This is a genomic window from Nocardia sp. NPDC003482 (assembly GCF_053588115.1).
Map to the genome: position 1 here is coordinate 339,694 of NZ_JBSFPI010000003.1, position 113,789 is coordinate 453,482.

Annotated in this window: 107 protein-coding genes (1 of these 107 running past the window's edge); 51 read left to right on the forward strand and 56 right to left on the reverse strand. The window is 70.3% G+C overall.

Annotation, left to right across the window (positions count from 1 at the left end):
- The coding region (locus ACWDSJ_RS06895) for a tetratricopeptide repeat protein (RefSeq protein ID WP_450029847.1) at positions 1-1,909 on the reverse strand (1,909 nt) is incomplete at its 3' end.
- A gap of 2 nt (positions 1,910-1,911) precedes the next feature.
- Positions 1,912-2,289, reverse strand: a complete 378-nt coding sequence (locus ACWDSJ_RS06900; RefSeq protein ID WP_450029849.1) for a hypothetical protein — start codon at positions 2,287-2,289, stop codon at positions 1,912-1,914.
- 804 nt (positions 2,290-3,093) lie between these two features.
- Between ACWDSJ_RS06900 and ACWDSJ_RS06905 the strand changes: the two genes are divergently transcribed.
- The 4 genes from ACWDSJ_RS06905 to ACWDSJ_RS06920 all read left to right on the forward strand — a co-directional run bounded on the left by ACWDSJ_RS06905 (position 3,094) and on the right by ACWDSJ_RS06920 (position 5,748).
- Positions 3,094-3,570, forward strand: a complete 477-nt coding sequence (locus ACWDSJ_RS06905) for an LLM class flavin-dependent oxidoreductase (RefSeq protein ID WP_450030019.1) — start codon at positions 3,094-3,096, stop codon at positions 3,568-3,570.
- A 55-nt stretch (positions 3,571-3,625) separates the two neighbouring features.
- Complete coding sequence (locus tag ACWDSJ_RS06910) at positions 3,626-4,228, forward strand: TetR/AcrR family transcriptional regulator (protein WP_450029851.1); 603 nt, start codon at positions 3,626-3,628, stop codon at positions 4,226-4,228.
- A 104-nt stretch (positions 4,229-4,332) separates the two neighbouring features.
- The gene (locus ACWDSJ_RS06915) at positions 4,333-5,538 is read left to right on the forward strand and encodes a cytochrome P450 (protein WP_450030020.1); all 1,206 of its coding nucleotides are present in this window, start codon (positions 4,333-4,335) and stop codon (positions 5,536-5,538) included.
- A 12-nt stretch (positions 5,539-5,550) separates the two neighbouring features.
- Positions 5,551-5,748 carry a ferredoxin gene (locus ACWDSJ_RS06920; RefSeq protein WP_450029853.1) on the forward strand — a complete coding sequence of 66 codons (198 nt, stop codon included), beginning with the start codon at positions 5,551-5,553 and terminating at the stop codon, positions 5,746-5,748.
- 20 nt (positions 5,749-5,768) lie between these two features.
- Here ACWDSJ_RS06920 and ACWDSJ_RS06925 read toward each other — a convergent pair whose 3' ends face one another.
- The 4 genes from ACWDSJ_RS06925 to ACWDSJ_RS06940 all read right to left on the reverse strand — a co-directional run bounded on the left by ACWDSJ_RS06925 (position 5,769) and on the right by ACWDSJ_RS06940 (position 12,571).
- A complete protein-coding gene (locus tag ACWDSJ_RS06925; RefSeq protein WP_450029855.1) occupies positions 5,769-8,066 on the reverse strand; it encodes a LuxR C-terminal-related transcriptional regulator in 2,298 nt (765 codons plus the stop codon).
- A gap of 330 nt (positions 8,067-8,396) precedes the next feature.
- A complete protein-coding gene (locus ACWDSJ_RS06930; RefSeq protein WP_450029857.1) occupies positions 8,397-10,916 on the reverse strand; it encodes an FtsX-like permease family protein in 2,520 nt (839 codons plus the stop codon).
- The gene (locus ACWDSJ_RS06935; RefSeq protein WP_450029859.1) at positions 10,913-11,611 is read right to left on the reverse strand and encodes an ABC transporter ATP-binding protein; all 699 of its coding nucleotides are present in this window, start codon (positions 11,609-11,611) and stop codon (positions 10,913-10,915) included. Before ACWDSJ_RS06935 ends, ACWDSJ_RS06930 begins: the two co-directional genes overlap by 4 nt.
- Before the next feature lie 24 nt (positions 11,612-11,635).
- Positions 11,636-12,571, reverse strand: a complete 936-nt coding sequence (locus ACWDSJ_RS06940; protein WP_450029861.1) for a prenyltransferase — start codon at positions 12,569-12,571, stop codon at positions 11,636-11,638.
- Between the two features lie 163 nt (positions 12,572-12,734).
- Between ACWDSJ_RS06940 and ACWDSJ_RS06945 the strand changes: the two genes are divergently transcribed.
- Together ACWDSJ_RS06945 and ACWDSJ_RS06950 are read left to right on the forward strand one after the other, a co-directional pair.
- On the forward strand, positions 12,735-14,282 hold the full coding sequence (locus ACWDSJ_RS06945; protein ID WP_450029863.1) for an LVIVD repeat-containing protein: 1,548 nt from the start codon (positions 12,735-12,737) through the stop codon (positions 14,280-14,282).
- A gap of 51 nt (positions 14,283-14,333) precedes the next feature.
- Positions 14,334-14,978, forward strand: a complete 645-nt coding sequence (locus ACWDSJ_RS06950; RefSeq protein ID WP_450029865.1) for a DUF305 domain-containing protein — start codon at positions 14,334-14,336, stop codon at positions 14,976-14,978.
- Between the two features lie 57 nt (positions 14,979-15,035).
- Here ACWDSJ_RS06950 and ACWDSJ_RS06955 read toward each other — a convergent pair whose 3' ends face one another.
- Complete coding sequence (locus ACWDSJ_RS06955; RefSeq protein WP_387367991.1) at positions 15,036-15,581, reverse strand: carboxymuconolactone decarboxylase family protein; 546 nt, start codon at positions 15,579-15,581, stop codon at positions 15,036-15,038.
- A gap of 58 nt (positions 15,582-15,639) precedes the next feature.
- Complete coding sequence (locus ACWDSJ_RS06960) at positions 15,640-16,851, reverse strand: epoxide hydrolase family protein (protein WP_450029868.1); 1,212 nt, start codon at positions 16,849-16,851, stop codon at positions 15,640-15,642.
- A gap of 37 nt (positions 16,852-16,888) precedes the next feature.
- Between ACWDSJ_RS06960 and ACWDSJ_RS06965 the strand changes: the two genes are divergently transcribed.
- From ACWDSJ_RS06965 to ACWDSJ_RS06975, 3 genes are read left to right on the forward strand one after another with little or no spacing between them, the layout of a single operon-like run.
- Positions 16,889-17,980 carry a MarR family transcriptional regulator gene (locus ACWDSJ_RS06965; protein ID WP_450029869.1) on the forward strand — a complete coding sequence of 364 codons (1,092 nt, stop codon included), beginning with the start codon at positions 16,889-16,891 and terminating at the stop codon, positions 17,978-17,980.
- Positions 17,977-18,780 carry an SDR family oxidoreductase gene (locus ACWDSJ_RS06970; RefSeq protein WP_450029871.1) on the forward strand — a complete coding sequence of 268 codons (804 nt, stop codon included), beginning with the start codon at positions 17,977-17,979 and terminating at the stop codon, positions 18,778-18,780. The genes ACWDSJ_RS06965 and ACWDSJ_RS06970 overlap by 4 nt, the downstream gene beginning before the upstream one ends.
- Positions 18,781-18,825: 45 nt before the next feature.
- Positions 18,826-19,374, forward strand: a complete 549-nt coding sequence (locus ACWDSJ_RS06975; RefSeq protein ID WP_450029873.1) for a hypothetical protein — start codon at positions 18,826-18,828, stop codon at positions 19,372-19,374.
- Here ACWDSJ_RS06975 and ACWDSJ_RS06980 read toward each other — a convergent pair.
- Positions 19,282-19,860 carry a TetR/AcrR family transcriptional regulator gene (locus ACWDSJ_RS06980; protein WP_450029875.1) on the reverse strand — a complete coding sequence of 193 codons (579 nt, stop codon included), beginning with the start codon at positions 19,858-19,860 and terminating at the stop codon, positions 19,282-19,284. The genes ACWDSJ_RS06975 and ACWDSJ_RS06980 overlap by 93 nt on opposite strands.
- A 78-nt stretch (positions 19,861-19,938) precedes the next feature.
- On the opposite strand from ACWDSJ_RS06980, the gene ACWDSJ_RS06985 reads away from it, so the two are divergent.
- The 4 genes from ACWDSJ_RS06985 (at position 19,939) to ACWDSJ_RS07000 (ending at position 25,477) form a co-directional block, all read left to right on the forward strand.
- Complete coding sequence (locus tag ACWDSJ_RS06985; RefSeq protein ID WP_450029877.1) at positions 19,939-20,868, forward strand: alpha/beta fold hydrolase; 930 nt, start codon at positions 19,939-19,941, stop codon at positions 20,866-20,868.
- 42 nt (positions 20,869-20,910) lie between these two features.
- On the forward strand, positions 20,911-22,467 hold the full coding sequence (locus ACWDSJ_RS06990) for an amidase (RefSeq protein WP_450029879.1): 1,557 nt from the start codon (positions 20,911-20,913) through the stop codon (positions 22,465-22,467).
- 451 nt (positions 22,468-22,918) lie between these two features.
- Positions 22,919-24,616, forward strand: coding sequence for a hydrogenase maturation protein (locus tag ACWDSJ_RS06995; RefSeq protein ID WP_450029880.1), 1,698 nt, complete (start codon positions 22,919-22,921; stop codon positions 24,614-24,616).
- Positions 24,617-24,634: 18 nt separating this feature from the next.
- On the forward strand, positions 24,635-25,477 hold the full coding sequence (locus tag ACWDSJ_RS07000; RefSeq protein WP_450029882.1) for an MHYT domain-containing protein: 843 nt from the start codon (positions 24,635-24,637) through the stop codon (positions 25,475-25,477).
- A gap of 2 nt (positions 25,478-25,479) precedes the next feature.
- Here the strand turns inward: ACWDSJ_RS07000 and ACWDSJ_RS07005 are convergent, their stop codons facing one another.
- From ACWDSJ_RS07005 to ACWDSJ_RS07025, 5 genes are all read right to left on the reverse strand, one after another.
- Complete coding sequence (locus tag ACWDSJ_RS07005) at positions 25,480-25,896, reverse strand: low affinity iron permease family protein (protein ID WP_387367962.1); 417 nt, start codon at positions 25,894-25,896, stop codon at positions 25,480-25,482.
- Positions 25,897-25,962: 66 nt separating this feature from the next.
- The gene (locus tag ACWDSJ_RS07010) at positions 25,963-26,262 is read right to left on the reverse strand and encodes a hypothetical protein (RefSeq protein WP_387367959.1); all 300 of its coding nucleotides are present in this window, start codon (positions 26,260-26,262) and stop codon (positions 25,963-25,965) included.
- 174 nt (positions 26,263-26,436) lie between these two features.
- Positions 26,437-27,138, reverse strand: a complete 702-nt coding sequence (locus ACWDSJ_RS07015; RefSeq protein ID WP_450030022.1) for a C40 family peptidase — start codon at positions 27,136-27,138, stop codon at positions 26,437-26,439.
- A 315-nt stretch (positions 27,139-27,453) separates the two neighbouring features.
- A complete protein-coding gene (locus tag ACWDSJ_RS07020; RefSeq protein WP_450029884.1) occupies positions 27,454-28,281 on the reverse strand; it encodes a hypothetical protein in 828 nt (275 codons plus the stop codon).
- Positions 28,281-29,006: a ParA family protein gene (locus ACWDSJ_RS07025; protein ID WP_387367953.1), complete on the reverse strand. Its 726-nt coding sequence runs from the start codon at positions 29,004-29,006 to the stop codon at positions 28,281-28,283. The genes ACWDSJ_RS07020 and ACWDSJ_RS07025 overlap by 1 nt, the downstream gene beginning before the upstream one ends.
- A gap of 290 nt (positions 29,007-29,296) precedes the next feature.
- Between ACWDSJ_RS07025 and ACWDSJ_RS07030 the strand changes: the two genes are divergently transcribed.
- Entirely contained in the window at positions 29,297-30,193 is an 897-nt protein-coding gene (locus tag ACWDSJ_RS07030) for a DMT family transporter (RefSeq protein ID WP_450029886.1), read from the forward strand.
- Here ACWDSJ_RS07030 and ACWDSJ_RS07035 read toward each other — a convergent pair whose 3' ends face one another.
- From ACWDSJ_RS07035 to ACWDSJ_RS07070, 8 genes are all read right to left on the reverse strand, one after another.
- Complete coding sequence (locus ACWDSJ_RS07035) at positions 30,194-31,615, reverse strand: amino acid permease (RefSeq protein WP_450029888.1); 1,422 nt, start codon at positions 31,613-31,615, stop codon at positions 30,194-30,196.
- A 116-nt stretch (positions 31,616-31,731) separates the two neighbouring features.
- Positions 31,732-32,403 (reverse strand): FHA domain-containing protein, encoded by a 672-nt coding sequence (locus ACWDSJ_RS07040; RefSeq protein WP_450029890.1) that lies wholly within the window; start codon positions 32,401-32,403, stop codon positions 31,732-31,734.
- Positions 32,403-33,689, reverse strand: coding sequence for a vWA domain-containing protein (locus tag ACWDSJ_RS07045; protein ID WP_450029892.1), 1,287 nt, complete (start codon positions 33,687-33,689; stop codon positions 32,403-32,405). Before ACWDSJ_RS07045 ends, ACWDSJ_RS07040 begins: the two co-directional genes overlap by 1 nt.
- A gap of 2 nt (positions 33,690-33,691) precedes the next feature.
- Positions 33,692-34,693, reverse strand: coding sequence for a double zinc ribbon domain-containing protein (locus ACWDSJ_RS07050; protein WP_450029894.1), 1,002 nt, complete (start codon positions 34,691-34,693; stop codon positions 33,692-33,694).
- Positions 34,690-36,876, reverse strand: coding sequence for a tetratricopeptide repeat protein (locus tag ACWDSJ_RS07055; RefSeq protein ID WP_450029895.1), 2,187 nt, complete (start codon positions 36,874-36,876; stop codon positions 34,690-34,692). Before ACWDSJ_RS07055 ends, ACWDSJ_RS07050 begins: the two co-directional genes overlap by 4 nt.
- Complete coding sequence (locus ACWDSJ_RS07060; RefSeq protein WP_450029897.1) at positions 36,873-38,057, reverse strand: hypothetical protein; 1,185 nt, start codon at positions 38,055-38,057, stop codon at positions 36,873-36,875. The genes ACWDSJ_RS07055 and ACWDSJ_RS07060 overlap by 4 nt, the downstream gene beginning before the upstream one ends.
- A gap of 7 nt (positions 38,058-38,064) precedes the next feature.
- Entirely contained in the window at positions 38,065-39,003 is a 939-nt protein-coding gene (locus ACWDSJ_RS07065) for a glutamate ABC transporter substrate-binding protein (RefSeq protein ID WP_450030024.1), read from the reverse strand.
- Between the two features lie 29 nt (positions 39,004-39,032).
- On the reverse strand, positions 39,033-40,295 hold the full coding sequence (locus tag ACWDSJ_RS07070) for a hypothetical protein (RefSeq protein WP_450029899.1): 1,263 nt from the start codon (positions 40,293-40,295) through the stop codon (positions 39,033-39,035).
- A gap of 186 nt (positions 40,296-40,481) precedes the next feature.
- Here ACWDSJ_RS07070 and ACWDSJ_RS07075 point away from each other — a divergent pair, with 186 nt between their 5' ends.
- The 7 genes from ACWDSJ_RS07075 (at position 40,482) to ACWDSJ_RS07105 (ending at position 48,209) form a co-directional block, all read left to right on the forward strand.
- A complete protein-coding gene (locus tag ACWDSJ_RS07075; protein ID WP_450029901.1) occupies positions 40,482-41,174 on the forward strand; it encodes a phosphoribosyltransferase in 693 nt (230 codons plus the stop codon).
- Between the two features lie 54 nt (positions 41,175-41,228).
- Positions 41,229-42,449: a cytochrome P450 gene (locus tag ACWDSJ_RS07080; RefSeq protein WP_450029903.1), complete on the forward strand. Its 1,221-nt coding sequence runs from the start codon at positions 41,229-41,231 to the stop codon at positions 42,447-42,449.
- 5 nt (positions 42,450-42,454) lie between these two features.
- Entirely contained in the window at positions 42,455-43,012 is a 558-nt protein-coding gene (locus tag ACWDSJ_RS07085; RefSeq protein WP_450029905.1) for a TetR/AcrR family transcriptional regulator, read from the forward strand.
- Between the two features lie 115 nt (positions 43,013-43,127).
- Positions 43,128-44,927 carry an acyl-CoA dehydrogenase gene (locus ACWDSJ_RS07090; protein WP_450029907.1) on the forward strand — a complete coding sequence of 600 codons (1,800 nt, stop codon included), beginning with the start codon at positions 43,128-43,130 and terminating at the stop codon, positions 44,925-44,927.
- A 115-nt stretch (positions 44,928-45,042) separates the two neighbouring features.
- A complete protein-coding gene (locus tag ACWDSJ_RS07095) occupies positions 45,043-46,404 on the forward strand; it encodes a WS/DGAT/MGAT family O-acyltransferase (protein ID WP_450029909.1) in 1,362 nt (453 codons plus the stop codon).
- 104 nt (positions 46,405-46,508) lie between these two features.
- Positions 46,509-47,267, forward strand: coding sequence for an RluA family pseudouridine synthase (locus tag ACWDSJ_RS07100; protein WP_450029911.1), 759 nt, complete (start codon positions 46,509-46,511; stop codon positions 47,265-47,267).
- A 126-nt stretch (positions 47,268-47,393) separates the two neighbouring features.
- Complete coding sequence (locus tag ACWDSJ_RS07105) at positions 47,394-48,209, forward strand: metallophosphoesterase (RefSeq protein ID WP_450029913.1); 816 nt, start codon at positions 47,394-47,396, stop codon at positions 48,207-48,209.
- Here ACWDSJ_RS07105 and ACWDSJ_RS07110 read toward each other — a convergent pair.
- On the reverse strand, positions 48,160-49,212 hold the full coding sequence (locus ACWDSJ_RS07110) for an AraC family transcriptional regulator (RefSeq protein WP_450029915.1): 1,053 nt from the start codon (positions 49,210-49,212) through the stop codon (positions 48,160-48,162). The two genes, ACWDSJ_RS07105 and ACWDSJ_RS07110, sit on opposite strands and share 50 nt — an antisense overlap.
- Before the next feature lie 83 nt (positions 49,213-49,295).
- On the opposite strand from ACWDSJ_RS07110, the gene ACWDSJ_RS07115 reads away from it, so the two are divergent.
- The 3 genes from ACWDSJ_RS07115 to ACWDSJ_RS07125 all read left to right on the forward strand — a co-directional run bounded on the left by ACWDSJ_RS07115 (position 49,296) and on the right by ACWDSJ_RS07125 (position 52,978).
- Positions 49,296-51,374, forward strand: a complete 2,079-nt coding sequence (locus ACWDSJ_RS07115; RefSeq protein ID WP_450029916.1) for an ATP-binding cassette domain-containing protein — start codon at positions 49,296-49,298, stop codon at positions 51,372-51,374.
- Entirely contained in the window at positions 51,371-52,108 is a 738-nt protein-coding gene (locus ACWDSJ_RS07120; protein WP_450029918.1) for a CbiQ family ECF transporter T component, read from the forward strand. The genes ACWDSJ_RS07115 and ACWDSJ_RS07120 overlap by 4 nt, the downstream gene beginning before the upstream one ends.
- Positions 52,109-52,324: 216 nt before the next feature.
- Positions 52,325-52,978 (forward strand): ammonium transporter, encoded by a 654-nt coding sequence (locus ACWDSJ_RS07125; protein WP_387367900.1) that lies wholly within the window; start codon positions 52,325-52,327, stop codon positions 52,976-52,978.
- Positions 52,979-53,033: 55 nt separating this feature from the next.
- Here ACWDSJ_RS07125 and ACWDSJ_RS07130 read toward each other — a convergent pair whose 3' ends face one another.
- From ACWDSJ_RS07130 to ACWDSJ_RS07150, 5 genes are all read right to left on the reverse strand, one after another.
- Positions 53,034-54,266: a lipase family protein gene (locus ACWDSJ_RS07130; protein WP_450029920.1), complete on the reverse strand. Its 1,233-nt coding sequence runs from the start codon at positions 54,264-54,266 to the stop codon at positions 53,034-53,036.
- A gap of 114 nt (positions 54,267-54,380) precedes the next feature.
- On the reverse strand, positions 54,381-56,642 hold the full coding sequence (locus ACWDSJ_RS07135; RefSeq protein WP_450029922.1) for an ATP-dependent DNA ligase: 2,262 nt from the start codon (positions 56,640-56,642) through the stop codon (positions 54,381-54,383).
- 96 nt (positions 56,643-56,738) lie between these two features.
- Complete coding sequence (locus ACWDSJ_RS07140; RefSeq protein WP_387367891.1) at positions 56,739-57,023, reverse strand: antitoxin; 285 nt, start codon at positions 57,021-57,023, stop codon at positions 56,739-56,741.
- A gap of 12 nt (positions 57,024-57,035) precedes the next feature.
- Positions 57,036-58,211, reverse strand: a complete 1,176-nt coding sequence (locus tag ACWDSJ_RS07145) for an MBL fold metallo-hydrolase (RefSeq protein WP_450029924.1) — start codon at positions 58,209-58,211, stop codon at positions 57,036-57,038.
- Positions 58,211-58,936, reverse strand: a complete 726-nt coding sequence (locus ACWDSJ_RS07150; RefSeq protein WP_450029926.1) for an enoyl-CoA hydratase — start codon at positions 58,934-58,936, stop codon at positions 58,211-58,213. Before ACWDSJ_RS07150 ends, ACWDSJ_RS07145 begins: the two co-directional genes overlap by 1 nt.
- Positions 58,937-59,020: 84 nt before the next feature.
- Here ACWDSJ_RS07150 and ACWDSJ_RS07155 point away from each other — a divergent pair, with 84 nt between their 5' ends.
- On the forward strand, positions 59,021-60,166 hold the full coding sequence (locus ACWDSJ_RS07155; protein ID WP_450029928.1) for an NAD(P)-binding domain-containing protein: 1,146 nt from the start codon (positions 59,021-59,023) through the stop codon (positions 60,164-60,166).
- A 3-nt stretch (positions 60,167-60,169) separates the two neighbouring features.
- Here ACWDSJ_RS07155 and ACWDSJ_RS07160 read toward each other — a convergent pair whose 3' ends face one another.
- The 6 genes from ACWDSJ_RS07160 to ACWDSJ_RS07185 all read right to left on the reverse strand — a co-directional run bounded on the left by ACWDSJ_RS07160 (position 60,170) and on the right by ACWDSJ_RS07185 (position 68,125).
- Positions 60,170-61,030 carry an aldo/keto reductase gene (locus ACWDSJ_RS07160; protein ID WP_450029930.1) on the reverse strand — a complete coding sequence of 287 codons (861 nt, stop codon included), beginning with the start codon at positions 61,028-61,030 and terminating at the stop codon, positions 60,170-60,172.
- A gap of 64 nt (positions 61,031-61,094) precedes the next feature.
- Complete coding sequence (locus tag ACWDSJ_RS07165) at positions 61,095-62,603, reverse strand: carboxyl transferase domain-containing protein (protein WP_450029932.1); 1,509 nt, start codon at positions 62,601-62,603, stop codon at positions 61,095-61,097.
- Between the two features lie 61 nt (positions 62,604-62,664).
- Positions 62,665-63,267: a GTP-binding protein gene (locus tag ACWDSJ_RS07170; protein ID WP_171982855.1), complete on the reverse strand. Its 603-nt coding sequence runs from the start codon at positions 63,265-63,267 to the stop codon at positions 62,665-62,667.
- Entirely contained in the window at positions 63,248-63,619 is a 372-nt protein-coding gene (locus tag ACWDSJ_RS07175; protein ID WP_387367872.1) for a DUF742 domain-containing protein, read from the reverse strand. Before ACWDSJ_RS07175 ends, ACWDSJ_RS07170 begins: the two co-directional genes overlap by 20 nt.
- Positions 63,620-63,626: 7 nt before the next feature.
- Positions 63,627-64,040 (reverse strand): roadblock/LC7 domain-containing protein, encoded by a 414-nt coding sequence (locus tag ACWDSJ_RS07180; protein ID WP_011207200.1) that lies wholly within the window; start codon positions 64,038-64,040, stop codon positions 63,627-63,629.
- Complete coding sequence (locus tag ACWDSJ_RS07185) at positions 64,037-68,125, reverse strand: ATP-binding protein (protein WP_450029935.1); 4,089 nt, start codon at positions 68,123-68,125, stop codon at positions 64,037-64,039. The genes ACWDSJ_RS07180 and ACWDSJ_RS07185 overlap by 4 nt, the downstream gene beginning before the upstream one ends.
- 318 nt (positions 68,126-68,443) lie before the next feature.
- Here ACWDSJ_RS07185 and ACWDSJ_RS07190 point away from each other — a divergent pair, with 318 nt between their 5' ends.
- The 6 genes from ACWDSJ_RS07190 (at position 68,444) to ACWDSJ_RS07215 (ending at position 74,912) form a co-directional block, all read left to right on the forward strand.
- Entirely contained in the window at positions 68,444-70,519 is a 2,076-nt protein-coding gene (locus tag ACWDSJ_RS07190; RefSeq protein WP_450029937.1) for an AMP-binding protein, read from the forward strand.
- A 126-nt stretch (positions 70,520-70,645) separates the two neighbouring features.
- The gene (locus ACWDSJ_RS07195) at positions 70,646-71,053 is read left to right on the forward strand and encodes a hemophore-related protein (RefSeq protein ID WP_450029939.1); all 408 of its coding nucleotides are present in this window, start codon (positions 70,646-70,648) and stop codon (positions 71,051-71,053) included.
- Between the two features lie 151 nt (positions 71,054-71,204).
- Positions 71,205-71,585 (forward strand): hemophore-related protein, encoded by a 381-nt coding sequence (locus ACWDSJ_RS07200; protein ID WP_450029941.1) that lies wholly within the window; start codon positions 71,205-71,207, stop codon positions 71,583-71,585.
- 28 nt (positions 71,586-71,613) lie between these two features.
- Positions 71,614-72,327, forward strand: coding sequence for a response regulator transcription factor (locus ACWDSJ_RS07205; RefSeq protein WP_387367861.1), 714 nt, complete (start codon positions 71,614-71,616; stop codon positions 72,325-72,327).
- On the forward strand, positions 72,324-73,715 hold the full coding sequence (locus ACWDSJ_RS07210; protein WP_450029943.1) for a sensor histidine kinase: 1,392 nt from the start codon (positions 72,324-72,326) through the stop codon (positions 73,713-73,715). Before ACWDSJ_RS07205 ends, ACWDSJ_RS07210 begins: the two co-directional genes overlap by 4 nt.
- 27 nt (positions 73,716-73,742) lie before the next feature.
- Positions 73,743-74,912, forward strand: a complete 1,170-nt coding sequence (locus ACWDSJ_RS07215) for a hypothetical protein (RefSeq protein WP_450029945.1) — start codon at positions 73,743-73,745, stop codon at positions 74,910-74,912.
- On the opposite strand, the gene ACWDSJ_RS07220 is transcribed toward ACWDSJ_RS07215, so the two are convergent.
- Complete coding sequence (locus tag ACWDSJ_RS07220; protein ID WP_387367853.1) at positions 74,913-75,275, reverse strand: FKBP-type peptidyl-prolyl cis-trans isomerase; 363 nt, start codon at positions 75,273-75,275, stop codon at positions 74,913-74,915.
- Positions 75,276-75,394: 119 nt separating this feature from the next.
- Between ACWDSJ_RS07220 and ACWDSJ_RS07225 the strand changes: the two genes are divergently transcribed.
- Both ACWDSJ_RS07225 and ACWDSJ_RS07230 read left to right on the forward strand, forming a co-directional pair.
- On the forward strand, positions 75,395-76,198 hold the full coding sequence (locus ACWDSJ_RS07225) for a TrmH family RNA methyltransferase (protein ID WP_450029948.1): 804 nt from the start codon (positions 75,395-75,397) through the stop codon (positions 76,196-76,198).
- Positions 76,195-76,482 carry a DUF2537 domain-containing protein gene (locus ACWDSJ_RS07230; protein ID WP_387367847.1) on the forward strand — a complete coding sequence of 96 codons (288 nt, stop codon included), beginning with the start codon at positions 76,195-76,197 and terminating at the stop codon, positions 76,480-76,482. Before ACWDSJ_RS07225 ends, ACWDSJ_RS07230 begins: the two co-directional genes overlap by 4 nt.
- On the opposite strand, the gene ACWDSJ_RS07235 is transcribed toward ACWDSJ_RS07230, so the two are convergent.
- The 3 genes from ACWDSJ_RS07235 to serC form a co-directional block, all read right to left on the reverse strand.
- Positions 76,479-77,216 carry a DUF6928 family protein gene (locus tag ACWDSJ_RS07235; RefSeq protein ID WP_450029950.1) on the reverse strand — a complete coding sequence of 246 codons (738 nt, stop codon included), beginning with the start codon at positions 77,214-77,216 and terminating at the stop codon, positions 76,479-76,481. The two genes, ACWDSJ_RS07230 and ACWDSJ_RS07235, sit on opposite strands and share 4 nt — an antisense overlap.
- Positions 77,217-77,372: 156 nt before the next feature.
- Positions 77,373-78,440 (reverse strand): septation protein SepH, encoded by a 1,068-nt coding sequence (sepH, locus tag ACWDSJ_RS07240; RefSeq protein ID WP_450029952.1) that lies wholly within the window; start codon positions 78,438-78,440, stop codon positions 77,373-77,375.
- A gap of 135 nt (positions 78,441-78,575) precedes the next feature.
- A complete protein-coding gene (gene serC, locus ACWDSJ_RS07245; RefSeq protein WP_450029954.1) occupies positions 78,576-79,703 on the reverse strand; it encodes a phosphoserine transaminase in 1,128 nt (375 codons plus the stop codon).
- A gap of 126 nt (positions 79,704-79,829) precedes the next feature.
- Between serC and ACWDSJ_RS07250 the strand changes: the two genes are divergently transcribed.
- Positions 79,830-80,471 (forward strand): hypothetical protein, encoded by a 642-nt coding sequence (locus ACWDSJ_RS07250; RefSeq protein WP_450029956.1) that lies wholly within the window; start codon positions 79,830-79,832, stop codon positions 80,469-80,471.
- Here the strand turns inward: ACWDSJ_RS07250 and ACWDSJ_RS07255 are convergent.
- Both ACWDSJ_RS07255 and ACWDSJ_RS07260 read right to left on the reverse strand, forming a co-directional pair.
- Positions 80,458-81,339: a polysaccharide deacetylase family protein gene (locus tag ACWDSJ_RS07255; RefSeq protein ID WP_450029958.1), complete on the reverse strand. Its 882-nt coding sequence runs from the start codon at positions 81,337-81,339 to the stop codon at positions 80,458-80,460. The two genes, ACWDSJ_RS07250 and ACWDSJ_RS07255, sit on opposite strands and share 14 nt — an antisense overlap.
- Positions 81,340-81,388: 49 nt before the next feature.
- Positions 81,389-82,534, reverse strand: coding sequence for a citrate synthase 2 (locus tag ACWDSJ_RS07260; RefSeq protein WP_450029960.1), 1,146 nt, complete (start codon positions 82,532-82,534; stop codon positions 81,389-81,391).
- 203 nt (positions 82,535-82,737) lie between these two features.
- Here ACWDSJ_RS07260 and pdxH point away from each other — a divergent pair, with 203 nt between their 5' ends.
- From pdxH to ACWDSJ_RS07290, 6 genes are all read left to right on the forward strand, one after another.
- On the forward strand, positions 82,738-83,373 hold the full coding sequence (gene pdxH / locus ACWDSJ_RS07265) for a pyridoxamine 5'-phosphate oxidase (protein WP_387368049.1): 636 nt from the start codon (positions 82,738-82,740) through the stop codon (positions 83,371-83,373).
- 89 nt (positions 83,374-83,462) lie between these two features.
- Positions 83,463-84,743 carry an MFS transporter gene (locus tag ACWDSJ_RS07270; RefSeq protein WP_450029962.1) on the forward strand — a complete coding sequence of 427 codons (1,281 nt, stop codon included), beginning with the start codon at positions 83,463-83,465 and terminating at the stop codon, positions 84,741-84,743.
- A gap of 182 nt (positions 84,744-84,925) precedes the next feature.
- On the forward strand, positions 84,926-86,239 hold the full coding sequence (locus tag ACWDSJ_RS07275; protein WP_450029964.1) for a citrate synthase: 1,314 nt from the start codon (positions 84,926-84,928) through the stop codon (positions 86,237-86,239).
- 141 nt (positions 86,240-86,380) lie between these two features.
- On the forward strand, positions 86,381-87,571 hold the full coding sequence (locus tag ACWDSJ_RS07280; protein WP_387367822.1) for an AI-2E family transporter: 1,191 nt from the start codon (positions 86,381-86,383) through the stop codon (positions 87,569-87,571).
- Positions 87,572-87,580: 9 nt separating this feature from the next.
- Positions 87,581-88,780 (forward strand): GNAT family N-acetyltransferase, encoded by a 1,200-nt coding sequence (locus tag ACWDSJ_RS07285; RefSeq protein WP_387367819.1) that lies wholly within the window; start codon positions 87,581-87,583, stop codon positions 88,778-88,780.
- 46 nt (positions 88,781-88,826) lie between these two features.
- Positions 88,827-89,216 (forward strand): YccF domain-containing protein, encoded by a 390-nt coding sequence (locus tag ACWDSJ_RS07290; RefSeq protein ID WP_450030027.1) that lies wholly within the window; start codon positions 88,827-88,829, stop codon positions 89,214-89,216.
- Between the two features lie 4 nt (positions 89,217-89,220).
- On the opposite strand, the gene ACWDSJ_RS07295 is transcribed toward ACWDSJ_RS07290, so the two are convergent.
- On the reverse strand, positions 89,221-89,658 hold the full coding sequence (locus tag ACWDSJ_RS07295; RefSeq protein WP_387367816.1) for a MarR family winged helix-turn-helix transcriptional regulator: 438 nt from the start codon (positions 89,656-89,658) through the stop codon (positions 89,221-89,223).
- A gap of 63 nt (positions 89,659-89,721) precedes the next feature.
- On the opposite strand from ACWDSJ_RS07295, the gene ACWDSJ_RS07300 reads away from it, so the two are divergent.
- Both ACWDSJ_RS07300 and ACWDSJ_RS07305 read left to right on the forward strand, forming a co-directional pair.
- On the forward strand, positions 89,722-89,958 hold the full coding sequence (locus ACWDSJ_RS07300) for a DUF2530 domain-containing protein (protein ID WP_387367813.1): 237 nt from the start codon (positions 89,722-89,724) through the stop codon (positions 89,956-89,958).
- 70 nt (positions 89,959-90,028) lie between these two features.
- Entirely contained in the window at positions 90,029-90,643 is a 615-nt protein-coding gene (locus ACWDSJ_RS07305; RefSeq protein ID WP_450029968.1) for a TetR/AcrR family transcriptional regulator, read from the forward strand.
- Here ACWDSJ_RS07305 and ACWDSJ_RS07310 read toward each other — a convergent pair.
- Entirely contained in the window at positions 90,631-93,372 is a 2,742-nt protein-coding gene (locus ACWDSJ_RS07310; RefSeq protein ID WP_450029970.1) for a sacsin N-terminal ATP-binding-like domain-containing protein, read from the reverse strand. The genes ACWDSJ_RS07305 and ACWDSJ_RS07310 overlap by 13 nt on opposite strands.
- An 8-nt stretch (positions 93,373-93,380) precedes the next feature.
- A complete protein-coding gene (locus ACWDSJ_RS07315) occupies positions 93,381-94,733 on the reverse strand; it encodes a DUF3027 domain-containing protein (RefSeq protein WP_450029972.1) in 1,353 nt (450 codons plus the stop codon).
- Between the two features lie 17 nt (positions 94,734-94,750).
- Here ACWDSJ_RS07315 and ACWDSJ_RS07320 point away from each other — a divergent pair, with 17 nt between their 5' ends.
- The 3 genes from ACWDSJ_RS07320 to ACWDSJ_RS07330 are packed head-to-tail and all read left to right on the forward strand — an operon-like array spanning position 94,751 to position 97,809.
- Entirely contained in the window at positions 94,751-95,536 is a 786-nt protein-coding gene (locus ACWDSJ_RS07320) for a glutaminyl-peptide cyclotransferase (protein WP_450029974.1), read from the forward strand.
- Between the two features lie 54 nt (positions 95,537-95,590).
- Positions 95,591-97,279 (forward strand): MFS transporter, encoded by a 1,689-nt coding sequence (locus tag ACWDSJ_RS07325; RefSeq protein WP_450029976.1) that lies wholly within the window; start codon positions 95,591-95,593, stop codon positions 97,277-97,279.
- Positions 97,276-97,809, forward strand: coding sequence for a DUF2771 domain-containing protein (locus ACWDSJ_RS07330; RefSeq protein WP_387367796.1), 534 nt, complete (start codon positions 97,276-97,278; stop codon positions 97,807-97,809). The genes ACWDSJ_RS07325 and ACWDSJ_RS07330 overlap by 4 nt, the downstream gene beginning before the upstream one ends.
- A gap of 12 nt (positions 97,810-97,821) precedes the next feature.
- Here the strand turns inward: ACWDSJ_RS07330 and ACWDSJ_RS07335 are convergent, their stop codons facing one another.
- On the reverse strand, positions 97,822-98,238 hold the full coding sequence (locus tag ACWDSJ_RS07335) for a cold-shock protein (protein WP_387368044.1): 417 nt from the start codon (positions 98,236-98,238) through the stop codon (positions 97,822-97,824).
- 178 nt (positions 98,239-98,416) lie between these two features.
- On the opposite strand from ACWDSJ_RS07335, the gene ACWDSJ_RS07340 reads away from it, so the two are divergent.
- Positions 98,417-98,650 (forward strand): hypothetical protein, encoded by a 234-nt coding sequence (locus ACWDSJ_RS07340; RefSeq protein WP_450029978.1) that lies wholly within the window; start codon positions 98,417-98,419, stop codon positions 98,648-98,650.
- Positions 98,651-98,928: 278 nt separating this feature from the next.
- On the forward strand, positions 98,929-99,555 hold the full coding sequence (locus ACWDSJ_RS07345; protein ID WP_387367790.1) for a transglycosylase family protein: 627 nt from the start codon (positions 98,929-98,931) through the stop codon (positions 99,553-99,555).
- A gap of 73 nt (positions 99,556-99,628) precedes the next feature.
- Here the strand turns inward: ACWDSJ_RS07345 and ACWDSJ_RS07350 are convergent, their stop codons facing one another.
- Positions 99,629-99,817, reverse strand: coding sequence for a hypothetical protein (locus ACWDSJ_RS07350; RefSeq protein WP_450029981.1), 189 nt, complete (start codon positions 99,815-99,817; stop codon positions 99,629-99,631).
- Between the two features lie 89 nt (positions 99,818-99,906).
- On the opposite strand from ACWDSJ_RS07350, the gene ACWDSJ_RS07355 reads away from it, so the two are divergent.
- Positions 99,907-102,219, forward strand: coding sequence for a helicase-associated domain-containing protein (locus ACWDSJ_RS07355; RefSeq protein WP_450029983.1), 2,313 nt, complete (start codon positions 99,907-99,909; stop codon positions 102,217-102,219).
- 55 nt (positions 102,220-102,274) lie between these two features.
- On the opposite strand, the gene ACWDSJ_RS07360 is transcribed toward ACWDSJ_RS07355, so the two are convergent.
- Together ACWDSJ_RS07360 and ACWDSJ_RS07365 are read right to left on the reverse strand one after the other, a co-directional pair.
- Positions 102,275-102,787, reverse strand: coding sequence for an LppU/SCO3897 family protein (locus ACWDSJ_RS07360; RefSeq protein WP_450029985.1), 513 nt, complete (start codon positions 102,785-102,787; stop codon positions 102,275-102,277).
- Entirely contained in the window at positions 102,766-102,969 is a 204-nt protein-coding gene (locus ACWDSJ_RS07365; protein ID WP_450029987.1) for a hypothetical protein, read from the reverse strand. Before ACWDSJ_RS07365 ends, ACWDSJ_RS07360 begins: the two co-directional genes overlap by 22 nt.
- Between ACWDSJ_RS07365 and ACWDSJ_RS07370 the strand changes: the two genes are divergently transcribed.
- Positions 102,950-103,837: a hypothetical protein gene (locus ACWDSJ_RS07370; RefSeq protein WP_450029988.1), complete on the forward strand. Its 888-nt coding sequence runs from the start codon at positions 102,950-102,952 to the stop codon at positions 103,835-103,837. The two genes, ACWDSJ_RS07365 and ACWDSJ_RS07370, sit on opposite strands and share 20 nt — an antisense overlap.
- A 1-nt stretch (position 103,838) precedes the next feature.
- Here the strand turns inward: ACWDSJ_RS07370 and ACWDSJ_RS07375 are convergent, their stop codons facing one another.
- From ACWDSJ_RS07375 to ACWDSJ_RS07390, 4 genes are all read right to left on the reverse strand, one after another.
- Positions 103,839-105,269: a M1 family metallopeptidase gene (locus ACWDSJ_RS07375; protein WP_450029990.1), complete on the reverse strand. Its 1,431-nt coding sequence runs from the start codon at positions 105,267-105,269 to the stop codon at positions 103,839-103,841.
- Between the two features lie 84 nt (positions 105,270-105,353).
- A complete protein-coding gene (locus ACWDSJ_RS07380; protein WP_450029992.1) occupies positions 105,354-105,992 on the reverse strand; it encodes a LysE family translocator in 639 nt (212 codons plus the stop codon).
- 31 nt (positions 105,993-106,023) lie between these two features.
- Complete coding sequence (locus tag ACWDSJ_RS07385) at positions 106,024-106,689, reverse strand: DUF3239 domain-containing protein (protein WP_387367769.1); 666 nt, start codon at positions 106,687-106,689, stop codon at positions 106,024-106,026.
- A 40-nt stretch (positions 106,690-106,729) separates the two neighbouring features.
- The gene (locus ACWDSJ_RS07390) at positions 106,730-108,388 is read right to left on the reverse strand and encodes a DNA repair helicase XPB (protein WP_387367766.1); all 1,659 of its coding nucleotides are present in this window, start codon (positions 108,386-108,388) and stop codon (positions 106,730-106,732) included.
- A 102-nt stretch (positions 108,389-108,490) separates the two neighbouring features.
- Between ACWDSJ_RS07390 and ACWDSJ_RS07395 the strand changes: the two genes are divergently transcribed.
- Positions 108,491-109,405: a sigma factor-like helix-turn-helix DNA-binding protein gene (locus tag ACWDSJ_RS07395; protein WP_450029995.1), complete on the forward strand. Its 915-nt coding sequence runs from the start codon at positions 108,491-108,493 to the stop codon at positions 109,403-109,405.
- A gap of 4 nt (positions 109,406-109,409) precedes the next feature.
- Here the strand turns inward: ACWDSJ_RS07395 and ACWDSJ_RS07400 are convergent, their stop codons facing one another.
- Positions 109,410-109,598 (reverse strand): hypothetical protein, encoded by a 189-nt coding sequence (locus ACWDSJ_RS07400; RefSeq protein WP_450029997.1) that lies wholly within the window; start codon positions 109,596-109,598, stop codon positions 109,410-109,412.
- 180 nt (positions 109,599-109,778) lie between these two features.
- On the opposite strand from ACWDSJ_RS07400, the gene ACWDSJ_RS07405 reads away from it, so the two are divergent.
- The gene (locus ACWDSJ_RS07405; protein WP_450029999.1) at positions 109,779-110,942 is read left to right on the forward strand and encodes a pyridoxal phosphate-dependent aminotransferase; all 1,164 of its coding nucleotides are present in this window, start codon (positions 109,779-109,781) and stop codon (positions 110,940-110,942) included.
- Here the strand turns inward: ACWDSJ_RS07405 and ACWDSJ_RS07410 are convergent.
- From ACWDSJ_RS07410 to ACWDSJ_RS07425, 4 genes are all read right to left on the reverse strand, one after another.
- Positions 110,936-112,027, reverse strand: coding sequence for a 3-deoxy-7-phosphoheptulonate synthase (locus tag ACWDSJ_RS07410; RefSeq protein WP_450030001.1), 1,092 nt, complete (start codon positions 112,025-112,027; stop codon positions 110,936-110,938). The genes ACWDSJ_RS07405 and ACWDSJ_RS07410 overlap by 7 nt on opposite strands.
- Positions 112,028-112,249: 222 nt before the next feature.
- On the reverse strand, positions 112,250-112,723 hold the full coding sequence (locus tag ACWDSJ_RS07415) for a carboxymuconolactone decarboxylase family protein (protein ID WP_387367752.1): 474 nt from the start codon (positions 112,721-112,723) through the stop codon (positions 112,250-112,252).
- A 122-nt stretch (positions 112,724-112,845) separates the two neighbouring features.
- Positions 112,846-113,730 carry an oxidoreductase gene (locus ACWDSJ_RS07420; protein WP_387367746.1) on the reverse strand — a complete coding sequence of 295 codons (885 nt, stop codon included), beginning with the start codon at positions 113,728-113,730 and terminating at the stop codon, positions 112,846-112,848.
- 10 nt (positions 113,731-113,740) lie between these two features.
- Positions 113,741-113,789: the final stretch of a non-ribosomal peptide synthetase gene (locus ACWDSJ_RS07425; protein ID WP_450030004.1), read on the reverse strand. Its footprint extends 3,419 nt past the window's final position; the window shows 49 of its 3,468 coding nt (coding positions 3,420-3,468); its start codon lies off the right edge, out of view; it ends in the stop codon at positions 113,741-113,743.

Genomic DNA, 113,789 nt, shown 5'->3' on the forward strand with positions numbered 1-113,789 from the left:
CAGGGTGATCAGAGCCGAGGACACGCTCCCGATCGCGGAGGGTGGTCTCGTGCAGGGAGATGGCTTTGCTAAGGTTCCCCGCCGACTGGTAGGTGGAGGCGAGGGTGCTGTGGCAGCTGAGCGTCTGAGCGTGGTCTGCACCGAATATTTTCGCGCGTTCGTCGAGAGCTGTCTGGAGCAGCACGATGGCTTTGTCGAACTGCCCCGCCAATTGATAAGCGGTGGCGAGGTTGTGGCAGGACGCGAGCGTGGCAGGATGTTCGGGCCCGAGCACTCGGCCCCAATCGCAAAGGATTCCCTCCAACAGCGGGATGGCTTTGTCGAGCTGCCCCGCGGACTGATAGGCGACGGCGAGGTTGTTACGGGATATCACTGTATCGGGATGCTCGGGGCCGAGTACTCGTTCCTGGTCGCGGAGGGCGGTCTCGTGTAGCGAGATGGCTTCGTCGAGCTGCCCCGCCGAATGATAGATGGTGGCAAGGTCGTTACGGGAGCCGAGCGTACAGGGGTGGTCGGGGCCGAATATTCGTTCGCAACTGCTGTATGTGTCATGCCCGAAGGTTAGGGCTCGGGTGAGATTAACTGATTCAGTTAGTTGGCGAGTGCCCCAAAGGCGTAGCTCGCACATGCGTTCGGCGAGTTCCGGAGTCGCGGCGGGAAGGCCGACCTGCCATATGGCGTCGATCTGGTCGATCAGATCGACGCCTTCCTGACGTCGCTCCCAAGCGAAATTTGCCTCGAAAAGGTGGGGTTCGATGACCGTGACTGCGGCCTCGACGAGAATGTTTGCCTCGCCGATGGATTGGGCGTATTCGCGTAGGACGCGTGCGACGAGCTGGTGCATGATCATTGAGTGACCGTCGGTCGACCAGGACAGGAGGGATGCTGCCGCGCACCGTTCGAGGGCCTCGTCTAGTCGGCCCTCGTTGTCGGGCAAGACCGCACGCCGCACTCCGGCCGGGGAGAGCATCGCCATCACTCCCAGCAGCCAGGTTACGGTCCTGTCCAGACCGGGATCTGCGGTGCGAATTGTGACGGTGTCGATCGACAGCAGAATCGCTTGCACCACCGACCGCGGATAGTCTTGACCTGCCCTGCGCGCCAACACATCCGGTAGGCGTCGTTCGGTCAGCAGCGTCTGGTAGCGAGTGTAGTCGAGGCGGCGGCCGGAAATCGTTGCGGCGGCCGCTGCCAGTGCGAGCGGCAAATCCCCAAGACTCTCGGCAATCAGGGCGGCAGCAGTTGTATCAGCGAGGCCGGTAGCGGCGGACAAGAAGCGCACGGACTCTTCACGTTTGTAGTGGTCGATGTCAATCGACTCGCCCAGCGCGGTGAACGCGTGATCGATGGTCGTGATCAGCACCCGAGTCCCTCCTGCGGCCGGCAGCAGCGCACGGATCTGGTCGGGGTCTGTGGCGTTGTCGAACACCAGTAGGCCCGGCTCAGAACGGGCAGACAGGTGATCGCGCAACCGGCGCGCAGATACCAGCGGATCCCCGTCTGGGTCGGCGACTCCCAAGCGTTCAGCGACCTCAGCCAGCCCGGCTTGTGCAGTTTCCACGGTCTCGGCGTCGACCCACGCCACCAGTCCGCTCCTGGCGCCGATCTTTTCGCGGGCGATCGCGGCGGCCAGTTGCGTCTTGCCGACCCCACGCATTCCAGTCGCAATCACCACCAACGGCGATCGCCCCACCATCGTCCGAATCATGTCGAGTTGCGGGCGGATAACGAAATGCTTTGGTTGCTGCGGGATCTGACCAATAACCCGATGCGGGGAGTGTCCCGTTGCCACTGTCCGATAGTGATGATGATTGGTCGTGACGGTGATGTCGCGGCCCGCGCGAACGCGGTGCAGCCACCCGCCGAAACCTCCCGAGGACGGTTGAGCGGGATCGCATACGTCAGCCACGGCTACTGCGGGTGTGAGGCATCACCGAGCGTGACCTCGACATTCTCCAGATCGATATCTCCATGGAAGCGGCTGCGGACAACGGACACGCCGGTGTAGAGAGAACGGACACGCCGCGCGTGCAAATTGACGGCTTCGACATCGGCAATATCTATACCTGCCGACGGGACAGTCACGTCCCCAGCGCCGATGCGCTGGCGCTGATATAGCCACATCGTCGCGACGAAACTCGCCACCGTCAATAGGGCAACAGCCAGCCATAACCACGGCGAACGCTGACTTCCCGTCGCACAATTCACCGCCACGGCTAGCCCGGTCGTCACCGATGCCGTCACCGCCGTCGGAACAGCAACCCGCGATACCACAGATGCTGCAGCCACCACACCCTCCCAAGAAATACAGACCGATCGGATTCTTCGACTAGCCGATCTCAGCCGCTGGCCTCAAGCTTAAACAATTTGTGACGAACCGCCAGCCGAGACCCTTGCACAGTAATCCTGCATTATGGTGCGTTCGTGGTCGGCCTTGTACCGCGATTCGGTCGGACTAGGTAGTCAAGGTTGTGCCGAAGTTGACAAACCCCTCGGCTGACAGCTGTAGGGACGGGGTAGCAGCATAACACCACGGAATGAGGTGCTGACCACCGAACAGGTCAACGATCGACTCGCCACCCTGTACGGCTGGTATCACGATACCTCCTCCCTCACAGTGGATTACGAGTCTGCCTACGACACTTCGATCAAATCGCCGCCGAGGTCGGCGAGGCGGTCACCAAGCTGGACGCCCTCCTTGTAGCCCGCATCGACGCCATTACCGCATCTACGGAGTCGGACGATCAAGAAGTCAGCACTTCCAATACGACAAGGTGAAGGTTCAGGGTTCCACGAGGGAATAAGAAACGCTCTGGTGGTCCGCTCAGGCAGAAACCGCCCCTTCGCACCCAGGTTCCTCGTTACGCTGCCGGAGTGCCACGCCCTCACCATGCCCGAGAGGTTGTCGTTTCGGCCTCGGCGGCACCATAGCTATGCCGTCCGGTGGAGCGGATGTTTCCCGGGCGGACGATCTGGGGTGTCGGCCACGGTAATCAGGAATGGATAGGCCAGGCCGGTGTGCGTGTAGCGTCGCCGATCACCTTGCTGCGCGAATATCTCGACGCGCTCCGGGGTTAGCTCCAAGGACAACGAATCACCGTGGCGGGCAGGTACATACACCTCGACGACGTCGCTCTCGACTGGCCCCCGGCCAGCCCGCCGCCGGTGATCGTCGGCGGGTTCGGGCCGCGCACCCTGCGGCTGGCCGGAGAGTACGCCGATGGTGTCGTCACCGGTACCACCCTGGCGGGTATCGAGTCGGCCATCGAATTGACCCGGCAGGGTCGGGCAGAACGCACGGCCAGCAAAGGCTTCTCCTTCGGAGTCCAGCTGGTGGCCGCCACCGGACCCGACGCGGCCGACCGCGCCGAAGCGGAAGTGCGAAAACTTGGCCACGACATGAACGATGGCCTCTGCGCCGTGGGTGATGCCCAGGCGATCGCCGACACAGTCACGCGGTGGGCACAGGCGGGTGCCGACACCGTTGTCCTCGAACCCACCCCCGACGAACCCGACCCCACCGGATTCTTCCGATTCCTCGCCGAGAAAGTCCGCCCACTCATCCCATGATCCGCCCGAACAGAGCAGCCGCCTGACTGTCCCCGCGGGCGGATACAGTTTCCCGATGGCCGGAAGTTCGCAGCGCGTCCGCAACCCGTGGGGGCAGGGGGAGCGATTGCGGGTGGAGATCCTCGAGGCGGCCGCGCGGCTGTTGTCGGAATTGGGGGGCGAACAGGGGTTGACGATTCGGGGGGTGGCGCGGGCGGCGGGGATCTCGCCGGGCAGTATCTATCAGCACTTCAGCGATAAGGCGGCGCTGGTCGACGGGCTGATCTCCTACGACTACGAGAAGTTGGCGGCGGCGATGGACGCGGCGGAGGCGCAGTGGCCAGCCGAGCAGCCGCTGGATCGGGTGCGGGCGCGGATGAAGGCGTATTGTCGCTTCGCCCTGGACAATCCGGGTCACTACCGGCTGATCATCGACAATCGGCCCGCGCCGCCGATTCGTTCCGGTCCGCTGGTGGAGATCGTGCGGCAGGTGATCACGCTGCTGGAGCGTTGCGAGAAAACCGGTGTGCGGCTGCGGGTCCCGGCCGAGCAGGCCGCGGTGATCGTCTTCGTCGGCGCGCACGGCCGAGTCGCGCTGTGGCACAGTCGAGGTGACGCCGCGCAGGCGGCGTCCATCATGGAGTTCGTCGACCAGCTCATCTCCCTCGTCGTCGAGTAGCCCGAAACCTCTTCGCGCGATTGGTCATTGCTCAGCGTAACCACATGGAACTACTCTGGGGAGAGTTAGTGAACAATCGTTTGGTAACTTCTCTGGGGGTCATGATGACCGAAACCCTTCCCTCCTTCCCCATGGATCGGGCCGCAGACCGCCCCTTCGATCCGCCGCCACGGCTGCGTGAGGTGGAAACCGTTGGGCGGGTGCGTATCTGGAACGGCGCCACGCCCTGGCTGATCACCGGCTTCGAGGATGTCCGCACCGTGCTCGCCGACCAACGGTTCAGTGCCGATGTCCGCAAGGACGGATACCCCTACCAGTCCGCCTCGATCGAGGCCCGCCGCCGAGCCGGCGGCACCCGCGCGTTCATCGCGATGGACGATCCCGAACACGATCGCCAGCGCAAGATGCTCACCCGCAACTTCATGATCAAGCGGGTCGAGGCGCTGCGGCCGCAGGTGCAGCAGATCGTCGACGAGCTGATCGATGCCATGCTCGCCGGCCCGAGGCCCGTGGATCTGGTGACCGCGTTCGCACTGCCGGTGCCCTCGCTGGTGATCTGCCGGTTGCTCGGGGTGCCGTACGAGGATCACGACTTCTTCCAGGCGTGCAGCAGGAAGCTCGTCTCGCGCGAGACATCCGTCGAGGACGCGTTGGCGGCCACTCACGAGCTACGCGCGTATCTGCTGGATCTTGTTGTGGCCAAACAGAAATCCCCGACCGACGACATGATCGGCCGCCTGCTCACCGAGCATGTGGCCACCGGTGCGCTGAGCATCGACGAGGTCGTGGATATGAGCCTGCTGATGTTGATCGCCGGGCACGAGACGACCGCCAATATGATCGGGCTCGGGACGCTGGCCCTGCTGCAACACCCCGAGCAGCTGGCCGAACTGCGCGAGACCGAGGATCCCAAGCTGATCGCCAACGCGGTCGAGGAGCTGCTGCGGTATCTGACCATCGTGCACGGCGGGCGGCGGCGGGTGGCCACCGCGGACGTCGAGGTCGGCGGCAAATTGATTCGCGCCGGTGAGGGCGTGGTGCTGTGCACCGATGCCGGAAACCGGGACGCCGCGGCGTTTCCCGAGCCCGATCGCCTCGACATCCACCGGGAGGCCCGCCACCACCTGGCCTTCGGCTACGGCGTGCACCAGTGCCTCGGCCAGCCGCTGGCCCGGATGGAACTCCAGGTCGTCTACGGCACGCTGTATCGGCGCATTCCCACACTGCGCCTTGCGATTCCGTTCGAGCAGGTGCGGTTCAAACACGACATGGTCGTGTACGGCGTCCACTCGCTTCCCATCACCTGGTAAGGAACGATTGACATGAAAGTCGCTGTGGATCAAGGCAAATGCGTGAGCTCCGGTCAGTGCGTGCTGCTCGCGCCGGAGGTGTTCGACCAGCGCGACGAGGACGGCGCGGTGGTGCTGCTCCAGGAGAGTTCGCCCGCCGACCAGCACGCCGCGGTGCGTCAGGCCGCGCGGGTGTGCCCGGCCTTGGCGATCGAGCTGGACGAATCGTGACCGTCGCCGAGTGAGGCCGACTATTTGTCCGGAATCCTACATTCCGAGTCGGCCAGATCCGGTGACTCCCGCTGCACCACCAACGCCACGTGCAACCGTGACGGGCAGTCCAGCTTGATCATCACCTGCCGCAGGTGATTGACCACCGTCCACTCCGACAAGCCGAGGCGGCTCGCGATCATCCGGTTGGTCAGGCCCGTCGCCACGAGTTCGGCGACCTCGCGCTGCCGGGGCGTGAGCACGGCCAGCAGGGGTTCGGTGTCCTGGGACAGGTCCGGGGCGGAGCGGACGCGGTCGATGACCGCGACAGGGTCCAGGCCCGAGATCTCGTGCAGGATTTCGCAGAAGACCTTGTCGCCCAGCATCTTTCGCCACTCGACGTCGTCGTGGTCGATATCGGGCGATTCCAGCTGCGGGATGCCGCCGCGGCGGCGGAGGTGTTCGGCTGACAACGCCAGGGTGGCCGCGGTGCGGAGATGTTCGGGTCCGGCGAGGGCGTAGACGCGGGCGCAGCCCTCGACGGCTCGGATGGTTTCGGGGAGGCACCAGCGGGCCTGGGCGTGTTCCAGGACGCTCAGGTACAGCTGGCGTGCTCGGCCGAGGGTGGGGCGTGAAAGACGGGTCGCGGCAAGGGCGTTCAGGGCCGACGCGCCGCCGCGGTCGAAATCCAGGGCCAGCGCGCGGCGGTGGACCTCCGCCCAGGCGGTGTCGTCGTGGTCGGTCAGGGCGAGGATCGCGGTGGCGATCGGGATCGATCCGGCGCCGGGATCGAAGCCGGGCTCGGTCCAGTCGGCGGCGATGCGCAGGCGCGCCTCGGCCTCCGCCCGCCGACCCAGCCGCCGCAGGCCCTCCCCCGCCATGGCCGCGCACCGCAGTTCGGCCTCGCGATCCCCGGAACGCCGTGCGGCGGCCTCGCTCTCGGCGAGCAGTTTGACCGCGCGCGCGTTGCGGCCGGTGCGCAGTGCCCAGCGGCCCAGCAGTTCCAGACAGCGGCGATGCGCGGCGGACGGGAGTTCCAGGGGACGGGCGGCGAGCACATCGCTCACGATGTGCTCGGCGTCGGCCAGCAGACCCAGCGGGATCCACACGTCCTCGAGCACCCCGGCCATGCGCACGGCCCGGTCCAGATCTCCCGAGGCGACGAAATCGCCCACGGTGCCGAGGAAGTCGCGGGCGCGGCGGGCCGCGGCCCGGGGCAGCGGGCGGCCGGAACCGTTGCGGCGGATCCAATGACCGATGGTCTCGGCGAGTTCGGCCATCCGGTCGGCGTGGTCGGCCCGCAGCCGCCGTGCCCGGTCCCGGTCCGCCGCCAGCGTCCGGCGGCACCAGATCCGCACCGGCGCCGGGAGTTCGTAACGGCCGTCGCCGTTCTCGTCGGCGTGGTAGTGCAGCAGGCTGCGGTTCACCAGCGTGGCGAGGGAGGTCGTGGTGGCCTCGGCGTCCATGCCGCCGAGCATGAGCACCGTCTCGCGGTCCACCGCCGCCTCGCACAGCGACAGGCGCAGCAGCAGTTCCGTCGAGTAGGCGTCGAGATCGTCCATGCCCCAGGCGACCGCGGCGTACATGGACCGGTGCCGCGGCGGGGTGTCGGCGTAACCGGTGGAGACCAGATCGCCGCCGGACTGGATGACGCGCAGGGTGCGCACCACGCCGACGCGGGCGACGGTCGCCGCCGCGAGCCGCAGCGCCAGGGGAACGCCGGCGAGCGCCTGGGCGATCTCGTCGAGCAGCAGCTGATCGGAGAAGGTGATCGCGTCGCGGTACCGACTGTCGATGCCCTCCAACAACAGTCGCGCCGCGGGGGTCGAACCCGGCCCGTGCTCGTCGCCGTGCCCGACCGGAAGCGGCAGCACACAGAACACGCACTCGTGGTCGAGATTCAGGGGCACCCGCGTGGTCGTGACGATCAGCAGCTGCGGGCAACGTTGCAGCAGCGCCGCGATATCGCGGGCGATCGCGCCCGCCACGAGATCGCAGTCGTCCAGCAACAGGGCTCGGCGCTCACCGCCGATCTCGCTCGTCACATCGGCCAGCGCGGTGTCCGGTTCGGCGGTGTCCGCCGCGCCGCACTCCCGGCGCAGCGCGGCGCGCACGGTGGTCCAGGCCGTCGCGCGATCGGTCGCCGCACCGAGATCGACCAGCACCGTCGTGTCTCGGAAAGTACTGGTGCGCAACGCTTCTCGCGCCAATTGCGTCTTACCCACCCCGGCCGTTCCGGTCAGCGTGAGCAACCGGACCCGTGGATCGGCGAGAATGACCGCGAGTTCGGCGAGTTCGGTTTCTCGATGCTCGACGGCGGATAGTCGGTAGGCCTTCACGACGCCTCCTCACGACCGGAACAGCGACCGACGGACGCGCGGCGACCCTTCGGGTGTGTTCACGGAGTATCACAACGCCCCCGCTCGGCGTATCCTCTGCTGTCGGGCTCGATCTCCCCGAGCGCCCGCCAGCAACCGCTACATTAACCGGAATTCCGGCCTGAAACAATGTTTCGGACATTATTCCGGACCTTTTTCCGAATGCCTCGCACTGACCTCGGCCGCCCCCGGCTAGCAAATACCTGCTATACATTCCCGGACGGGCCGGGCGCACAATGTCGCCAGGGGTTTACGGCATTTACCTCCGCATTAATTCGACAAGATCGTATTTCATTCCTGGGCGACGAGTTCGGCCAGCGGGATCTCCTGCGAGGAGCGCCGCGCCACGAACAGCGCGAGCACCACCGCGGCGAAGGTCAGCGGCAGGCTCAGCACGAGCAGCGGGACCGGGATGGTCACCGGCGGCAGCAGCCCGCTCTGCACCGACAGCGCGCTCATCATGGCCGGAATGGCCAGCAGCCCACCGGGAACCGCCACCACCCAGGCCACCGCGGCGAGCAGCGCCGATTCGATCATGAGCTGGCGGCGCACCGAACCGCGTTGTCCCCCGGCCAGTCTGGTCAGGGCGATCGCGCGCTGGCGTTCGGCCAGGCCGGAGGCCAGTGTCGCCGCGCCGACCGCGGTCGCGACCACGAACATCACCCAGGCGAACGCCTCGAACGCGCTCACCAACCGCCCGGTGAGGGAGACGAAACTGGCGCGCAGACCGGCCTCGTCGATGGTCCGGGCCCGCGGGTAGCGGTCGTGCAACAGGGTGCGCACGTCCCGTTCGACGGTCGCGTGGTCGGCGCCGGGCGCGAGGTCGAGGCAGAAGGTGTTGACGCCGCTCGCCCCGACCAGCTGCCGGAACAGCGCGTCGTTCGCGATCACCGTGCCGCCGTCGGAGACCGAGTCGTCGACGATCGCCGCCACCCGGACCGTCCGATGTCCGTCGGGCAGCGGCAGATCCAGCGTCGAGCCCACCGACTTGTGCTGGATGCGGGCGAAATTGGAGGTGACCGCCACGGTGTCGCCGGTCAGGCTCTCCAGCACGTTCGCCGGGCCGTCGGTCACCCGCAGCCGGGTGAGTTCGCCCAGCCGCGAACCGCTCCACGACCACAGCGGATAGCGCGCGCCGTCGATGCCGACGCTGGCATAGGAGAACCCGTAGGCCGTCCGTACTCCGGGGACGCGCTCGAGTTCGGCGGCCAGCGCGGTGGGCATGGCCTCGCCGGTGAGCAGTTCGCCGGTGGGCGCGGCCTGTACGAACAGATCCACCGTGGACCAGCGGTCGACGGAATGGCCGACCTCGTTCTTGATGCTCGTGGACACCCCCGACATCGCCAGCGCGGTGACCATGGCGACGGCGAAGGTGATGCTCAAGGCCGCGTTGCGCCGCCAGCCCACCTCGAGGTGACGCCCGACGAACAGGCCGGTCGGCCCGTTGGCGTTGCGCCGCAGCACGATTCCGGCCAGCACCGGCACCACCGTGCAGAACACCGCCACCGAGTACAGCAGCGGCACCAGCGCGGCGGCCTTCACCAGGGTCGGCGCGAAGAGGAGTACGACGATCGCGAGCACCAGCGCCGCGGCGGCGGTCACCAGCGGCACGGTGATCCGCGACGGCGCGACGGCCACGGTGTCGCGATTGCTCACCGCGTCGATCGCGGCCACCCTCCGCAACCGCAGCAGACCGGACAGCCACGCCACCCCGAACATCACGATCGCCCCGCCGAACGCTCCGACAACCGCTGGCAGCCAAGGGAATCCGGGGTTGAGGGCCTGCTGGGTGAGGTTGGTGATCTGCGTGGTGAACGCCGACAGCCGACGACCCAGCACCAGCCCGGCCGCCGCGCCGACGACATAGGTGACCAGCAGGATCGGGATCATCACCGCCCCCGAGCCGAGCATCAGATCCCGGGGCCGCGCCCCCAGCAGCCGCAGCCGCGACAGGATCGGCCCGGCGTCGGTGAGCACCAGCCGCCAGGTCAGGAACAGCACCACGCTCGCGGTGAGGATCGCGATGGCCGCGAACATGGCCAGGATCGACAGCGGCGTCTTGAACGTGCGGTTGAACCCGGAGAACAGGTCCGCCGGATCCTTGACCACGGCCGCGCCGTCGAGCACCGCGGAAACGCTTGCGCGGGTGGCGGATTCGTCGAGCCGACCCGGTTTCACCAGCAGCACATCGGTATTCGGCCCCCGGTCGAAGGCGGCGGCGACATCGGCGAGCGGCGCGACGACGACCGCGCCGCGATTGGCGAAGTCCGCGCGCAGCAGGCCCGCGACCTTCCAGCGCGCCACCCCCGTCGAGGTGGACACGGCGATGTCGTCGCCGGTGGCGATGCCGTGCTCGCTCGCCCACGGCTTCGCCAGGTACACCGCGCCCGGGGTGAGGGTGACGCGGCCGTCGTCGAGCGCCAGCGCCGCGGGATCGAGCATGCCGGGCAGCAGCGGATCGACGCCGAGCACGATGACGGGCCGGAACCGGCCGCCGGTGTCGAGTTCGGTATTGGCAACCAGCAGACGGGAAGTCGTGGCGCCCTGGGAGGCGGCGGCGATGGTGGACACCATCGCCGGGGACATGCCCGCCTGCGACTGCGCCTCCACGGCGAGGGTTCCGTCGGCCACGCCCTGGACGGGCGCGTTGCGGATCGCGCCCATGACGGTGGCCGCGAGCAACAGCACGGCCGTGGTCAGCATGATGCCGCCGACGCCCGCGACGATGGCGGCGATGAGCCGGATCGGGCGTCGCCACCAGCTCCGGGCCAGGGCGCGGGCGACCAGCCCGGCCGAGTCGAGGCCGCTCACGCGCCCACCCGCTCTTCCTCGACGCGGCCATCGACGAGCCGGATCACATGATCGGCGTCGCCGACCAGATCCAGGTCGTGGGTGACGATCACGCCCGCCGAGTTGTGCTGGGTCACCAGCTTGCGGAACAGCTCCATCACCATCCGGCCGTTCTCGGAATCCAGCGCGCCGGTCGGCTCGTCGGCGAACACGATCGCGGGCTGTCCGACGCAGGCCCGCGCGACCGCCGCGCGCTGCGCCTCGCCGCCGGACACCAGCGCGGGCCACGCCGAGCGGCGGTGCTCGAGCCCGACCTCGGCGAGGATCGCCGCGGCCGCCGCCAGCGCGGCCTTCGGCTTGGTGCCCGCGAAAATCAGTGGGGCGGCGACGTTCTCGGCGAGCGTCAGCGACGGCACGAGATTGTCCTTCTGCAAGACGAAGCCGATCCGGCTCGCCCGCAGCCGCGACATCGCCGTCTCGTCGTAGTCGGCGATGTCGCGGCCGAGCAGCCGCACGGTTCCGCTGGTGGGGCGGTCCAGCCCGGACAGCAGATTGCACAGCGTGGACTTCCCGCTGCCGCTCTTGCCGACGATCGCCAGGATCTCCCCCGCGCGCACGGTCAGGCTGACCTCGCGCACCGCGGGCACGGTCACCTCGCCGACGGCGAACTCCTTGCCGACCGACACGGCCTCGACGACGACCTCTTGATCCGACATGACAAAACCCTTCCTCGGGGCGAATCAGTGCAGCGCGAAGATGTTGACCAGCACCAGCAGCGCTATCCCCAGTTCGTGAATGCGACGTCCGTATTGCCGAGCGAGCAGCGGATCGCGATCCGCGAAACCCTTACGGTACTGGACGATTCGCAGCGCGTAGGTCGGAATCAAGGCGATCGGATACCACCAGGAAACCGATGTGGTGAGCGCGAAGACGATGGCGACGACCGGTTCGGCCACCGCCACCGCCGCCACGACGCGGGCGTATCCGCGTTCGTCGGTGGTGGTGGCGAGATTGATGCGGCCGTTGTTCCGGTCGACCTCGAGATCGTTGAGGTTCGAATACATCGACACGAGAACGGAATACAACCCGATCAGCACGGACTCCATCACCGCGACCGCCGCGATGGTCCCGGTGAACAGCGCGTACAGCACCACCACCGGAAGCCCGAAACCGAAGAACAGCACCAGTTCCTGACCGCCGTACCGGCTCAGGTTCAGCCCGTAGGAATACTGCACGCACAACAGGATCGCGACGAAGGAGAACACGATGAGCCAGACCGGATGATGCGGTGCGAGCAGGAATCCGGTCAGCACGAGCGCCACTCCGACCACCGCGCACAACCACGCACACCAACGGGCCTCGTGCAATTCCAGCTGACCCGTGATGAGCGGTTTGGATTCGGCCTTGCGCAGATAACTGGGATTGCCCAGATAATTGCGCGCGTCGGAGCCGTCCTTGAATCCGGTGATGTCGTCGAAGGCCGCGGTGGCGTGATGGACGAGGAAATACCCCGCGCTCAGCAATACGAAGGAAATCCAATTCCACCCGTCCCGCAGCACCGCGGTGGGCAGCAACGAGAGACCCGCGAAAATGAACAGATGCGGATCGAAGAAATACAGATTGCCCAGACGCGCGTAACCGCGCAGCTTGTCCGGTCCCAATGCCGTCGTATTCATGATCGGGCACCTCCTGGCGGTCGCGGCCCGGGCGGCGGCGACCGCCGTATTCTCCCCAGCCCCGAGTTCCCGTGCGCCACGGCAAATTCCTGCTACTGACCGGTCGCACGAGCGGCGAGCAGAATTCGACCGGGATGGGTGCGAAGCGAAGAGGGTGGTGCACATGCGGTCTCGATTGGTACCCGGCTGCCTGATGGCGGTGGGGGTGGTGCTCGCCGGGCTGGTCCCCGCCACACCCGCGGCCGCCCAGGACGACCTCGCGACGTTCACCGAGGTGGGCACCGAATCGGTGCCGACGGCCGACTGCGGCCCGGGTTCGTCGCCGGAAACCGGTCTCCAGGGCGATGTTCCGGTCGCCGACCGCGACAACGGGCGCAGCAAACTGGGCTACACCTGCAACACCTCGTTCGTCGGTGGATACCAGGGGACCGGCGGCGGCATGCTGTCGGCCTCCTACGATCACTGCTCCTACACCGGCACGTTCTTCCCCGGCGGGGTGTTGCAGGGCGACGGCGGCGTGACCGTCCTGGACGTGTCGGATCCGCGAAATCCCGTGCGCACGGACATGTTACGCGAACCCGCGATGACCGGCGGCACATTCGAGACACTCAAGATCAGCAAGAGCCGCCAACTGCTCGCCGCGTCCTCGGTGCCGCTGGGCGTCGTCGGCGGCGGCTACTTCTCCATCTACGACATCTCCGACTGCGCGCATCCGCGGCTGCTGAACCGGGGCGCGGGCACGGATATGACCATGCCGCTGCCGTTCCTGTCGCACGAGGGCGGCTTCTCCCCCGACGGCAACACCTACTGGGCCTCGGGCGTGTTCCCCGGCCTGCTCAGCGCGATCGACGTGTCCGATCCGGCGAATCCGCACATCATCTGGCAGGGCCTGACCGGTGTGGAGGGGCACGGCTTCGGCATCAGCCCCGATGGCAACACCCTGTACCTGTCGGCGTGGGCGGGAATGACGATCCTCGACATCAGCGCGGTGCAGCGGCGCGACCCCAATCCGCAGGTGCCGCACCTGGGTCACCGGTTCTGGCTGGACGGGCAGGTCACCCAGCACAGCATCCCGGTGACCTACCACGGTCACCCCTACACCTTCACGCCCGACGAAATCGGTTCCGGCGGTGTGAAACTCATCGATGTGGCCGATCCGGCGAACATCCGGATCGTGCAGAAGGTCAAGCTCGCGATCGACGTGCCGCAGAACATCGACGAGAACGTGCGCTCGTCGCAGGGCGGGTCGGTGCTCACCTACGATCCGCACTACTGCACGGTGGACCGGCCCGACGATCCGACGGCCATGGCCTGCTCGTGGCTGTCGTCGGGGGTGCGGGTGTTCGACGTGCGCGATCCGGGCAATATCCACGAGATCGCCTACTACAACCCGCCCGCCCGCACCGGGGAGAACCTGAACCTGGTCAACTCGCCGCACGCGCAGGCGTCGGTGATCGGGCTGCCGCTGCTGAGCTTCATCTCCATGGCGCGGGCGGCGTTCACCGGAAATCCCAACGTGCTCAACGCCTTACAGGCCCGTGGCGCGCTGTCGTTCAACGGCGATCTGTCCTCGGACTGGTGCCTGTCGCCGCCGGAGTGGCACGGCACCCAGCTGTGGACCACGTGCAGCGACAACGGGTTCATGGTCATCCAGTTGGACAACGACGTGTACACGCCCCCACCGAACCAGGAATCGACCGTGGGAGCGTGAGGGACATGAACACCCCACCACAGAACCAGGAATCGACCGTCGGAGCCTGAGATGAGACCGATCGGGAAACACTGGCTGCTGCTCGTGCCCGCGCTGGGCCTGGCCGCCCTGCTGCTGGTGATGGGCGCGGCGCTGGGGCCGCTCTGGTGGCCGCGGACCGCCGACACCACGAACACCGTGCGGCTCACCGACGCCGAGATCGACTTCGCCCAGGACATGTCCGTACATCACGAGCAGGCGATCTTCCTGACCCAGAACCTGGACAAGGGCGCGGACCCGGCGATCGTGACGCTGGCACAGCAGGTGAGCGCCAACCAGATTCAGGAGATCGGGACCATGCGGGGATGGCTGATGCTGATCGAGGCGCCGCTGCGGCCGGGACCGGAGGCCGCCCCGCAACACGCGGGGATGGCCATGCCGCAGCATCCGCCCGCGGCGATGCCCGGCATGGCGACCTGGGACGAGATCAACGCGCTGGGCCGCGCCAAGGGCCGCGACGCCGAGATCCGCTTCCTCCAGTTGATGATTCGGCATCACCGGGGCGGCATCGATATGGCCCAGGCGGCGATACCGCGGCTGCGCTCGGCCGCGGTCGCGCGGGTCGCGCGGGGCATGATCCAGGATCAGACCCAGGAGATCGGGTACATGAGCCTGTTGTTGCGGCAGCGCGGCGAGAGTCCACTGCCCTACCCGTGAGACCCACCCGGGACGCCAAAGGGCCCCGGGACACCAAGGGCCAGGCTCGAACCGCGTTCAGGCCGAACGCTGTTCGGGCAGCGCGCAGGTCATGCCCTCGGCCATGCCGGTGGCGCGGACGCCGAGGGCCTGGTTGATCCGGGCGCGCTGGTTCTCCCACGCGATCGCGGCGGCCAGCTCGGCGAGCTGACCCTTGGTCAGCTGGGTGAGCAGCTGCTCGCGCAGTTCCGCGATGCCGACCGCGGGGGTCTTGGTGGCCGCCTCCGCGTAGGCCAGCACGAGCTTCTCCAGCTCGGAATAGGCGTCGCTGGTCTGATAGCGCGGCAGTTCGGTGATCTGCCGCTCGGTCAGCCCGCCCGAATTGGCCAGGGCCGAACCGATGTCCAGGCAGTACTCGCAGTTGATCATGCCCGCGATCTTGAGCTCGGCCAGCTCCTTGAGCTTCGGGTCCAGGCGATTCGAGAACAGCAGCATGGTCTCGTAGGTCAGCGTGCTGAACAGCAGCTGCGGCCTGCGGATCAGCCAGCCCATCAGGTCCGTCCGATTCCGGCGCATGCTGCCGAACGCCTTCGCGTAGTGCCAGATCCGTTTGATCGCCCGCATGCTCGCATCCTTTCGAGCTCCGTACCAAACCTCGCCAATGGGTCATCCTACGGGGTGATCATCGGCGGCCGCGGAAGGTCCGGCGCAGATCCTCGACCCACGCGCCGGGGATCTCCCACGGGATGAAGTGGCCGCCGCGCTCGTGCGCGGTGACCTCGACCAGGTTGTACCAGGAACCGCGCGCGCTGGCGCGGAAATGCGCTGCGCGCCGGTCGGTTCCGACGCCGGGCGGATTCTCGTAGCCGACCAGGGTGAGGCCGGTGGGCGCCTCGATCTGCGGGACGCGGTCGTGGTCGGGGGTCCACGGGTAGCGATTGTTGTTGGCGTAGGTGCGCATCGAGCTGGGCAAAGTGTTGGTGACCCAATAGATCATGGCGTGGGTGAGCAGATCGTCCTTGCCGAAGACGGATTCGATGTCGCCGCCGGTGTCGCTCCAGTGCGCCCAGCGTTCCAGGATCCAGGCCAGCATGCCCACGGGTGAGTCGGCGAGGGCGTGGCCGAGGGTGCTGGGGGCGAGCATGTGCGCGGCGAGGTGGACGGCGAAGCGCTTCTCCAGGGCGAGTTGGCGTCCGCGGATCTCGGGCGGCCCCTCGGGCAGGGGGTGACCGCCCGTGATGTCCCAGGCGCGGTCGCCGTTGAACAGGGTGAGCATCTGGCCCGAGCCGATGTGGATGCCGTACAGCTCGTCGGCGTAGCGATGGCCCAGCTGCCCGGCGATCAGCGCCCCGACATCGCAGCCGCCCGCGGCGTAGCGGTCGTGGCCGAGCACCTCGGTCATCAGGACGTGCCACAGGTCGGCGATCTTCCAGAAGTTCATGTCCGGCCGGGCGGGCAGTGGACCGGAGAAGCCGAAGCCGGGCAGCGACGGCACGATCACGTCGAAGGCGTCGGCGGGGTCGCCGCCGTGCGCGCCCGGATCGGCCAGCGGGTCGACGACCTTGGACCAGTGCCAGAACGTCCACGGCCAGCCGTGACTGAGGATCAGCGGGATCGGGTTCGGACCCACGCCGGGGCGGCGCATGAAATGGATGGGGGCGCCGTCGATTTCGACGCGATAGTGGTCGTAGGCGTTCATGGCGGCCTCGGCGCGCCGCCAGTCGTAGTCGGTGCGCCAGTGGTCCACGAGTTCGCGGAGGTAGCCGCCGTCGACGCCGTAGGACCAGTCCGCGTTGCCGACATCGTCGAACCAGCGGGTCCGCTCGAGGCGGTGGCGCAGATCGGCGAGGACCTCGTCGGGGACGTGAATCGGGCTGGGCCGCTCCAGGGTCATACCCGCAATTTATATAAGTAGTGGATATATTTCCAGGGTGGATCACACCGACGCGTACGTCTCGGCCCTCACCGCGGCCGTGGAGAACTTCAACCGCTTCTACATCCGCATCCCCACCCGGGAGCGGCTGTCGTTCACGACGCTGTCGGTCCTCGACACGCTCGCTGCCGCCGACGGACCGCTGCGGCTGACCGAGCTGACCCGGACCGAACAGCTCAGTCAGCCGGGGCTGACCCAACTCGTAAGCCGTTTGGAGCGGGACGGACTGGTCGAGCGGCGACCCGATCCGACCGACCGGCGGGCAACGCTGGTGCGGCTCACCGCGGCCGGGCGGCGGGTCGGGCGCTCCCGGCACGACGATCGGGTGCGGCATCTGGCGCCCCTCGTCGCGCGGCTGTCCCCCGCCGACCGCACGACCCTGGCCCGCGCCCTGCCCGTGCTCGGGCGCTTGGTCGAGCTGGATCGTGAGGCGAAGGGTAATCAACCATCTGTAAAATTGTCCGGTACGGTGGAGGCCGTGCCCGCCGCCGAACCGGAGACCCGCCGACGCGATGCCGACCGCACCCGGAAGTGCTTGCTGGAGGCGGCCTTCGACGAGTTCTCGACCCGGGGGTTCGCCGGGGCGCGGGTCGGTGAGATCGCCGAGCGGGCGGGGGTGAACAAGCAGCTCATCACGTACTACTTCGGCGGCAAGGCGGGGTTGTATCGGGCGTTGCAGCGGCAGTGGCTGGACCGGGAGGCCGAATTCGCGGATCCGGACGCGCCGATCGCGGAGCTCGTCCTGCGGTATCTGCACCACATGCTCGCCGACCCGCGCGGCGTCCGGCTCGCGGTGTGGCGGGCCCTGTCCGATGCCGCGCCGATTCCGCCGTCGACCGCGGAGTCCGACCTCGCGACGACCCGGGCCCGGCAGGACCGCGGCGAGGTCGCCGCCGACCTGGATCCGGCGGCGTTCCAGCTGGCGGTGATCGGCATGGTCGCCGCGCCGGTCCTGCTGCCCGACATGGTGCGGGACCTGTTCGGGATCGAGCCGCGCACAACGGAATTCGAACAGCGGTACGGAGAACAGTTGCGGCGCATCCTCGCTCACCTCGCGACAGCGAAAAATTCAGAAGGAGAAGACGAATGACGTTTCTCGTCACCGGCGCGCGCGGCCTCGTCGGCCGCACGGTCATCGACCGCCTGCGCGCCGCCGGACACGCGGTGCGGGCGGTCAGTTCCCGGCCCGAGGACACCGAGCTGCCCGCCGATGTGGCGGTGGCCGCGACCGATCCCGACGATCCGGGCAGCTACGCCGCCGCGCTCGACGGCGTGGACCGGGTGTTCCTGTACGCCGCGAGTCCGGGCCTAGAGCATTTCCTCGCCGCGGCGCGGGCCGCCGGGGTGGGGCACATCGTGCTGTTGTCCTCGATCGCGGCCGAGGCCCCGGGCAATCCGATCGGCGATCGCCATCTGGCCGTGGAGGGTCCGCTGCGCGAGTCCGGGCTGCCGCTGACCATTCTGCGGCCCGGGGCCTTCGCGTCCAACGCGCGCCTGTGGCGGGACTCGATCGCCGCCGAACGTGTTGTGCGGCATCCGTTTCCGGACGTGCAGCAGAATCCGATCCACGAGGCCGATCTCGCCGACGCCGCCGTCGCGGCCCTCACCGAGCCCGGGCACGCGGGCGCGATCTACCCGCTCACCGGTCCCGAGTCGCTGTCGTTCCGGGCGATGATCGACATTCTGGCCGAGGCGGTGGGCGAGCCGATCCGGCTGGAGCGGATCGGTTACGACGAGGCGGCGGAGTTCATGTTCCGGCCCGTTCTGGATCTGTGGGCGGCCGCGGGCACCGGTCCCGCCCCGGTCGGGCCCACCGTCGAATCGGTGACCGGACGACCCGGGCGCACCTTCGCGGAGTGGGCCGCCGATCACGCGGCGGAGTTTCGCTGAACCATTGCCATTGCAATTCGAGCCGCTGCGGGGTTCCATTCGAAGATGGATCGGGCCACCTACGAGGACTATCTGGTCCGGCACAATGCCGGGGACTTCGCCGCGGTCGCCGAACGGCACTTCCATCCGGAGATCGAGATCGAGGTAGCCGGTCGTTGCGTGGCGCGCGGCCGGGCCGCGGCCCTGGCCTGGCTGACCGCCGCCGCCGCGAACGTGACCTCCACGCTGTACGCCTACGATCACGAATTCGACCCGAACGGTCTGGAGGCGTGGGCCGATCTGTACGAGTGGGCCGAATGCCACCGCGACGGCGACTCGCTGTTCGCCGGGCGGATGCGCGCGGGCGAGATCCGGATCACTCCCCTGCGCGCCCACTACATCACCCGCGGCGACCGCCTCGGCTGCATGGTCCTCGATCTCGCCGACGGCACGATCGAAATCGACCGTCCGGGAACGGAATTCGCGCCGCTTCCCAGCGCGGCGGAGCGACCGACGCCGGACCTACAACGCCCGCGCGAGCGCGCCCAGGCTGATGTCGATGATGGTGCGCAACTGCTGCCCGCTCGCCCCGCCCCGGCTCATCACCGCCAGTGACTGGTTGACCGCCGCGAGGTGAACGGCGAAATTCTCGGCGTCCTCGGCGGATAATCCCGTGGCGGACAAGGCGTTTCGAAGTCGCTCTCGCTGGGAGGCGAGGGCGTCGAGGGCTCGGGCGGCGATGGCGGGGCTCAAAGTCGTTATGGCCATTGTGGTCTGACTGATCAGGCAGCCGTCCGGCAGGTCGGGGTCGGCGATGCGGTGCAGGGTGACGTCGAAGAAGCCCCGGATCGCACGCAGCGGGTCCGCGGGGGCCGCCGAGAGGGCCTGGTCGTATCGGGTGCCGTACCGCGTGGCGTAGCGGTCCAGGCAGCGCAGATACAGCGAATCCTTGTCGCCGAGCGAGGAGTAGATGGAACTGCGGTTCAGCCCGGTCGCCCGCGACAGGTCGTCCAGGGAGGTGTCGGCGTAGCCGGTGCGCCAGAACTGGAGCATCGCGGCGTCGAGCGCGACGTCCATGTCGAACTGCTTCCTACCGGCCATATCCCGTGCGCCTCCGTCCGTTGTGGTCTTTCTCATCCTATCTTGAACCAAACAGTTCAAGATGGCTAGGTTCGAGACATGACCAACACAGCGACCCCAGCGCAGGCGGGGCACCCCCTTCCGGAACTCCCGCTCCCCGACCTCGCGGGCTTCGCCCATCGCTGGGTCGACGCGCACGGCATTCGGCTGCATGTCGTGGCGGGCGGTCGGCCCGAGGGCCCCGCCGTCGTCCTGCTCGCCGGATTCCCGCAGACCTGGTGGGCGTGGCGCGGGGTGCTGCCGGGTCTGGCCCGGCGATTCCGGGTGATCGCGATCGATCTGCCCGGCCAGGGCCATTCCGATCGGCCGCACGGCGATTACGACACGCACACCGTCGCGGAGTTCGTCCAGGCCGCGGTGACCGAGCTGGACGTGCCGACATACTGGCTCGCCGCCCATGACATCGGGGCCTGGGTCGCCTTCTCCCTCGCCCTGAACCATTCCGAGCGGCTGCACGGACTGGCACTGCTGGACGCCGGAATTCCCGGCATCACCCTTCCGGACGCCGTGCCCCTGGATCCCGAGAAGTTCTGGAAGACATGGCATTTCGCGTTCCACATGGTGCCCGATCTGCCCGAGACGCTGCTGGCCGGTCGCGAGCGCGCCTACGTGTCATGGTTCCTGACGACCAAGGCACTGACACCCGACGTGTTCGACGGCGCCGAGATCGACCACTACGCCGCCGCCCTCGCGGCAGGCGACGGCCTGCGCGCGCTGCTCGGCTACTACCGCGACGCGCCGGAGTCGGCGCGCCGCAATCGCGCCGCACTCGATCGAGGCCCCTTGACCGTCCCGGTCCTGGGCATCTCCTCGTCCCGCGGCTCGATCCCGGATATGGCCGCCTCCCTGACGCCCTGGGCGGAGAATACGCGCGGCGTCCTGATTCCCGATGCGGGTCACTACATTCCCGAGGAACAGCCCGAGGCCGTCGTCGACGCGGTGACCGCGTTCATCGAATCCGTCGGCTAGCTGGTCGCGGCCGGAACGGGGCGCCCGGATCTATCGTTGGTCATGCGCTACGACGAATACCGGGCCCACGACGCCGTCGGCCTGGCTCGGCTGGTCGCGGACGGGCAGGTGCGGCCGCTCGAACTGCTCGAGCTCGCGCTCGCCCGCTACGAGCGGGTGGGTCCGGTCCTCAATCCGATGGCCATCCTGCTGGCCGAGGTGGGCCGGGCGCGGGCGGCGGGTCCGCTCACCGGTCCGCTGGCGGGGGTGCCGTTCCTGGTGAAGGATCTCGAACAGCATTTCGCGGGATATCCGACCTCGGCGGGAACCGCTCCGCTGCAAGCGATTCCGGCGGAGGAGCACAGTCTGCTGGTGCGGCGGTGGCTGGACGCGGGGCTGGTGATCTTCGGTAAGACGACCACGCCGGAGTTCGGGATGAAGGCCGTCACCGAGAGTTCGGCGTTCGGCGCGACCCGCAATCCGTGGGATCCCGAGCGCACGCCGGGCGGTTCGTCGGGTGGTTCGGCGGCGGCCGTGGCGGCGGGCATCGTGCCGGTGGCGGGCGGAAACGACGGGGGCGGTTCGCTGCGCATCCCGGCGGCGTGGACGGGGCTGTTCGCCCTGAAGCCCGGACGCGGCCTGGTGCCGTGCGGGACGAGCGGGGGCGACGCGCTGCACGGGCTGGCGGCCGACGGGGTGCTCTCGCGCACGGTCCGCGATTCGGCGGTCATGCTCGACGTGCTCGCGGGGCCCGATCCCGGGGCGCGCTACTACCGGCCGCGGCCGGGCGGCGCGTACGCCGAGGCCGTGCGGACACCGCCGGGGAAGTTGCGCATCGCCGTCGATCGGCGGTCGCCGCTGGGCACGCCGATCCACGCCGAGGCGACGCACGCCGTCGAGCGGACCGCGGCCCTGTTGGAATCCCTCGGTCACGAAATCGTCGACGCCGCACCGAAGATCGACGGCATCCGGTTCGCGACCGATTTCACCACGGTGTGGACCGCGCACGCCGCCGCCGAGGTGGCCGGGGCCCGTCGTCGCACCGGAGCGCCCGAGCGCGCCTTCGATTTCGACACGCGCGCGCTGGCCGCGGCCGGGCGGGCGCTGTCGGCGCGGGAGCTGATCGACGCCTACGAACGCTGGAACGACTACGCCCGCGCGCTGGCCGCGCTGCACGCCGACCACGATCTGTTGCTGACCCCCACGGTCGCCGAGCCACCGCCGCGGGTCGGCAGCCGACCGCTGCATTCGGCACTGGAGTCGGTGGTGGGTCCGCTGCTGCAGCTGGGCGCGGGCCGCTGGGTGACCCGGCACAAGATCTTCCGCGAGACCGTCTTCGCCACCATGGCCGCCACCCCGTTCACGCCACTGGCCAATGTGACCGGGCGGCCCGCGATGAGCGTGCCCCTGCACCGGACCCCCGAGAATCTGCCCCTGGGAACCCAATTCATCGGGCCGCCGGACAGCGAATCGCTCCTGCTGCGCCTCGCGGCCCAGCTCGAACAGGCCGCCCCGTGGTCCCACCTCGAACCTCCCGATCCCGCCCCCGGCACGCGGGGTCCGGCGGACCGGGCAGGCCGAGGCGGGACGGAACAGCCGACGATCACCCGCGCCGACTGATCCCCCGAGGGTCGCGGCCGGTGCCGCCGCCGAGGCGACGACACCGGCCCGTATCCGAGGCGGCGTGGCCCTCAGGATGAGCCGCGCCACCCCGTATTCGGAGCCGAAGCGCTTCCGGCTGGGATCGTTTTCCGCGCGGGCCGTCCGACGTGGGCGAACCGCGGCGCGGCGCTGGTGAGACGGGGTCGGATCGAGGCTTCTCGAAAGGTGTTGCGGCAAGCCGTTTTCGGAGGCTGACAGCGTAAAGTCTTGCAGGTCAAACGCATTCACGCCCGGCAGCGCCGCCGCTTAGGGGGTGATCTAAATCACCTTGCCAAACTTACTGCTGTACAAGGCGATTTCCGACCCACGGTTGGCTATTGCAACCATCCCACCGGATGCGTCGGGTGGAAAGGACGACTACGTTCCTTCACGGCCTAACACCCGGAACTCCCGAGAAGGAGGCACGGCCGTGCGGATCCTGCTGGTTGCCAGCGCTTTCAACAGTCTCACCCAGCGTGTGCACGCGGAGCTGCGGGAGCGGGGGCATCGCGTGGGAGTCGTGCTGGCGCTGGGCGAGGACACGGTCCGGGCCAAGGTGGCGGAATTCGCCCCGGATCTCCTCATCGCACCCATGCTGACCTCGGCGATTCCGGAGGACATCTGGTCCGCCCACACCGTGTTGATCGTGCATCCCGGCCCGAAGGGCGATCGCGGGCCGTCGTCGCTGGACTGGGCCATCCACGAGGGCGCCGACGAGTGGGGCGTCACCGTGTTGCAGGCGGTCGCGGAGATGGACGCGGGACCGATCTGGGCTACCGAACCGTTCCCGGTCGCGGCGTGCGGAAAGAGCGAGCTCTACCGCACCGAGGTCGCCGACGCCGCGGTGCGCGCGGTGCTGACGGCCGTGAATCGTTACGCCACAGGCGCTTTCGTGCCGGAGCCGCTCGACTACGATCGGCCCGACGTGCGCGGCGTGCTGCGGCCCTACCACGCTCAGCAGTACCGGCGGATCGACTGGACCACCGACGACACCGCGACCGTGCTGCGCCGCCTGCGCGCCGCCGACTCGCAGCCCGGCGTGCTCGACGAGCTGTACGGCCGCGAGTTCTTCGTGCACGGCGGCCACCCCGAGGACCGCCTGCGTGGCGCGCCGGGCGCGGTGATCGCGACCCGCGACGGCGCGATCTGCCGCGCGACCGTCGACGGCGCGGTCTGGCTGCCCCAACTGCGCCCGCGCCGAATCCCCGGCGGCCCAACCACTTTCAAGATGCCCGCGACGACCGCGCTGGGAGCGGACCTGCCGCCCGGCATCCCCGAGGCGCCGGTGTCGCCCGCCGAGGCCGCCACCCGCGACACCTGGTCGGAGATCCGCTACCGCGAGGAGAACGAGGTCGGCTACCTCGAATTCGCCTTCACCAGCGGCGCGATGAGCACCGAGCAGTGCCGCCGCCTGCTCGCCGCCTACCGCGAGGCCGCCACCCGGCCGGTGAACGTGCTGGTCCTCGGCCCGGCCCGCGACTTCTTCTCCAACGGCATCCATCTCAACGTCATCGAGGCCGCGCCCGATCCGGCCGCGGAGTCCTGGGCCAATATCAACGCGATGGACGATCTGGTGGAGGCGATCCTCACCACCACCGATACGTTGGTCGTCGCCGCGCTCGCCGGGAACGCCGCGGCGGGCGGGGTGATGCTCGCGCTGGCCGCCGACGAGGTGTGGTGCCGGGCGTCGACCGTCCTCAATCCGCACTACCGGCTGATGGGCCTGTACGGGTCGGAGTACTGGACCTACACCCTGCCGCGCCGGGTGGGCGCGGCGACCGCCGAACGCCTTACCACCGAGGCGCTGCCGGTCGGCGCGCGCGCCGCCGTGGCCCTGGGCCTGGTCGACCGCGCGCTGCCGGGCGACGCCGCCCACTTCTGGGACCGGGTCCGCCGCGACGCCGAAACCCTTTCGGCCGCACCGGAATTGGCGGACCGCCTGGTGCGCAAGAAGCGCCGCCGCGCGGCGGACGAGGCGGAGCGATCGCTATCCGATTACCGCGCAACGGAATTGGGCCACATGTGGCGCAACTTCCACGACCCCGGCGAGCCCTACCACGCGCTGCGCCGCGATTTCGTGCACAAGGTGTGCCCGACCCGCACGCCCGACCATCTGATCGACGTCTGACCGAACGACGGAGAAGCTGTGCTGGAACTGGACCATTTCAACCACGGTTGGGTGACCCCGGCCCTGTCGTATCTCATGTCGGTGATCGGCTCGATCCTCGGTCTGCGCTGCGCCTTCCACGCGCGAGCCGGTGAACGGCCCGGCGGCTGGCTGATCGCCGCGGCCGTGGCGCTCGGCGGCGCGGGCATCTGGGTCATGCACTTCACCGCCATGCTCGGCTTCGCCATCAAGGGCGTGACCGTCCACTACGACATGCCGATCACACTGGCGAGCGCGGCCATAGCGATCGTGGTGGTGTGGGTCGGGCTGTCGATCGTGGTGCGCGGCAGCCGGGAGATCATCGCGCTGCCGCTGGGCGGGGCGATCACCGGACTGGGCGTGGCGTCGATGCACTATCTCGGCATGTACGCCATGCGCTGCGCGGCCGACATCCATTACGACCTCGGGCTGGTGACGCTGTCGCTGGTGATCGCGGTGGTGGCGGCGACGGCCGCGCTGTGGTTCATGCTGCATCTGGACGGCTATCCCGCCACGCTCGGCGCGGCGCTGATCATGGGGCTCGCGGTGTGCGGAATGCATTACACCGGAATGGCTTCCATGCACGCCGAGCACGGCCGGCACGACGCGATGCCGGGCGGTTCGGATCCCATGCAGTTGCTCACGCCGCTGATCGTGACCGTCACCCTGGTGACCATGATGCTGATCGTGCTGGTCGGCCTGGCCGAGATCGATTCGGCCGAGCGCGCCGCCGAACGGCGTCGGCCCGTGGCCGATCCGGCGCTCGCCGCGAGCGGGCGGCAGTGGCCGCGCCAGGAGGTCGGCGCGCATCGGCCCCGGCAGCGGGCCGAGCCGCGGCGCTGAGTTCAGTCGGCGCTCTCCCGGTTCTCCAGGCCGACCGCCTCGAGCAGTTCGCGGCGGTCGTCGGCGAGTCCGCGATTGTCCTGCGCGGCGGCCGCCATCAGATTCGCCAGACCCTCGGCGATCGCGTTGAGCTTCTGCTGCACCGCGGCGTCGGATCGTTTCTGGGTGTTCTGCAACAGCGCCACCAACAGGAACGTGATGATCGTCGTCACCGTGTTGATGATCAACTGCCAGGTGTCGAAGTCGGTCAGCGCGAGCGTGGGTAACCACAGCACGACGATGAGGACGCAGAGGCTGAAGAACCAGGGCTGGGAGACCCGTTCCCCGATGGTGGTCGCGAAGCGGTCGAACACCGAGGGCTTGCCACCGACATCCGAGGGCATGACCGCTGGTTTGTGTCCCGAGCCGTTGCCGGACATGACGAACTCCTGATCGTTGCGGGCGCGTTGCCGCAGTACCCGGGTGATCGGGAACGAAACTTCGCCTCAGCCGGGAAAACTCGCCCGGCGGAACCAGTCCTCGGCGGCGAGCTTGGCGTCCTCGACCGACCGCGCGGACGCCTCCCGGATCAGGCTGCCGTCCTGGCGGCCGATCCGCCACGCGCAGGTGGTTCTGGTCGTCGCCTTGATCCGGCCGCGGAATTCGCCGAAGTCCTTGCGCAACCACCACTCCCCCGGGCCGCCGGCCAATTCCCAGCCGTCTGCCGCGTGTTCCGGACGAATAGGTCCGAACGGTCCGTCACCGGAATTCGCCCGGTTGTCCTCGACCACCTGCTTCCCCTCCACTGCCCACCGCTCGTCCGTCCAGTATCGTCGACGACCTTGCGCGGCAACAGGATTTCGTCGGAACAATCCGCCGTCCCAGTGGCGACAGTACGGGTTCGGGCGCGATGCGCGGACAGCGGTAACGCCATTTGCAAGAACGACTCGAGCGGCATTCATCGCGGAAGGGATGAGAATTCAGAATCGGCGCGCGCCCGTGACGGGCATTTCCGCCATGGGCGACATCACCACGCCGGTGCCGCTCGTCGCCGCGTGGACGACCATGCCGTCGCCCGCGTAGAGGGCCGAGTGCTGGCCGCCGTAGAACGACACCAGATCGCCGGGCTGGAGTTCGTCCAAACCGACCGGGGTGCCGGAGTCGAGCTGCTCGTAGCTGGTGCGGGGCAGATCCACCCCGGCCTGTTCGTAGGACCACTGCACCAGGCCCGAGCAGTCGAAGGAGTCGGGTCCGGCCGAGCCGTAGGAGTAGTTCGAGCCGAGTTTGGACTCGGCCGCCTCGACGGCGAGCTGGCCGGTCGACTTCTGCGGCTCCGCGGGCGGCGCGGCCTGCGGGGCGGGCACGGAAAAGCCTGGCAGCGAACGCAAGTCGAGGCCCGGGGCGAACGATTGCACGGCGGCCCAGACATCGGCGGCGGCGGATTCGACCGTGACCTCCGGAACCGGGGTCGCGGCGGCGATCTCGCCGGTGTCCGGAAGCACGGCGGGCGCAACGTCTTCCGGTATCGCCACGAGCGTGCCCGGCAGCGGGCCGGGGGTCGGGATCTCGCCCGGAAGGTCGAGTACGCCGATACCCGGAATGTCGAGGGTCTGGGCCTGGGCCTGGCCGGAGGTCAGGACCAGCGCGCCGAGCGCGCCCAGCGCGACCACCGCCGCGCCCATCGTCCACCAGAGCAATCCCCGCAGATACCCGGAATATCGACCTTCGCTGATTCCTGCCATGATGCGGTCCTTTCGATCCCTTTCTTCGGAGGCCGGACGCTCTGCCCGGCTCCTTTGAACAGTTTCGAAAAACGACGCGATGTGCATTCGGTCCAGCGGATCCGAGGAGCAATCATTCGCCCACCGCAAATCAATTACAAACAGGAACACACCCGATAGTGATAACAACGCGATAACCAATCGAAAACCCAATGATCACGAAGAAATGCCCCGCATCGGATTGTTTATCCGTTGCGGGGCATTTCCCGGGGCGTATCAGGCGCTCAATTGCTGTTCGATACGCGCGGCCAGATCACGCAATTTCGCCGCGAATTCCCGGGCGGCGTCCGGATCCTCGCCGGAGCTCTTGACCACCCGGCGACCCAGGGCGACCAGGCGGGATTCGACCGAACTGAACAGATCCACCGGGCGATCGGCCGCGGCGACCTCGGGCAGTTCGCCGCGCAGCCAGGACTGCAACCGCGCGACGGCCTGTTCGCGATCGAAGCGATCGGGCAGGACCGCGATCGCCTCCCGGATCTTCCCCGCGGTGACCTTGCTCTCCCCGGCGGCGAGGGTGGCGTAGAGCGTGACCGCCGCCTCCTCGCCGTGTTCGGCCGCGACCGGGAGCAACTCCCGGATCTGGCCCTCGTTGATGCCGGGGGCCATCGGATGCAGCCGGGCGGCGAGCGGCCACGCGCGAATCAGCTTGTGGGCGTAGGAGCGTTGCATGTCCCAGCGCTGTTCCACGTAGTCGTCGAAGGTGGCGTAGGCGTCGCGGTAGAGGCGGCCGTCGCGCACGATCTGCAATGCGCGCCCGGCCGCCCAGAACGCCAGTCGCAGTGTGCCGATGGAGGTTTCGCAGTCCGAGAGCTGCGCCTGCTCGTGCTCGCTGAGCGGGCCGTCGCCCGGATCGGGCAGCGGCATGGTCAGCACGTTCGACGCCGGATCGGGCGCGGGCGGAACCACCGACAGCGCGGCGCCGGAGCGACGCCACTCCGCGTCACGCAGCGGCGAGACCGGTGGGGTGTGCTCGGCGGTGTCGGCGAGCGGATTGGCCGCGGCGGCGCCGCCGATGACCGATTTCCTGCGTTGCGGAGGCATCAGGCGGGCACCCCCAGCGCGACGCGGTAGGGCGCGACGAGCTCGTCGCCGACCCGGCCGTATTCACCCAGATCGTGCAGTGGATTCTCGGCCCCCTCGCCGACTTCCCCATCGGCGGCTTCCCGATACCACTTCCACGCGCTCAGATAGGACTCGAACACCTCGTACCCGGCGTCCTCCAGATGCGAACGCTGGGTGCGGTATTCGGTGGAGACGTTGACGCCGTTCTTCATCGTGACCGGAACCTTCGTCATCAGCACTCGGACCCGGATCTCGCGATCCGCGTCGGCGGCCGCCTCCTCGGCGGCCCGGTATGTACTCGGCACTCGTTTCACCTCCGAGGGACTCACACTCGTCAACAACACGAGCTCGTCGGTCGAGGGAATGGCGGCCTTGAAGATATCCGCCGATTCACCTCCGGCATCCACGATCACCACGTCGTAGTTCCCGGAATTGTCGGCGATGCAATCGTCGACGTGCCGGGAGGGAAACGCGATGAGGGTGAAGGGCACCTCGATCTCGCCCTTGAGCAACCGGCGATACCAGGAGTAGCCGGTCTGACTCAACGGGTCGGCGTCGATCACCAGTACCCGCAGGTTGTGCACCCGTGCGAAGTAACCGGCGAGGAAAAAGGCGGAAGTGGTCTTGCCGACGCCGCCCTTCAGATTTCCCAGGGTGATCACCAAGGGTGTGGGCAGATCGAGCGGTGCAACAGAATTCGCCATAGACGTCCTCCTGTGATGAGGAGAGCATTACTGTGCGTGGCCAGTCTTACACGGGTGTAAGTCGAACCCGTTTCATTTCCCGGCGTGTCCGATTGCGGCTGTGTCCAATTGGACACAGTTGTTGAAAATGATGTTCATCAGGCCCGTGCTAGGCTCGCGCTCGTGCATCGAGTCCTCTCCGTCACCCCGCCCCCCGCCGCCTGAGCGGGGCGGCCCTCCAGCCGGGAGTCCGGTAACCGACTGCCCCGCGTCGTCGTTCGCTGTCCTTCGACGCAGGAGCACTCCTTTTCATGTCTGTCGACATCGTCGCGCCCGCGCGCGACCGTTCCGCGGTGGCCCTGGTGGCCGCCGGAATCCTCTGGGGCACCGGCGGTCTCGCCGGGACCCTGCTCGCCCGTTCGACGGGGCTGCACCCGCTGGGGGTGGCGGCCTATCGGCTACTGCTGGGCGGGGCGCTGGCCGTGGTGGGGCTGGCGCTGTCGGGCGGGTTGCGCGGGCTGCCGCGCACCCGGGCCGCCGCGCGCCGGATCCTGGTCACCGGGGCCTTGCTCGGGTTCTTCCAGGGGGCGTATTTCGTTGCGGTGCGGGCCACCTCGGTGGGCCTGGCGACCATGACCACCATCGGCATGCTGCCGGTGTTCGTGGCGCTGGGCGCGGCCGTGCGCGACCGCCGCCGGCCCGATTCCGGCACCCTCGCCGCGATCGGCCTCGCCGTCACCGGGCTGGGCCTGCTCACGGGTTCGCGCCTCGACGCCGCGGCGGACTGGTCGCTGCTGCTCGGCGTCGGCGCGGCCCTCGCCGCCGCCCTCGGCTTCGCCTGCCTCACCCTGCTCACGACCACCCCCGTGCCGGGGCTGAACCCCTTGCGCACCACGGCGTTCGGAATGCTCATCGGTGGCCTGCTGCTGACGCCGCTGGCCCTGCCCTTCGGCATGACCCCTCCCCTGTCGCCCGGCACGCTGGCGACCGCCGCCTATCTCGGGAGTGTGCCCACGGCCCTCGCCTACACCCTCTACTTCCGTGGATTACGCACGGCCCCAGCGGTTTTCGCCGCCGTGGCCGCGCTGCTGGAACCCCTCACCGCGACGGTGTTGTCGGTGACGCTGTTGCACGAGCGCCTCTCGCCGTGGGGCTGGGGCGGCGCGCTGCTGCTCGTCACCGCCCTGGCGCTCACCTCACGCGAATAGTCAACGCACGCCCGAGGATTCGGATCCCCGAGCCAGCAGCGAGTGCCGACGGCTGTAGGCGAAGTAGATGATCATGCCGATGACGAACCAGACGGCGAAGCGCAGCCAGGTGACGGGTTCGAGGTAGGTGATGAGCCAGACGGAGAACGCTATGCCGACGAGCGGGATGACCGGCATGAGCGGCGTGCGGAAGGTGCGCGGGAGGTCGGGCTGGCGGTAGCGCAGGACGATGACGGCCGCGCAGACGACCACGAAGGCCAGCAGGATGCCGATATTGGTCAGCTCGGCCACCTGGCCGATGGGCAGCAGGCCCGCGAGGACGGCCGAGGCGATCCCGACGATCCAGGTGATGCGGGTGGGCACCTTGCGAACCGGATCGGTCTTGGCGAACCACCGGGGCAGCAGGCCGTCGCGGCTCATGGAGTACCAGACGCGGGTGACGCCGAGCATGAAGGTGAACAGGACCGTCATGATGCCGACGATCGCGCCCGCCGCGATGAGGCTGCCCAGGCCGGACAGGCCGACGGATTCGAACGCCGAGGACAGGCCGCTCTTGGGATTGATCTCGGTGTAGCGCTGCATACCGGTGAGCACCAGGCAGACCAGCACGTACAGCACCATCGAGACGACCAGCGAGTAGATGATCGCCTTGGGCATGTGCCGCTTGGCGTCCACCGACTCCTCGGCCGCGGTGGACATCGCGTCGTAGCCGAACACCGCGAAGAACACCGTCGAGGCGCCCGTCACCGCGCCGCCGAAGCCGAACGGGAAGTACGGGTGGTAGTTGGCGCCCTTGATGTAGAAGGCCCCCACCACGATCACCACCAGCACGACCGCGATCTTGATGCCGACCACCGCCGTCTCGAACCGCGCCGCCGCCTTGATGCCCCGCGTCAGCAGGTACGCGATCAGCAGGCACAGCAGCGCCGCGAACAGATCCACCTTGTGCCCGGCGCCGGTGCCGGGCGCGCCCAGCATCCACACCGGCAGGTGAATGTCCAACTGCTCCAACAGGAACGAGATGTAGCCCGAGATCCCGATCGCCACCACCGCCACGATCGCGGTGTACTCCAGCAGCAGATCCCAGCCGATGAACCAGCCGACCGGCTCCCCGAGCACCGCGTACCCGTAGGTGTAGGCCGATCCGGCCTTCGGGATCAGCCCGGCGAACTCCGCGTACGACAGCGCGGCCGCCGCGCTGGCCACCCCGGCGATGAGGAACGAGATCAGCACGGCCGGACCGGCCTTCTCGTGCGCGACCGCGCCGGCGAGCGCGAAGATCCCCGCGCCGATGATGCCGCCGACCCCGATCGCGGTCAGCTGCCACAGGCCCAGGGCCCGTTGCAGCCCGCTGGACTCGTCGTCGATCTGCTCGATGGGCTTGCGCCGGAAGAGGTCCCGCATGACTGGACTGCCTGGCATAACGTCGCTCCTTGCACTACCTGGTCCGGGGCAGTGTAGATGTGAGCGGTAACATCCCGTTTGTCTTTTCGGACGAATGCCCTCGTCGGATTTCGTCCGCTGGGACGAGACGTCGGTCAGTCCGATGTGTTCCCGCTCGTCCCCGCGGCGGCGGGGTCGCGGGTCACGGTGATCGTGGTCCAGCCGCCGACGTGGATGCGCGCGCCGTCGGCGAGCGGCACCGGGGTGTCGGCCGGGATGAGGTCGTCGCTGCCGTCGAGGGAGGTGCCGTTGGTGGAGCCGAGGTCGGTGATCGTGATCGTGTCGCCGTCGATCCGCAGCCGGGCGTGCGCGCGGGAGACGCCGATATCGATCGGCGCGATGCCGAGGTCGATGTCCGGGTGCACGCCCTGCGAAACACTGCGCTTGCCGATCAGGAAATCGTTGCCGCGCAAGGCGATCCGGCGCGGCGGGTAGTAGGACGGGAACTGCACCTGGTCGGCGTCGGGACCCTTGCGCGCCTGTACGCGTTCGTAGAATTCGCGGTCCGCGGTCACGGTGGCGGTCCAGATCGCCTGTGCCGCAACCTCTTCCGCGGGAGCGACCACGACGGTCTCGGCCGCGCGCGAGAGCGGGGGCAGGGCCGAATCGTGGCCGCACGCCTCGCAGAACCGGCCCGCGATGGGCGCCCCGCACACCGCGCACTCGGCCGTCGCCTCCACGGCGGTGGGGTTCGCGCCGAGCGCGGCCCCGCAGACGTCGCAGTAATCCGTCGCCGTGGACGGATGCCCCTCGGGACAGGTGACCATCACTGCTCCTTCCGCACCCGCGCGGTCCGGGTCGAGCGGGCGTCGAGCGCGGCCTCGTCGAAGGCGTCCACGGTGCGGCGCAACCGCACCGTGCCGGTGTGCTCGTCGACCTCGACCACCGTGCGCAACAGCTTCGCGGTGTCCTCGTTCCCGGATTCGGCGGCGAGTTCCACCGCGCGCTGCAACCGCGCGGTCGCGGTGATCGGATCGCCCTCCTTGCGCGCCGAGAGCCCCTCCTGCACGGCCTGGGCGAGTTCGGCCTGGCCGGTGTAGTGGGCGACGCGGCGGCTGATGCGCGCCGACAGCTCGGTCTCGGTGGTCCACACCGCCTTCACCAGGCCCTGGCCCACCACCTCCGCGCCCACGGCGACGCTGATCCGGGCGGCGAGCTTCTCGCGTCCGGGCGCGGCGGGTTCCAGCCGGACCTGCACGTGGTAGTCGCGCTCCTCCGCGCCCCACGAGCCGAGCGGGTACTCGCCGACCTGTGGTCCGGTGTCGACGCGGCGGCCGGTGAGGTCCTCGATGGTGGGTGCCACCTGTTTGACGAACCGCACCGTCGCCCCGGCCGGGGTCCACACCCGCAGCGTGAGATCGGGGATGGTCTTGGTCAGGGCGGACCGCATCATGGCCTGGAAGTCCCCGGCCAGCTCCGCGCCCTCCCGCACCACGTCCACCGACCCGTGCAGGGCCGAGGCGATCGAACGCAGTTCGGCGACAACGTAATCCGAGCCGACGCCGCGGCAGTCGCAGGTGAACGCCCCCAGCGACCGCTCGATCTCGGTGGCGAGCTGTTCGGGCGTCTCGTGCTCGTTCTTGCCGTCGGTGAGCAGGATGGCGTGCGCCATCGCGGCCGGATGCTGCGCGGCGATCTGCCGGGCCAGACCCAGCCAGGTGCCCATCGCCGTGCCGCCGTAGGGACGCAACGCGTCCAGCGCATGCCGTGCGGCCGTGCGGGATTCGGCGCTCGCGCGCTGGAGCGGGCCGCGCGCCGGATACACCACCCGCGCCTCCGAGGTGCCCTGCACGATGGCGAACAGCGTGCCGTCGGGCAGTTCGTCGAGGGCGGCGGCGGTGGCGCGGCGCGCACCCGGAAACCGATCGCCCGCCGCCATCGAGCCGGAACAGTCGATGATGATGATCTCGAGCCGTTCCGGCGGCGGCGCGGCGACCGCGAAATCCGTTCCGGCCGTGACGGTCACGATCGCGTCGACCGTGTCGGCGCCCTCCGCCAGATACTGGTTCTGATCGATGACGACCGAAACGCCCTGTCCCTCTTGCGAACCCATGTTCACTCCCCCGGCTGTCCCACCGGCGCGACGGCGACGGTGATGTTGTCCCCGCCACCGCAATGCATGGCGTAGTCCACGAGATTGCGCGCGGCGACGGCGGGCGGCGCGGTGGTCGCGATCCCGGCCAGATCTCCGGCGTCGGGCAGGTAGTTCCACATGCCGTCGCTGCACAGCAGCAGCACGCCCGGTCCGCGCACGCGCAGCGACCGCACCGCGGTCTCGGCCGCGGAGTGCTGGGAGTCCGCGCCGAGCCAGCGGACCAGGGCGTGCGCGCGCGGATCGCGCATGGCCGCGGTCTCGTCCATCGCGCCGGAGTCCACCAGCGCCTGCGCCCAGGAGTCGTCGACGGTCAGCCGCCGCGAGGGCGGGTCGGCGCTCGCGCCGCCCGCGCGCAGCCAATAGGCCCGGCTGTCACCGACATTCGCGACGGTGATCTCGAATTCCCCACTGGCGCAACCGCGCAGCACCGCGGTCACGTAGGTGCACGACGGATTGTGCCCGGCGGCCACCGAGACCTCGCGCACGGCCTGGAACGCCGCCTCCAGCCCGGCCATCACCGCGTCGGCGGCGGCGCGGTCGGCGGCCAGCGCGGTCAGGCAGGCGTCCACCCCGGCGCGGGCCGCCGCGCCGGAGGCGGCCTGCGGATCCTCGGAGGTCGACACCCCGTCGCAGACCGTGATGATCACGGTGTCCGCGCCCAGCACGGCCGCCGCGACCGCGTCCTCGTTGCGCGCGTGCGCCTTTCCGCGATCGGTGACCAGCTGGACCATGCCCAGATCCGCGCTGGCCCGATCCGGCGGGCGGCGCAACTCGCCGCAGGACGCGCAGTAGCCGTCGCCGTCGAACGTCGCCGCGCCGCAGGACGCGCACGCCGCGGCCGGCGCCGGATCCAGTTCGGGCAGGGCCGCGCGGCGGACGCTGAGCTCGCCGCCGCACTGCTCGCAGAACCGGTCGCCGGAGCCGACGGCCGCACCGCACTCCGGGCAGTTCGCCGCGCTCACAGCGTCGTCCTCGCGCGGACCGCGTTGGCGCGGTCCACCAGCTCGAATCGAGCCCACATGTCCTCCGTCTCCCGGGCCAACTCCCGGTAACACCGCTCCATCCCGGCCCGCACCCCCGCCTCGTCGAAGGCCCGTCCCAGTAACGGGCCCTCCTTCGCGGGACCGCGTCCCGCCGCCAACCACGCCAACGCCGCCTCCAATACCCGCAGCCGCACCTGGGCCGCACGCCGTTTCGACTCGATGCCGAGCCGTTCGATCCGCTCGCCGCATTCGCGCAGCACCCCGTCGTCGACCGGGCCGCCGTCGTCGAGCAGCGCCTCCACCGCGGCGATGCCCGCCTCGGTGTACAGCGCCGAGGACGGCTGCACCTGATCGAGGACCGTCACCGCGCCCGCGCGGTCACCGTCCGCGCGGCGCAGCCGGGCCAGCCCGAACGCGGCGCTGACATAGGCGCGGTCGGTCCGCCACACGGTCGCGTAGCAGTCCGCGGCGCGCGCCCGGTCGCGGTCGGGGTCGGCGCCGTCGCGCGCCGCCAGCTCGGCCGCGACGGCCAGCGCCAGTTTGGGCGCGGCCTCGCCCGGGAGGGTGGCGTACACCGACTCGAAATCGGTTGCGGCGGAGGCGAATTCACCCGCGATCAGGTGCGCCTGCCCGCCGTACCAGGCCAGCCGCCAGTCCTCGCCCAGGGTGGGCGCGAGGGCGTCGAGCCGGGTCCGCGCGTCGGCCGCGTCGCCCGCCTCCAGCGCCGCGCGCACCAGGCGCAGCGGGATCTCCACCGATTCCGCCGATCCGGTCACCACCGACCGCAGCCCGGCCGCGAGCGCCGGTTCCAGTTCCCGGACCGTCGTGCCGCCCGTGGTGGCCAGCAGCGCCGCCCCGCTGTCGGCGGGGTCGACCAGCGGCACGGGCAGGGCGGCCACGATCGCGCGCGCGTCGCCGAGTCCCTCGGGGCGCGCGCCGAACACCGCGCGCGGCGGGCCGAAGTTCACCGACAGGCCGGGGCGCGGGGTGTCGTCCTCGGCCGCGAGCACCTCGCGCAGCACCCCGGTGAGCTGATCGGCGGTCTCCTCCATCGAGGTGAACCGCGCCCGCGGGTCGGAATCGGTGGCGCGCAACAGGAATCGGTACAGCGAATCGTGCCGGGCCAGCACCGGTTCGGCGGCGGGCCCGGGCAGCTCCGCGAAATGTCCGTCGCGCTGCGGCACGGTGAGCATCAGTACCGCCAGGGTACGACCCACGGTGTAGACCTCGCTGGCGATCGTGGGACCGGTGTCGGCGATCTCGGGAGCCTGATATCCGGCGGTGCCGTAGATCGCGCTGTGCTCGTCGTCCATCGCCATGACCGCGCCCAGATCGATCAGCTCGAGCCGCTCGTCGGTCTGCATGACATTGTCCGGTTTGAAGTCGCAGTAGGCGAGGCCCAGCGAATGCAGATAACCCAGCGCCGGAAGCATTTCCAGCACGTACGCGATGGCCTGCGCGGGCGGCAGCGGGGCGCCCTCGGTCTCGCGGTGGCGGCGCAGCACCTGTTTGAGGGAGACGCCGCCGACGTACTCCATCACGATGTAGTCGGTGCCCTCGTGCGCGACGAAGTTGAAGATCTTGACGATATTGGGGTGTTCGACCTGGGCCAGGAACCGCCGTTCGGCCGCGGCCGCCGCGGCGGCCTCGTGGTCGCCCGCGTTCAACAGCCCCTTGAGCACCACCCATCGGTCGTCGACCTTGGTGTCGGTGGCCAGATAGATCCAGCCCAGCCCGCCGTGCGCGATCGGGCCCGCCACCCGGTACTGACCGCCGACGAGATCGCCCGCGCTCAGCGTGGGCGAGAAGGAGAATCGGGTGCCGCAGTGCGGGCAGAAGCCCTCGGTGCGGCCCGGCGTGCCCGCGCGGGCGCGGCCGACGGGCCGTTCGCAGGTGGCGCAGAACCGCTTGCTCTCCGGCACCAGCGGATCGACGAGCACCGCGCCGGCCGGGTCCGTGCGCGGCACCCGCGGCACCTCGACCATGCCCGCGCCGAGCCGCCCGCGCCGCGACCGCGCCGAGGTGGATCGGGTGCGGGCCGAGCGGGTCGTGGCCGGGGCGGTGGTTTCCGTTGTGGCGGTGGGGGTTTCGGGCGCGATGCCGCAGGTGTCGCAGTAGCCGTCGACAATCGTTCCGGCGCAGCCCGGTTCGCCGCAGTTCATGCCCGCCGCCCCGCCTTCTCCGCGATGATCTGCTGATAGTCGGCCACCGCGCGGGTCACCGCGGCCAGATCGCACGGCAGGCGCGACAGCAGGCCGGTGGCGATGCGGTTGGACGACAGCACATCCTGATCTTCGCTCACCCCCAGTCGGGCGGCCTTCGCCTGGTAGGCCACGAGCCGTCCGCGCAGTTCGGCGCGGCGGTCCAGCAGCCCGCGGGCCAGCTGTTCGTCGGTGGCGGCGGTGTCCAGCGCGGCGGCGACCCGCAATCGGAATTCGAGCAGCGCCCGCGCGGCGGTGAGGGCCGATTCGCCGTCCGGGCGCGGCAGCGCGTCCAGTTCGGCGGCGAGCGCGGCGCTGGGATCGCCGTGCGCGGGCAGCGGCGCGGTGATGATCTTCCGTTCCACCTCCGCGCGCACGGTCGCGGCCCGTTCATGCACCGCGCGCAGATCGGCGAGCCGGGCCCGGGTCTCGGCGAGGCTCGCGTCCCAGTCGGCGGTCATGGCCCGCAACCGGACCAGGGCGTCGGACTCCCGCCGCAGCCGGTCGGCGAGTTCGCTTGTGCGCGCGTCGATCTCGGGCACGGTCAGGGCGAGCGGATCCGTGGCCGAGCGCGCGACGAGGTCGGTCACGGCGGCGGCGATCGCGCGCAATTCCGGGGACGCGCCGCCCAGCCGGTCGAGCTGGGCCTGCACCGGCGCGAGACCGGACAGCACCCGGGAGTTGACCGCGTCGACCGCGTCGAGCAGTTCGGCGATGACGGGAAACGAGGTGCGCATCCGGTGCAACGTGTCGGCGATCCCCACGAACAGCACCTTCTCGCTCGGTCCGGTGAGCGAGCGTTCGGCCATCGGGATCGGCACCCGGGACAGTTCGTGCGGGCGGTCGCGCAACAGCCGGGTGAGTTCCACGCGCTCGGCGTCGGTGGGGGTGGTGTGCCGGGCGCGCAGCACGCGGGCCTGTTCCAGGATGGTCTGCAACCGCCCGAAGTCCTCCCACATCAGATCGAGCAGCCGCCGCACCGGCCGCCAGCGTTCGGCGGTCACGCCGGTGGGCGGGTAGCCGCGCAGCAGCGTCAGGCCCGGATGCTTGTCCAGCTCGAGCAGGGTGGCGGTGATCGCGTCGAGTTCCCGTCCGCGGGCGGCCAATTCGGTGTCGATCTCGGCGACGGTGAGCACGGTCATCGGCGGCTCAATCGCTGTAGCGCGGGGGCGGGGGCCCGGAGCCGGGACCGAGCGCGGTCAGATGGGCGGCGTAGAGGCGTTGCCAGGTGCCGTCGGCGCGGATGCGTTCGAGCACGCCGTTGACGAACCGCACCAGCTCCGGTTCGCCCTTGGGGATGCCGATCGCGTACGACTCGAAGCCGAGCGGATCGCCGACCACGCGCAGGTTGTGGTCCTGCTGGGCCAGTCCGGTCAGGATCGGTTCGTCGGAGCTGACCGCGTCGACCTGACCCTGTTGCAGTTGCACGAGGCAGTCGGTCCAGTTGTCGACCGCGCGCACGGTGGGCCGATCGGGCAGCGCGAACAGCGGCCGCGCGGAGGTGGAGCCGAACGTCACGCACACCCGCTTGCCGCGCAGGTCGGCCGCGGCGTTCACCCCCGAATCCGCCGGGGCCAGAATGCGTTGCGCCGCACGGTAGTACACGGCCGAGAAGTCGATGTCGCGGCGGCGGTCACAGGTGGTGGAGAAGGTGCGCACGACCAGATCCACCTGATGCCGCTGCAACGCGGGGATCCGCTCGGCCGTCGAGACCGAGCGCAGCTCGACCAGATTCGGATCGCCGAGCAGATCGCGGGCGATCTCGCGGGCCAGATCGATGTCGAAGCCCCGCAGCTGTCCGGTGCCGGGGTCGCGGAAGCCGAACAGATAGGTGTTCTGATCCACGCCGACGGTGACCCGGCCCTTGGCGACGATCCGCGCCAGCGCCGAATCCGGCAGCGGCGCACCGGGTTTCGGCTGGGGTCCGGGGCGCAGGCTGGCCTCGGCGTCGCAGCCGCCCTCGGCCGCGGGCGCGGTGGTCAGCTCCGCGGCGGCGGGCGGTTCGGGCGCCACCGCCGCGACCGGGGGCCGCATCGGGACGGCCGGATCGGCGCCGCAGCCCGCCGTCGTCGCGGCGATCACGATCATCGCCGCCGCCCACGCCACCCGCCCGCCGATCACAGGAACTCCTTCAGCCGCGGCCAGAGCCCGGCGGCGATGCCGGTGGCCGCGAACACCATCAACACCAGTGTGCCCGGCGCCGCGCCGAACCAGGCGGTCCCGGCCCCGCCGATCTGCCGCCGCAGCTCCGCGCGGGTCGCGGCCAGGCCGTCGCGCAGGCTGGTGTCCAGATCGGTGAACCGCCGGGCCGAGGAGTCGGGGCCGTCGCCGATCGCCTGGTTCAGCGCCGCCGGATAGTCGGCGGAGTTGTAGCGCTCCAGCTGCGCGCGATGCCCGGCCAGCCACTGCGAGAGTTGCCGGCGCGCGGGCGAATCCGCGGTCGTCGCGCGGTCCAGGGTCGCGCTCAGGCGGTCGGTATCGGCGGTGAAGGCCTGTTCGCTCTCGGTGGGGTCGCCGCGGGTGATCAGCTCCAGCGTCTCGTCCGTGCGCGCGCGTTGCGCGAGAATCCTTGCCTGCGAGAGGTTCTCACCGCGCGCGGTGGGCCCATGCGGCGCGCCGTCGACGGCGTTGTCCGCGACGACGGTGGCGACCACGAACCACAGCAGCGCCAGGACCGCCGCGCCCGCCGCGGCGACCAGGCCGAGATTGACGCGACGATTGGTGCGGCGCAGCAGGACTCGCGAGACCGCGACCGCGCCGCCGATCACCAGCACCAGCAGGACCAGCGCGAACCAGGGCGGCCCGGTGATCGCCCGCTGATCGGCGCGCACCGCGGCCAACCGCTGTTCGGTCAGCCGAGCGGCGTTCGGCAGCAACGACTTCTGCATCAGGCCCGACGCCTCGCGCAGATAGGCCGCGCCGACCGGGAGGCCCTGCCGGTTGTTCGCCCGCGCGGTCTCCACCAGGCCCGTGTAGGCGGGCAGGTCCGCGGCGACGCGGGCGACGATCTGCCGGGTCGGTTCGTCGGCGGCGCCCGCGGCGGCGGTGGCCAGCGCGTCGGCGGCGTCGGCGAGCGCCTGCTGGTATTGCGCACGCACGCTCGGGGATTCGATGCCGCCGGACAGGAAGGCGGTGGCCGCGGCGGCGTCGGCGCTCGACAGCGCCACGTACAGCCGCTGCGCGGCGTCGGCGAGGGGTTCGGTGTGTTGCAGGGCCGCGTCGCGGCGGGCCGTGCGCGCGCTCGCCTCCTGCGCGCAGACCAGGCCGGTGAGCAGGCACGCCAGCACGCCGCCGATCACGACGGCGACGAGGACGCCGGGTGTGGTCGCGGCGAAGCGACGCACCCAGCGCAGCCATTGCCCCGGTGCCCGGAACTCCACGCGCCCCCCTCTGTCTGCCTCCGATCGCGATCGTACGGGAGCACGCGCCGGTTCGCCCGCGTTGCCCGCGAGTCCGTTCGCGGCCGATTCGCCTCCCTCCCGGGCGATCTCGGCGTAGAGTTGCCAGCTGTCTTCCGAGTCCAGAACCGCGGCTCCCCCTCCCACCTCCGACATCCGGGTGTGACGATGCCATTTCTCGACCGCCGCGAAGCCGGCCGACGGCTCGTCGGACGCCTGCGGGCGTTCAGCGGGCCCGATACCGTGGTGCTCGGATTACCCTGCGGCGGCGTACCGGTGGCGTACGAGGTGGCGACCGCGCTGCGCGCCCCGCTCGATGTCGCCGTGGTCCGCAAACTCGAGGTGCCCCACCGGCCGCGGCTGGTGTTCGGCGCGGCCGCCGAGGGCGGCGTGCGGGTGGTCGACGACGAGTTGCTGGTGCGCGCGTTCGTCTCGCCCGCGGAACGCGCGCGGCTGGAACGCGAGGCGCGAGAAGCGGTGTTGCGCAGGGCCGCTCGATTCCGCCGCGTCCAGGAGCGGTTGTCGCTGGCCGACCGGACGGCCGTGCTGGTCGACGACGGCGTCGCGACCGGCGCGACCGCGCGGGCGGCCTGTCTGCTGGCGCGCCGCCGGGGCGCCGCGCGGGTGGTGTTCGCGGTGCCGGTGGGTTCGTGCCGCCCGATCCGGGCGCTGGCCGCGCACGCGGACAATGTGATCTGCCTGGAGACGCCCGAGCTGTTCCACACGATCGGGCACTGGTACGGCGACTTCGAGCCGGTGCCCGAGAGCGCGGTGAGCGAGTTGCTCGACAGCGCCGCCGAACTGCTGCGCACGCCCCCGACCCAGCCGATCCGGTTGCATCGCGAACCCGCCGGACCATGATCGGTTCTGAAACAGGTTCTAGACATCTGCGTCGCGGTGTCTTACCGTCGAGACATGGCAAGCGATGTGTCTCATGCGGCGCGGTTCGAGCTGCGGTCCGGTGACGGCTGGCGCGATCCCTGGCCGATGTATTCGGCGCTGCGCGAACACGATCCGGTGCATCACGTGGCGCCCCCGGGGCGCGAGCACGAGGACTACTACGTGCTGTCCCGCTACGCCGACGTGTACGAGGCCGTGCGCGATCCCGAAACCTTCTCCTCCGCACAGGGTTTGACGGTCGACTACAACAATCTGAGCGAGATCGGGCTGGGCGACGACCGGCCCTTCGTGTTCACCGATCCGCCGGACCACACCGTGTTCCGGCGCAGTGTGGCCAAGGGCTTCACCCCCCGGCAGGTGGCCGAGATCCGCCCCGCCGTCACCGAATTCGTGATCGACCGGTTGGAGCGGCTGCGCGCGGCGGGGGGCGGGGACATCTCGGTGGAACTGTTCAAACCGCTGCCGACGATGGTCGTGGCGCACTATCTCGGTGTGCCCGAGGCGGATCGGCCGAAATTCGACGAGTGGAGCGAGGCCATCGTGGCCGCCTCCGCGCACGGCGGGGTGCAGCACGCGCAGGACGCGGTCGGCGAACTCATGGGGTACTTCACGGCCATGATCGAACGCCGCCGCGCCGCACCGGGGGACGACACCATCTCCCATCTGGTCGCCGCGGGGCTGGGCGCGGACGGTGACGTGAGCGGGATCCTGCGCATCCTCGGATTCGCCTTCACCATGATCACCGGCGGCAACGACACCACCACCGGCAATCTCGGCGGGGCGGTGCAACTGCTGACGTCGTATCCCGAGCAGCGGCGGCGGCTGCTCGACGATCCCGGGCTGATTCCGGGCGCGGTCGAGGAGTTCCTGCGGCTCACCTCGCCCGTGCAGGGCCTGGCCCGCACCGCCACCCTGGACGTGGAGATCGAGGGCGTGACCATTCCGGCCGGGCGGCGGGTGCTGCTGCTGTACGCGTCGGCCAATCGCGACGAACGCGAATTCGGTTCGGACGCGGGCGAACTCGATGTGACGCGCGGGCCGCGCAACATCCTCACCTTCGGCAACGGCAACCATCACTGCCTCGGCGCGGCCGCGGCCCGCATGCAGGCCACCATCGCCCTGCGGGAACTGCTGGCCCGCTGCCCGGACTTCACCGTGGACCTGGACGCGGTGCGCTACTCCGAGGGCAGTTACGTGCGGTGGCCGGTGCACGTGCCGTTCGTGGCGGGCTCGTGAACTGGATGGCCGAGCCGCGATCGCTGGGCGCGGCCGAGCGCATTCTCGACGCGGCGGCCGGATTGTTCGCCGAACGCGGGGTGGCCGCCACCCAGATGGCCGATATCGCCAAGGCCGCGGGCTGCTCCCGGGCCACGCTGTACCGCTATTTCGACAGTCGCCAGGCCGTGCAGTCGGCGTTCGTGCATCGGGAGGCCCGGCGCATCGGCGCGGCCGTGGCCGCCGAGATCGGCGCCCTCGAGGATCCGGGGGCGCGCGTGGTCGCGGGTGTGGCGGCGAGTCTGCGTGCGGTGCGGGCGGATCCGCTGCTGATCGCCTGGTTCCGGCCCGGGGACGCGGGCATCGCGCTGGGCATCGCCCAGACCTCCGAGGTCATCGAGGCCATCGCCGTCTCCCTGTTCGGCGCGCGTGCCCGCCCGCGCGACGGCGATCCGGCGCTGCTCGCGCGCTGGCTGACCCGGATCATCGTCTCGCTGCTGACCGTCCCGGGCCGCGACGAGGACGAGGAGCGGGAGATGCTGCGACGGTTCGTCGCCCCGTTGTTCGTGAACGCTCACATCTGATCGCCCCGACCCCGCGCCCGACCCCGGATGCTTCGGGCGCACCCGACCTCGGATGCTTTCGGCTGGGACGGATGACGGGTTGCGCGGCGGGGCGACGGGCTGGAGGGTTGGGGGCATGACTTCGCTCATCATGTCCGCCCGCGACCTCGAGTTCCTGCTCTACGAGTGGCTGGACGTGACGAGGTTCCTCGATCGGGAGCGGTATCGGGAGCATTCCCGGGAGACCTTCGATCAGGTGCTCGAGCTCAGCCGCGATCTGGCCGAGAAGTACTTCGCGCCGCACAATCGCGACAACGACCTGCACGAGCCGACCTTCGACGGGGAGAAGGTGCATCTGCTGCCCGCGGTGCGGCAGGCCCTGGACGCCTTCGCGGCGGCGGGGCTGGTGGGCGCGGGCATGGACGAGCGGGTCGGCGGAATGCAATTGCCGCACACCGTCTTCACCGCCTGCATGGCCTGGTTCTACGCCGCGAACGTGGCCACCACCAGCTATCCGATGCTGACCATGGGCAATGCGAACCTGCTGGCCGCGCACGCGACCCCCGAGCAGATCGACCGCTATGTCCGCCCGATGATCGCCGGGCGGTTCTTCGGGACCATGGCGCTGTCGGAGCCGCAGGCCGGATCCAGCCTCGCCGACATCACCACCAAGGCCGTCCCGCAGGACGACGGCGCCTACCGGCTGTTCGGGCGCAAGATGTGGATCTCGGGCGGGGACCACGAACTCTCGGACAACATCGTGCACCTGGTGCTGGCCCGGGTGCCCGGCGCGCCGGTCGGCACGCGCGGCATCTCGCTGTTCATCGTGCCGAAATACCTTGTGGCCGAGGATGGTTCGCTCGGTGAGCGCAACGACGTGGTGCTGGCGGGGATCAATCACAAGATGGGCTGGCGCGGAACCGTCAACACCGCACCGGTTTTCGGCGACGGGGCGTACCTGCCCGGCGGCGCGCCCGGCGCGGTCGGCTACCTCGTCGGCGAGGAGAACCGCGGGCTGGCCTACATGTTCCACATGATGAACGAGGCCCGGCTGGGGGTCGGCTTGGCCGCCACGGCGCTGGGCTACACCGGCTATCTGAAGGCACTCGACTACGCGCGGACCCGGCCGCAGGGCCGGGCGGTGACGGTCAAGGGTCAGAGCACCCCGCAGTTGCCGATCGTCCGGCATCCCGACGTGCGCCGAATGTTGTTGGCGCAGAAGTCCTATGCCGAGGGCGCGCTCGCCCTGCAACTGTACTGCGCGACCCTGATCGACGAGCAGCGCAGCGCCCCCGGCGGCGCGGAGTACCAGCGCGCGGGCGCGCTGCTGCGCATCCTCACCCCGATCGCCAAGAGCTGGCCCAGCCAGTGGTGCCTGGCCGCGAACGATCTGGCCATCCAGGTGCACGGCGGGGCGGGCTACACCCGCGACTACGACGTCGAACAGCACTATCGCGACAACCGGCTCAACCCCATTCACGAAGGGACGCACGGGATTCAGAGCCTGGACCTGCTCGGCCGCGCGGTGGTCGCCGACGACGGGGCGGGCACGGCGCTGCTGCTCGAGACCATCGGCGGCACCGTCGCCGCCGCCCGCGCCACCGCCGACGCCGAACTGGGGGACTTCGCGGACGCGCTCGCCCAGGCGACGGGCCGGATCGCCACCACCACGGCCACGCTGTGGAAGGACGGCGATCCCGACCTCGCGCTCGCCAACTCGGCCGCCTATCTGGAGGCGTTCGGGCATGTGGTGCTGGCCTGGATCTGGCTGTCGCAGGCGGTCGCCGCGCACGGGCGCACGAGCCGGTTCCACGACGGCAAGCGGGCGGCGGCGCGCTATTTCTTCCGATGGGAATTACCGCGCACCACAGCGCAATTCGATCTGCTCGACTCCCTGGACCGGACGACGCTGGATCTCGACGACGACTGTTTGTGATCTGTCCCGAGCCAGGTTTGGCAAAACCGCAGGGTGGTAAGGTTGTTGATAGTTCACCGACGCGAGGGCAACGGCGCCGCTGCACGCGCACTCCGGCCACCCGTGGGAAACAGATATGGACCTGCTCAATCCGATCGATGCCATCTTCCTTGCCGCCGAGACCCGTGAGCATCCGATGCATGTCGGCGGTCTGCAGGTGTTCGAGCCACCCGCCGACGCGGGCGAGGATTTCGTCCGCGAGATCTACGCGGGGCTGAGCGGCGCCACCGCGGTGCGTTCGCGCTTCCGCCGCCGCCCGCGCAAGCTCCTGGGCAACCTCACGAATGTGTCCTGGGCGCACGACGATCGGATCGATCTGGGCTATCACCTGCGCCGGTGCGCGCTGCCCGCGCCCGGCGGGGAGGCCGAGCTGCTGGATCTGACCGCCCGGCTGCACGCGACCCCGCTGGATCGGAACCGGCCGCTGTGGGAGGGGCGGATCATCGAGGGGCTGCGCGGCGACCGGTTCGGCGTGTACGTCAAGATCCATCACGCGCTGATGGACGGGGTGTCCGCGCTGCGGCTGTTGCAGCGCACCTGCACCGAGGATCCGCTGGACACGCGGCTGCGGGTGCCGTGGACGATGGGCCGCGACGCCACCGATCCGGACGAGGCGCCGAATGTGTGGGACCAGTTGCGCGGCATCGCCCCTCGGCTGTTGACCAGTGTCGGGGCGGGCGCGGCGACGCTGCGCGCGGTCCGGGAGGGACGGCTCGAACTGCCGATGTCGGCGCCCCCGACCATGCTCAACGTGCCGGTCGGCGCGGCGCGCGACGTGGCCGTCGGATCGTTCCCGATCGAACGCGTCCAGGCCGTGCGCAAGGCGACGGGAACCACCGTCAACGATGTCGTGCTCGCGCTGTCGGCCGCGGCGCTGCGAGCCTACCTGCTGGAACGGAACGCGTTGCCGGACAAGCCCTTGACGGCCATGGTGCCGGTGAATCTGCGCCGGGAGACCGACGACGATTCCGATGGCAACATGGTCGCGGCGCTGCTGTGCAATCTGGGCACCGATATCGCCGATCCGGTGGCGCGGCTGCACACCATCAGCGACTCCATGCGGCGGTCCAAGGAGGTCTTCGCCCAGTTGCCGCCGCTGGAGGCCGTCGCCCTGTCGGCCCTGCTGCTGTCCCCGCTGCCGCTGGTGTTCGCGCCGGGATTCCAAGCGCTGCCCCGGGTTCCGTTCAACGTGGTCATCTCCAATGTGCCCGGCCCGCGCAAACCGGTGTACCTGCAAGGGGCCCGGCTGGAGAGCAACTATCCGCTGTCCATCCCCTTCGACGGTCAGGCCATGAACATCACGGTCACCAGCACCGCCGACAATCTGGACTTCGGGCTCGTCGGCTGCCGTCGCTCGGTCCCGGACCTGTCCCGGTTCATCGGGCACATCGAGACGGCGTTGCGGGAAATGGAGGCCGCCGCCTGCGCTCGTGTCTGAGGGCGCCGCCTGCGCTCGTGTCTGAGGCCGCCGCCTGCGCTCGTGCCTGAGGCCGCCGCCTGCGCTCGTGCCTGAGGCCGCCGCCCGCGCTCTAGGGTAGGGGCGTGGACGAACGGTGGCCGCGGTTGCGGGAGGAATGCCTGGTCGAGGAGGACGAGGCGGTGCTCGCGCTGAACAAGCCCGCCGGGATCTCGGTGACCGGCGAGCGGCACGACACCGATCTGGTGGAGCTGGCGGCCGGCTGCGGGGAGACGCTGTATCCGGTGCATCGGATCGACAAGGTGACCTCGGGGCTGGTGCTGCTGGCCAAGGAACTCGAAGCGCACGGGCAGCTGACGCGGCAGTTCACCAAGCGCACGGCCGGCAAGACCTACCTCGCGATCACCGCGTCGACGGGTCTGCCGGATCGGGGCGTGATCGACCTGCCGCTGAGCGTGGGCCGCAAGAACCGGGTGCGGATCGCCGCGCCGCGGGAGAGCATCGTGCGGGACGGGGACCGCTGGACGGTCGCGGAGCGAGATGTGCTGGCGGGCAAGAACTATCCGTCCCGCACCGAGTTCGCGACCGTGTTGCGGACCGACGCGTACACGGTGTTGACGGTGCGGCCGATCACCGGGCGGCGGCATCAGATTCGCGTGCATCTGGCGTGGATCGGCCATGCCATCGCGGGCGATCCGCTGTTCGACAGGTCCGGAACGCACGCGCGCACCCACCTGCACTCCTGGCGGCTGCGGCTCGAAGCCCCGTGGCGCGCCTCCGGCGAACTGGCCCCCACGGCCGCGCCGGGCGCGGACTTCTGGACGGTCGCGGGCACGGCCCTGACCGACGACCCGGCGGCGCTGCTCGGCGCGGCCGCGGAGTGATAGGCGCGGGGCACGCCCGGTGGCGTGCCTCACGCGCACGCCGGGCGCGCGGTCATTTAGCCTGGTAGTGGTGCCCTCGGGCAGTTCGGGCGCAATGGCGCGGTCCCCACGAGAAAGCGAACGCCGATGATTCTGCTGGCGCAGCTCAGCGATACGCATTTCGACCTGCACACGCGCAATGCCGAACGCGTCGAACGGGTCATGGGCTTCCTGGCCGACCTCCCGCGCCGCCCCGACGCCATCCTGGTCACCGGCGACATCACCGATTCGGGAAAGGCCGAGGAGTTCGAACAGGCGCGCGCGAGCCTGGTGGCCGACGTCCCGCTGCGGGTGCTGCCCGGCAACCACGACGACCGCGCCAATCTCCGCGAGATCCTCCTCGACGAGCCGCCGTCCGACGCCCCCATCAACCAGGCGCTGCGCCTGGACGGCCTGACCGTCGCCCTGCTCGACTCCACCGTCCCCGGGGCGAGCCACGGCGAACTCGCCGACGCCACCTACGCCTGGCTCACCACCCTGCTCGACGAAACCCCCAGCGACACAGCGGTTCTCATCGCGCTGCACCATCCGCCGCTGCCGATGTACAGCACGGTGGTCGATCCGATCCGCCTCGCCGATCCCGACCGTCTCGAGCAGATCATCGCCGCCGATCCGCGCGTCCTGGGCACCCTCACCGGCCATATGCACGCGATGGCCACCACGCTGTTCGGCACCCGGCCGCTCATCGTCGCGCCGAGCGTCGCCTCGCTCATCGGCGGCGCGTGGGAAGTGCCCGCGCCCGGCCATGTTCCGATCGACTACGCCCCGGACCCGTCCCTCGTCCTGCACATCGTCGAGGACGGGCGGCTCACCTCGATCGTCCGGACCGTTCCGATGGGCGGACGGATCGCGGTCATGCCTCCTTCCGATACGCCGACGGCGTGGTCCCGGTCCACCTCTTGAACGCGTAGATGAAGGTCGACGCCTCCGCATAACCGAGCCGGATCGCCACATCGCTCACGGAAAGCGGTGTCGCCGTGAGCATTTCCTCCGCGAGCGCCCGGCGCACCTCGTCCAGCAGCGCCCGGTAACTGGTCCCGGCCGCGTCGAGATGTCGCCGGAGGGTGCGCGTGCTCATGTTCAGATCCCGGGCGACCGCGTCGATCCCGGGCGGCGCGGCGAACCCGTCGGCGCCGCCGCGCGGGACGAGGCGTTCGCGGACCTCGGCGGCGATGCCGGTGCGGGCGCGGCGGCGATGGACCAGATCGCGGCACTGGGCCAGGCACATGGCCCAGGTGTGCTCGTTGGCCTGCGGGAGGGGCTGCTCGAGCAGCGCGGGATCGAGGACGAACAGATTCTGCGGGCGGTCGAAGGCGGGGCGCACGCCCACGATCTCGGTGAGCAGGTCGGCGTATTCCGGTTCGGGATAATCGAATTCGGCCCGGGTCAGCGCGATGTCGTGGCCGAGCAGATCGTTCATCATCTGGTGCATGGCCAGCGAATCGCGTTCGACGAGGAAGCGGCGCACATCGGGGGGAACCTGCTCGTCGTGGATCCAGGCCACGAATTCGCCGGGCTCCGAACGCAATACCGGGATGCAGAAGGTGAAGCTGAGCTCGAGGTAGCGCATGGCGAACGAGATCGCCTCGCCCAGCGTCGGACTGGACACGCACGCGAAGCCGAAGATGCCGAAGGTGGTGATGCGGTAGCGACGGCCCACCTCCACGCCGAGCGCGGGCCGCTCGTCCGCCAGCGCGCGCACCAGATTGCGGATCACCGCCAGTTCGGTGCGCGCGTCGATCTGCGCGTCCGGATCGGCGAGGGCCCGCTCGGTCAGTCCGGTGCCGCGCAACATGCGAGCGGTCGAGACGCCGTGCTCGCGGGCGTAACCGACCATGAGCGCGGCGCTCGCCACACCTCGCGGGAAATCCCAGTTCCGGATCACCGGCTGCTGCACCGTCGCCATCCGCCGATTATGGCCGAATATGTGAATCGCGCGAAGAACTTCGGTCGGCCCGCGCCGGGCTCGCGGGCTGGCAGACTTGATCCGTGACCGCTCCACCCGACGTCCCCTCGACGATCCACGGCCCGCTGCGCCCGATCGAACTCGCCACCGGCGCGGTTCTGGGCGGGCTGACCGTCGGATTGGTGACGCTGGGCTCGATCGTCCCGGCCGCGGCCGCGCTCAATCTCATCGCGGCCGTTCCGCTCGGACTGCTCGCGCAGCGGTATCGACTGCGCGCCTCGGTGTCGGCGACGGCCGCCGCCGCGCTGGTGAGTTTCGTGGCGGCCGGCCTGCTCGCGGCCGTGAGCCTGGTGGCCGCGGCCACCGTGGGGGGGATCATCGGCACGGTCAAGCGCCGCGGCGGCGGGCTGGTCGTCGTGCTGGGGATGTCCGCGGTCGCAGGCGTGTTCTGGGCGGCCGTGCCGGTCGTGTTCCTGCTGGTCTTCGGCACCACGCGGCAACTGATCTTCGACAACATCCGCAATTCGGCGCACGGCGCGGCCGCCATCGCCACCGATCAATTCCACCTCGCCGAGGTCGGCCACGCGGTGACCGCGGTGGCGGACGCGGTGCTGCGCTGGTGGTGGCTCTACATCGGGGCCGGGGCCTTCGTCGGGGTGATCGCCACCGCGCTGCTGTCCTGGTTCGTGCTGGGTTCGGTCCTGGACCGGCTCACCTGGCTGCCCGGCCGCGATCTGCTCGACGCGCCGCCAGACGATCGGCGCGTCGAACCGCTGCCGGTCACCCTGCGCGATGTGTCGTTCCGCTACCCCAACGCCCGCGTCGACGCGCTCAGCGGCATCGAATTGACCGTGCGGACGGGCGAATTCGTGGCCGTGGTCGGCCACAACGGCTCCGGGAAATCCACCCTGACGCGGGTGCTGGCCGGGCGGCCGCCGACCGGCGGCATGGTCGAGCGACCCGGTTCGGCCGGGCTGGGACTGCTCGGCGGGACCGCGCTCGTGCTGCAACGCCCCGAGAGTCAGACCCTCGGTGTCCTGGTCGCCGACGACGTGGTCTGGGGTCTGCCGCCCGAACTCGCCGCCCAGGTCGACGTCGAGGCGCTGCTGAGCGAGGTGGGCCTGGCCGGGCTGGGCCGGATGGAGACCGCGACGCTGTCCGGCGGTCAGCAGCAGCGCCTGGCCGTCGCCGCTGCGCTGGCCCGCCGTCCCGCGCTGCTGCTGGCCGACGAGGCGACCGCCATGATCGATCCGGCCGGCCGCCGCGAACTGGTCACGCTGCTGGCCGATCTGCCCCGCCGCCATCCGATGGCCGTCGTGCTGGTCACCCATCACGAGGCCGACGCGGCCGCGGCCGACCGGGTGATCCATCTCGACGCCGGGCGGCAGGTCGACCGGTTGCCGAGTTGGCCACGGCCCGTTCGGGATTCGCGCCGCCGCCCGATGGGCGAACCGCTGCTGGAACTGCGCGATGTGCACCACACCTACAACCGCGGCACCCCGTGGTCCGCGCCCGCCCTGCACGGGGTGGATCTGACCGTCCGGCGCGGCGAGGCCCTGCTCGTCGTGGGCGGCAACGGCTCCGGCAAGTCCACCCTGGCGTGGATCATGGCCGGGCTCGTCGTGCCCACCGCGGGCCGCTGCGAACTGCGCGACTACGCGGGCGCGCGCCCGGTGCACAAGCGCATCGGCCGGGTCGCGCTGGCCTTCCAGCACTCCCGCCTGCAATTGCAGCGCGAGACCGTCGGCGCGGAGATCGAGGACTGGGGCGGCAGCGGCACCGGATCGGGCGCGGTCGGCCGGGCGCTCGACGCGGTCGGGCTGGATCGGATGACGGCCTCGCGCTCGGTGGAGGAACTGTCGGGCGGACAGGCCAAACGCGTGGTCCTCGCGGCCATCGTCGCCAGCCGACCGCAGGTCGTGGTGCTGGACGAGCCGCTGGCCGGACTCGATCCGCAGGGCCGCGCCGAGATCGTGGAACTGCTTGCGCGGCTGCGGGATTCGGGTCTGACGCTGATCGTCATCTCGCACGACGTCGAGGATCTGGCGGGGGTGTGCGATCGGACGGTCCGGTTGCGGGCGGGGCGCATCGCCGACGATCCCGCCGACGCGTCGGCCGCCGAATCGGTGGCCGAACCGACCGGGACGGGAGAGCCGCGATGAGTGTGGTGCTGTTGCGCGAGGTTCCGGTCCCCAGTCCGGTGCATCGGCTCTGGGCCGGCACGAAGATGATCGCCGCCTTCGCGATCAGCGTGGTGCTCATGCTCTGGCCGACCTGGCCGGTGCTCGGCATCATGGTGACGTTCCTGATCCTGATCGGACTGCTGGCCCGGCTGCCGCTGGGCGCGCTGCCGCGCCTGCCCGCCTGGTTCTGGGGCCTGATGGCGTTGGGCGCGGTGCTCAACATTCCCGGCGGCGGCCCGGCGCTGCTGCGCTACGCCCAGGTCACGGTCTTCGGCCTGATCCTGCTGACGGCCTCGTTCCTGATCGCCTGGACCACGCCGATGGGCGAGATCGCGCCCGCCCTGGCCACCCTCGGGGCGCCGCTGCGGAAAGTGCGCGTGCCCGTGGACGAATGGGCCGTGGTGGTCGCGCTGACGCTGCGCGGGCTGCCGCTGCTGCTGGACGAGATGCGGGTGCTGCGCGCCGCGCGCCGATTGCGGCCCAAGAGCGGACTGATGCGGCGGGCCACCGACAATCCGATCGTCGACATCCTCACCGCGGCCATGGCCGTATCCACCCGTCGCGCCGGGGAATTGGCCGAGGCGATCACCGCGCGGGGCGGAATCGGCCAGCTCACGGCCCATCCCACCGCGCCCGGCCGCCGGGACGCGCTCGCGCTGGCGGTGGTGTTCGCGGTGTGCGCGGTGTCGATCGCCATCGGGATCCTCGGTTAGGGCAAACCCGTCGGTATGGCGAAACATATTGTCATCAGCCGAAATTCACTCTTCTTGTCTTCTCAGTGAAGGTACGGTTAAGTTTGAGAGTCGGTCGCATCGCGGCCACGCGCGCACCGGGGTGGTGAGACGGGAGGATCATCGGTTCTTCTTTCACGCGCGTTTCTCCGGCGGTTTCGACCGCTCGCTACACCTGATGAAGATGGGAATACCGGAATGAATCTGCACAAGCTCACTGCCGCCGTGGCACCGGCGGTCGTGACCGTGGCCCTCGGGGCGGGCACGGTCCATGCAGATCCCGGCGCGCCGGAAACAGTGCGCTACGAGGCGAAATTGGTGGGCAATGTCGTCGAGACGACGTTGGACGGCGGAACCTTCGCGGTCTCCGACGACCAGCGGACGGTCGCGATCCAGGACAAGGCGGGGGCCGCCGTCGTGGTGCTGCCCCTGTCCTTCCGGCAGGACGGAAAGGAATACCCCCTCCCCTTCCAGGTGCGCGATTCGGGACGCGTCCTGGACCTCACGGCCGTGAAGAACGAGGCCGCGGCCCGCCCGGCGCCGGCCACGCCGGTGGCGTCGAACGCCGAGAACCAGCAGGCCATGGAGGCGTTCGCGACCCAGTTCGGAATCGCCACGGCCGTGGGCGGATTCATCGGCACGGCCATCGGCGCGGTCGTCGGGGCGATCATCGGCCTGGCCGTGCTTCCGGTCGACCCCGTGCTCATCATCACGGGCGCGGGCATCGGCGGCATCATCGGCACCCTGGTCGTGGGCGGCCCGGCGCTGATCGTCGCCGGAATCGACCTGATCAACACGCTGACCGCACCGCCCGGCACGACCAAGTGGATGGACACCACCGGCCGTCGCTGAATCGAACGCGGGGGGCGCGGGTCCGGCACACCCGCGCCCCACGGTCGTCTCCGGGTCAGCGAATGTGACATCCCGGTGCGGGCGGACGGCCCGCGAAACGGTCCGACAGATAATCCATTCCGCCGAGGAATTCGCCGAGGGCTCCCCCGTTGTGGGTCGGGAACGGGGAATGGACGGCGGTGAGCGTGGCGCCGCCCGCGCAGTAACGGTCGACGAGCGCGGAGAAACCCGCGACGGGAATCCGATCGTCGGTTCGGGAGTGATAGAGGTACAGGGGAACGTCCGGCACTCGGGCGCCGAGTTCCGCGCGGGCGACGGCGGTCCGAAATGCCGTACTGTCCAGAATGTTCGGGGCCCGGGTGAATTCGTCCAAGCGCGTTCCGGCGTATTTCGGGACGAATTCCGAACCGCAGGCTCCGGCGCTCTCGGCGGCCGCCGCGCGGCCCCGGTCGTTCAACAACTCGGTCAGTCCGGAATCCGGATAATCACGGGCCAGGGCGAGCAGGGTCAACAGGGCCAGCCCGGACAGCTGACCGCCGTCGACCGAGCGGGCCATCCCGGCGATATCGGCCGGGACGCCGCCCGCGGTGACCCCGGCGAACACCACCTCGGGGGCGTACTCCTTACGCAACTGGACGGCCCAGAGCGTCGCGAAGGCCGCGCCCGAATATCCGTACGCGCCAACAGGACTCGCGGCGGTGACCCCGGCCGGGGCGAACGAGCGCGCCGCGCGCACCCCGTCGAGCACGCCGTGCGCGGCGTTCACCCCGTCGAAGAAGCGCGACCGCGGACCGTCGAAATCGCTGAGCACCACCGCCCAGCCCCGCCGCAGCGTCTCGGCCAGGAACGGCAGATCGATCAGGGTGTTCACCACGCCCGGGTCCCGCCCGCCGCGCAGCGCGTACGAGGGCGCGCAGCGGGTGCCGAAACTGTCCTCGGGAATCTGATAGGCCAGCAGCGGCCGCGGCCCGGCCGCGGGCTGCGGCGGCACCACGACCGTCGTCACGTTCAGCGTCGGCCGATTCGCGGAATCCGTTGTGCGATACCGCAATTGCCACGCCGACACCGGAACCGACAGACCGAGCAACGAGATCGGACGCGTACCGAGAACCGTACCCGGCGGCCGGGCGGCCAGATCCGCGGGCGCGGCGTAGAACGGATCGTCGTCCGGAAAGGGCACATCGGCACGCGCACCGGGCAGCCACACCGTGGCCAGCAACACCGCCGCCACACTCGTCAGCACGACCGACCGCACCCGCCGCGCCGGGATCACCGCACGCTCTCGCACACCGAACCCCCGTTCGCCGATCCACGATCGAGGATGTGTCCCGCTCTTGTGAATTCACGGTATCCCCGCGAAACGCGCAGGTCAACGACCCGGATGTCCGGAGTGTCCGATTGTTCAGTCGGAGGCGGGAATCCACGCCGGGTGCCACATGCGGCCGGCTTCGGTCCAGTTCATGTAGCGGACCGTGCCGGTGAGCTTGGGGCCGACCCAGACGGCGTCCTTGCGTTCCTCGGCCGTGAGGTCGTTGTCGAAGGGCATCGTCTTGCGCTCCAGGCGGCGCAGGCGCGCGGCCAGCTCGGCCATCTCCTGATCGCTGAAACCGGTGCCGACCCGGCCGACGTAGTAGAGGCGGCCGTCGTGCGGGACGCCGACGAGCAGGGACGCGAATTGCCGTGCGTCGCTGCGGCGATAGCCGCCGACCACCACCTGTTGGGTGCGCCAGTTGCGGGTCTTGACCCAGGAGTGCCCGCGCTTGCCGGGCAGGTACACCGAATCGCGGCGCTTGGCGACCACACCCTCCATGCCCTGCTCCTGGCTGTAGCGCAGCGCCTCCGCGCCGGGACCGTCCAGCCGCGGCGGCACCACCAGCGAGGGCGCGCGCCCGGCCAGCGCCTCCAGCACCCGGCGGCGATCCGCGTAGCGTTTGCGCAGCAGCGAGGTGCCGTCCAGGTACAGCACGTCGAACGCGACGAAGACCGCCTGCGCCGAATCCGCTTGCAACAGACCGAGATTGGCGACGCCGTGATCGTCGAAGACCACCGCCTCGCCGTCGAGCACCACGCTGTGCCCGGACAGTTCGCGGCCCAGGGCGGCCAGCCGGGGATAGCGGCCGGTGACGATCAGGCCCTTGCGGCTGCGCAGGGTGACCGCGCCGTCCTCGATCTCGGCGATGAGCCGGAAGCCGTCCCATTTGGTCTCGAACGCCCAGTCCCGGTCGTCGAGGGTGGACACGTCGCCGGGGGTGGCGAGCATGGGCGTCAGCCCGCGCGGCAGGTCGGCGGGTGCGCTCCGGCGCGACGGATTCGGGGCGGACTCCGCGCCGGAGTCGGGGTCGGGCTTCATCAGGTGCATGAGCCACTGGTTGCCGTTGGTCCGGATGAGCGCGTACCGGCCGTCGATGCGGTCGCCGTGCAGGCGGACGATGACCTCGTCCTCGCGCCACTTCTCGGTCTCGTAGGTGCCGGTGTCCCAGATCGTCATCTCCCCGCCGCCGTACTCGCCCTTGGGGATGGTGCCGTGGAAGGTGAGGTACTCGAGCGGATGGTCCTCGGTGTGCACGGCCAGCCGGTTCTCGTCGCTCGAGGTCGGCGGGCCCTTGGGCACCGCCCAGGACACCAGCACCCCGCCGCGTTCGAGCCGCAGATCCCAATGCAGTCGCCGGGCGTGATGTTCCTGGATGACGAACCGGTCGTCCGCGCCCGCGCCGGGCGGACCGGGCGGCACCGGCTCGGGGGTGCGGGACGCGTCGCGCATGGAACGGTAGGTGGTCAGCGGATCGGCGCCCGACGCCAGGGGCGGGTCCAGGTCCGCGAGCGGGTCGCCGTCGGCCCGCCAGCGGGCCAGCACCTCGCCGAAGGTCAAGTGCCGCAGGTGTTTTCGGTCCTCGATCTCGTCCCAGGTGCGCGGCGCGGCCACCGTGGGCTCGGCGCGTCCGCGCAGCGAGTAGGGGGCGATGGTGGTCTTGGCCGGATTGTTCTGGCTCCAGTCGAGGAAGATCTTGCCGGGCCGCGCCGCCTTGGACATGGTCGCGGTGACCAGGTCGGGGTGCAGCCGCTCGAGTCCGGTCGCGAGTTGTCTCGCCACCGTGGACGCGCCGCCGGAACTCAGCTCCCGGTCCAGCGGCACGTACAGGTGAATGCCCTTGCTGCCGCTGGTGACCGGGTAGGCGCGCAGGCCGACGTCGGCCACCGTATCGCGGATCCACAGCGCCACCTCGGCGCATTCGGCCAGACCCGTGCCGGGGCCGGGATCCAGATCGAAGACCAGCCGGGTGGCCGGGCCCATCGCGCCCTCGACGAAACGCCATTGCGGCACATGGATTTCCAGCGACGCCTGCTGGCCCAGCCAGGCCAGGCCCGCCACCGAATCGATGACGGGATAGACCACGCGGCGGTCGGAGTGTTCGAGTTTGTGGCGCTGGATCCACTTCGGCGCGTGCGCGGCGAGGTTCTTCTCGAAGAACGACGGCTCGTCGACGCCGTTGGGCCAGCGCTTGCGGGTGACCGCCCGCCCCGCGATATGCGGCAGCAGGGCGGGCGCGATGGTGGTGAAATACTCGATGACCTGGCCCTTGGTGGTGCCGGTGGCCGGGTACAGCACCTTGTCGAGGTTGCTCAGCTCAACCTCGACACCCCCGAAATCCCGGCGGGACACCATGTTCCAAGTCTAGGGGCCACCACCGACAGGTTCCCGCGGCTACGAGCCCTGGCCCTGGCTACAAGCCCTGGCCCTGGCTACAAGCCCTGGCCCTGGCTACGAGCCCTCGCCCGTCGGCGGGGTCGGCGGCGTGGGGGGCGTCGGCGGGGTCGGCGGGGCCGGGGGCTCCTGGGCGGGCGGCGGGGTGCCGCCGCTCTGCTCCGGAACCGCCTTCTTGATCGCCTCCGCGCCCTTGCCGATCTGATCGGAGTACTTGCCCCCGGTCTTCTGATCGATGAAGCCACCGGCCTTGTCCACGGCACCGTGGATCTTGTCGGCGTTCTCGGCGGCCGCCTCGCGGCCCTTGCCGACCAGGCCCTTGAGAGTGTCCAGCAGACTCATCAGCTCAACTCCTTACTCGTCGGTCACTGCCTTGTCGACATCTTCCCACCACCGGACCTGCGGCGATACCGCATTGGCATCGATGCGGCCGCCCGGCAGCGGCACGGCCACCGATGTCCCGGCCGCGCGGGCCGCGGCCGCCAGCCGCCGCACCGGCTCCGACCAGCCGTGGAAGGCGAGGTTGAAGGTGGCCCAGTGGATCGGCACGAGCAGGCCGTGCCGCGCGTCGCCGGCGCAGACGTCGGCGTGCGCGCGCACCGCCTCCTCCGGATTCATGTGCACGTCCGGCCAGTGCACGTCGTAGGCCCCGATCGGGAGCAGCGTCAGATCGAACGGGCCCGAGGTCGCGCCGATCTCCGCGAACGCCTTGGTGTAGCCGGTGTCGCCGCCGAAGTAGGCCCGCCGCCGCGGTCCGGCGATGATCCACGACGCCCACAGCGTGGTGTTGCGCAGCAGTCCGCGACCGGAGAAGTGCCGGGCCTCGGTGCAGGTGAGCACGAGATCACCGGCGCCGGGCCCGGTCGCGGTCACGCAATACGAAGCGCCCCAATCCAATTCGACGATGCGCCGCTCGGGCACCCGCCACTTGCGCAGATGCGCGCCGATGCCGATCGGCACCACGAACGGGGCGTCCTGCGAACGCACCAGCGCGCGCACGGTTTCCCGGTCCAGGTGGTCGTAGTGGTCGTGGGAGATGAGGATGGCGTCCACCGGCGGCAGCTCGGTCACCGCCACCGGCACCGGATGCATGCGGATCGGGCCGACCACCGCCGACGGCGAGACGCGATCGCTCCAGACCGGATCGGTGAGCACCCGGAAGCCGTCCACCTCGATCAGCGCCGAGGCGTGGCCGTACCAGGTGACCGCGAGATCGCCCGCGCGGTCGGGGACTTCCGGTGTGGCCAAGGGGATTTCGCCGGGCGGGCGGCCGACCCGGTGCCGGGTCAGCGCCGACAGGATCAGCGACACCGCCGAGCCGGGCGCGACCTGGGCGCTGGGTTCGGTATTGGAGAACTGCCGGTTGCGGTAGCGCGCGGAGCCCGCGGCCACCGGCGCGATCGACGACGGGGAGGCACCCATCGCCGACGGCAGGCCCCACGCGGCGCGCACGGCCCAGGTCAGGCCCGTCGCCGCGGCGACGCCGAGGGCGGCCCGGCGCGCGAATCGGAACACCGTGCGCGGGCTCATCAGCGGCCCACGAACTTCGCCGCGCGCTTCTGCTCCCGCGCCGATCGCGCTTCTTGCGCGTCGGCGCTGGTCCAGGCGGCCTCGAGGGCGCTCACCTGTTCGGGGGTGTCCGCGCCGCGGGTGCCGTCGTCGTTCAGGACCAGTTTCAGATGCCGCAGCGACAGCGGCGCGAGCTCGGCGATCGACTTGGCCCACTCCTGCGCGTCGGCGAGCGTGCCGATCCGGTTGGCGAAGCCGAAAGCGTATGCGTCCGAGGCGGATACGGGTGCCGCGCCGAGCAGGACGGTGCGCGCCGGGCCGCCGCCGATCAGCGACACCAGCCGCCGCACCGTCCAACCGTCCACGGTGAGGCCGAGTTTCGCGGCCGGGATCGCGAGATAGGAGTCGGAGGTCATCACCCGCAGATCGCACGCCAGCGCCAGCTGCACGCCCGCGCCGAGCGCGCCGCCGTTGATCGCGGCGATCACCGGGACCGGGACGGATTCGATGGTGTGCAACATGTCGACCAGCGTGTCGAGGAAGTCCTGCGAGTACACCCCGCTCAGATCCGCGCCCGCGCTGAAGATCGGGCCCTGGCCGGTGAGGACGATCACCCGCGCGGTCTCGGCGGCCTCGGGCACCGCGTCGCGCAGCCGCGTCACCAATTCGGCGTTGAGCGCGTTGCGGCGCTCGGGGCGCTGCAATTCGATGGTGACCACGTCGCCGTCGCGGCTCACTCCCAGCATCTGGCCTCCCCAGTAATGCGTGTCGGTCCTTTCACTGTATTCGGCCCGAGGTCGCTCCCCGGCACCCGACGCACCCGGCGTAGCGTGACGTCGGTGACCCCCTCCGATTTCGCGATCCTCGTGATCGGCGCCGGACAGGCCGGATTGTCGGCGGGGTACCACCTTCGGCGGCTCGGATTGCGGCCCGCGACGGACTTTCTCATCGTCGATCACGCGCCGGGACCGGGCGGGGCGTGGCAGTTCCGATGGCCGTCACTGACTATCGGCACGGTCAACGGGGTGCACGATCTGCCCGGTATGGCATTCGCCGAGACGTTGCCGGAGGGGTCGGCGGACGTGCCCGCGGCGACGGCCGTGCCGCACTACTTCGAGCTGTACGAGAAGCGGTTCGAGTTGCGGGTGCGGCGGCCGTTGTCGGTGCGGGTGGTGTGCGATCGGGCGACGACCTCGACCTGCGCGGCCGCGGAGGCGGACGGCTTCCTGCACGCGGAGACGGTCGGGCCGGACGGGGCGGCGGGCCCGACGTTGCGGGTGCGGGGGCTGGTGAACGCGACGGGGACGTGGGATCGGCCCTACATTCCGTATTACCCGGGCGCGCGGAGTTTCGCGGGCAGGCAGTTGCACGCGCACGACTATCGCGACGCCGCCGAATTCGCGGGCAAGCATGTGGTGGTGGTCGGCGCGGGCATCTCGGCGGTGCAGCTGCTCGACGAGATCTCCCGGGTCACGACCACCACATGGGTGTCGCGCACCGAACCCCGGTGGCGCGACGGGCCTTTCACGCCGGAGGCGGGCCGACGCGCGGTGGCGATGGTGGAGGATCGGGTGCGGCGCGGGCTGCCGCCGCGGTCGGTGGTGTCGGTGACCGGACTGCCCGTCGACGATCGCGTGCGCGCGGCCCGCGCCCGCGGCGCGCTGGACTGGCATCCGATGTTCGCGCGCATCGAACCCGACGGGGTGCGCTGGGCCGACGGGACGTTCCGACCGGCCCAGGTCATCCTGTGGGCCACCGGATTTCGCAGCGCGCTCGATCATCTCGCGCCGCTGCGGCTGCGCGGGCCGGGCGGGGGCATCGCCATGGACGGCCGCCTGGCCACCCGGGTCGCGGCGGATCCGCGCATCCATCTGCTCGGCTACGGGCCGTCGGCCAGCACCATCGGCGCGAACCGCGCGGGTCGCGCCGCCGCGGTCGAGCTGACGGCGGAACTGGGTCTGTCGGTCCGTTCGTAGGGATCAGTCCAGATCGACGCCGAGGGTGAGGGTCTCGGGGTCGCCGCCGATCCGGTTGCCGGAGTCCAGTTTCGCGATGCGCTCCATCTGCTCCGGGGTGAGTTCGAAGGAGAACACGTCGAAGTTCTCCCGAATCCGGCTGGGCGTCACCGACTTCGGGATGACCACATTGCCGAGCTGGAGGTGCCAGCGGATGACCACCTGGGCGGGGGTCCGCCCGGTCTCCTGCGCGATCTCGGTGACGGTCCGATCCTTCAGCTCCGCGCCCTGGCCGAGCGGACTCCACGCCTCGGTCGCGATGCCGTGCTCGGCGTGGAAGGCGCGCAGTTCGGCCTGCGCGAAGGTCGGGTGCAGCTCGATCTGGTTGACGGCCGGGGTCTCGCCGGTCTCGTCGATGAGACGCTCGAGGTGGTCGCGATTGAAGTTGGACACGCCGATCGAGCCGATGCGGCCCTGCGACTTCAGCGCCTGGAAGGCCCGGAAGGTGTCGACGTAGCGGTCCAGGCGCGGCACCGGCCAGTGGATCAGGTACAGATCCAGATAATCCAGGCCGAGTTTCGCCATGCTCTCGTCGAACGCCCGCAGGGTGGAGTCGTAGCCCTGCTCACCGTTCCAGAGCTTGGTGGTGACGTAGACCTCGTCGCGGGCCAGCCCCGACGCCGCGATCGCCCGCCCCACCTCGGCCTCGTTCCCGTAGATCGCCGCGGTGTCGATACTGCGGTAGCCGACCTCGAGCGCCGTGCTCACCGCGGCGACCGCCTCGTCCGGTGGCACCTGGAAGACCCCGAAGCCGAGCTTGGGAATCACGGTGCCGTCGTTCAGAACGACCGAGGGTACGGGGGTGCTCTCGTTTTTGAAGGTCACGTTCCGACGGTAGAAGCGGTTCGGCCCCTGGTCAAACAGCCCGGTTCGTGTGTTCGACCCGATTTCAGCGCTCGGTCGGGACACCGAGGCGGCGGTAGCGGGACTGGCGGAGGGCGCGTAGCCGGGGTGTGGGGGTGGCGGTGAGGAGGGCCAGTTCCTCGGCTATGGCGGTGATGGTGCGGTGGGCGAAGGCGGTGGGTTCGGTTGCGGCGTCGGGGGTTTCGGGGATGATGCGGTCGACTATGCCGTCGGCGTGGAGGGCGGGGGCGGCGATGCGTTGGGCGGCGGCGAGGGCAGGGGCGTGGGTGGTGTCGCGGTGGACGATGGCGCTGGCGCCCTCCGGGGGAAGGGGAGCCAGCCAGGCGTTGGCGGCGGCGAGGACGCGGTCGGCGGGGAGCAGGGCCAGGGCGCCGCCGCCGCTGCCCTGGCCGAGCAGGACCGAGACGGTGGGGGTGTCGAGGGTGACCAGGTCGGCCAGGCAGCGGGCGATCTCGGGGGCGAGGCCGCGTTCCTCGGCCTCGCGGGACAGGGCCGCGCCCGCGGTGTCGATGATCAGGACGAGCGGGAGGCGCAGTTCGGCGGCGAGGTGCATGCTGCGGCGGGCCTCGCGCAGGGCGGCGGGGCCCATGGTGTTCTCGCCGGTCTGGCCGGAGCGGTCGTGCCCGAAGACCACGCAGGGCCGGCCCCGGAACCGGGCCAGGGCGTGCACCACCGTGCGATCGGATTCGCCTTGTCCGGTGCCGCTCAACGGAACCCGGTCCGTCGCGCGGCGCAGCAGGGCGCGGATACCGGGGCGGTCCGGGCGGCGGGAGGCCAGCACCGCATGCCAGGTGGCGTCCTCGGAATCCGTAATCGGTTGCGGTACATAGCTTTCGGCGGGCGCTGGCGAAATCGATTGACCCTCAACGCCGTTCACCACATTCAGCACCCGGTGCACGATCCGCCGGAACACCGGAATCGGGACCACGCCGTCGATCACCCCACTGCGATACAGGTTTTCGGCGGTCTGCACCCCGTCCGGGAACGGGCGGCCGTACAGCGCCCGGTACACGCGCGGCCCGAGGAAGCCGATCAGCGCGCCCGGTTCGGCGAAGGTGATGTGCCCCAACGATCCCCACGACGCGAAGACGCCGCCCATCGTCGGATGACGCAGATACACCAGATAGGGATGTCCGGCGGCCTTGTGCGCGGCGACCGCGCCCGCCACCTTGACCATCTGCACGAAGGCGACCGTACCCTCCTGCATCCGGGTGCCGCCCGAGGCCGGTGACGCCAACAGCGGCAGGCCCAACTCGGTGGCCCGCTCCACCGCGGCGACGACCCGTTCGGCCGCCGCGACCCCGATGGAACCGGCGAGAAAGCCGAATTCACAGGCGATCACGGCCACCCGCCGCCCACGCAGGGTCCCCGCGCCCGTCAGCACCGACTCGTCGGTGCCCGCCCGGCGCTCGGCGGCGCGCAGTTCGGCGTCGTACTCGGCCGAGGCCGACACCGCGAGCGGCGGACGGTCCCAACTCTCGAACGAGCCGGGGTCGAGCAGTCCGTCCAGCAACTCACGCGCCGAGATCGTCACGCGCGAAGCCTAACCGGCCCACACCGCAGCTCCGGAATCCCCGCCGCGGTGCCGGGCCGGTTCAGTAGCCCTGCACGACCTTGCGCAACGCGTACTCGGTGACCGAGACCAGCGCCTGCTTCACCGGCTCCCGCCGCCGGGCGTCGATCGACAGGATCGGGACGTCGGCCGGGACCGCGAGGGCCTGACGGATGTCCTCGATCGGGTACCGGGGCGCATCGTCGAACTCGTTGATGGCCACCAGGAACGGGAGGCTGCGCGCCTCGAAGTAGTCGACCGCGGCGAAGCTGTCCTCCAGTCGTCGGGTGTCGACCAGCACCACGGCGCCGATGGCGCCGCGGATGAGGTCGTCCCACATGAACCAGAAGCGGTACTGGCCGGGCGTGCCGAACAGGTACAGCACGAGGTCGTCGGCGAGGCTGATCCTGCCGAAGTCCATGGCCACCGTGGTGGTGGCCTTCGTCGGCACGGCCGCCAGACTGTCGACGCCGACGCTGGCATTGGTCACCAACGCCTCGGTGCGTAGCGGAACGATCTCCGAGACGGCACCGACCAGCGTCGTCTTGCCGACGCCGAAGCCACCGGCGACCACGATCTTGGCCGACGTTGGCTTGCTGGTACGGGTATCGACCTGGGCCGTCGAATCAAATACGCCGGAGTCCACTGAGAACCCTTTCGATCAGCTCGCGACGTTCATCGTCGCTCGAATCGTCTTTCAAAGTCGCCGAAACTCGTACGTGGCCGGCCTCGATGAGGTCGGCCACGAGCACTCGCGCCACCCCGATCGGAATGCCCAGCCGGGCAGCCACTTCGGCGACAGACGGCGATTCTCTGCACAACTCCACGATTGACGTCTCGATGTTGGTGAGTTCGAACTGCCGCTCGAGGGCGACCGGATGCGATGCGACGAGCGCCTCCAACGCCAGATCCACCTTCGGCCGCGTGCGACCGGAGGTCAAGGAATACGGGCGGACGAGGCTTGGCTCGCTCCCCACGCGCTGGTTGTCTATTTCCATCCCACCATCAGGAACCCATCGTGACGCGAGGCGTGGCCTGTACTGTCTGGCCAACCCGCTCGACCAACAACGCCATCTCGTATCCCACCTGCCCGATGTCGCAGGACGTATTGGTGAGGACCGCGAGGTAGGAACCGTCGCCGACCGCCATCAGCAATAGGTAGCCGTGTTCCATCTCGACCACCGACTGCAATACCGTGCCGCCTTCGAACAGGTTCGACACGCCCACCGAGAGGCTGGCCAGTCCCGCGGTCACAGCCGACAGCTGTTCGGCGCGGTCCACGGGCAACTGAGCGCTCGCGGCCATCAACAGACCGTCCGCCGAAACCAGCACGGCATGAGCGACGCCCGGAACCTCGTTGGCGAAGTTCGAAACCAGCCAATCCAGCTGACGGTTCGTACCACCTAGATCGGGGTTCATCGGTCTCCTTTATCTCCGGTTAGGTTCATTGCTCTCATTGCGCGGCCATCCCGGACGCCCTGCTGGTGACGACTCAGACTTGACCTGATGGATTCTGGGTCACGACGCGGCGCACGGTCGGCGGTTCCGGTGACGCCACCGGGAACGAGCCGATTGCCGGGATCACGCTGCGGCAGCCCGGCGGCCGTCCGCTTCTCCGGTTGCGCCTCCACCGCGCGCCGGGCGGCCTGCCAGCCCTCGTCACCCGGTGATTCGAAGGAGGCGGCCACCTGGGACCGGTCCGGATTCGGATCGGACAGCCAGGCCGACATCATCTCCGCGAAGATCGGGCTGTCGGCCGAGGCGCTCGACTCGACCGTGGGCTGCAAGCGGGTCTGGAAGAACGCGGCCGTCTTCTCCGGGTTGGACCGGAAGCTGTGGCGGCCGCGTTCGCGTCCACCGTCACCGGCGTCGGCGGCGGGCCGCTCCGGCGCCGGACGCTCTGCCTTCGGCAGGCTCAGGCCCGGGGTGGGCGCGGGGCGCGGCGGCAACCCTGCGCCCGGCTGACGCTGCGGCAACCCGCCCGCGGCGGAATGCCGGGGCGCGGAATCGCCGGAGTCCCGCTGCGGCAGACCGTTGGCGCTCCGCTGCGGGAGGCCGTTCGCGCCGGGTTCCCGTTGCGGCAGACCGGTTTTGCCCGCCTCACGCTGCGGCAGCCCGGTCGCCCCGGCCGCCCGCTGCGGTAGGCCGGTATCGGACGTGCCCCGCTGCGGTAGACCGGGGATCGAACTGTCGCGCTGCGGGAGGCCCGTATCGGACGTGTTCCGCTGCGGTAGGCCGGTGGCCGAGGTGTCGCGCTGGGGTAGGCCGGTGTCGGACGTGCCGCGCTGGGGTAGGCCGGAGTCGGTCAGGCCGCGGCGCGGCAGGCCCGATTCGGTGGAACCGCGTTGCGGGAGGCCCGATTCGGTCGAGCCGCGCTGCGGGAGGCCCGAACCACGCTGGGGCAGGCCCGTTTCGGATGTGCCACGTTGCGGCAGTCCGGATTCGGTCGAACCACGCTGCGGGAGACCGGATTCCGATGTGCTTCGCTGCGGGAGGCCCGATTCGGTGGAACCACGCTGCGGCAGGCCCGAACCACGCTGGGGCAGACCGGTTTCCGGGGCGCCACGCTGCGGCAAGCCCGAGCCACGTTGCGGCAGGCCCGTTTCGGAGGCGCCGCGTTGCGGGAGGCCCGACTCGGTCGAACCCCGCTGCGGCAGACCCGAGTCCGTCGTCCCGCGTTGCGGTAGACCCGATTCGGTCGTCCCGCGCTGGGGCAAACCCGATTCCGTCGTCCCGCGCTGGGGCAGACCCGACTCCGTCGTCCCGCGTGGGGGCAGGCTGATCGATCCGGAGTCCCGGGGCGGCAACCCGGATTCGGGGGCACCGCGCTGTGGCAGGCCCGATCCGGTGGCGCCGCGCTGCGGCAGGCTGATCGCGCCCGAGTCGCGGGGCGGGATGCCCGTCTCACCCGAAACGCGTTGGGGCAGGCCGGTTTCGGAGCCGCCGCGCTGCGGCAGGCCGGGGGTGGCGTCGGGTCCGGCCGCGCCGGGTTCGCGTTGCGGCAGGCCGCTGTTGCCGAGGCCGCGCGGCGGAAGACCGTTGGCGCCCGGTTGCCGCTGGGGCAGGCCGCCCGCGCCCGGCTCCCGCGGCGGCGGGCCACCGGCCGGTCCGGCCGCACCCGGGTCGCGTTGCGGGAGACCGGAACCGCCACGCGGGGGCGGACCACCGGCGCTCGGCTCCCGCGGCGGAAGACCGTTCGCGCCGGGCTGACGCTGCGGCAGGCCGCCCTTGTCGGGGTCGCCCGGGCGGGCGTCGGCGAGACCGTGCCGCACGGTCGGTCCGTTCGCGCCGGGCTGGCGCTGGGGCAGTCCGCCCGCCGCGGCCGAACCCGGCTGCCGCTGCGGCAGGCCACCCGCGGCGGCGGGGGCCGCCGGTGCGCCGCCGGGCGCGGGCGCACCCGGACGTTCCCCGCGCTCACCGGCCGGAATCGGCCCGCTCACACCGGGATCCACGGTCACCATGACATTGCCGCTCGGCGTGCGGGTGACCGCGCGCATCTGCATGGCGGCCGCCGCGCTCGGCCGCTGCTGCGGCTGCTGGCCCTGCGGACCCTGCGGTCCCGGCGCCTGCCGGGTCGGCTGCTGTTGCTGCTGCGGCGGAACGGTCAGCGCGCTGCCGCCCGGGGCCACGATGAGCGAACCGGGCACGTGCACGGTCACGGTCACGCCGGGATCGCGCGCGGTGTCGAAGGTCGACCGCAGCCGCACCGACAGCCCGTGCCGCTCGGCCAACCGGCCGACCACGAACAGACCCATGTGGCGCGCGGTGTCCGGACCGACCTCGGCGGTGGACGCCAGGCGGCGGTTGATGACCTCCATCTCGGCCGGGGGCATACCGATGCCGCGGTCGGCGACCTCGATCAGCAGCCCCTGGTCGTCGGCCTGGGCGAAGGTGAACTTGACGTCGGTCTCCGGCGGCGAGGCGCGCAGCGCGTTGTCGAGCAGCTCGGCGAACAGGTGCGCCATATCGGAGGCGGCCGGTTCGGTGATCGCGCCGCGCGGGGTCGCGCCCAGCTTGACGCGCTCGTAGTCCTCGACCTCGGAGATGGCCGCGCGCAGCACGTCGGCGATCTCGACCGGCGCGGACTTGGTCCGGCGCTGCCGGGTACCGGCGAGGATCAGCAGGTTGTCGCCGTTGCGGCGCATGCGGGCCGCGAGGTGGTCCAGCCGGAACAGGTTCTCCAGCAGGCGCGGGTCCTTCTCGTCGTACTCCATCGCCTCGATGAGCGAGAGCTGATGGTCGACAAGGGATTTCGAGCGCCGGGCCAGGGTCTCGAACATGTCGTTGACCTGGGTACGCATGGCGGCCTGATCGGCGGCCAGGCGCAGCGCCTGCCCGTGGATGTCGTCGACCGCGCGGGCCAGCTGGCCGATCTCCTCGTCGGTGTGCACCGGCATCGGTTCCAGCGGCACGTCCTCCGGGCTCGCGCCGTCACGCAGGCGGGCCACCTCGTGGCCGAGGTCGTGCTCGGCGACGCGCAGCGCGGCCAGGCGCAGCTTGCGCAGCGGCACGATCATCGACCGGGCCATGATCACCGCGAGCACGAGGGCCGCGAGGATGGTGAGCACGACGATCACCGCGTAGCGGATGGCGCCGAAGCGGGCGTCGTCGGCCAGCGCGTTGACACGCGTCATGACGTCGGCGCTGGATTTGTCGACGATCTTCTGATATTGGTCCAGGCTGTCCACCGAGGACTGCCGCAGATCCTGCAACGGGATCTGCCCGGTCGCCACCTGCGGGCTGGACAGCAGCTGGATGCGGTTGTTCACCAGCTGGTTCAGATCCGTGATGATCGGATCGTTGTCCGGGTACCGGTGGGCCATGATGCCGAGCATCTGCCGTTCGGTGTTGCCCGCGATCAGCGCGTTCTGTACGGCGTCCTTGACGCCCGCGGGATTGCGCAGCGCCTCGGCCAGCGCCGCGCTCTCCTGGACCATCACCGCGCGGGTGTTCAGCGCGTCGATCAGGCGGAGCTTGGACTCCTCGACCTTCGGGTCGGAGATGGTGGAGGTGATCGCCTCCGCGGTGCGGACGCTGTTCTGGCGGATCGCCTCTTCCTGGTTGATGGCGTCCTGGATCGACTTCGAGGGCATCGTGCCCTGCTGCCGGATCGCCTTGGAGCCCGCGATCATCTGATCGAGCGCGGTGCGACCACCGGCCACGCCGTCCAGGCGCGGGGCGGCCTTCTCGGCCGCGGCGATCGCGCCGTCCAGCGCGGTCAGGTCCGCGTCCTGCACCAGGGACTGGGTGGGGCTGAGCATGATCATCTGCTCGACCGCGACGACACCCTGCTGAGCACTCAGGCCGGTGACGGCCGGAATCGCCTGGACGTGCTTGACGGCGTCGGAGAGCTCGCTCGAGTCCCCGAACTGTGCCGCAATCCTGGATGCTCCGAGCACCACCGCGACGAGGAGGGGCACGGCCAGGACCGCCGTAACCTTCCAGCGCAGGTCCCAGTTGCTAAGCGCCCAACGCTTGTTGCCGGACCTAGCGGCGTCACGCATCTCCCACTCACTTTCCAAACTGGCCCCAGCCACGCGCCATCAGCGAGCCTCCGCGATCGCACGCGCGGCTCGGCAGGCAGTGCGGGCCGAGAACTGCGGCTGGCCGAGAAATTGCGTCCATGACGGCCGAAATATGTGACATGCGATTCTAACGGATCAATAACTTCTTGTGTGACCTCTGGGCAACTACCGGCCGGTGACCTGCCGGTTTCAGGCAAAATCGAAGGTCGCGGCGTCCGCCCGGACGTCGCGTGAAGTCTGCCACAATCAGGCTGATCTATCGAGGCGGGCATCGATGCGAGGCAGGGAGTCACACGGTTGAAGGCGAAGCAGGAGTACCGGCCTACCTACCAGACGAGCCTGGTCGATCCCTCCGACTTCTGGCGTTCCGCCGCTGACTCCATCACCTGGGATGTCCCGCCCGAAACGATCCTGGACAGCACCGCCCGTCCGACGGCCCGCTGGTTTCCGGACGCTCGCCTGAACACCTCCTACAACGCTCTCGACCGTCATGTGCGCGATCTCACATCGGAAGAGGACTCGACAGGAGCCGACTCCCTCGGACCGACCGGCGGCCGCGCCGACCAACCGGCCCTAATATATGACTCCGCTATGACGGGCGCCACACGCGTCTACACATACGCCGAATTGCTCGACGAGGTGGCCACTTTCGCGGGCGCGATGCTGCGGCTCGGGGTGCGGACCGGGGACCGGGTCGTCATCTACATGCCGATGATCCCCGAGGCGGTCGTCGCCATGCTGGCCTGCGCCCGGATCGGGGCGGTGCACTCGGTGGTGTTCGGCGGGTTCGCCGCGCACGAGCTGGCCGCGCGCATCGATGACGCGCAGCCCGTGCTGATCGTGACCGCCTCGGGCGGGCTGGAGCCCAACAAGCGCGTCGAGTACCCGCCGATCGTGTTGCAGGCGCTGGATCTCGCGCGGATCGCCGCGCCGCGGCACGTGGTGGTCAAGCAGCGGCCGGGTTTCGACGTCATCCGGTTCAGCCTGTCCACCGAGCACCTACCGGGGCACACGGAAACCGTTGCGGCGCAATGGCTGGACTGGTCGGACATGATCCGCGACGCCGAGCCCGCCGATCCGGTCCCGCTGGCGGCGACCGATCCGCTCTACATCCTCTACACCTCGGGCACCACGGGGAAGCCCAAGGGCGTGGTGCGCGACAACGGCGGGCACGCGGTCGCGCTGGCCTGGTCCATGCGCAACATCTACGACGTCGGCCCCGGCCGGATCATGTTGACCACCTCCGATATCGGCTGGGTGGTCGGACACTCCTACATCGTCTACGCCCCGCTGCTGGTGGGCGCGACGACCGTGCTCTACGAGGGCAAACCGGTCGGTACCCCGGACGCGAGCGCGTTCTGGCGGCTGGTGGAACGGCACGGGGTGCATGTGATGTTCACCGCGCCGACCGCGCTGCGGGCCATTCGCCGGGCCGATCCGGACGCCGCGGCCGCGCACCGCCACGATCTGTCCACGCTGCGCGCGCTGTTCTGCGCCGGGGAGCGGCTCGATCCGGCCACCTACGAGTGGGCCCGCGACACGCTGCTGGCCGATCGACCCGACTGCCCGGTCGTCGATCACTGGTGGCAGACCGAGACCGGGTGGCCGATCTGCGCGGATCCCCTTGGGCTGCAAGAACTTCCGATCAAACCGGGTTCGGCGTCGGTACCGGTGCCGGGCTATCGGCTGCGGGTGCTGGACTACGAGGGCGACGCGGTGCCCACCGGCACCGAGGGCAATATCGTGATCGGCCTGCCGCTGCCGCCGGGCACGCTGACCGGGTTGTGGGGCGACGACGAACGGTTCACCCGCTCGTATCTGTCGGCGTTCCCGGGCCACTATCTGACCGGCGACTCCGGCTACTTCGACGAGGACGGCTATCTCTACGTCCTGGGCCGCAGCGACGACGTGATCAACATGGCCGGGCACCGGCTGTCGGCGGGCGGTATCGAGGCCGCGGTCGCCGGGCATCCCGCGGTCGCCGAATGCGCGGTCATCGGCGTCTCCGACGAGCTCAAGGGGCAGCGGCCGATCGCGTACGTGGTGCTCAAGAGCGACGCCGACGTGGCGTACGAGCGGCTGCGGGAGGAACTGGTCGCGCGGGTCCGAGAGCAGATCGGGGCGATCGCGACCCTGCACGACGTGGTGATCGTCCAGGCGCTGCCCAAGACGCGTTCGGGAAAGATCCTGCGCCGCACCATGCGTCAGATCGCCTCCGGGGAGACCTGGGAGATGCCCGCGACCATCGAGAACCCCGCCGTGCTGGTGGCCCTCGAGGATCAGATCCTCGCGGCCCGCGCCGACGCGGCCGATCCGGCCGGCGAGGTGACCGACAACGACAGCGCGCCCGACGGCGAGACCGTCGCGCCCTGATCACACCCTCATGGATTTCTTAGCGTCCGCGCCGGTGTCGCTTCCCCGGCTCGGTCCCCCGCGGTCGTAGGGTCTGCGCGACGAAAGAGGTAGTTCCGCAGACGTTTCGGACGAAAGGGACCATTCATGATCTCGTCGCGTGCTCGATTCACTCGGACGGCTCTCACCCTCGGCGGATTCGCCGCCGCCACCACCCTGCTCGCGGGCACCGCCGCGGCCGACTCGCTGGACATCATGGAACCGGTGCTGACCTCGAGCTGCTCCTTCGATCAGGTCGACCGGGCCATGCACGACGATCCGGTGGCCTCGATGCTCGCCGAGGAACTGGACAAGACACCCGGCAAGCGCGAGGAGTTGAAGGCCATCCTCGACACCCCGCTGGACCAGCGGCAGGAGAAGATCGCGGCGCATCGCGCGGAGGTCGAACAGCGCATCCAGTCCGATCCGGAGGCGGCCAGGGTCGCCAACGACCCTCGGCTGGCCGAGTTGCGCGGGGTGTTCGAGAAGGTGGCCGAGGACTGCAAGACCAAGTGACGGCCCTCACACTTTTCTCACGATTGGTTCACAACCCGATCAGACGGGGAGCCTAACGTCGAATCGCCCGTAGCGCGGCGGACGCGGGACCGGGTCCCGCCCGAGCCCGCTCCGTCGCGGCGGGAGACAACCGATCGAAAGGCTGTACCCGATGATTGCGCGTACCCGATTCGCCCTCACCACCCTGGCCGCCGGGGCTCTCACCGGCGTCGCCGTGCTGCTGCCCGGCGCCGCCTCGGCCGCCCCGATGGATCAGCTCGCCCCGCTGCTGAACTCGACCTGCTCCTTCGCCCAGGTCGACGCCGCCCTGCACGATCAGGCGCCGCAGCTGGCGTCGGCACTGGATGCCAACCCGAACGCCAAGGCCCAGCTGAAGGCGGCCTTCGACCAGCCCATCGACCAGCGCCGGGCGCAGGCCGAGCAGTACCTGGCCGAGCATCCCGACCAGGTCCAGCAGGCCCAGAACGATCCGCGGGCAGCGCAGGCCCAGCAGTTGATCCAGCGGCTCGCCGACACCTGCGCCAACTACTGATCCAGCTCGCTATGACCACAATGGACCCGTGACGAGCGAGCGTGAGACTCCGACGGTCCTGCTGGTCGACGACGACGAGGACCTGCTGGCCTCGGTGGAGCGCGGCCTGCGCCTGTCCGGTTTCCGGGTGTTGATCGCCCGCGACGGCGCGGCCGCGCTCCGCTGTGTGGGTGAGCAGTCCCCTGACGCCATCGTGCTCGATATGAACATGCCGGTCCTCGACGGCGCGGGCGTGGTCACCGCGCTGCGGGCCATGGGCAACGAGGTGCCGATCTGCGTGCTGTCCGCGCGCAGTTCGGTCGACGACCGCATCGCGGGCCTGGAGTCGGGGGCCGACGACTATCTGGTCAAACCGTTCGTGCTGGCGGAGCTGGTGGCCCGGATCAAGGCGCTGCTGCGCCGCCGCGCCGATCCGGCCGCGGCCTCCCCCGAGCCGACCGACTCGATCACCGTCGGTCCGCTCGAGGTCGACGAGGCGGGATACCGCGCGCTGCTGCACGGCCGCGAGATCGAGCTCACCAAGCGGGAATTCGAGCTGCTGTCCACGCTGGCGCGCAACGCGGGCGTGGTGCTGAGCCGGGAGCGGCTGCTGGAACTGGTGTGGGGCTACGACTTCGCCGCCGACACCAATGTGGTCGACGTGTTCGTCGGCTATCTGCGCCGCAAGCTGGAGAGCGACGGCACGCCGCGGCTGCTGCACACCATCCGGGGCGTGGGCTTCGTGCTTCGGACCCCGAAATGACCTGGCGGACAAGGTTTCTCCGCCGCCGCGGTCATTCGTACTCGCTGCGCACCCGGGTGGCGGCGGCGGCCGCGCTGGGCGCGTTCATCATCACCGCCGTGCTGAGCTGGGTCTCGGTGCAGGCGCTCGAGCGCAACAACATCGCGCACGCCGATCAGGAACTGACCCTGGCCTCACGGGTGGTTCTGCTGCAACCGGTGCTCGCGGTCGGGCTGCTGTCGTTCGTGGGGCCGAATCAGGACATCGCGGTCACCGTCCGCGCCGACGGGGCGGTGCTGGCGACCACGAGTATGCGGCTGCCCGAGCTGACCCCGGGGTCGCACACCCTCACCATCGACGGGACGCCGTGGCGGGTGCTGACCACCGCGGCGAATCAGCCCGCGGGACACGTTGTCTCCCTGGGCATTCCGCTCACCGAGGCGTATCGGACCACGGCCGATCAGCGGCGCTGGGTGCTGGGCGCGGCCGGGCTCGCGGTGGCGGCGGCGGCCGGGCTGGGCTGGGTGTTCGGCGGGCGCGCGGTGCGGCCGATCGCGGAGCTGACCCGGCAGGTCGGCGCGCGCAGCGGCACCGGCGAACCCGAGGCGCCGGTGGACGTGACCGGGGTGCGGGAGGCGGAACAGCTTGCGGAGGCGATCAATTCGCTGCTCTACCGCGTGCATCGGGCACAGGCGGCGACCGCGGCCGCGCTCGAGACCGCCCGCGATTTCGCGGCCGTCTCCGCCCACGAGCTGCGCACCCCGCTGACCGCCATGCGCACCGACCTCGAGGTGCTGCGCACACTGGATCTCGACGAGGCCCAGCGCGCGGAGATCCTCGCCGACCTGCATCGCGGTCAGGGCCGGGTGGAGGCGACGCTGTCGGCGCTGGAGCGGTTGGCGGCCGGCGAACTCGTCGACGAGCGCGATCACGTCGACACCGATGTCGCCGATCTCCTCGACAAGGCCGCGCACGACGCCATGCGGCACTTCCCCGAGCTGAAGGTGAGCATCGACACCGATCCGGAGTTGATCACCCGCGGCCTGCCCGCGGGGCTGCGGCTGGCCCTGGACAACGCGCTGGCGAATTCGGCGCGGCACGGGCGGGCGACGCGGGCGCTGGTGTCGGCGCACCGGCGGCCGGACGGATTCGTCGTGATCTCGGTCGACGACAACGGCGACGGCATCCCGCCCGAGGAACGCGCGGCGGTGTTCGACCGGTTCTTCCGCGGCAGCCGCGCGGGCAAGGGCGGATCCGGGCTGGGGCTGGCGCTGGTGGCCCAGCAGGCCCAATTGCACGGCGGGCGAGCCTGGTTCGACGACGGCACGCTGGGCGGGGTGCGCCTGGTCCTGGCGCTGCCGGATCGGCCGCCGACCCTTACCGAACCCTCAGACGGCCGCCACCCGTAGCGCAGGTCCGGGTCCTAGAGTCGGGCCGTGATCGGAAAACGCGCTCGCTGGATCCTTTTCGTGACCGCCGTCGTGGCCGTCGGCGCGCTCGCGGGCGGCCTGGTGTGGTGGCTGCGGCCCGCCGCCGCGCCGACCGCTCTCGCGCTGGTGAACGACGACACCGGTCCCACCGGGGCGCGGGTCGTGCAGGCGTTGCAGGGCAATGGAACCCACGAGTGGCACGCCGTGCGGGCGGCGGACGCGAGCACCGATCGCTACGCCGCGGTCGTCACGCTGCCCGCCGACCTGTCGTCCTCGGTCGACTCGCTCGCGACCGCGCAACCGCATCGGGCGCGGCTCACCGTCGCGACGAATCGCGACGCCGATCCGAATCTGGTGAACGACGCGGTGAACCAGGTCACCCAGCGCATCGGCGCGGCGGGCGTGGACGGCGCGCTGGCCGCCATGTCCTCGGCGCGCGGTTCGATGCAGCAGGCCGCCTTCACGACGCAGTTGCTGGGCGCCGGGGTGAACCTCGCCGCCGACGCGTCCGCCCAATTCGGCGGCGGGGCGCAGCAGATGCTCGGATTCCTCGACACCGCGAAATCCGGTGCGAGCCAATTGACCTCGGGCATCGGGCAATTGAACGACGCCCTCACCGCGGCCACGGCCCAGGCGAACAGCCTCGCCGCGACCCTCGACGCCACGGGACTGACGCTCGGGCAGATCGACGCGACCGCGAACACCGTGACCACCGGACTCGACCAGGTGCTGCCGCTGCTGCGCGCGCTACCGTTCGCGAGCGATCCGCGGCTGGCCGACGCCATCGCGAAACTCGATGCGCTGCACGGTGTTTCGAGCCAGGCCGGAACCCAGCTCGCCGGATTCGCCCAGCTCACCGGCAGCGGCACCGATCCCGGTACCCCGGTGGGCACCCTGCTGCGCGACGCCGCCGCCCGGCTGAGCGCCGCGGGCGCGCAACTGAACCAGGGCGCCGCGCTGGCCGCGCAGGTCCCGCAGCTCGCCGATCAGGGCGCGAGCCAGCTGACCGGCGCGCTGGCCGCCCTCTCGGGCGGGGTGACCCAGCTCCAGCAGATCGTGGCCAATCTGAGCGCGCAGACGGGAAAGGCGTTGGACGCCCTGCCCGCCCACAGCGGCTCGGCGCAGACCGCGATCGCTACCAATCTGAGCAATCCGGTGGATGTGGTGCGAGAGTGATCAGTTCACCACGTCGAGCAGGTCGATGACGAACACGAGGGTCTTGCCCGACAGCTGATGTCCCGCGCCCGCGGGGCCGTAGGCCTGCTCCGGCGGGATGGTGAGCTGACGGCGGCCGCCGACCTTCATACCCGGGATGCCGTCCTGCCAGCCCTGGATCAGGCCGCGCAGCGGGAAGGTGATGGCCTCGCCGCGGTTCCACGACGAATCGAACTCCTCGCCGGTGTCGTATTCGACGCCCACGTAGTGAACCTGCACGGTGCCGCCGGGGACCGCTTCGGCGCCGTCACCCTCCACCAGATCCTTGATCACCAGCTGGGTGGGGGCGGGGCCGTCCTGGAACTCGACTTCCGGCTTGGTCATGCGTCCTCTTCCGTTCGATGGGTAAAGCCGACGTAGGGTTCACCATATCGTTGCTCGCGAAACCTCTCGCACCGCCCGGGTGATCCTCCGCACGGTCGGAACGGGCAATATGGATGCTCGTGGCCGACGTGATCGACATCGAGGACCCCGCCGATCCCCGGGTCGCCGACTTCCGGGATCTCAACTCCGCGGATCGCCGCCCGGACCTGCCGGGCCGCAAGGGTCTGGTGATCGCGGAGGGCGCGGTGGTCGTGCGGCGCATGCTCGACTCGCGCTATCGGCCGTTCGCGCTGCTCGGCGTGGACCGCCGATTCGCCGAGCTGGCGGCCGATCTCGACGACGTGGACGTGCCGTACTACCGGGCCTCGGCGCAGGTCATGGCCGAGGTGGTCGGTTTCCATCTCAATCGCGGGGTGCTGGCCGCCGCGTACCGGCCGCCGGAGCGCGGCGTCGCGGAGGTGCTCGACGGGGCCCGGACCGTCGCCGTGCTGGAGGGCGTCAACGATCACGAGAACATCGGTTCGATCTTCCGCAACGCGGCCGGACTCGGCGCGGACGCGGTGCTGTTCGGCGACCGCTGCGCGGACCCGTTGTACCGCAGGGCGGTTCGCGTCTCGATGGGACATGTGCTGCGGGTGCCGTTCGCGCGCCTGCCGTCCTGGCCCGGCGGGCTCGGGTTGCTGCGCGAGCGCGGTTTCCGGATCATTGCCCTGACCCCGAATCCGGCCGCGGCGAACCTGGCGAGCGCGCTGACCGGCGACCGGGTGGCGCTGCTGCTCGGCGCCGAGGGACCCGGCCTGACCGAGGAGGCCATGCGCGCCACCGACATTCGCGCCCGGATCCCGATGTCGCCGGGCACCGATTCGCTGAACGTCGCCACCGCGGCCGCGATGGCCTTCTACGAAAGGGTGCGCACCTCGTGACCCCCTACCAGCCCGCCCCCGAGCCCACGCCCTGGGCGCCCGGCGTGGCCGTCGCCGTATTCGTCGCCGCGCTCACCGCCGCCGGGGTCTACTCCTTCGGATTCGCGCTGGCACAGGTGCATTGGACGCTCTCGGTCGCGGTCAACCTGATCGCCGTGGGCGGTGCGGCCCCGACCGCGTGGCGCTGGCGCACCACCCCGGTGACGCGCTGGGTCGTCGCCGGGCTCGCGGCCGGGGTGGGGCTGGGCTGGCTGGTGCTGCTGATCACCGCGATCGCGGCCTAGGACACCCGGTCCCGGCCGCGCAGCCAGCCGAACCAGCGTTTCCCGTTGGGCGCGGGCGCGATCGGTTCGGCCTCGGGCGCGAGCAGTGGCGGCGCCTCGCCCTTCGGGTAGAGGCTGAACCCGCAGACCTCGATCTCGTTGGGCCGCAACGGTTCCGGGCCCGTCCCGCCGTGATAGCGGAAGCCGAGCCACTCCTCGTTGGCCGCGTCGGCGAAGGCGGGCGGATCGAACGGCAGGATCTGCGGATCGGGCAGTTCCCCCGCGCGCAGCGGCACCGGATGCTCACCCGCCCAGAACGGCCGTTCCCACACCAGCGGCAGGCCGTCGTCCTGGAGGATGTTGACCCGGGTGGAGCTGAACGCCCGGCGGAATTCGCCGCGCTCCCAATGGGCGAACGCGCCCCAGCCGCGCGGGATGTCGAAGGCCACCAGATAGGTGTGCTCGGAGGCGAGCGGCCGCACCAGCGGTTCGGGCAGCAGCCGCGGATGGCCGAGCAGGGCCCGCGTGGTGCAGACGACCGTCACCCCCGGATAGCACCCGATGTACACCGAGCCGGGATCCGGTCCCGCCCAGACCTTCAGCGTGCCCGACGCGGCGGGCACCACGTCACGATCCGGATGCAGCTGTTTGGCGAGGGCGAACGCGGCCTCGGGATCGGGGTCCGGGTGGGCCCGCAGCACCGCGGCGGGATCCGGATCGTCGATGTACCACACGGACGACGCAGTAGACGGCACTCCCGACACCTCCCGGTACTGGTTCGGGCGGTGGTCCGGCCAAGGCCGGGCGCACACCCGATTTCCCGTGACCTGCTCGGAAGAAATCTACCTCTCGAACACGCCCGAAACCGCGAGGCTTCGCATACCGGACAGGCGTGTCCGCTCGAGTGTCCGTCAGTGACCGGAGCTGCGCACCCCGAGCAGCACGTCCTCCCAGGACGGCATGGGGGCCTTGCCGCGCTTGGGCTTCTTGGGCGCGGCCTTGGCGGGCTGCTGCGCGGTGGCGGCCGGGGCCGCGGGGGCGGGCTGTTCGGCGGCCGGGGCCGTCGCCTCCGGAGCGGGAGTCGAATCCGCCGCGGGCGCGGGCGGATTCGCGGGCGCGGGCGGCGCGGTCTTGGCCGGGGTGGCCTTGGCCGCCGGGGTGGCCTTGGCCGCGGGCGTGGACTTGGTGGCCGGGCTCGCGGGCGCCGTGGCGGCGACCGGAACCGCGGCGCCGCCCACCGCGGCCCGCTGCTCGTAGAACTCCGGTTCGGTATCGGTGGTCCGGGCCGGGGTGGCCGCGACCTCCTCGCGCGGGGCGGGGGTCGGCGGAACCGGTTCGACCGGTGCGGGTTCCGCGGCGGGCTCGGGCAGGATGGTGGCCAGACCGCGCAGCGCGCGACCGAAATCGGGATCGATCAGGTCGTTGGCCGGATCGTCCAGCGGGACAACCGAACCGCCGTGCGCGTCGGGCTGGTAGCGCCAGTGCGCGGCGATCACGGAACGGCCCGCCTGCCACTGCAATTGGGCCACCCAGTAGTTCTTCTCGTCCTTCCAGGCGTCCCACTCGGCGATGTCGATGTTGTGCCCGCGCTCGGCGAACGCGGCGGCCACGACATCGATGAGGGTCTCCACGGCCGGGCCGTCCTTGCGCACCGGATGGGCCTTCTGCGCCAGCTCCGCGGCCCGGGCGCGCTCGAGCAGCACCGGGTAGGCGAACCGCTCGACCCGGCTCGCGGGCATGCCGGACTCCTCGGTGACCTGTTCCACCGAGGCACCGGCCCGGATCCGAGCCTGGATATCGCGAGGACGCATCGTGGCTTCCGTTTCGATCTCGATCTGGCCGAATCGGGCAAGGTCGCCGCGGGCGGCGGCACGCAACTTCTCGTCGGTGGGCAGCCGGTACTTCTGCCCCGTCTCGGTATCGGCACACACGATATGCGCGGAATCGGGCGTCAATCCGATCACTCGAAGTTCACGCACCGTTACCTCCTTATCGCGCGCCCACTTATGGAACAGTAGTGCACTTCTGGGATTCGTGGGGCAAGACACGCGCGTGAGAATCCGGCGACGGACTCTCCCGCGCGCTAATCTGTTCTGCTTCCCCGAACCCGAAGGCTACCCGGCGATCTGCTCGACGACCCAGTCGACGCAGCGGGTGAGCTGGGAGACGTCGTCGGGATCGATGGCCGGGAACATGCCCACGCGCAGCTGGTTACGACCCAGCTTCCGGTACGGCTCGGTGTCGACGATCCCGTTGGCGCGCAACACCTTCGCGACCTGCGCGGCGTCCACCGAGTCGGCGAAGTCGATCGTGCCGACCACCTGCGAGCGATGCGCCGGATCCGCGACGAAGGGGGTGGCGAACTCGCTCGACTCGGCCCACGAGTACAGCCGCGAGGACGAGTCCAGCGTGCGCTTGACGGCCCAGTCCAGACCGCCGTTGCCGTTCAGCCATTCGATCTGATCGGCGAACAGCAACAGCGTGGCCAGCGCGGGGGTGTTGTAGGTCTGATCCTTGGTGCTGTTGTCCAAAGCGATGGGCAGCGACAGGAATTCGGGGGTGTAGCGACCCGAGTCCGCGATCTCGCTCACCCGCTCGAGCGCCTTCGGGCTCATCAGCGCGACCCACAGTCCGCCGTCCGCGGCGAAGCACTTCTGCGGGGCGAAGTAGTAGACGTCGGCGTCGGCGAGGTTCACCGGCAAACCACCGGCACCCGAGGTGGCGTCGATGGCGACGAGGGCGTTCTCCGACCCGGCCGGGCGCCGCACGGGAACCGCGACGCCGGTGGAGGTCTCGTTGTGCGCCCAGGCGATCACGTCGGCCGCGGGGTCGGCGGTCGGCTCGGGCGCGGTGCCCGGCTCGCTCGACACCACGATGGGGTCGCCGATGAACGGGTTCTTCTTGGCCACCGCGGCGAACTTCGAACTGAACTCGCCGTAGGTCAGGTGCAGCGAACGCTCCCGGATCAGACCGAACGCCGCGGCGTCCCAGAACGCGGTGGTGCCGCCGTTGCCGAGCACCACCTCGTAACCGTCGGGCAGCGAGAACAATTCGCGCAGGCCCGAACGCACCCGCGCGACCACGTCCTTGACGGGCTTCTGCCGATGGCTGGTGCCCATCACGGACGCGCCCACCTCGACGAGGGAGCGCAACTGCTCGGGCCGGACCTTGGACGGTCCGCAGCCGAACCGTCCGTCGGCGGGCAACAGATCGGCGGGAATGGTCGGGAACGCAGCGGTCATGGGCTCAAGCCTAGAGGTCGCCCGCGCTGATCACACCGTGGGGCACCCCCTGTGCGCCGGAACGATTTTTCATCTGCACGTCCATTTCCGGCGTGGCGCGGGCCATCCGCCAGCTACCGTTGCGCCATGAGCATGGTTGCCTCGGGCGGACCGGGCTTACTCGGCCGGTGGTCGACCCATTGCGCGCTCTCCCCCACCGCGCGCCGCGAACTGCTGCTGCGCGGTCTGGCCGGGACCGCGACGATCCTCGGCGTGCGCCCGCGGCGCACCGAACCCGGCCACCGCTTCTGGGTGCGCGTGCAGGTCGAGGGGCAGCCACCCTACGAGACCCGGGTGCGGCAGCGGGTGAGCGCGGCCGATCTGGCGGCCATGCAGCCCGGCGACGTGGTGGGCTGTCGCGTCGATCCCGGCGACCGCGACCGCCTCGTGCTCTACGTGCCGAGCCCGGAAGAGGCCACCCGCGTGAGCATTTCGAAGATCCTCGCCGACGGCCGCCGCGCCGACGCCACCGTGCTGGCCGCCACCCCGGTCGCCGCGGACTACTCCGGCCAGGACGATCCGGTGCTGCGACTGGATCTGGAGCTGCGCGCGTGGGACGAGTCCCGGCCGTGGCGGGTGCGGGTGATCCAGCCGGTGCCGCTGACCGCCATCGAACTGGTCGATCTGGGGCGGCATCTCGAGGTCGCGTTCTTCACCATCGATCGCGGCGAGTCGGTCGCGGTGGACTGGGCCGCCTCGCAGGAGGTCCAGCAGGTCAGGGAAGTTTGACGAATTCGTAGCCCTGCGCGCGCAGTTTGGGCAGCGCCACCAGCATGCCCGGCGCGGTGCCGGAGTTCGGCCGATGCATGTGCGCGATGCTGATCGCACCGGGCTCGACCTGACTCATGGCCTGCTGCACCTGCGCGGCCGAATAGGTCGCGCCCGCATCGGCATTGACGCTGAAGCCGACCGGCTGCTCCCCCAGATCGCGCACGATCGACACGGCCACCTCGTCGTAGTGGGCGGTGCCCGCGCGGAAGAAGCGCGGCGGGTGGCCGAGCAGAGCGGTGAGCGTCTCGTGGTTGCCCCACACCTCGTCGACCGCCTGCTGCGCGGACAGTGTGCCCGCGATGCCGTAGGCGGCATGGCCGTTCACCGACAGCGGGCAGTGCCGGGTGCCGTGATTGGCGAGTTCGAACAGCGGGTTGGCGGCGAGCCGCGCCGCGCGGCCCGGATCGAAGTCGATCCAGCGCTTGTTCAAAAACAGCGTCGCCGGAATCCGTTGCTGGATCAGGAAATTGATCAGCACATCGTTGATCTCGTCGTTGTCCGGTCCGCCGCAGGCGTCGAAGGTGAGCGCCATCTGTTTGCCCGCGGCCGGGACGGTGGTGAGGATGCCCGGCAGATCCATCCCCCACTGGTTGGGCTGGCGACCCGCGTAGCGGGCGGCGACATCGTCGGGAAGGGCCGTGGGCGCCACCGGAATCTTGGCCTGCACGGGATCGGCCGGGCCGAGGGCCGCGCCCGTCGGCGTCGCGGACGTGGTGCGCCGGACCGGCGAATCCCCTTGTGCCGCGGTACATCCCGCGACCAGACCGGCGGCCGCGGCCGCTCCCGCTGCCAGTAGTCCGCGCCGAGACAACGCCCTGTCCACCACGCGACCGGATGGTACGCGACGGGCGGGCGCTAGTCCACGGCGGCCGAGATCACTTGCGCGCCACGCTCTCCCAGCCGCCTACGCTCGCGGCGGGGCGCGGCTCGGGGCCGGTGTAGATGGCGGCCGGGCGGACCAGCTTGCCCAGTTGCTTCTGCTCGAGGATGTGCGCGCACCAGCCCGCGGTCCGGCCACAGGTGAACATGGCGGGCATCATGTGCGCGGGCACCTCGGCGAAGTCCAGGATCACCGCGGCCCAGAACTCGACATTGGTCTCGATGGCGCGATCGGGACGACGCTCGCGCAGTTCGGCCAGCGCGGCGTCCTCCAGCGCGGCGGCGACCTCGTAGCGCGGGGCGCCGAGCCGCTTCGCGGTCGCGCGCAGCACCCGGGCGCGCGGGTCCTCGGCCCGGTACACCCGGTGGCCGAAGCCCATCAGCTTCTCCTTGCGATCGAGGATGCCCTTCACCAGAGCCCGTGCGTCCCCGGTCTGTTCGACCTGCTCGATCATGGGCAGCACGCGGGCGGGGGCGCCGCCGTGCAGCGGACCCGACATCGCGCCGATCGCGCCGGACAGGCAGGCCGCGACGTCGGCGCCGGTGGAGGCGATCACGCGGGCGGTGAAGGTGGAGGCGTTCATGCCGTGCTCGGCCGCGGAGACCCAGTAGGCGTCGATGGCCTCGATGTGACGCGGGTCCGGATCACCCTTCCAGCGGGTCATGAACCGCTCGGTGATGGTGTCGCACTCGTCGATCTTCTGCTGCGGCACGGCGGGCTGGTAGATGCCGCGCGCGGACTGGGCCACATAGGACAGGGCCATGACCGAGGCGCGGGCCAGGTTGTCCCGCGCGGTGTCGTCGTCGATGTCCAGCAGCGGCTGGTAGCCCCAGATCGGGGCGAGCATGGCCAGGCCCGCCTGCACGTCGACGCGCACGTCGCCGGTGTGCACCGGGAGCGGGAACGGTTCGGCGGGCGGGAGGCCGCGGCCGAATTCGCCGTCGACCAGCAGGGCCCAGACGTCACCGAAGGTCACCTTGTTGGCCACCAGGTCCTCGATGTCGACGCCCCGGTAGCGCAGCGCGCCACCGTCCTTGTCCGGTTCGGCGATGTCGGTGGTGAAAGCCACCACGCCTTCCAGGCCGCTCACGAAATCGGGGGGTACGGCAGGCCCGGTCGGAGCCGCAGCGCTGGCAGTCATGTTGTGACTCTCCTTGCAATTCGGGCCGCACGTTCTCCGGGCGGCCACGCCGATCACCTAGAACCTTAGTCGCTCGACTACTCCGGAGTAACGTCTGGGCCATGCGCGACGAGCAGAATTCACTTGGCTCACCCGAATGGGAAACCGACGTCGAAACCGCCGAGGTCGATCCCGCGACGCGGGCCGAGATGGATATCGCCGCGATGCGCGCCGAATACGGCGGCGATCCCGATCTCGACGAATCGTGGCTGGTCGACGGGTGGGAACCGGTGTTGCGCTCGTGGATCGAGCAGGCCACCCGGGCCGGTGTCGCCGAGCCGAACGCGATGGTGCTGGCCACGGTCGAACCCACCGAACGCGGGCCGCGCCCGGCCTCGCGCACGGTGCTCTGCAAAGGACTCTCGACAGCGGGTGTGACTTTTTACACGAATTACGGTTCCGCCAAGGGCACGCAATTGGCGGCCGTTCCCTATGCCTCGATCACCTTCGCGTGGCCCGCGCTCGGCCGCCAGGTGAATCTGCGCGGCCCGGTCGATCGGGTTTCCGCCGAGGCTACCGCCGTGTATTGGCGCTCCCGCCCGCGCAATTCGCAACTGGGCGCCTGGGCCTCCCAGCAGTCCCGCCCGATAGCCTCCCGCGCCGACCTCGACCGCCTGCTCGCCGACACCACCGCCCGCTTCGACGGCGTGGACCGGATCCCGGTCCCCGCCGACTGGGGCGGCTTCATCCTCCGCCCCGAAACCGTCGAATTCTGGCAGGGCCGCCGCAGCCGCCTCCACAACCGCATCCGCCTCACCCTCGGTCCCAACGGCACCGAGCTGGAACGCTTGCAGCCGTAGGGCCGCCCCCGCGTCAAGGGTTATATTCATGGGATGATTCACCCCTCCCAGCCCCCTGCCCCGGGCCTTCATCCCATACCCTCACCTCGGTGAAACTGCTCGCCGACGTCGCCCCCTTACGCCACACCGACTTTCGCAGGCTCTGGGTGACCAATATCGTGACCGTCGTCGGGGCGCAGCTGTCCGTGGTGGCGGTGCCGCAGCAGATCTTCGAGATCACCCACAGTTCCGGGTATGTGGGGCTGGCGGGGCTGTTCGGGCTGGTGCCGCTGATCGTGTTCGGGCTGTGGGGCGGGGCGCTGGCCGATGTGATGGATCGGCGAAAGTTGTTGCTGATCACCAGCTTCGGGACCGGGGCCACGGCGCTGGCGTTCTGGGCGCAGGCGGCGGCCGGGGTGGACAACGTGTGGCTGGTGTTCGGGCTGTTCGCGGTGCAGCAGGCGTTCTTCGCGGTGAACCAGCCCACCCGCAGCGCCATCTTCCCGCGGCTGCTGCCGGGCGAGTTGCTCCCGGCGGCGAACTCGCTCAACTCGACCGTCTTCCAGTTCGGCGCGATCGCCGGACCCGTGCTGGCGGGCACGCTCATTCCGGTCGCGGGCCTGTCGACGCTGTATCTGCTGGACGCGGTCGCCCTGCTGGCCACGCTGTGGGCGGTCTGGCGGCTGCCCCCGATCCCGCCGACGGGCGCGGTGCGGCGGGCCGGATTGCGTACCGTCGTCGAGGGTTTCGCGTATCTGGCGACCCAGCGCATCCTGCTCGCGTCCTTCGCCGTGGACATCGTGGCCATGGTGTTCGGCATGCCGCGGGCGCTGTTCCCGCAGATCGCGCACGAGACCTTCGGCGATCCGGTCGGCGGCGGCAGCGCGCTGGGTCTGCTGTTCGCGGCGCTGTCGGCGGGCGCGGTCGCGGGCGGCATCTGCTCGGGCTGGCTGAGTCATGTGCGGCGACAGGGGCTGGCCGTCGTCGTCTGCATCGCGCTGTGGGGGGCGGGCATGGTCGGCTTCGGCGTCGCGGTCGGGCTCACCGGCGCGCACCTGAGCCGCTCCCTCGGGCTGTGGATCGCGTTGGGCTGCTTGGCCTTCGGCGGCGCGGTCGACATGTTCTCCGCCGCCCTGCGCAGCACCATGCTGCAACAGGTCGCCACCGACGAGATGCGCGGCCGGTTGCAGGGGGTGTTCATCGTGGTGGTCGCGGGCGGCCCGCGCATCGGTGATGTTGCCCACGGTTTCGCGGCCGCGGCCCTGGGTACCGCGCTCGCCTCCGCCGGGGGCGGTGGCCTGGTGGTGGTCGGGATGCTGGTCGCGGCGGTGGTCTTCCCGGCGTTCATGCGTTATCGCGTGCCCCGCGCGCAGTCGGAACTGCCGGTGTGACGGGCACTTCCGCGCGATACCACGCCGCGCCCGCGACGTTCACATCGTGCGCGGGTGACCGTGAGGTAGCAACACCGACCCTCACGATTCGGCCGCGCCGGCCAGCGACTAGCGTTGAAGCAGGCGCATCGGACGCCGACCGCGCCCGATGCCTATGGTTCTAGCCAGAGAGGGATCCTTCCGTGCCCGCTGAGAACATCATCAACGTCGACGACGACGCCAAGCCGGTACTGTCCTACCCCGGTGGCGAATACGCCATGACCGTGGCCAAGGCCGCCGAGGGTAACGACGGGATCGATCTGGGCAAGCTGCTGGCCAGCACCGGATACGTCACCTACGACCCTGGTTTCACCAACACCGCCCCCACCAAGTCCGCGATCACCTACATCGACGGCGAGGCGGGCATCCTGCGCTACCGCGGCTACCCGATCGAGCAGCTGGCCGAGCGCTCCACCTTCCTCGAGGTCAGCTACCTGCTGATCTACGGCGAGCTGCCCACTCAGGCCCAGCTCGACGACTTCACCGACCGGATCCGCCGGCACACCCTGCTGCACGAGGATCTCAAGCGCTTCTTCGACGGCTTCCCGCGCAACGCCCACCCGATGCCGGTGCTGTCCTCGGCGGTCAACGCCCTGTCGGCCTACTACCAGGATTCGCTGGACCCGCGCGATCCCGAGCAGGTCGAGCTGTCCACGATCCGGCTGCTGGCCAAGCTGCCGACCATCGCGGCCTACTCCTACAAGAAGTCGGTCGGCCAGCCGTTCCTCTACCCCGACAACTCGCTGTCGCTGGTGGAGAACTTCCTGCGGATGACCTTCGGCTTCCCGGCCGAACCCTACGAGGTCGACCCCGATGTCGCCGCCGCGCTGGACATGCTGCTCATCCTGCACGCCGATCACGAGCAGAACTGCTCGACCTCGACCGTGCGCCTGGTCGGTTCGTCGGACGCCAACCTGTTCACCTCGGTCTCCGGCGGCATCAACGCGCTGTGGGGTCCGCTGCACGGCGGCGCCAACCAGGCCGTGCTGGAGATGCTCGACGGCATCCAGAACTCCGGCGGCGACGTCGAGGAGTTCATCCGCAAGGTCAAGAACAAGGAGGACGGGGTGAAGCTCATGGGCTTCGGACACCGCGTCTACCGCAACTACGACCCGCGCGCGACCATCGTGAAGAAGACCGCCGACCAGATCCTCGGCAAGCTCGGCGTGCAGGATCCGCTGCTCGACATCGCCAAGCAGCTCGAGGAGGCCGCGCTGTCCGACGACTACTTCGTCGAGCGCCGCCTGTACCCGAACGTCGACTTCTACACCGGCGTCATCTACCGCGCGATGGGCTTCCCCACCCGCATGTTCACCGTCCTGTTCGCGATGGGCCGGCTGCCCGGCTGGATCGCGCACTGGCGCGAACTGCACCGCGAGCCGCTGAAGATCGGCCGCCCCCGCCAGATCTACACCGGCTACGGCGAGCGCGACTACCACGAGATCAGCGGTCGCTGAACCACTTTCGCGAAAACCCGCTACCGCGTCCGGCGGTGGCGGGTTTTCGGGTTTCCGGACCCGCTCGACGGGCTACAGCCGGAGCAGACCCGACGCGGGTCGCAGCCGAGAACACAGGGCGAGGTCCGGGAGACTGGTGGCGTGGCCGAGGATGTATCGACTCCCGGATCGGGAGAGACGGAACGGATGCCGCGCTGGCTGCCGCGGGCGCTGCTGCTCGGGTTCGCGTTCCTGGCCGCGTATCAGATCGGTGACTGGGCCTTCCACAAACTGCTCGGGCTGATCACGATGATGCTGGTCGCCTTCTTCATCGCGCTGGCGATGGAACCGGCGGTCGATCTGCTCACCCATCGCAAGGTGCCGCGCGGGCTCGCGGTCGGAATCGTGTTCGTGGTGCTGTTCGCCGCGGTGGCGGGCTTTCTCGCCGCGCTGGTGACGCTGCTGGTGGAGACGGTGAGCAACCTGCTCAACGAATTGCCCGGCCTGCTCAACGATCTCGTCGGCTGGGTGAACAACACCTTCCACCAACACTTCACGATCGATCAGCTGCGCGATCGCCTGCTGCACGACTCGAACATCCTCAACAACTACGCCCAGACCGCAGCCAACAACATCTGGGGCCTGTCGAGCACGATCCTCGGCGGGCTGGCCCAGTTCCTGACCATCGCGTTGTTCAGCATCTACCTCACCGCCGACGGCCCGAAGCTGCGCCGCACGCTGTGCTCGATGCTGCCGCCCAAACGCCAGGACGACGTGCTGCACGCCTGGGATCTGGCCATCGACAAGACCGGCGGCTACCTGTACTCGCGTGCGCTGCTCGCGGTGATCTCGGCGGTCACGCACGCGATCTTCCTGGCGATCCTGAACCTGCCCAATCCGATCGCGCTCGGGGTCTGGTTCGGCGTGATCGCCTCCTTCGTGCCGACCATCGGCACCTATCTGGCCAGCGTGCTGCCGATTCTGGTGGCGCTGACCGTGCACCCCTTCGACGCGGTGTGGCTGCTGATCTTCGTCGTGCTCTACCAGTGGTTCCAGGACTACCTGCTGCAACCGCGGATCACCGCCCGCACGGTCGACGTGAACGCGGCCGTGGCGCTGTTGGCGGTGCTCGCGGGCGCGGCGCTGCTGGGCGCGGTCGGCGCGCTGCTGGCGATCCCGGCGACCGCGACCGTGCAGGCGTTCCTGAGCGAGTACGTGCCGCGCTACGAGGTGCCCGAGGATCCGCGCATCGAGCGCACCGCGCCCCGGCGCGAGCGAAAGGCCATGATGCGCAGGCGTTCTCGGCGCAATCGCCGAATCAAACGGGTCGACCCCGAACAGGGCGAGTCGTAAGGTCGAGAAATGTCCCTTCCCGCCGGAATCACCCTGCGCACCGCGACGACGGCCGACGAGCCCGCGCTGCGGCTCCTGCTCGCCAACGCGTTCGGCGGGGAACCGCAGGTGGAACCCGAGCTGGCCGAACAGCGCCGACGGCTGTTCCGCACCGAGGACGCGATCGTCGCGGTCGACGGCGACCGCATCGTCGGGCACACCGGCTACCGCACGATGACCGTGACCGTCCCCGGCGAACGGACCGTCGACGCGTGCGGCGTCGCGGCGGTCGCGGTCGCGCCCACCCACCGCCGCCGCGGCATCCTGCGCGCGATGTACGCCGAACAGCATCGCCGCACCGAGCGCGCCGGACTGCCGCTGACCATCTTCACCGCCAGCGAGGGCGGCATCTACGGCCGCTTCGGCTACGGCCCGGCGGTGGTGGAGAACCGGGTGAGCATCGATCGCCGCTTCGCCGAATTCCGTTCCGGTGCACCGGATCCCGGTGGGGTGCGGCTCGTCGCGCTGGACGAGGCGGTGCCGCGGCTACCCGGGATCTACGATCGCTGGCGCCGCCGCACGCCCGGCGCGCAGGTCCGCCCGGAGGCGGCGTGGCGGGTGCGGCTGCTGTCGCTGGGCCGCGAGGGCGGGGTGTACGTCCTGCTGCATCCGGACGGGTACGCGCTCTACCGGTTCCGGCGGCCCGACGATCGGCTGCACGCCGAGGTGCTCGAGCTGCGGGCGGTGACCGACGAGGCGCACGCGGCGCTGTGGCGGGCGCTGCTGGGCCTGGATCTGGTGACGGTCGTGGAGGCCGTCGTCGCCACCGACGATCCGCTGCCGTATCTGCTCACCGATCCCCGGCTGGTGCGCACGGTCGGGCGGTCCGACGGCCTGTGGACCCGGCTCATGGACGTCCCCGCCGCGCTGTCCGCCCGGACCTATCAGGGCGATCTGGATGTGGTGCTGGCCGTGGACGATCCGTTCCGGGACGCGGGCGGCGCCTTCGCGCTGCGCGCGCGGGACGGGACGGCCGAATGCGAGCCGACCACCCGCCCCGCGGACGCCGAGCTGGGCATCGATGTGCTCGGCTCGCTGTACCTGGGCGCGCACCGGGCCCGGCCCTTCGCCGCGGCGAATCGCCTGCACGCCAAGGATTCCGAGGTGCTGCGCGCCCTGGACACCGCCTTCGGCAGCGACCGCGAGGCCGTGCTCGGCTGGTTCTTCTGAGGTCGACGTCCGGGCGAACCGCTGGCATGCTGGGGACGTGACGCTCATCCGGTTCGTGCTGAACGTGCTGTGGCTGGTACTGGCCGGGTTCTGGATGGCTCTGGGTTATCTGCTCGCCGGGATCGTCTGCTGCGTGCTGATCGTGACCATTCCGTTCGGCATCGCCTCGTTCCGCATCGCCGGGTACGTGCTGTGGCCGTTCGGGCGCGAGGCGGTGGCCCGGCCCGGCGCGGGCACGCCCTCGCTCGTCGGCAACGTCATCTGGTTCCTGGTGGCCGGGTGGTGGCTGGCGCTGGGGCACCTGTTCACCAGCGTCCCGCTGTTCGTGTCCGTCGTCGGCATCCCGTTCGGCTGGGCCAATCTCAAGCTGATCCCGATCTCGCTGATGCCGCTGGGCCGCGAGATCGTCGACAGCGACCGGGCTTTCGCGGCCTGAGACCCTATTCCGATTGGTCCACAATCTGTTTCATGATCGCGACCGCGTCGCGCAGCACGCGCAGCTGCTCGGGGTCGAGACCCGACAACTGCTCGGTCATCCACGCCTCGCGGGCGTTGTTCTCGTCCTGGATCAGCGCGCGCCCGCTCTCCGACAGCGAGACGATGACCTGCCGACCGTCGGTCGGATGCGGATTGCGGTTCACCAGCGCGAGTTCCGACAACGACGCGATGACCCGGGTCATCGACGGCGGCTGCACCCGCTCCTTGGCGGCGAGCATGCCCGGCGTCATGGCGCCCTCGCGGTTCAGCGTGGCCAGGGCCGACAGCTGAGTCAGCGAAATCTGGGCGTCGGCGCGGCGGCCGCGCAGGTGACGCGTCAGACGCACGACCGCCAGCGAGAGGTCGGCGGCGAGCGCGCGAATGTCGGAAGACGTTGTCACAGAGGCAAACGATACGGGACCGCACGGCGCCCAACGGCCGTTCCCGTCGCTAAGCTCGAGGACGTGAACCGTGCCGTCCCCGAGATTCCGCCGCGCCTGACCGATCCCCGTCCGGTGCTGGTCGTCGGGGTGCTGGCCTGGGTGATCGCGACCGTGGTGGTGTGGTCGGTCGACCGCTGGGCCGACGCGCGGCCGATCTGCCTGATGGGTATCGCGGTGGGCGGGCTCGCCTACGGCATCTACGCGCTGCAACGGCGTTCGGCCCGGCGCGGGGACAAGGGTGCGCAAAAAGGCCTCTGACACACTTTTGCCGCCCCGCGAATTGACTGTTCGCGCCCTTACGGCTTAACTGCGTTGGGTGTCCTCCCGATTGAGCGTCGAAGAAAGACGAGCCCACCTTATCGAGGCGGCCATCGGTCTTGCCGAAAAAAAGGGCGTCGCCGGGGTAACCACACGCGATGTGGCTCAGGCGGCCGGGGTTTCGCTCGGTGTGGTGCATTACTGTTTCGAAAACAAGGACGCCCTCATGACCGAGTTGGTCAAGGCGTTGTCGATGGAATTACGCGATTCCGTCGAGACCAATGAAACGGTCTGGCAGGACGTCGGAAGCGGAAAGGAATCGCTTCAGAATTTGGTGCGCGCGAGCCTGGAACTGTTGTGGCTGAACATCGAGGCCACGCCCGAACGGCAACTGCTCACCTACGAAACGACCACCTACGCGTTGCGCGAAAGCGAGCAGACCCCGGCCAAACTCGCCATCGCGCGCGAGCAGTACACGTTCAACGACTCCACGGTCGCCGACGTCCTGGAACACGCCCGCGACGCCACCGGCACCACGTGGTCGGTTCCGGTGCAGACGCTGAGCCGGTTCACGCTCAACGTGATCGACGGCGTCGTGCTGCGCTGGCTGGTCGACAACGATTCCGCCGCGGTCCGCGCGCAACTGGACCTGCTCGCGGAGATGATCTCGCACTACGCGAAGTAGCCCTGCCGCCGGACGTGTGTCGTGGTGTCCACGCGCCACCACGGCACCTCGACCTCGGCCTCGTACGCGCCGGTGAGCCGGACCCGCAGCCGATCGTGCAGCACCAATTCGCCCGCGGCGCGGCCGAATTGCAGGCGCAGCAGGACGCCGAAGGGGTCGTCGGACCAGCTGGCCGGGTCGCCCGCGCCGAGGATCTCGGCGTCGACGGCGGTGGCGGCCAGCGGCAGATCCAGCAGGTTCGCCAGCGCCTCGGCGTGGTCGAGATCGCCGACCACCAGCCGGTCCGGCGGCAGCGCGAGGCCGTACCAGGGTCGATCGAGGACCAGCGCGTCGGCGGGGTCGACGACCGCGCCGGACAGTGCGCGCACCCGGTCGGGCGGGGCGAGCGCGTCCAGGTCGAGCCGGTCGGCGGCCGCGGCCAGTCGCGCGTGCGTGCGCGAGATCGCTTCGGGCGATGGGGTTTTCGCGGGGTCGGCGAGCGCGTCGAGCAGTGCGGCGGCCAGGTCCTGGCCGATGGCGTCCGGATCGGCGAGCACGGCGCGCAGGGCGGTGAGTTCGGCGGCCGCGAAGCCGGTGAGTTCGGGGAGCAGACCGGCGAAGACCGGGTCGCCGGGCGCGCGATGACGGCCGAGCGGTACGCCGTCCACGCGGGCGTGGGTGCGCAGCCACCACGCGGTGTAGCCGTCGCGGTCGGCCAGCAGCGGGCGGGTGGCGGGGTCGGACAGCAACAGCCGCAACGCCTTCGGCCACGCGGCGTCGGCGACCAGATCCAGATCGCGCACGGCGGCCAGTTCCGGCGGATCCTCCGCGAGGCCCGCCCACCAGGTCTCCTCGTCGTCGAGCTGATGATCGGGGCCGGTCGGATCGGATTCGGTGACGACGGTGAACGCCCAGCCCACGCCGACGGCCCGCAGCGCGGCGGGACCGAAGCGGTCCACGAGCGCGGAATCGACTGTGCCGAACGGTGAATCGGCCACCAGCACGTCCGCCAGCGGGGCGTCGGGGAGCAGCAGTTCGTCGGCGGGTCGGAGATCGCCCGCGGTGTCGGGGAGTTCGAGCAGGCCGAGCCACGGCGGCAGGACGGTGCCCTCGGGCAGCTGGGCCGCCAGGCCGAGCACGGCGGCCACCGTATCCGGGTCGGCGGCGTCGAGTTCCAATTCCCCTTGCAGCGCGGGATCGTTCAGCAGATCCTCGGCGCTCACCGCGCGGGCGCCCAGGCGGCCGAGCAGCTCGTGCGCGGCCTCGGGGTGGACCAGGCGCGCCCAGCGGACGGGCAGGGTGGTGTCGAGATGGTCGTCGAGCACGACCGTGCGCGGGCCGGTGACCAGGCGGTCGTCGACGAGCGGGACGGCCAGGGCGCCCAGTTCCTCGACCGAGAGCGGGTCGGTGACGAACGGTTCCAGGGCGTCGTAGAACGCGTACCACCAGTTCGGCGGGCGTTCCCAGCCCGCGGACAGCTCGGCGACGCGGGCCAGTCCGATGCGATGCACGTCCAGGACGGCCAGGATGTCGGCGGCGGCGCGACCGGACAGGTCGGCGATCACCAGCGGGCCGATCACATCGGCGAGCAGGGCGGTCAATTCCTCGGTGGCGCCGGGCAATACGCTGCTGCGCCGGGGTGCGGCGACGGCGGGAGCGCCGGTCGGATCGAGGACGGGCAGCCACTCCCCCGCGCGCAGGTCGGCGATCACCGCCTCGCGCAGCAGGCCGTCGGCCTCGCCGCGCGCGAAACCGGGGGCGGGCACCAGGACGAGGCGGTCGCGGGCGGGCAGGGCGCGGGCGAAATCGGCGTAGCCGTGCGCCAATTCGGCGACGCGGGCGCCGGGGAGCAGGCGGCGGCGGTCGGGCTGCATCGCGATATCGGCGATGAGCAGGGCGGGCAGCGACAGTTCCTCGTCGGAGCGGGTGGGGGCGCGCAGGACGTCCGGGTCGGCGGGGACGGGGCTGCCGTCGCGGATCGGGAGCAGCCAGCGGGCACGCGGGGTGCGGTACTGCCACCAGACGCGGTCGGCCTCGTCCGGGCCGGTCAGCCGCACCTCGGTCAGGCCGTCGCCGAGTTCGGTTGTCGCCGAGGTGATCTCGTCGTCCGCGATGCGGATCGCGCACAGGGCCGGGAGTTCCAGGAGCAGGTCGGCGGCCTCGTCGCGCAGCTCGGCCAGCAGGCGCTCCGGGTCGACGTCCTCGCGCAGGGTGAGCACGATCTCGCTGTCGAAACCCGCGGCCGGGGCGGTGTCGACCGGCCACACCAGGCGCAGGACCGGCGGCGCGAAGCCGTCGTCCTCGGGAACGCGAATGTCGTGATTGCGCAGCGTCGCCCAGGTGCGTCGGCGCGAGAACCGCAACGAGCCGGTGCGGGAACGGAATTCGATCTCGTCGGAGACCGCGACCACGGCCGTGAACCCCACGCCGAAGCGGCCCACCGCCGACGCGTCCGATTTGGCCGAGGCGCGCAGCGCGGTCAGCGCGTGCACACCCGAAACGTCCAGCGGCACACCGGTATTCGCGATGTGCAGGGCGTCCCCGGCAAACCACACCGCCAGCCGCCCGGGTACGTCCGCCTTGCGCGCCGCGTCGGCCGCGTTCTGCGCCAGTTCGGTCAGCAGCCGATCGCGATAGCCCGCCCGCACGAGATCCGCCTCGGTCGCGGCGTCCTCCCGCAACCGCGTCGGCGAATCCCGCCACGCCGCGACCACCCCACCCCGCAGCTCCGCGGTCCCGAACGGATCCACCCGCGCGCTCAGTCCTCGTCCGCCGCCCCGGGCCGCTCCCCCGGCTCCACCCGAACCGCCGACACCGCCCAGGCATCGTGATAATGCCCCGCCCCCTCGTCGATCGCCTCGGCGGTCAGCATCGGCTGCAACGCAACCTCTTCCGCCTCGGGCGTGCCCTCCTCCACCGGGGCTGCCTCGGCCTCGGGCGCATCCTGTCCCTCAGTCGCACCCTGCTCGACCGAAGCCTCCTCCGCCACAGGCGTATCCGATGCCTCGGGCGTAGTCCCTTCCGCGGGGGCTACCTCGGCCACGGGCGCATCCTCTCCCCCAGCCGCAACCTGCTCGACCGAAGCCTCCTCGGCCACGGGCGCATTCGCCGACTCGGGGGTAGCCCCTTCCGCGGGGGCCGAATCCGCCTCGGGCGCGGGCGCGTTCGCCGACTCGGGCGTGGTTTCCGCCACCGGAGCCGCCTCGGCCTCGGGCGAAGGCTCCTCGGCTACCGGCGCGTCCGTTGCCTCGGGCGTAGTCCCTTCCGCCGGGGCCGCCTCGGCCTCGGCCGCAACCTCTGGGGTCGAATCCGCTTCGGGCGCGGGCGTATTCGCCGACTCGGGGGTGGGGGCTTCGGGGCGGAGGTCGGCGGTGGGGATGAGTTCCACGGAGGCGTCGTCGTAGGCCTCGTAGAGGGGGGAGCCGCCGCCGGTGGGGAGGGTGGTGTCGGAGTGGGCGCCGCAGCCGTATTCGGTATGGACGACGTGGCCGTCGGCGCCCATGGCGTTGGCGCAGACGCCGAAGGCGGCGCGCAGGGCTCCGGCGAGCGGGACGAAGAAGCCGCAGACGCCACAGGTCGAGGGGGCCGAGCGGGCCATATCGGTATCGGGGCCGTATTCGGCGTACCAGCGCTCGGCGGCCTCGGCGCGGCCCTCGCGGCTGAGCACCTGCGGGCGGCCCAGGCCGATCTCCTCGGCGACGTCGTCGACCACCGGATCGTCGGTGACCACGTATCCGGGCACCAGGCGCGGATCGTCGGCGGGCGGGGCGAGCAGATCGCCGGGCGCGAGATCCCCCGGGCGCACCCGCTGATCCCACGGCACGAAGTCGGGGGCGACGAGGGCGTCGGGCCCGGGCAGCAGCGCGGACTCGCTGACCGTCGCGTACTCGGCCTCCGGCGGGGCGGCGACCACCACGGCCCACTGCCACCCGCGATAGCCGGGCAGCGTGGCCCGGAAGTGATGGGTGGCCGCGCATTCGTCCTCGGCGGTGACCCCCAGATGCTCGCCCACACCGGTCGGTTGCAGCTCGAGGAGCGCACGGCGAGCCAGCTCGACCGCCTCCGCGAGGATCGGTCGCACACCGGACTCGGAAACAGAAACTGCGCTCACGTCCTACATTTTGCCGTATGGCAGCCAAACCTCGTTCGTGGGCCGCGACTGGTGTGATCTTGCTGGCGACGGCCGTGTCCACGACCACCGCGGGCTGCGCGAACATCGACGACACGCCGCGCTACCGCGTCGAGGTGGTCAGCACCCGCCCGCACGACACCGCCGCCTTCACCGAGGGCCTGGAGATCGACGGCGACGTGCTCTACGAGAGCACCGGACTGGTCGGCCGATCCGAGCTGCGCGCCACCTCGCTCACCACCGACGAGCGACTCGCCCGGGTCGAACTCCCGCCCCCGTACTTCGGCGAGGGCGTCACCAAGGCGGGCGACACCGTGTGGCAGATCACGTGGAAGGACGGCGTCGCCATCGCCCGCGACCCGCGCACCCTGGCCGAACGCGCCCGCGCCCACTACGACGGCGAGGGCTGGGGCCTGTGCACCCGCCGCGATCGCCTCGTCATGAGCGACGGCGGCACCACGCTCACCTTCCGCGATCCGGTCACCTTCGCCGCCACCGGTTCGGTCCACGTCCGCGGCCACGACCAGGCCCGACTCAACGAATTGGATTGCGCCGCGGACGGTTCGGTGTACGCCAACGTCTGGAAGACCGACCACATCCTGCGCATCGATCCCGACACCGGCGCGGTCCTCGCCGACATCGACGCGAGCGGCCTGCTCTCGGCCACCGAACGCGCCGGGGCCGACGTCCTCAACGGCATCGCGCAACTCCCCGGCACCGATCGCTTCCTCGTCACCGGCAAGAACTGGCCGACAATGTTCGAAGTACGGTTCGTCCGGGCATGACCGAACCGCGGACCTGCGCCTCCTCACCCGACAACCTGCGAGAGAATCGATACTGTGACTGCCTCCCGTGAACCCTCCGGTACCGAGCCTGGTCGGTGGGGCGGCGAGGACCATCCGCTCACCCCGCGGCACCCCGGCTACGATCGCTACCCGCCGCCCAACCCCGCGGCACAACACCGGCTACCCCCGTTGCCGCGGCGCGGCGTCGAGCCGGAGGTGCCGGAGTTCATGGCGCACCGCGATCGACGACCGCCGCCCGAACCCGCGCCCACCCTCGCGGAGCCCACCGTCGAGCAGCCCGCCGAAACGTCCGGCCGCCAACGCGTCCCGCGCAAGCTCACCGTGACCCGCGTGGTGGCCATGCGCAGCATCGAGTTGACCGAGAAGGGTTTCCAGACCTTCCAGCGCGCGGCCAAGGCCGACGGCGCGGACCGGTCCGGGCTGACCGCGCTGGTCTACGCGACCATGGCCAACTTCGCGCTGGACGCGGCGATCGCGGTGGCCCTGGCCAATACGCTGTTCTTCGCCAGCGCCACCGCGGAGTCGAAATCGAAGGTGGCGCTGTACCTGTTGATCACGATCGCCCCCTTCGCGGTGATCGCACCCCTGATCGGGCCCATGCTCGACCGGCTGCAACGGGGTCGCCGACTGGCGCTGGCCGGATCGTTCGCGATCCGGGTGGTGGTGGCGCTGGTGCTGATCTTCAGCTTCGACACCTGGGCGCTGTATCCGCTCGCGCTGTGCATGATGATCCTCAGCAAGTCCTTCGCGGTGCTCAAGAGCGCGGTCACGCCGCGCGTGCTGCCGCCGGGAATCGATCTGGTGCGCACCAACTCCCGGCTCACCGTGTTCGGCCTGGTGGGCGGGACATTGGGGGCGGGCGCGGTCGCGGGTCTGGTCGCCGCGGTCGCCGGTTCGATGGGGGCCCTGGTGTTCGCCGCGCTGATCGCCTGCGGCGGAACGTATCTGAGCCTGCGGATTCCGTCCTGGGTGGAGGTCACCGAGGGCGAGGTGCCCGCCACGCTCGGCTATCACGGCGGCGAGGCCCGCACGCAGGTGCTGCCCGAGACCCCGCCCCCGACCGGTAAACCGGACAAACGCCGTCAGCCGCTGGGCCGTTCGGTGGTGACGGGGTTGTGGGGCAACAGCTCGATCCGGGTGCTCACCGGATTCCTCACCTTCTACATCGCCTTCGTGGCCAAGGCGACCGAGCATCGGCCCGTGCAGCAGGCCGCGATGCTGGGTGTGGTCGGCGCGTCGGCGGCCATCGGCAACTTCGTCGGCAATGCCACCGGCGCGCGGCTGAAGCTGGGCCGCCCGGCCCTGATCGTATTGGGCTGCACGGCAAGCTGCGCCGCGGTCGCGCTGGTCGCCGCGTTCCTGGACAATCTGCTGGGCGCGGCGGTGGCGACCCTCGTGGCCGCCGGGGCGAGCGCGCTGGCGAAGGTGTCGCTGGACGCCTCGATCCAGGACGACCTGCCGCCGGAGTCGATCGCCTCCGGCTTCGGTCGCTCCGAGACCGTGCTCCAGCTGTCGTGGGTGATCGGCGGGGCCGGGGGCGTGCTGCTGCCGACCGACTACTGGAAGGGCTTCGCGGTGGTCACCGCGGTCCTGGCGGTCGGACTGCTGCAAACCACGGTGAGTTACCGTGGGCATTCGCTGCTGCCCGGTCTGGGCGGCAATCGCCCGCAGCACGCGGAACCGGAAGAAGTTCGACAAGCGACAGGAAACCCGCCCCAGTGAAGCCGAAAACCCGTCTCGCCCTCGCGCTCTCCGCCGCCGGGGTGCTGGTGGTGCTCGTGGCCGTCGCCGCGGTGGTGATCGTGGCGGTACGGCACGCGGGCGACAAGGAGCCGACGGTCACCGCGTACGCGCACGGCCGGACCGTCACGGTCGCCCCCTATCGGTACTGCACGGTGACGCGGTCCGACGCGGACGGCGGCCTCGGCCTGAACTGCCGCCCGGAAAGCGCCGAGAGCGTGGCCCTGGAGACCCCGCCCGGATATCCGGTGCAGCTGTCGCTGCCGCTCGAGATCGCCCAGGCGCCCTGGGCGATTCGCGCGACGTACCTGCGCCCGGACGGCACCCCCGAACCGCGATTGCTCACCTATCGCGACTACCCCGCGGAAACCCGTGCGGTGACGGTGAATTCGCTGCCCGAACCCGGTCTGCGCCTGGGCGGCCTCGAGGTCGAACTGCTCGTGCCCGTCCGCGACCAGGCCGGGAACGAGGGCTTGGCCCCCTACCAGGCGTGGTCGATCAAGACGGCGTAGCGGATTCGGGGTTCAGTGGTCCAATTCGCGGGCCACGCCCCGCACGACCTCCGCGATGCGCTGGGCCGTCTTGCGGTCGGGGTACTTGCCCTTGCGGAGGTCGGGTTGGACCGTGGCCTCCAGCAGGTTGATCATGTCCTCGATCAGGCCGTGCAGGTCGTCGGGGGACTTGCGGGGCTGGGCGGCGGGAGTTTCCTTGCGGCCCTGGCCACCTCGCACCGAGGGCGGCGGCTCGAGCAGCTTCAGGCTCAGCGCCTGGGGTCCGCGGCGGCCCGCGGCCATCCCGAATTCCACTCGTTGCCCGGGCTTCAGCGCCTCGACACCCTTGGGCAACGCGGACGACCGAACATAGACGTCCTCGCCCTCATCCTGGGAAAGGAAGCCGAAGCCCTTCTCGACGTCGTACCACTTCACCTTGCCGGTCGGCACTGCGCTCACCCGTTCGTCATCGATGCCCGGAACCGCCCGGACACAACCATGGGCCCCGGGTGTGCCCCGGAACCTTTCTGCTCGCGAAAAGAACGCGCCCCACAGGTATGCAGGACGCGATGTCTTCGAGTCTACCCCGGTGCCGATGCACCGAGCACATCAGTTTTACGGTGCACCCGTGCCCGATTCCGCGCCGAACCCCGCGCCCCGACGTCCCTGCCAGCCGCTGCTGCTCGCCGCGCTCGGCCTGTTCGCGATCGGCCTGCTGGCGATCGTGGCCATCTTCGTCGTCCCGCTCGTGAGCGACGCCGAACCCGCGCTGTGGCTGTATCTCCTCGCGATGGCCGCCACCCCGCTGGGGCTGTTGCTGGCGATCGCGTTCGCGCTGTGGTCCGGCCGCCGGGCGCGCTGACAACACCGTTCGCCCGGTTCGTTATCCCGGCGACTCTGTGATTCTCGTCACATCACGGGAAGATCACAGGGTGATCACGGCGGCCGCCGCTCGCGGACGAACCCCTATTACCTGCGCAGACGGGGTTGCGGAAGATGTTGCGCCAGACCGTGACCCACGGGCACGCGCCGGTTACCAAATAGTGATTTTTCCCGGCGATCGTCGTACCGTTCTATCCAGCCGGGAGCAGTCCCGGACCGAGCTCACTCGCAGGTGCGTATGAGAGGGAGACACCCGATATGAGTGGACGCCATCGCAAGCCGACCAACACCGGCCGCACGGTAGCCAAGGTCGCCGTCTCCACCGCGATCATGGGCGGTGCCGGTGTGGCTCTCGCCGGACACGCGGCCGCCGCTCCCGACTCCGACTGGGACAAGCTCGCGCAGTGCGAGTCCGGCGGCAACTGGGGCATCAACACGGGCAACGGATTCCAGGGCGGACTGCAGTTCTCGCAGAGCACCTGGGCCGCGCACGGCGGCACCGAGTACGCCGCCTCCGCCAACCAGGCCACCCGCGAGCAGCAGATCACCGTGGCCGAGCGCGTGCTCGCCAGCCAGGGCTGGGGCGCGTGGCCGTCCTGCTCCTCCCACCTGGGCCTGCACAGCGGCCCGACCGAGCGCACCGCTCCCGCCGCCACCACCCCGCACTGGACCCCGCAGACCGACGCCGCGCCGCAGGCGCCCGCCGACGGCACGCAGGAGGTCTTCCAGGCCGTCGACCAGGCCGTCGCCGCCGCGCAGTCCCAGGGCTTCGCCGTGCCGCAGCAGGCGCTCGACGCCTACAACGCCTTCAAGTCCAGTGGCGCCAAGCTGGATCCGGCGGTCGTCAACTTCTTCGAGGCGAACAAGGGCGCGCTGCCCAACTGAGTCCACGCTCTCGGCGACATCGAAGAAGGCCCCCACTCCTTTCCGGAGACGGGGGCCTTCTTCGTCTTTCGTGTCAGCGATTGATGACCGTGTGTGGGTGCACGTAGGGCACCTCTTCCGCCGGCACCGGGAACTCGGTGTCCTCGCCGTACGGCGACAGCCCACCGGAACGGGTGGACGAGAGCTCGGTCACGGCGTGGTCGCCGTTGTCCAGCTTCGGCCAGCCGTTGTCGACGTAGGGTTTCTTCGATTTGTTCACCACGCTGTCATTCTGGCACGGCGGCAACCCGGTAGCGCGACAGGTTCGACACACCTCGGCGGGCCGCGAAACCCGGCCGTACGCTGGACGGGATGACCACGACCGACTCCCGGCCCGGCTCGGCCGAAACCACGCTGGCCGACTGGCTGACCACCCGCACCGACGAGGAGCTGGTGACGCTGCTGGAACTGCGCCCGGATCTGGCCGTCCCGCTGCCGGGTTCGATGGCGGTGCTCGCGGCCCGGGCCGAACAGCGGGCGTCGGTCCTGCGCGCCACCGACGAGCTGGACACCCTCGATTTCGCGGTCGTGGAGACCCTGGCCGTGCACGGCGCGAGTTTCCCCGGCCGCACGGCGAGCCCCCTGCCGCGCCGGCGGCTGCGCGAACTGCTGGGCGATCGGGTGCCGGGCGCCGAGATCGACGCGGCGGTGGATCGGCTCGCCGCGCGGGCGCTCGTCTGGGGCGAGGACGAGTTGTTCCTCGCCGGGGCGGCCAAGGACGCGCTGCCGTGGCCGCTGGGCAGCACCACGGACATTCCGGACGCCTTGACGGAACCGGAGATTCGCGCGGCCCTGGCCGAGATCGGTTCGGCGGAACGGGCATTGCTGGACAAGCTGGCGACCACGGGCCCGCGCGGGCGCACCCGCGACGCCGCTCCCGGCACGCCCGCCGATCGCCCGATCCAGCGCCTGCTGGCCGCGCGCCTGCTGGAGTGGATCGACGAGGAGACCGTCGAACTCCCGCCCTCGGTCGGCCAGGTGCTGCGCCGCGAACCGGTGACCGATCCGCACGCGCTGACCCGGCCGAACCCGCGCCCGGCCGAACATCCCGTCGCCGATGTGAACGCCGCCGCCGCGGGCGAGGTCGGCGAGCTGCTGCGGCACTGCGGCGACATCCTCGCGGTGCTGGGCGACGCGCCCGCCCCCGCGCTGCGCTCGGGCGGCCTCGGCGTGCGCGAACTGCGCCGGGTCGCCAAGCAGACCGGCATCGAGGAGTCCCGCGTCGGATTGCTCGCCGAGGTGCTGGCCGCGGCGCGCCTGGTGGACAAGGGAATTCCCGAACCCCCGCCGGACGCGGACGCGGTCGACGACTTCTGGGCGCCCACCGGTTCGGCCGACGGCTGGCTGGAGGGTCCGCCCGCCCGGCGCTGGGTGGTGCTCGCGCACGCCTGGCTGGAACTGGACCGCTTCCCGTGGATGATCGGCCTGCGCGACGCCAACGACAAACCGCTGGCCGCGCTGTCGCTGGAGCTGCGCAATATGCACGCGGTGCGCGACCGCCGCGCGATCCTGGACCTGCTCGCCGCGTACCCGCCCGGCTCCGCGGTGTCGGCGGCCGATATCGCGACCGTGCTGGCCTGGCGACAACCGCGCTGGCGCAGGCACTTCCGGGTCGAGGCGATCGAGCAGACCCTCGCCGAGGCCACCGCGCTCGGCGTCGTCGGCCGGGGCGCGCTCACCTCCGCGGGCCGGGCGCTGCTGCACGAGGCGCTCGGCGACGCCGAGGCCGAGATGGAGTCCGCGCTGCCGGAACCGGTGGATCACGTTCTGGTGCAGGCGGATCTGACCGTGATCGCCCCGGGGCCGCTGGTGCCGGAGTTACAGCAGCGGGTCGCGCTGGTCGCCGACGTCGAATCCGCCGGGGCCGCAACGGTGTACCGGATCTCGGAGACCTCGGTGCGGCGGGCGCTGGACGCCGGGCTCACGGCCGCGGAGCTGCATCAGCTGTTCACCGCGCATTCGCGGACCCCGGTGCCGCAGTCGCTGACCTATCTCATCGACGACGTGGCGCGGCGGCACGGGCGGTTGCGCGCGGGGCTGGCGCAGTCGTTCGTGCGCAGCGAGGATCCGGCCCTGCTGGCCGAGGTGCTGGCCGCGCCGGTGGCGGATCGGCTGGCGCTGCGCGCGGTCGCGCCGACGGTGGCCATCTCCCAGGCCCCGCTCCCCGATGTGCTCGAGGCGTTGCGCGGCGCGGGTTTCGCCCCGGCGGGTGAGGATTCCGCCGGTGTCATCGTGGATCTGCGCCCGCGCGGCGCGCGAATCCCGTTGCGCCCCAACCCCCGTCAGTCCTGGCGGCCGACCCCGCCCAGCACCGAGCAGCTGCGGTTGCTGGTGTCGGAGCTGCGCGCCGGGGAGAAGGCGGCCAAGGCCCGGCCCGGGCAGTCGGTCCGTTCCGACGGCACCCGCACCGGCACCGCGGCCACCCTCGCGCTGCTGCAACTCGCGGCCCGGACCCGGCGGCCGGTGCACATCGGCTACGTGGACGCCCAGGGCGTGGCGACCCAGCGCATCGTCGAGCCCCTTCAGGTGGCCGGGGGCCAGTTGGACGCCCTCGACCCGGTGACGGGTGCGGTCCGCCACTTCACGCTGCACCGCATCGCCTCGGTCGCGCTCGTCGAGCAGTGACCCGTGCGGTGTGCCGACCCGGCGCGCTCGTCGAACAGTGACCCGCAGGACCCCCTCAGGCGCGGGGGTTGACGAAACAGAATGTGGTCGCCGGTTCGGTGAGGGTCAGGTAGGTGGCGGCCGGATCGCAGAGCGCGCGGTCGGCGCGGCCGTCGAAGCGGGCGACCACGCGGACGGTCGCCTCGGGGGCGGCGCAGTCGGCGAGGGTGAAGCCGGTCGCCGAATCGCGGTGATAACAGCTGTCCGCCTTGAGGTTCGGGGCCAGACAGAGGAAGGCCGTGGTCTCCCCGGCGGCGGTCTCCTCGTAGGAGGAGTACTCGGGACCGCAATCGCCCTTGCGATCCGATGTCGACACGACCGTGTAGACCACTCGGCCCGAGGCGCAGTCGACCGGCGTGGTGCGGGCCTGGTTCACCGCCCCCTCGGTGACCTCGAGACAGTCCCCGACCGCGGCCCCGGCGGCGGCCGAACGGCCGGTGACCGCGCAGCCGCCGACCGCCGCGGCGATCAGCGCCAGCGCGACCGGCGCGGGCCGGACCCGCGCGATCAGAGCCCGCGCAGCGACCACAGCGCCCAGAGGGAGTGGTTGATGATGCTGGGCACGACGGTGTTGAGCAACTGGATGCCGAGGGTGTTCACAGAGAAGCCTTTCGCGAGATGCTGGACGAATGCCCAGGCGTACATCGTGATCTGTGTCGATATCGTCGGGGAGATCGTTACGCTCTGCAACATGAGGCTCGAGGACGTCATCCGGGAGCTCTACGGGATCGATCCCGGCGAATTCGTGCGGGCACGAGATGCCCAGGTCAAGGCCGCCCGCGCGGCCGGTGACAGGAAACTGGCGACCGCGATCGGAAAACTGCGCAAGCCCACGGTCGCGGCGTGGGCGGTCAACCTGCTGGCCCGCGAGGCCACCGACGAGGTGGGCGCGTTGCTGAATCTCGGTGCGGCCCTGCAAGATGCCCAGCGCCGGTTGTCGGGCGACGAGCTGCGCACCCTCACCACCCAGCGCCAGCAGGTGGTGAACGCGTTGTCGCACAAGGCCGGTCGACTCGCCGAGGAACACGGCCATCCGCTCGGCGAATCCGTGCTGCGCGAGGTCGGCCAGACCCTGCACGCGGCCCTGGCGGATTCCGCTGTGGCCGAACAGGTTCGCGACGGCACGCTCACCACGTCCGCCAACTACGAGGGTTTCGGCCCGGCCGGTCCGGCCCTGGCCTCGGCCCCCGAACCCGCCGCCGGGGCGAAGTCCGAACGACCCACCGGCCACGCCGCCGCTGCCCGGCGCGCGCCCGGCGACGCGAAAACGAAACCGCCCGCCGACCGCGACGCGGCGGCCCGGCAGGAACTCGACGACGCGCTCGCGGCGCTCGAATCCGCCCGGGAGGCAATTGATTCCGCGCGCTCGGAGCTGAGCGATCGCGAATCCGAACTGGCCGAACTGGATTCGCGCATCGGTGACCTGCGCGCCGAACTCGACCGCGCCGAGGAACGACGCCGCTTCGCCGCGGCGGCCCAGCGGTCGGCCCAGGAGGCCGTGCACAAGGCCGAGCGGCAACTCGACCGGGTCGAACGCTGGGCCGACAAGGCCCGGTCCCGGCTGCCGGACCGGAGGTGAGTCAGGCGCGCAACGAGCCGGGGTACAGGTACTCCGGCGCGGGCACCGTGTCGTGGTCGAGCCAGGCGCCGAAGAACCCGGTCAGATCCCGGCCCGCGCGCGCCTGCACGAACTGCCGGAACTCCGGCATCGACACGTTGCCGTAGGCGTGCGCCTGCGCGAAGTCGCGGACGGCCGGGAAGAACACCGCGTCGCCGACGGTGCGCCGCAGCGCGTGCAGGAACAGCGGGCCGCGGTAGTACACGGAGGTGAATTCCCTTCCCGCGCCGGGGTTCTGCAACGGGATCTCCCAGAACTTCGGATTGTCGAGGTTCTCCGCGACCGTCTTGCGGTACCGCGCGTCGACGTCGTCGCCCTCCTTGCGTTCGGGCCACAGGTAGTCCGCGGTGTAGCTGGCGAAGCATTCGTTCAGGCACACGTCGGACCACCGCTTCACCGACACCGAATCGCCCCACCACTGGTGGGTGTTCTCGTGCACGACCGTGTTCAGATCCGTCCAGGGCGCGTAGATCGGCCGGGTCTGGGTCTCCAGCGAGAAGTTCAGGTCGGTGTCGACGTAGATGCCGCCGCCGCTCTCGAACGGGTAACGGCCGTACAGGGATTCGAGGAAGTCCAGCACCTCGGGCAGGCGCTGTTCCAGTTCCCGGGCGCGCCCGGCCTTCGGCGCGAAGGCGCTGATCAACGGGGTGCCGTCGGCGCGACGCTGGTCGAGGAAGTCGAAGTGGTCGATCGCCACGGTGGTCAGGTAGCCCGCCGTGGGATGCCGGGACGCCCATTCCACCGTGCGGTTCGGCCCGTCCACCGTGTCGCGCACGCGCAGGCCGTTCGACACCGCCTGCCATTCGCTCGGGATCGTCACGCGCAGATCGAAGGTGGCCTTGTCGGTGACGGTGTCGTTGAGCGGGTACCAGGTGGCGGCCGAATGCGGTTCCCCGGCGGCGAACGCCCCGCCGCTCGGGGAGAACGTCCAGCCGCCCTCGTCGTGTTGGGTTGCGGCCCCGGCGTATTCGACCGTCACGGTGAACGGCAGCGCGGGCAGCACCGGCAGGGCCGGGGTGACGGTCAGTTCGTGCTCGCCGTGGCGGTCGAATTCGGCGGCCTGCCCGTTCACCGTCACCCGGCGCACGTCCGGCCCGTCGAAGTCGAGGTTGAACGTGCGCATGATCTCGGTGCCGACGGCGTCGAGCCGCGCGGTGCCGTCGAGCCGATGGCTGGGCGGGTCGTAGGAGATGGCGACGTCGTAGTGCTGGACCCGGTAGCCGCCGTTGCCGTCCTCCGGGTAGTACGGCTCCCCCGCTCCCGACGCGCCGGCGAACGGATCGGCGTGCGCCTGCGTGGTGGTCGGGGGGACCCCGGCCATCGCGACGACCAGCGGGGGCGTGAGCGCCAGGACGGCCGTGACCGACCATCGAATTCGGTTGCGCCTACCCATGCGACGAAGCCACCCCTTTCAGCACGCGGACACGGAAGCCACGATGCTATCCCGGGCCGCCGCCCGGACCGGGGCACCTCGCCGTCAGTCCCCGGTGCCGGACACCGCCACGCTCGCGCCCAGGCCGATGATCATCAGCCCGCCCGCGCCGCCGACCGCCTCCAGCCGTCGCGGCGAGCGCGCGAACCAGTCGCGGGCGCTGCCCGCCGCCAGTCCCCACGCGCTGTCGGACACCAGCGCGATGGCCAGGAAGACCAGCCCGAGGATCAGCAGTTGCAGCGGCACCGCGCCGCGATCGCGATCGACGAACTGCGGCAGCACGGCCGAGAAGAAGATGATCCCCTTGGGGTTGGTCAGCCCGACGATGACGCCCTGCCGGAAGATCCGCCGCACGGGAGTCGCCTCGGCCCGCGTGGCCAGCGCGTCGCGCAGCGAACGCCGCTCGCGGATCGCCAGGATCCCGAGGTGGATCAGGTACAGCGCGCCGACGAACTTGATGATCGTGAGCGCGAGCGCGGAGGCCGCGAGGATCATGCCGAGTCCGGCGGCGACCAGGATCAGCGTGATCAGGATGCCGAGGGCGTGACCGAGCACCGAGACCAGCGCGGCGCGCCGCCCCTGGCTCAGCGCGCGGCCGATGGTGAACAGCACGCCCGGGCCGGGGATCACGATGAGGATGGCGGCGGCGATCGCGAACGCGATCAGATGGTCGGCGGATACCATCGTTCGATTCTACGAACCGGCGCAAGGGGTTTCAGCCGCGCAATTCCTCGGGCAGCTGGTGCGGATCGAGCAGCAGCCGCTTGGTGTCCACGCCCTGCACCTTCGAGGCCAGGGACAGGTTGTCGGCCAACAGTTTCCACTCGGCCTCGCCGATGGCGGCGCGGGCGCGCTCGATCACCGCGCCGTCGCGGGTGCCCCAGGCGATCGGCATCGCGCTGACGACCTGGCGCAGATCGGCGACCGAGCGGGGCACCCGATCGGCGCGCACGGTGACCGCGGGCACCTGCTCACCGGGTTCGACGCGGTGTCCGGGCAGCGCGCGCACCACGCGGGTGATCAGCGCGTACCGCGGATCCGCCTCGGGTTTGGCCAGATTCACCAGCGCCAGCAGCGTGACGCCCTTGGCGTGCGGGCCCGACACCACCGCGGGCACGAGATCGCCCTCGGCGTAGAGCTTGTCGACCCGGGACCGGTAGGGCGTCCAGACCGCGACGAACACCGCGATCAGCGTGCCCAGCGCGAAGGCGATCGCGAGCAGGAAGGAATAGGGATGGTTCAACCAGATCAGCCCGGCCGTGCCCAGGCCGAGCACGATGGCCGCGGCGAGGGCGAGCAGGCGCAGCCGGCGCAGATTGGCGACGACTTCGTTCACCGCCCTGGCATGCTCGCGATCCACCGCGAATTCGAAGCGTCGCACGTCCTCATTCCTAACACGTTTGCGGAGGTAATTCCTCCATCTAGCCGATCGCGGGTCCCAGCAGGTCGTCCGCGTCGGTGATGCGGTAGGCATACCCCTGCTCGGCCAGGAAACGCTGCCGGTGCGCCGCGTACTCGGCGTCGAGCGTGTCCCGGGCGACGACCGAGTAGAAATGCGCCTGTCCGCCGTCGTGTTTGGGCCGCAGCAGCCGTCCCAGCCGTTGCGCCTCCTCCTGGCGCGAACCGAACGTACCCGAAACCTGGACGGCGACCGAGGCTTCCGGCAGATCGATCGAGAAATTGGCGACCTTGCTCACCACCAGGACCGGGATCTCGCCCTGCCGGAACGACTCGAACAGGGCCTCGCGCTCCTTGGTGCGGGTGGAGCCCTGGATGACGGGGGCGTTCAGGTGCTCGCCGAGTTCGTCGAGCTGGTCCAGGTAGGCGCCGATGACCAGGCACTGGGAATCCTTGTGGCGCTTCAGGATCGACTCGACCACGGGGAGTTTGGTGCGTGCGGTGGAGCAGAGCTTGTAGCGCTCGTCGGGTTCGGCGGTGGCGTAGCTCATGCGTTCGGCGTCGGTGAGGGTGACGCGCACCTCGACGCAGTCGGCCGGGGCGATCCAACCCTGCGCCTCGATGTCCTTCCAGGGGGCGTCGTAGCGCTTGGGGCCGATGAGGGAGAACACGTCGCCCTCGCGGCCGTCCTCGCGGACCAGGGTGGCGGTGAGGCCGAGGCGACGGCGGGACTGGAGGTCGGCGGTCATGCGGAAGACGGGGGCGGGCAGCAGGTGCACCTCGTCGTAGATGACCAGGCCCCAGTCTCGGCTGTCGAACAGTTCCAGATGCTTGTACTCGCCCTTGGTCTTGCGGGTGATCACCTGGTAGGTGGCGATGGTGACCGGGCGGACCTCCTTGCGCTCGCCGGAGTACTCGCCGATCTCGTCCTCGGTGAGCGAGGTCCGCGCCAGCAGCTCGCGCCGCCACTGCCGCCCCGCGACGGTGTTGGTGACCAGGATGAGCGTGGTCGCCTGCGCCTTGGCCATGGCGGCCGCGCCGACCATCGTCTTGCCCGCGCCGCAGGGCAGCACCACCACGCCGGAACCGCCCGCCCAGAACGAGTCGGCCGCCATCTCCTGATAGTCGCGCAGATGCCAGGCGTGGGTGCCGAAGTCGAGCGCGATGGGATGCGCCTCGCCGTCGACGTACCCCGCGAGATCCTCGGCGGGCCACCCGATCTTCAGCAGCATCTGCTTGATCCGCCCGCGCTCGGACGGATGCACGGCCACCGTGTCCTCGTCGATCCGCGCCCCCAACATGGGCTGAATCTTCTTGTGCCGCAACACCTCCTCCAGCACGGCCCGATCCAGACTCACCAACACCAGCCCGTGCGCCGGATGCTTCACCAACTGCAACCGCCCGTACCGAGCCATCGTGTCCACGATGTCCACCAGCAACGGCTGCGGCACCGCGTACCGCGAATACGCCACCAGCGCGTCCACCACCTGCTCGGCGTCGTGCCCCGCCGCCCGCGCGTTCCACAACGCCAACGGCGTCACCCGATACGTGTGCACATGCTCCGGCGCCCGCTCCAGCTCCGCGAACGGCGCGATCGCCTGCCGAGCCGCATCCGCCCGCTCATGCTCGACCTCGAGCAACAACGTCTTGTCGCTCTGCACGATCAACGGACCATCCGTCATGAGCACCTCCTCGAGTCCGCCCCCCATTGTCCCCGATGGGTCCGACAGCCCGGCCGTGAGCTGCGGTGAGGCGCGTCCGCGGGCCCCCGTAGAATCGTCGCAATGGTCTCCGCGTTGCTCGTCGGTCTGTTCGAAGCCCAGCGCGGGCGGTTGTTCGGGGAGGGGTATCGGCTGACCGGGAGTTTGCGGGAGGCCGAGGAGGTGCTCGAGGAGGCTTGGTTGCGGTTGGTCTCGACGCCGCAGTACGAGATCGAGGATTTGCGGGGGTGGTTGGTGGGGGTTGTGGGGAAGATCTGTCTGATGCGGTTGGGGGGGCGGGTAAGTGGGGGGATGCCGGAGTTCGTGGTGACGGCGCCGGTGGTGTCGGGGGCGGTGGATGAGCTCGAAACCCTCGCGCGCAGAGCGGAATTCGGTATCGAGGCGTTGGCGGCGCTGGAGGTGCTCACGGCGGGGCAGCGGGTGGCGTTGGTCCTGCGGGACGAATTCGGGGTGCCGGTCGAGGAGGTCGCCGATATTCTCGAGGTCTCCGTCGAGGAGGCGCGGGAGACGGCCGACGCGGCGCGAAAGGCGTTGCCGCCCATGCCCGTAGCGGTGAGCGAGGACGAGCACGACGCGGCCGTGCGGCGACTGCTGGCCGCGCTGGCGGCCGCCGATCCGGATGCCCTGGCCGACGCGTTGCACGCGGAGGCGACCGTCGTGGCCGAACCGGGCGGCGGCAATCCGCTGAATTCCGTTGCGGGAGCGCGCGATATCGCCGATCGCGCTGTGGAACTCCTGCGCCGCTACCGCCTCGACATCTCCGAGCGCGGCAATGTCGAATTCGATCCGGTTCGCGTCAACGGCCGCCTCGGGCTGTTGCTGCACGAACGCGCGCCGCGCGACGGCGTTCCCGGCTGGCTGCCGCGGGTGCTCGCCTTCACCGTGGACGAGGGTCGGGTCCGGACCGTGCGGGAACTGTCGGATCCGGCGAAACTCCGTCGCGGACTTCGGGTTCCGCTCCGCCCGGCCCAGACCTGACCGGTCAGGGCGTCGTCGAACCGGTGAAGAAGTCGCCGGTCGACGAACCCGTCCCCCAGTTCCCGGTGGAGGAACCCAGCCCCCAGTCCGGCGTGGAGGAACCCCAGCCCCAACCACTGCTGACGATGTCGCGCAGGAAGTCGTGCACGAGGCCGAGCATCGGATGCAGGAGAAGGTCGATGTAGGAGGCCATTCCTCGCCCCTTTCGAACACCACCGCGAGGGGTGTGTGAGTTGAAACACCGGCAGGCTAGCCGCCACCGGGAAACCACACAACCACCCAGTTCAGAGCGCCGAAAATAAAGTGAAACATAGCCTTTCGCTATCGCGTCGCAACCACAGTGAACCGGAGGTTACCGGTTACGTTTGACACCATGCAGCCCAACGCCACCGTCGCCCGTCTCCGCCCGTTCGCCTCGACGATCTTCGCCGAGATGACCGAACTGGCCGTGCGCCACGGCGCGGTCAATCTGGGCCAGGGCTTCCCGGACACCGACGGCCCGGCCGAGATGCTGGCGGTGGCGCGGCGGGCCATCGCGGACGGCTTCAACCAGTACCCGCCCGGCCGCGGCGTGCCGGCCCTGCGCGCCGCGATCGCGGCCGACCGCGCCCGGCGCTCGGGGCTGGACTACGACCCGGACCGCGAGGTGCTGGTCACCGTGGGCGCGACCGAGGCCCTGGCCGCGAGCATCCTCGGACTCGTCGAGCCCGGCGCGGAGGTCGTGCTGATCGAGCCGTACTACGACTCCTACGACGCGGCGGTGGCGCTGGCGGGAGCCGTGCGGCGCACCGCGCGGCTGGTGCCCGACGGCGACGGCTTCGCCCTGGATCTGGACAGCCTGCGCGCGGTCGTCGGGCCGAAAACCCGGATGATCCTGCTGAATTCGCCGCACAACCCGACCGGCACGGTGCTCGGGCGCGACGATCTGACCGCCATCGCGGAGGTGGCGATCGAGCACGATCTGATCGTCGTCGCCGACGAGGTGTACGAGCACCTCACCTTCGGTCCTGAGCACATCAGCATCGCCACGCTGCCCGGCATGTTCGAGCGCACGGTGGTGATCTCCAGCGCCGCCAAGACATTCAGCGTCACCGGCTGGAAGATCGGCTGGGCGTGCGCCCCGGCCCCACTGCTCGACGCGATCCTCACCGCCAAACAGTTCCTCACCTTCGTCGGCGGCGGCCCGTTCCAGCCCGCGGTGGCCTACGCCCTCGAGCACGAGCGGCACTGGGTGAGCGAGCTGCGGGACAGCCTGTCCGACAAGCGGATCCGGCTGTCCGAGGCGCTCACCGACGCGGGCTTCGACGTGAAACGCAGCGACGGAACGTATTACGTCACCGCCGACATCTCCGCGCTCACCGACGCCGACGATCTGACCTTCTGCCGCGAACTACCGGCACGTCTCGGCGTGGTGGCCGTGCCGATCAGCGTGTTCGCCGACGACAAGGCCGGCTGGAATCGCTTGGTGCGCTTCGCGTTCTGCAAACGGGACGAGACCCTCGACGAGGCCGTCCGCCGCCTGCACGCCGCTCACTGACGACGCCGGGCCACCGCGTCGGCGAGCCGGTCCAGCTGGGCGGCCGTGGTGTCCCAGTCCAGGCAGGCGTCGGTGATGGACTGGCCGTAGGTCAGGTCGGCGGCACGGCCGAGGGTGAGGTCCTGGCGTCCGGCGACGAGGAAGCTCTCCATCATCACCCCGACCACCCCGGGTTCGCCCGCGGCCAGCCGCTCGGCGATATCGGTGACGACGTCGACCTGCCGGTTGTGGTCCTTGTTGCTGTTGCCGTGGCTGGCGTCGACCACCACGCGCTGCGGCAGCGCCGCCTTCTCCAGCCGGATGCGGGTCTCGGCGACGGAGTGGGCGTCGTAGTTGGTGCCGGTGCTGCCGCCGCGCAGGATGACGTGGCAGTCCGGGTTGCCCGCGGTGCGGATCAGCGCGGCGCGGCCGTCGAGATCGGTGCCGGGGAAGACGTGGCTGGCCGCGGCCGCGCGCACGCCGTCGACGGCCACCTGCACATCGCCGTCGGTGCCGTTCTTGATGCCGACGGGCATCGACAGCGCGCTCGACAGCTGCCGGTGCACCTGGCTGGCCGCGGTCCGGGCGCCGATCGCGCCGTACGAGACCAGGTCCGAGATGTATTGCGGCGTAATGGGATCCAGGAACTCGCAGGCGACGGGCAGGCCGAGCGCGGTGATCTCGACCAGCAGTCGGCGGCCCAGCCGCAGCCCGGTGTTCACGTCGAAGGAGCCGTCCAGGTGCGGATCGTTGATCAGCCCCTTCCAGCCCAGGGTGGTGCGCGGCTTCTCGAAGTAGACCCGCATCACCACGTGCAGCCGATCCGACACCTCGGCGGCCTTGGCGGCGAGGCGGCGGGCGTAGTCGATCGCGGCGTCGGGGTCGTGCACCGAGCACGGCCCGACGATCACCATCAGCCGATCGTCGATGCCGTCGAGCACGTCGACGGTGGCCTTGCGGCCCGCGCGCACGGTGTCGGCGAGCGCGTCATCGATCGGATGGGCGCGGCGGACGTCGGCGGGCGAGAGCAGCGGGGAGATGCTCAGCGTGCGCTGATCGTCGAGATCCGCGGGTTGGACCGCGCTGTCGGCTGCGGCGGTTGTCATCGTGGGTGTCCTTTTCCCAGTCCGACCCACGGAACCGAATTCCCGTCGAGCCGGTCTGTGTCGTCCGGCTCGGGGTGGAAGAAGTCAGCGCGATTCGCCGACCGGCCCACCCGGGGCCGGCTCGGTAAACCAGAAATACGCGCGCTGCACGACAGGGACTGTACCAGGCGGTCGAGCGAGGGCGGCCGGGCGAGCCGCCCCCGGGTGACCATTCCCACAGCTCTACCCGAACATGCCCGGCTGGTAGGAGCCTGCGGGGATGCGGGCGATGACGTTCAACCGGTTGTAGGCGTTGATGATCGCGACCAGGGAGATCAACGCCCCGATCTGCTCGTCGTCGTAGTGCTTGCGCACCTGCTCCCAGGTCTCGTCGCTGACGCCGTGGTGGGCGTCGGCGAGGCGGGTGCCCTCCTCGGCGAGGGCCAGCGCGGCGCGTTCGGCCTCGGTGAAGACCGTGGCCTCGCGCCAGGCGGCGATCAGGTTGAGCCGCACCGGTGTTTCGCCCGCGGCCGTCGCGTCCTTGGTGTGCATATCGGTGCAGAACCCGCACCCGTTGATCTGGCTGGCGCGGATCTTCACCAGCTCCTGCGTCGCCTTGGGCAGCGAGCTCTGGTCGATGACCTGACCGGCGTTGCCGATCCGCTTGACGAACTTGCCCGCGACCTCGTTGGCGAACATGTCGAACCGTGCTTCCATGACCGGACTCCTCACTCGAACGCGCCGCGTCCGCGGCTGCCTACACCGAGAAGACGCCGCACCCCACGGCGGTGTGACAGCGAGTGATCGTGATCCGGATCACACGAGCGGATCCGGGGCCGTCATCGGCGGTCGAAGTGGTAGGTGACCTTGGTCAGTTGTTCGCACTGGTCCCAGAGGCGGCGGGCGGTGACCTCGTCGCGGGAGGCGGCGGAGGAGCCGCAGCGGACCGGGTGGCCGCGCAGGCCGCGCCAGCCGGTGGGGCCGTAGTAGCCGCCGGGGTCGACGTCGGGGACGGTGGCGGCGTAAAGGGTTCCGAGCGCGCCCATTTCGGGGGTCTGGCCGAGGATGCGATTGCCCAGCGCCATGATCGTGTCGAGGAACGACTCGGTGTGCGACTGCAATTCGGTCGCGGCGTAGCCGGGATGGGAGGCCACCGAGAGCTTGGGCGAGCCCGCCGCGGTCAACCGGCGCTGCAATTCGTAGGCGCAGATCAGATTGGCGAGTTTGGCCTGGGCGTAGGCTGCCCAGCGGTTGTAGCGGCGATGCTCCCAGTTCAGGTCGGACAGGTCGAGTTTGCCGTAGTGGTGCGCCCCGCTGGCGACCGTGACGACCCGCTCGCGAACCTTGTCCAGCAGCAGGCCCGTCAGCGCGAAGTGGCCGAGATGGTTTGTGCCGAACTGCATTTCGAAGCCGTCGGCGGTGCGGCGCAGCGGCACCGCCATCACGCCGGCATTGTTGATCAGCACATCGACCGGTTCGACGGATTCGGCGAACTCCCGCACCGAACCCAGATCGGCGAGGTCCAGCCGCCGCACCACCGCGCCCGCGCCGAGGGTGTCGGCGACCGCGCGGGCCTTCACCTCGTCGCGGCACGCCATGATCACCCGGCCGCCCGCGGCGACCAGTGCCCGCGTGGTGGCCGCCCCGAGACCGCTGTTGGCGCCGGTGACGATGAACGTGCGCCCGCTCTGATCGGGGATATCGGATGTGTCCCAACCGCTCACGTCCCCGAGTTTACGTCTGCGCGAGGATCTCCTCGTCGCTCATGGCGGCCACCTCCAGA

Coding starts and splice junctions, on each gene's coding strand:
- ACWDSJ_RS06910 (WP_450029851.1), top strand. CDS start 3,626: ATGGCCGGAAGTTCGCAGCGCGTCCGCAACCCGTGGGGGCAGGGGGAG.
- ACWDSJ_RS06915 (WP_450030020.1), top strand. CDS start 4,333: ATGACCGAAACCCTTCCCTCCTTCCCCATGGATCGGGCCGCAGACCGC.
- ACWDSJ_RS06920 (WP_450029853.1), top strand. CDS start 5,551: ATGAAAGTCGCTGTGGATCAAGGCAAATGCGTGAGCTCCGGTCAGTGC.
- ACWDSJ_RS06935 (WP_450029859.1), bottom strand. CDS start 11,611: ATGTCGGATCAAGAGGTCGTCGTCGAGGCCGTGTCGGTCGGCAAGGAG.
- ACWDSJ_RS06940 (WP_450029861.1), bottom strand. CDS start 12,571: ATGAATACGACGGCATTGGGACCGGACAAGCTGCGCGGTTACGCGCGT.
- ACWDSJ_RS06945 (WP_450029863.1), top strand. CDS start 12,735: ATGCGGTCTCGATTGGTACCCGGCTGCCTGATGGCGGTGGGGGTGGTG.
- ACWDSJ_RS06950 (WP_450029865.1), top strand. CDS start 14,334: ATGAGACCGATCGGGAAACACTGGCTGCTGCTCGTGCCCGCGCTGGGC.
- ACWDSJ_RS06955 (WP_387367991.1), bottom strand. CDS start 15,581: ATGCGGGCGATCAAACGGATCTGGCACTACGCGAAGGCGTTCGGCAGC.
- ACWDSJ_RS06960 (WP_450029868.1), bottom strand. CDS start 16,851: ATGACCCTGGAGCGGCCCAGCCCGATTCACGTCCCCGACGAGGTCCTC.
- ACWDSJ_RS06970 (WP_450029871.1), top strand. CDS start 17,977: ATGACGTTTCTCGTCACCGGCGCGCGCGGCCTCGTCGGCCGCACGGTC.
- ACWDSJ_RS06975 (WP_450029873.1), top strand. CDS start 18,826: ATGGATCGGGCCACCTACGAGGACTATCTGGTCCGGCACAATGCCGGG.
- ACWDSJ_RS06980 (WP_450029875.1), bottom strand. CDS start 19,860: ATGGCCGGTAGGAAGCAGTTCGACATGGACGTCGCGCTCGACGCCGCG.
- ACWDSJ_RS06985 (WP_450029877.1), top strand. CDS start 19,939: ATGACCAACACAGCGACCCCAGCGCAGGCGGGGCACCCCCTTCCGGAA.
- ACWDSJ_RS06990 (WP_450029879.1), top strand. CDS start 20,911: ATGCGCTACGACGAATACCGGGCCCACGACGCCGTCGGCCTGGCTCGG.
- ACWDSJ_RS07005 (WP_387367962.1), bottom strand. CDS start 25,896: ATGTCCGGCAACGGCTCGGGACACAAACCAGCGGTCATGCCCTCGGAT.
- ACWDSJ_RS07015 (WP_450030022.1), bottom strand. CDS start 27,138: ATGGGCGCGGCGGTGGTCGCGCTGGGCGCGCTCGGCGCGCTGGTCCTG.
- ACWDSJ_RS07020 (WP_450029884.1), bottom strand. CDS start 28,281: ATGCCTCCGCAACGCAGGAAATCGGTCATCGGCGGCGCCGCCGCGGCC.
- ACWDSJ_RS07025 (WP_387367953.1), bottom strand. CDS start 29,006: ATGGCGAATTCTGTTGCACCGCTCGATCTGCCCACACCCTTGGTGATC.
- ACWDSJ_RS07030 (WP_450029886.1), top strand. CDS start 29,297: ATGTCTGTCGACATCGTCGCGCCCGCGCGCGACCGTTCCGCGGTGGCC.
- ACWDSJ_RS07035 (WP_450029888.1), bottom strand. CDS start 31,615: ATGCCAGGCAGTCCAGTCATGCGGGACCTCTTCCGGCGCAAGCCCATC.
- ACWDSJ_RS07040 (WP_450029890.1), bottom strand. CDS start 32,403: ATGGTCACCTGTCCCGAGGGGCATCCGTCCACGGCGACGGATTACTGC.
- ACWDSJ_RS07045 (WP_450029892.1), bottom strand. CDS start 33,689: ATGGGTTCGCAAGAGGGACAGGGCGTTTCGGTCGTCATCGATCAGAAC.
- ACWDSJ_RS07055 (WP_450029895.1), bottom strand. CDS start 36,876: ATGAACTGCGGCGAACCGGGCTGCGCCGGAACGATTGTCGACGGCTAC.
- ACWDSJ_RS07060 (WP_450029897.1), bottom strand. CDS start 38,057: ATGACCGTGCTCACCGTCGCCGAGATCGACACCGAATTGGCCGCCCGC.
- ACWDSJ_RS07065 (WP_450030024.1), bottom strand. CDS start 39,003: ATGATCGTGATCGCCGCGACGACGGCGGGCTGCGGCGCCGATCCGGCC.
- ACWDSJ_RS07075 (WP_450029901.1), top strand. CDS start 40,482: ATGCCATTTCTCGACCGCCGCGAAGCCGGCCGACGGCTCGTCGGACGC.
- ACWDSJ_RS07080 (WP_450029903.1), top strand. CDS start 41,229: ATGGCAAGCGATGTGTCTCATGCGGCGCGGTTCGAGCTGCGGTCCGGT.
- ACWDSJ_RS07085 (WP_450029905.1), top strand. CDS start 42,455: ATGGCCGAGCCGCGATCGCTGGGCGCGGCCGAGCGCATTCTCGACGCG.
- ACWDSJ_RS07090 (WP_450029907.1), top strand. CDS start 43,128: ATGACTTCGCTCATCATGTCCGCCCGCGACCTCGAGTTCCTGCTCTAC.
- ACWDSJ_RS07095 (WP_450029909.1), top strand. CDS start 45,043: ATGGACCTGCTCAATCCGATCGATGCCATCTTCCTTGCCGCCGAGACC.
- ACWDSJ_RS07105 (WP_450029913.1), top strand. CDS start 47,394: ATGATTCTGCTGGCGCAGCTCAGCGATACGCATTTCGACCTGCACACG.
- ACWDSJ_RS07110 (WP_450029915.1), bottom strand. CDS start 49,212: ATGGCGACGGTGCAGCAGCCGGTGATCCGGAACTGGGATTTCCCGCGA.
- ACWDSJ_RS07120 (WP_450029918.1), top strand. CDS start 51,371: ATGAGTGTGGTGCTGTTGCGCGAGGTTCCGGTCCCCAGTCCGGTGCAT.
- ACWDSJ_RS07125 (WP_387367900.1), top strand. CDS start 52,325: ATGAATCTGCACAAGCTCACTGCCGCCGTGGCACCGGCGGTCGTGACC.
- ACWDSJ_RS07135 (WP_450029922.1), bottom strand. CDS start 56,642: ATGGTGTCCCGCCGGGATTTCGGGGGTGTCGAGGTTGAGCTGAGCAAC.
- ACWDSJ_RS07140 (WP_387367891.1), bottom strand. CDS start 57,023: ATGAGTCTGCTGGACACTCTCAAGGGCCTGGTCGGCAAGGGCCGCGAG.
- ACWDSJ_RS07145 (WP_450029924.1), bottom strand. CDS start 58,211: ATGAGCCCGCGCACGGTGTTCCGATTCGCGCGCCGGGCCGCCCTCGGC.
- ACWDSJ_RS07150 (WP_450029926.1), bottom strand. CDS start 58,936: ATGCTGGGAGTGAGCCGCGACGGCGACGTGGTCACCATCGAATTGCAG.
- ACWDSJ_RS07175 (WP_387367872.1), bottom strand. CDS start 63,619: ATGGAAATAGACAACCAGCGCGTGGGGAGCGAGCCAAGCCTCGTCCGC.
- ACWDSJ_RS07180 (WP_011207200.1), bottom strand. CDS start 64,040: ATGAACCCCGATCTAGGTGGTACGAACCGTCAGCTGGATTGGCTGGTT.
- ACWDSJ_RS07185 (WP_450029935.1), bottom strand. CDS start 68,125: ATGCGTGACGCCGCTAGGTCCGGCAACAAGCGTTGGGCGCTTAGCAAC.
- ACWDSJ_RS07195 (WP_450029939.1), top strand. CDS start 70,646: ATGATCTCGTCGCGTGCTCGATTCACTCGGACGGCTCTCACCCTCGGC.
- ACWDSJ_RS07200 (WP_450029941.1), top strand. CDS start 71,205: ATGATTGCGCGTACCCGATTCGCCCTCACCACCCTGGCCGCCGGGGCT.
- ACWDSJ_RS07210 (WP_450029943.1), top strand. CDS start 72,324: ATGACCTGGCGGACAAGGTTTCTCCGCCGCCGCGGTCATTCGTACTCG.
- ACWDSJ_RS07220 (WP_387367853.1), bottom strand. CDS start 75,275: ATGACCAAGCCGGAAGTCGAGTTCCAGGACGGCCCCGCCCCCACCCAG.
- serC (WP_450029954.1), bottom strand. CDS start 79,703: ATGACCGCTGCGTTCCCGACCATTCCCGCCGATCTGTTGCCCGCCGAC.
- ACWDSJ_RS07250 (WP_450029956.1), top strand. CDS start 79,830: ATGAGCATGGTTGCCTCGGGCGGACCGGGCTTACTCGGCCGGTGGTCG.
- ACWDSJ_RS07260 (WP_450029960.1), bottom strand. CDS start 82,534: ATGACTGCCAGCGCTGCGGCTCCGACCGGGCCTGCCGTACCCCCCGAT.
- pdxH (WP_387368049.1), top strand. CDS start 82,738: ATGCGCGCCGAATACGGCGGCGATCCCGATCTCGACGAATCGTGGCTG.
- ACWDSJ_RS07285 (WP_387367819.1), top strand. CDS start 87,581: ATGTCCCTTCCCGCCGGAATCACCCTGCGCACCGCGACGACGGCCGAC.
- ACWDSJ_RS07320 (WP_450029974.1), top strand. CDS start 94,751: ATGGCAGCCAAACCTCGTTCGTGGGCCGCGACTGGTGTGATCTTGCTG.
- ACWDSJ_RS07345 (WP_387367790.1), top strand. CDS start 98,929: ATGAGTGGACGCCATCGCAAGCCGACCAACACCGGCCGCACGGTAGCC.
- ACWDSJ_RS07355 (WP_450029983.1), top strand. CDS start 99,907: ATGACCACGACCGACTCCCGGCCCGGCTCGGCCGAAACCACGCTGGCC.
- ACWDSJ_RS07370 (WP_450029988.1), top strand. CDS start 102,950: ATGAGGCTCGAGGACGTCATCCGGGAGCTCTACGGGATCGATCCCGGC.
- ACWDSJ_RS07365 (WP_450029987.1), bottom strand. CDS start 102,969: ATGACGTCCTCGAGCCTCATGTTGCAGAGCGTAACGATCTCCCCGACG.
- ACWDSJ_RS07375 (WP_450029990.1), bottom strand. CDS start 105,269: ATGGGTAGGCGCAACCGAATTCGATGGTCGGTCACGGCCGTCCTGGCG.
- ACWDSJ_RS07380 (WP_450029992.1), bottom strand. CDS start 105,992: ATGGTATCCGCCGACCATCTGATCGCGTTCGCGATCGCCGCCGCCATC.
- ACWDSJ_RS07390 (WP_387367766.1), bottom strand. CDS start 108,388: ATGACGGATGGTCCGTTGATCGTGCAGAGCGACAAGACGTTGTTGCTC.
- ACWDSJ_RS07395 (WP_450029995.1), top strand. CDS start 108,491: ATGGTCTCCGCGTTGCTCGTCGGTCTGTTCGAAGCCCAGCGCGGGCGG.
- ACWDSJ_RS07400 (WP_450029997.1), bottom strand. CDS start 109,598: ATGGCCTCCTACATCGACCTTCTCCTGCATCCGATGCTCGGCCTCGTG.
- ACWDSJ_RS07405 (WP_450029999.1), top strand. CDS start 109,779: ATGCAGCCCAACGCCACCGTCGCCCGTCTCCGCCCGTTCGCCTCGACG.
- ACWDSJ_RS07410 (WP_450030001.1), bottom strand. CDS start 112,027: ATGACAACCGCCGCAGCCGACAGCGCGGTCCAACCCGCGGATCTCGAC.
- ACWDSJ_RS07415 (WP_387367752.1), bottom strand. CDS start 112,723: ATGGAAGCACGGTTCGACATGTTCGCCAACGAGGTCGCGGGCAAGTTC.